At 69.6% G+C, this 110,763-nt stretch carries 109 protein-coding genes, 1 tRNA gene, 1 pseudogene and 1 riboswitch (1 of these 112 only partly in view); of the genes and pseudogenes, 67 read left to right on the top strand and 44 right to left on the bottom strand.

Annotation, left to right across the window (positions count from 1 at the left end; genetic code table 11):
• The 25 genes and pseudogenes from HBH26_RS02695 to HBH26_RS02815 all read left to right on the top strand — a co-directional run.
• Positions 1–108: pseudogene (locus tag HBH26_RS02695) on the top strand (IS5 family transposase); the annotation flags it as partial.
• A gap of 474 nt (positions 109–582) precedes the next feature.
• The gene (locus HBH26_RS02700) at positions 583–2,487 is read left to right on the top strand and encodes a polysaccharide biosynthesis protein (RefSeq protein ID WP_168133082.1); all 1,905 of its coding nucleotides are present in this window, start codon (positions 583–585) and stop codon (positions 2,485–2,487) included.
• 75 nt (positions 2,488–2,562) lie between these two features.
• Complete coding sequence (locus HBH26_RS02705) at positions 2,563–3,930, top strand: O-antigen ligase family protein (protein WP_168133083.1); 1,368 nt, start codon at positions 2,563–2,565, stop codon at positions 3,928–3,930.
• A gap of 3 nt (positions 3,931–3,933) precedes the next feature.
• Complete coding sequence (locus HBH26_RS02710) at positions 3,934–4,653, top strand: polysaccharide biosynthesis/export family protein (protein ID WP_168133084.1); 720 nt, start codon at positions 3,934–3,936, stop codon at positions 4,651–4,653.
• 93 nt (positions 4,654–4,746) lie between these two features.
• On the top strand, positions 4,747–6,873 hold the full coding sequence (locus HBH26_RS02715; RefSeq protein WP_168133469.1) for a GumC family protein: 2,127 nt from the start codon (positions 4,747–4,749) through the stop codon (positions 6,871–6,873).
• 65 nt (positions 6,874–6,938) lie between these two features.
• Positions 6,939–8,132, top strand: coding sequence for a hypothetical protein (locus HBH26_RS02720; protein WP_168133085.1), 1,194 nt, complete (start codon positions 6,939–6,941; stop codon positions 8,130–8,132).
• A complete protein-coding gene (locus HBH26_RS02725) occupies positions 8,129–9,085 on the top strand; it encodes a UDP-glucuronic acid decarboxylase family protein (protein WP_168133086.1) in 957 nt (318 codons plus the stop codon). The genes HBH26_RS02720 and HBH26_RS02725 overlap by 4 nt, the downstream gene beginning before the upstream one ends.
• Positions 9,082–9,768 (top strand): acylneuraminate cytidylyltransferase family protein, encoded by a 687-nt coding sequence (locus tag HBH26_RS02730; RefSeq protein WP_168133087.1) that lies wholly within the window; start codon positions 9,082–9,084, stop codon positions 9,766–9,768. The genes HBH26_RS02725 and HBH26_RS02730 overlap by 4 nt, the downstream gene beginning before the upstream one ends.
• The gene (locus HBH26_RS02735; RefSeq protein WP_168133088.1) at positions 9,765–12,014 is read left to right on the top strand and encodes an N-acetylneuraminate synthase family protein; all 2,250 of its coding nucleotides are present in this window, start codon (positions 9,765–9,767) and stop codon (positions 12,012–12,014) included. The genes HBH26_RS02730 and HBH26_RS02735 overlap by 4 nt, the downstream gene beginning before the upstream one ends.
• Entirely contained in the window at positions 12,014–13,000 is a 987-nt protein-coding gene (locus tag HBH26_RS02740; RefSeq protein WP_168133089.1) for a Gfo/Idh/MocA family protein, read from the top strand. Before HBH26_RS02735 ends, HBH26_RS02740 begins: the two co-directional genes overlap by 1 nt.
• Positions 12,997–13,683, top strand: a complete 687-nt coding sequence (locus HBH26_RS02745) for an acylneuraminate cytidylyltransferase family protein (protein WP_168133090.1) — start codon at positions 12,997–12,999, stop codon at positions 13,681–13,683. The genes HBH26_RS02740 and HBH26_RS02745 overlap by 4 nt, the downstream gene beginning before the upstream one ends.
• The gene (locus HBH26_RS02750) at positions 13,673–14,443 is read left to right on the top strand and encodes an SDR family oxidoreductase (RefSeq protein WP_168133091.1); all 771 of its coding nucleotides are present in this window, start codon (positions 13,673–13,675) and stop codon (positions 14,441–14,443) included. The genes HBH26_RS02745 and HBH26_RS02750 overlap by 11 nt, the downstream gene beginning before the upstream one ends.
• Entirely contained in the window at positions 14,437–15,468 is a 1,032-nt protein-coding gene (gene neuB / locus HBH26_RS02755) for an N-acetylneuraminate synthase (protein ID WP_209308300.1), read from the top strand. The genes HBH26_RS02750 and neuB overlap by 7 nt, the downstream gene beginning before the upstream one ends.
• Positions 15,465–16,592 carry a UDP-N-acetylglucosamine 2-epimerase gene (gene neuC / locus HBH26_RS02760; protein WP_168133092.1) on the top strand — a complete coding sequence of 376 codons (1,128 nt, stop codon included), beginning with the start codon at positions 15,465–15,467 and terminating at the stop codon, positions 16,590–16,592. The genes neuB and neuC overlap by 4 nt, the downstream gene beginning before the upstream one ends.
• Positions 16,592–17,233, top strand: a complete 642-nt coding sequence (locus HBH26_RS02765; protein WP_168133093.1) for an acetyltransferase — start codon at positions 16,592–16,594, stop codon at positions 17,231–17,233. The genes neuC and HBH26_RS02765 overlap by 1 nt, the downstream gene beginning before the upstream one ends.
• A 32-nt stretch (positions 17,234–17,265) precedes the next feature.
• Complete coding sequence (locus HBH26_RS02770; protein ID WP_168133094.1) at positions 17,266–18,738, top strand: aminotransferase class I/II-fold pyridoxal phosphate-dependent enzyme; 1,473 nt, start codon at positions 17,266–17,268, stop codon at positions 18,736–18,738.
• A gap of 9 nt (positions 18,739–18,747) precedes the next feature.
• Positions 18,748–20,265, top strand: a complete 1,518-nt coding sequence (locus tag HBH26_RS02775; RefSeq protein WP_168133095.1) for a lipopolysaccharide biosynthesis protein — start codon at positions 18,748–18,750, stop codon at positions 20,263–20,265.
• Between the two features lie 15 nt (positions 20,266–20,280).
• On the top strand, positions 20,281–21,156 hold the full coding sequence (locus HBH26_RS02780; RefSeq protein ID WP_168133096.1) for a hypothetical protein: 876 nt from the start codon (positions 20,281–20,283) through the stop codon (positions 21,154–21,156).
• Positions 21,153–22,574, top strand: a complete 1,422-nt coding sequence (locus HBH26_RS02785) for a surface carbohydrate biosynthesis protein (protein WP_168133097.1) — start codon at positions 21,153–21,155, stop codon at positions 22,572–22,574. The genes HBH26_RS02780 and HBH26_RS02785 overlap by 4 nt, the downstream gene beginning before the upstream one ends.
• 1 nt (position 22,575) lies before the next feature.
• On the top strand, positions 22,576–23,934 hold the full coding sequence (locus HBH26_RS02790; protein WP_168133098.1) for a DUF6418 domain-containing protein: 1,359 nt from the start codon (positions 22,576–22,578) through the stop codon (positions 23,932–23,934).
• 29 nt (positions 23,935–23,963) lie between these two features.
• Positions 23,964–25,334 (top strand): capsular polysaccharide export protein, LipB/KpsS family, encoded by a 1,371-nt coding sequence (locus tag HBH26_RS02795; protein WP_168133099.1) that lies wholly within the window; start codon positions 23,964–23,966, stop codon positions 25,332–25,334.
• Entirely contained in the window at positions 25,331–26,107 is a 777-nt protein-coding gene (locus HBH26_RS02800; protein ID WP_168133100.1) for a glycosyltransferase family 2 protein, read from the top strand. The genes HBH26_RS02795 and HBH26_RS02800 overlap by 4 nt, the downstream gene beginning before the upstream one ends.
• Before the next feature lie 4 nt (positions 26,108–26,111).
• Positions 26,112–27,035, top strand: coding sequence for an NAD-dependent epimerase/dehydratase family protein (locus HBH26_RS02805; protein WP_168133101.1), 924 nt, complete (start codon positions 26,112–26,114; stop codon positions 27,033–27,035).
• Positions 27,032–27,592 carry a sugar transferase gene (locus tag HBH26_RS02810; protein ID WP_168133102.1) on the top strand — a complete coding sequence of 187 codons (561 nt, stop codon included), beginning with the start codon at positions 27,032–27,034 and terminating at the stop codon, positions 27,590–27,592. Before HBH26_RS02805 ends, HBH26_RS02810 begins: the two co-directional genes overlap by 4 nt.
• A complete protein-coding gene (locus tag HBH26_RS02815; protein WP_168133103.1) occupies positions 27,589–29,349 on the top strand; it encodes a hypothetical protein in 1,761 nt (586 codons plus the stop codon). The genes HBH26_RS02810 and HBH26_RS02815 overlap by 4 nt, the downstream gene beginning before the upstream one ends.
• 1,118 nt (positions 29,350–30,467) lie before the next feature.
• Here the strand turns inward: HBH26_RS02815 and HBH26_RS02820 are convergent.
• Positions 30,468–30,557 (bottom strand) — tRNA-Ser (locus HBH26_RS02820).
• A gap of 162 nt (positions 30,558–30,719) precedes the next feature.
• Between HBH26_RS02820 and HBH26_RS02825 the strand changes: the two genes are divergently transcribed.
• The gene (locus tag HBH26_RS02825) at positions 30,720–31,490 is read left to right on the top strand and encodes a DUF1134 domain-containing protein (protein WP_420824972.1); all 771 of its coding nucleotides are present in this window, start codon (positions 30,720–30,722) and stop codon (positions 31,488–31,490) included.
• Between the two features lie 6 nt (positions 31,491–31,496).
• Here the strand turns inward: HBH26_RS02825 and HBH26_RS02830 are convergent, their stop codons facing one another.
• From HBH26_RS02830 to nadB, 4 genes are all read right to left on the bottom strand, one after another.
• Positions 31,497–33,020 carry a lipopolysaccharide biosynthesis protein gene (locus tag HBH26_RS02830; protein ID WP_168133105.1) on the bottom strand — a complete coding sequence of 508 codons (1,524 nt, stop codon included), beginning with the start codon at positions 33,018–33,020 and terminating at the stop codon, positions 31,497–31,499.
• Between the two features lie 75 nt (positions 33,021–33,095).
• Positions 33,096–35,864: a DNA polymerase I gene (gene polA / locus HBH26_RS02835; RefSeq protein WP_168133106.1), complete on the bottom strand. Its 2,769-nt coding sequence runs from the start codon at positions 35,862–35,864 to the stop codon at positions 33,096–33,098.
• Positions 35,865–35,912: 48 nt separating this feature from the next.
• On the bottom strand, positions 35,913–37,001 hold the full coding sequence (locus HBH26_RS02840) for a serine hydrolase (protein ID WP_168133471.1): 1,089 nt from the start codon (positions 36,999–37,001) through the stop codon (positions 35,913–35,915).
• A gap of 257 nt (positions 37,002–37,258) precedes the next feature.
• Positions 37,259–38,839: an L-aspartate oxidase gene (gene nadB / locus HBH26_RS02845; RefSeq protein WP_168133107.1), complete on the bottom strand. Its 1,581-nt coding sequence runs from the start codon at positions 38,837–38,839 to the stop codon at positions 37,259–37,261.
• Between the two features lie 92 nt (positions 38,840–38,931).
• Here nadB and HBH26_RS02850 point away from each other — a divergent pair, with 92 nt between their 5' ends.
• Entirely contained in the window at positions 38,932–39,111 is a 180-nt protein-coding gene (locus HBH26_RS02850; RefSeq protein WP_168133079.1) for a hypothetical protein, read from the top strand.
• A gap of 4 nt (positions 39,112–39,115) precedes the next feature.
• On the opposite strand, the gene HBH26_RS02855 is transcribed toward HBH26_RS02850, so the two are convergent.
• The gene (locus HBH26_RS02855) at positions 39,116–40,048 is read right to left on the bottom strand and encodes an ABC transporter ATP-binding protein (RefSeq protein ID WP_168133108.1); all 933 of its coding nucleotides are present in this window, start codon (positions 40,046–40,048) and stop codon (positions 39,116–39,118) included.
• A gap of 66 nt (positions 40,049–40,114) precedes the next feature.
• On the opposite strand from HBH26_RS02855, the gene HBH26_RS02860 reads away from it, so the two are divergent.
• Both HBH26_RS02860 and tldD read left to right on the top strand, forming a co-directional pair.
• Positions 40,115–40,348: a zinc-finger domain-containing protein gene (locus HBH26_RS02860; RefSeq protein WP_168133109.1), complete on the top strand. Its 234-nt coding sequence runs from the start codon at positions 40,115–40,117 to the stop codon at positions 40,346–40,348.
• A gap of 102 nt (positions 40,349–40,450) precedes the next feature.
• Complete coding sequence (tldD, locus tag HBH26_RS02865; protein WP_209308301.1) at positions 40,451–41,869, top strand: metalloprotease TldD; 1,419 nt, start codon at positions 40,451–40,453, stop codon at positions 41,867–41,869.
• 146 nt (positions 41,870–42,015) lie between these two features.
• On the opposite strand, the gene HBH26_RS02870 is transcribed toward tldD, so the two are convergent.
• Positions 42,016–42,636 (bottom strand): SOS response-associated peptidase family protein, encoded by a 621-nt coding sequence (locus HBH26_RS02870; protein ID WP_168133110.1) that lies wholly within the window; start codon positions 42,634–42,636, stop codon positions 42,016–42,018.
• Positions 42,637–42,774: 138 nt separating this feature from the next.
• On the opposite strand from HBH26_RS02870, the gene HBH26_RS02875 reads away from it, so the two are divergent.
• Positions 42,775–43,041, top strand: coding sequence for a Txe/YoeB family addiction module toxin (locus HBH26_RS02875; protein ID WP_338057218.1), 267 nt, complete (start codon positions 42,775–42,777; stop codon positions 43,039–43,041).
• Positions 43,042–43,279: 238 nt separating this feature from the next.
• Here the strand turns inward: HBH26_RS02875 and thiC are convergent, their stop codons facing one another.
• From thiC to HBH26_RS02905, 6 genes are all read right to left on the bottom strand, one after another.
• Positions 43,280–45,301 carry a phosphomethylpyrimidine synthase ThiC gene (gene thiC / locus HBH26_RS02880; RefSeq protein WP_168133112.1) on the bottom strand — a complete coding sequence of 674 codons (2,022 nt, stop codon included), beginning with the start codon at positions 45,299–45,301 and terminating at the stop codon, positions 43,280–43,282.
• A 35-nt stretch (positions 45,302–45,336) separates the two neighbouring features.
• A riboswitch (TPP riboswitch) is annotated at positions 45,337–45,447 on the bottom strand.
• An 87-nt stretch (positions 45,448–45,534) separates the two neighbouring features.
• Positions 45,535–46,557 (bottom strand): ferritin-like domain-containing protein, encoded by a 1,023-nt coding sequence (locus tag HBH26_RS02885; RefSeq protein ID WP_168133113.1) that lies wholly within the window; start codon positions 46,555–46,557, stop codon positions 45,535–45,537.
• Positions 46,558–46,615: 58 nt separating this feature from the next.
• Positions 46,616–47,659, bottom strand: coding sequence for a ferritin-like domain-containing protein (locus HBH26_RS02890; protein WP_168133114.1), 1,044 nt, complete (start codon positions 47,657–47,659; stop codon positions 46,616–46,618).
• Positions 47,660–47,787: 128 nt separating this feature from the next.
• On the bottom strand, positions 47,788–48,657 hold the full coding sequence (locus HBH26_RS02895) for a MipA/OmpV family protein (RefSeq protein WP_168133115.1): 870 nt from the start codon (positions 48,655–48,657) through the stop codon (positions 47,788–47,790).
• 63 nt (positions 48,658–48,720) lie between these two features.
• Positions 48,721–49,122 carry a DUF2141 domain-containing protein gene (locus tag HBH26_RS02900; RefSeq protein WP_168133473.1) on the bottom strand — a complete coding sequence of 134 codons (402 nt, stop codon included), beginning with the start codon at positions 49,120–49,122 and terminating at the stop codon, positions 48,721–48,723.
• Positions 49,082–49,888, bottom strand: a complete 807-nt coding sequence (locus HBH26_RS02905) for a sterol desaturase family protein (protein WP_168133116.1) — start codon at positions 49,886–49,888, stop codon at positions 49,082–49,084. Before HBH26_RS02905 ends, HBH26_RS02900 begins: the two co-directional genes overlap by 41 nt.
• A 577-nt stretch (positions 49,889–50,465) precedes the next feature.
• On the opposite strand from HBH26_RS02905, the gene crtY reads away from it, so the two are divergent.
• Positions 50,466–51,635: a lycopene beta-cyclase CrtY gene (crtY, locus tag HBH26_RS02910; protein ID WP_168133117.1), complete on the top strand. Its 1,170-nt coding sequence runs from the start codon at positions 50,466–50,468 to the stop codon at positions 51,633–51,635.
• A 23-nt stretch (positions 51,636–51,658) separates the two neighbouring features.
• A complete protein-coding gene (locus tag HBH26_RS02915) occupies positions 51,659–53,119 on the top strand; it encodes a phytoene desaturase (RefSeq protein ID WP_338057219.1) in 1,461 nt (486 codons plus the stop codon).
• Positions 53,120–53,272: 153 nt separating this feature from the next.
• Here the strand turns inward: HBH26_RS02915 and HBH26_RS02920 are convergent, their stop codons facing one another.
• Entirely contained in the window at positions 53,273–53,677 is a 405-nt protein-coding gene (locus HBH26_RS02920; protein ID WP_168133119.1) for an EF-hand domain-containing protein, read from the bottom strand.
• Positions 53,678–53,736: 59 nt separating this feature from the next.
• Here HBH26_RS02920 and HBH26_RS02925 point away from each other — a divergent pair, with 59 nt between their 5' ends.
• The 4 genes from HBH26_RS02925 (at position 53,737) to HBH26_RS02940 (ending at position 58,330) form a co-directional block, all read left to right on the top strand.
• Positions 53,737–55,059, top strand: a complete 1,323-nt coding sequence (locus tag HBH26_RS02925; RefSeq protein ID WP_168133120.1) for an MATE family efflux transporter — start codon at positions 53,737–53,739, stop codon at positions 55,057–55,059.
• A gap of 10 nt (positions 55,060–55,069) precedes the next feature.
• Complete coding sequence (locus tag HBH26_RS02930) at positions 55,070–56,317, top strand: argininosuccinate synthase (RefSeq protein ID WP_168133121.1); 1,248 nt, start codon at positions 55,070–55,072, stop codon at positions 56,315–56,317.
• Between the two features lie 195 nt (positions 56,318–56,512).
• Complete coding sequence (locus HBH26_RS02935; protein WP_476712832.1) at positions 56,513–58,018, top strand: L,D-transpeptidase family protein; 1,506 nt, start codon at positions 56,513–56,515, stop codon at positions 58,016–58,018.
• Between the two features lie 6 nt (positions 58,019–58,024).
• A complete protein-coding gene (locus HBH26_RS02940; protein ID WP_168133122.1) occupies positions 58,025–58,330 on the top strand; it encodes a hypothetical protein in 306 nt (101 codons plus the stop codon).
• Between the two features lie 49 nt (positions 58,331–58,379).
• Here HBH26_RS02940 and HBH26_RS02945 read toward each other — a convergent pair whose 3' ends face one another.
• The 3 genes from HBH26_RS02945 to HBH26_RS02955 all read right to left on the bottom strand — a co-directional run bounded on the left by HBH26_RS02945 (position 58,380) and on the right by HBH26_RS02955 (position 61,122).
• Entirely contained in the window at positions 58,380–59,609 is a 1,230-nt protein-coding gene (locus HBH26_RS02945) for an SAM-dependent methyltransferase (protein ID WP_168133123.1), read from the bottom strand.
• A gap of 62 nt (positions 59,610–59,671) precedes the next feature.
• Positions 59,672–60,433 (bottom strand): molybdopterin-dependent oxidoreductase, encoded by a 762-nt coding sequence (locus HBH26_RS02950; protein WP_168133124.1) that lies wholly within the window; start codon positions 60,431–60,433, stop codon positions 59,672–59,674.
• Positions 60,430–61,122, bottom strand: a complete 693-nt coding sequence (locus HBH26_RS02955; protein WP_239024539.1) for a cytochrome b/b6 domain-containing protein — start codon at positions 61,120–61,122, stop codon at positions 60,430–60,432. The genes HBH26_RS02950 and HBH26_RS02955 overlap by 4 nt, the downstream gene beginning before the upstream one ends.
• Positions 61,123–61,149: 27 nt before the next feature.
• Between HBH26_RS02955 and HBH26_RS02960 the strand changes: the two genes are divergently transcribed.
• Positions 61,150–61,767: a flavin reductase family protein gene (locus tag HBH26_RS02960; RefSeq protein ID WP_168133126.1), complete on the top strand. Its 618-nt coding sequence runs from the start codon at positions 61,150–61,152 to the stop codon at positions 61,765–61,767.
• Between the two features lie 3 nt (positions 61,768–61,770).
• Here HBH26_RS02960 and HBH26_RS02965 read toward each other — a convergent pair whose 3' ends face one another.
• Positions 61,771–62,529, bottom strand: coding sequence for a sulfite exporter TauE/SafE family protein (locus HBH26_RS02965; RefSeq protein WP_168133127.1), 759 nt, complete (start codon positions 62,527–62,529; stop codon positions 61,771–61,773).
• A 164-nt stretch (positions 62,530–62,693) separates the two neighbouring features.
• Here HBH26_RS02965 and HBH26_RS02970 point away from each other — a divergent pair, with 164 nt between their 5' ends.
• The 3 genes from HBH26_RS02970 to HBH26_RS02980 are packed head-to-tail and all read left to right on the top strand — an operon-like array spanning position 62,694 to position 63,357.
• The gene (locus HBH26_RS02970) at positions 62,694–62,870 is read left to right on the top strand and encodes a hypothetical protein (RefSeq protein WP_168133080.1); all 177 of its coding nucleotides are present in this window, start codon (positions 62,694–62,696) and stop codon (positions 62,868–62,870) included.
• Complete coding sequence (locus HBH26_RS02975; protein WP_168133128.1) at positions 62,867–63,175, top strand: hypothetical protein; 309 nt, start codon at positions 62,867–62,869, stop codon at positions 63,173–63,175. The genes HBH26_RS02970 and HBH26_RS02975 overlap by 4 nt, the downstream gene beginning before the upstream one ends.
• Positions 63,172–63,357, top strand: coding sequence for a hypothetical protein (locus HBH26_RS02980; protein WP_168133129.1), 186 nt, complete (start codon positions 63,172–63,174; stop codon positions 63,355–63,357). The genes HBH26_RS02975 and HBH26_RS02980 overlap by 4 nt, the downstream gene beginning before the upstream one ends.
• Positions 63,358–63,402: 45 nt before the next feature.
• On the opposite strand, the gene rlmN is transcribed toward HBH26_RS02980, so the two are convergent.
• From rlmN to HBH26_RS02995, 3 genes are all read right to left on the bottom strand, one after another.
• Complete coding sequence (gene rlmN / locus HBH26_RS02985) at positions 63,403–64,587, bottom strand: dual-specificity RNA methyltransferase RlmN (RefSeq protein WP_476712833.1); 1,185 nt, start codon at positions 64,585–64,587, stop codon at positions 63,403–63,405.
• A gap of 67 nt (positions 64,588–64,654) precedes the next feature.
• Complete coding sequence (locus tag HBH26_RS02990) at positions 64,655–65,221, bottom strand: hypothetical protein (protein WP_338057220.1); 567 nt, start codon at positions 65,219–65,221, stop codon at positions 64,655–64,657.
• A gap of 10 nt (positions 65,222–65,231) precedes the next feature.
• Positions 65,232–65,876, bottom strand: coding sequence for a histidine phosphatase family protein (locus tag HBH26_RS02995; RefSeq protein ID WP_168133131.1), 645 nt, complete (start codon positions 65,874–65,876; stop codon positions 65,232–65,234).
• 143 nt (positions 65,877–66,019) lie between these two features.
• Between HBH26_RS02995 and HBH26_RS03000 the strand changes: the two genes are divergently transcribed.
• Complete coding sequence (locus HBH26_RS03000) at positions 66,020–66,637, top strand: outer membrane protein (protein ID WP_168133132.1); 618 nt, start codon at positions 66,020–66,022, stop codon at positions 66,635–66,637.
• A 130-nt stretch (positions 66,638–66,767) separates the two neighbouring features.
• Positions 66,768–67,871, top strand: a complete 1,104-nt coding sequence (gene dnaN, locus HBH26_RS03005) for a DNA polymerase III subunit beta (RefSeq protein ID WP_168133133.1) — start codon at positions 66,768–66,770, stop codon at positions 67,869–67,871.
• Between the two features lie 255 nt (positions 67,872–68,126).
• Here the strand turns inward: dnaN and HBH26_RS03010 are convergent, their stop codons facing one another.
• A complete protein-coding gene (locus HBH26_RS03010) occupies positions 68,127–70,214 on the bottom strand; it encodes an AsmA family protein (RefSeq protein ID WP_168133476.1) in 2,088 nt (695 codons plus the stop codon).
• 182 nt (positions 70,215–70,396) lie between these two features.
• Here HBH26_RS03010 and rpmI point away from each other — a divergent pair, with 182 nt between their 5' ends.
• The 7 genes from rpmI to HBH26_RS03045 all read left to right on the top strand — a co-directional run bounded on the left by rpmI (position 70,397) and on the right by HBH26_RS03045 (position 76,712).
• Entirely contained in the window at positions 70,397–70,600 is a 204-nt protein-coding gene (rpmI, locus tag HBH26_RS03015; RefSeq protein ID WP_066489358.1) for a 50S ribosomal protein L35, read from the top strand.
• Between the two features lie 13 nt (positions 70,601–70,613).
• Positions 70,614–70,976 carry a 50S ribosomal protein L20 gene (rplT, locus tag HBH26_RS03020; protein WP_168133134.1) on the top strand — a complete coding sequence of 121 codons (363 nt, stop codon included), beginning with the start codon at positions 70,614–70,616 and terminating at the stop codon, positions 70,974–70,976.
• A gap of 275 nt (positions 70,977–71,251) precedes the next feature.
• Complete coding sequence (locus HBH26_RS03025) at positions 71,252–72,316, top strand: type III polyketide synthase (RefSeq protein WP_338057221.1); 1,065 nt, start codon at positions 71,252–71,254, stop codon at positions 72,314–72,316.
• Positions 72,313–73,008, top strand: a complete 696-nt coding sequence (locus HBH26_RS03030; protein ID WP_168133136.1) for a methyltransferase domain-containing protein — start codon at positions 72,313–72,315, stop codon at positions 73,006–73,008. Before HBH26_RS03025 ends, HBH26_RS03030 begins: the two co-directional genes overlap by 4 nt.
• On the top strand, positions 72,993–74,063 hold the full coding sequence (locus HBH26_RS03035; protein ID WP_168133137.1) for an NAD(P)/FAD-dependent oxidoreductase: 1,071 nt from the start codon (positions 72,993–72,995) through the stop codon (positions 74,061–74,063). Before HBH26_RS03030 ends, HBH26_RS03035 begins: the two co-directional genes overlap by 16 nt.
• Before the next feature lie 32 nt (positions 74,064–74,095).
• Positions 74,096–74,491 (top strand): peptide-methionine (R)-S-oxide reductase MsrB, encoded by a 396-nt coding sequence (msrB, locus tag HBH26_RS03040; protein ID WP_168133138.1) that lies wholly within the window; start codon positions 74,096–74,098, stop codon positions 74,489–74,491.
• 55 nt (positions 74,492–74,546) lie between these two features.
• Positions 74,547–76,712: a transglycosylase domain-containing protein gene (locus tag HBH26_RS03045; protein ID WP_168133139.1), complete on the top strand. Its 2,166-nt coding sequence runs from the start codon at positions 74,547–74,549 to the stop codon at positions 76,710–76,712.
• Here the strand turns inward: HBH26_RS03045 and HBH26_RS03050 are convergent.
• From HBH26_RS03050 to HBH26_RS03060, 3 genes are read right to left on the bottom strand one after another with little or no spacing between them, the layout of a single operon-like run.
• The gene (locus tag HBH26_RS03050) at positions 76,685–77,362 is read right to left on the bottom strand and encodes a YgjP-like metallopeptidase domain-containing protein (RefSeq protein WP_168133140.1); all 678 of its coding nucleotides are present in this window, start codon (positions 77,360–77,362) and stop codon (positions 76,685–76,687) included. The two genes, HBH26_RS03045 and HBH26_RS03050, sit on opposite strands and share 28 nt — an antisense overlap.
• On the bottom strand, positions 77,359–77,814 hold the full coding sequence (locus tag HBH26_RS03055; protein ID WP_168133141.1) for a YcgN family cysteine cluster protein: 456 nt from the start codon (positions 77,812–77,814) through the stop codon (positions 77,359–77,361). Before HBH26_RS03055 ends, HBH26_RS03050 begins: the two co-directional genes overlap by 4 nt.
• The gene (locus tag HBH26_RS03060) at positions 77,802–78,380 is read right to left on the bottom strand and encodes an SCO family protein (protein WP_168133142.1); all 579 of its coding nucleotides are present in this window, start codon (positions 78,378–78,380) and stop codon (positions 77,802–77,804) included. Before HBH26_RS03060 ends, HBH26_RS03055 begins: the two co-directional genes overlap by 13 nt.
• Positions 78,381–78,440: 60 nt before the next feature.
• Between HBH26_RS03060 and HBH26_RS03065 the strand changes: the two genes are divergently transcribed.
• Positions 78,441–79,028, top strand: coding sequence for an ankyrin repeat domain-containing protein (locus tag HBH26_RS03065; protein WP_168133143.1), 588 nt, complete (start codon positions 78,441–78,443; stop codon positions 79,026–79,028).
• A gap of 55 nt (positions 79,029–79,083) precedes the next feature.
• Here HBH26_RS03065 and HBH26_RS03070 read toward each other — a convergent pair whose 3' ends face one another.
• The 11 genes from HBH26_RS03070 to HBH26_RS03120 all read right to left on the bottom strand — a co-directional run bounded on the left by HBH26_RS03070 (position 79,084) and on the right by HBH26_RS03120 (position 85,976).
• On the bottom strand, positions 79,084–79,575 hold the full coding sequence (locus HBH26_RS03070) for an MmcB family DNA repair protein (RefSeq protein WP_168133144.1): 492 nt from the start codon (positions 79,573–79,575) through the stop codon (positions 79,084–79,086).
• A 40-nt stretch (positions 79,576–79,615) separates the two neighbouring features.
• A complete protein-coding gene (locus HBH26_RS03075; protein WP_239024540.1) occupies positions 79,616–80,254 on the bottom strand; it encodes a cell wall hydrolase in 639 nt (212 codons plus the stop codon).
• A 166-nt stretch (positions 80,255–80,420) separates the two neighbouring features.
• Complete coding sequence (locus tag HBH26_RS03080) at positions 80,421–80,771, bottom strand: DUF1491 family protein (protein ID WP_168133145.1); 351 nt, start codon at positions 80,769–80,771, stop codon at positions 80,421–80,423.
• Positions 80,768–81,220: a PaaI family thioesterase gene (locus HBH26_RS03085; protein ID WP_168133146.1), complete on the bottom strand. Its 453-nt coding sequence runs from the start codon at positions 81,218–81,220 to the stop codon at positions 80,768–80,770. The genes HBH26_RS03080 and HBH26_RS03085 overlap by 4 nt, the downstream gene beginning before the upstream one ends.
• Entirely contained in the window at positions 81,210–81,686 is a 477-nt protein-coding gene (locus HBH26_RS03090; RefSeq protein WP_168133147.1) for a PTS sugar transporter subunit IIA, read from the bottom strand. Before HBH26_RS03090 ends, HBH26_RS03085 begins: the two co-directional genes overlap by 11 nt.
• Before the next feature lie 13 nt (positions 81,687–81,699).
• Positions 81,700–82,290 (bottom strand): ribosome hibernation-promoting factor, HPF/YfiA family, encoded by a 591-nt coding sequence (gene hpf, locus HBH26_RS03095; protein WP_168133478.1) that lies wholly within the window; start codon positions 82,288–82,290, stop codon positions 81,700–81,702.
• Between the two features lie 28 nt (positions 82,291–82,318).
• Positions 82,319–83,032 (bottom strand): DNA polymerase III subunit epsilon, encoded by a 714-nt coding sequence (gene dnaQ, locus HBH26_RS03100; RefSeq protein WP_168133148.1) that lies wholly within the window; start codon positions 83,030–83,032, stop codon positions 82,319–82,321.
• 11 nt (positions 83,033–83,043) lie between these two features.
• Positions 83,044–83,637 (bottom strand): dephospho-CoA kinase, encoded by a 594-nt coding sequence (coaE, locus tag HBH26_RS03105; protein WP_168133149.1) that lies wholly within the window; start codon positions 83,635–83,637, stop codon positions 83,044–83,046.
• Positions 83,634–84,440 (bottom strand): shikimate dehydrogenase family protein, encoded by an 807-nt coding sequence (locus HBH26_RS03110; RefSeq protein WP_168133150.1) that lies wholly within the window; start codon positions 84,438–84,440, stop codon positions 83,634–83,636. The genes coaE and HBH26_RS03110 overlap by 4 nt, the downstream gene beginning before the upstream one ends.
• Positions 84,441–84,555: 115 nt before the next feature.
• Positions 84,556–85,149 (bottom strand): Maf family protein, encoded by a 594-nt coding sequence (locus HBH26_RS03115; protein ID WP_168133151.1) that lies wholly within the window; start codon positions 85,147–85,149, stop codon positions 84,556–84,558.
• A complete protein-coding gene (locus HBH26_RS03120) occupies positions 85,146–85,976 on the bottom strand; it encodes a pyruvate, water dikinase regulatory protein (RefSeq protein ID WP_168133152.1) in 831 nt (276 codons plus the stop codon). Before HBH26_RS03120 ends, HBH26_RS03115 begins: the two co-directional genes overlap by 4 nt.
• 291 nt (positions 85,977–86,267) lie before the next feature.
• Between HBH26_RS03120 and hemE the strand changes: the two genes are divergently transcribed.
• The 8 genes from hemE to pdeM all read left to right on the top strand — a co-directional run bounded on the left by hemE (position 86,268) and on the right by pdeM (position 94,017).
• Positions 86,268–87,308 carry a uroporphyrinogen decarboxylase gene (hemE, locus tag HBH26_RS03125; protein ID WP_168133479.1) on the top strand — a complete coding sequence of 347 codons (1,041 nt, stop codon included), beginning with the start codon at positions 86,268–86,270 and terminating at the stop codon, positions 87,306–87,308.
• A gap of 179 nt (positions 87,309–87,487) precedes the next feature.
• Positions 87,488–87,943: a CopD family protein gene (locus tag HBH26_RS03130; RefSeq protein WP_168133480.1), complete on the top strand. Its 456-nt coding sequence runs from the start codon at positions 87,488–87,490 to the stop codon at positions 87,941–87,943.
• A 165-nt stretch (positions 87,944–88,108) separates the two neighbouring features.
• The gene (rho, locus tag HBH26_RS03135) at positions 88,109–89,365 is read left to right on the top strand and encodes a transcription termination factor Rho (RefSeq protein ID WP_168133153.1); all 1,257 of its coding nucleotides are present in this window, start codon (positions 88,109–88,111) and stop codon (positions 89,363–89,365) included.
• Between the two features lie 253 nt (positions 89,366–89,618).
• The gene (locus HBH26_RS03140; RefSeq protein WP_209308303.1) at positions 89,619–90,338 is read left to right on the top strand and encodes a TerC family protein; all 720 of its coding nucleotides are present in this window, start codon (positions 89,619–89,621) and stop codon (positions 90,336–90,338) included.
• A 55-nt stretch (positions 90,339–90,393) separates the two neighbouring features.
• Positions 90,394–91,017, top strand: a complete 624-nt coding sequence (locus HBH26_RS03145; protein WP_168133154.1) for a LolA family protein — start codon at positions 90,394–90,396, stop codon at positions 91,015–91,017.
• 433 nt (positions 91,018–91,450) lie between these two features.
• Positions 91,451–92,233: an exodeoxyribonuclease III gene (locus HBH26_RS03150; RefSeq protein WP_168133155.1), complete on the top strand. Its 783-nt coding sequence runs from the start codon at positions 91,451–91,453 to the stop codon at positions 92,231–92,233.
• A gap of 32 nt (positions 92,234–92,265) precedes the next feature.
• Positions 92,266–93,288 carry a GTP cyclohydrolase II gene (gene ribA, locus HBH26_RS03155; protein ID WP_168133482.1) on the top strand — a complete coding sequence of 341 codons (1,023 nt, stop codon included), beginning with the start codon at positions 92,266–92,268 and terminating at the stop codon, positions 93,286–93,288.
• 66 nt (positions 93,289–93,354) lie between these two features.
• On the top strand, positions 93,355–94,017 hold the full coding sequence (gene pdeM / locus HBH26_RS03160) for a ligase-associated DNA damage response endonuclease PdeM (RefSeq protein WP_168133156.1): 663 nt from the start codon (positions 93,355–93,357) through the stop codon (positions 94,015–94,017).
• Here the strand turns inward: pdeM and HBH26_RS03165 are convergent.
• Genes HBH26_RS03165 through HBH26_RS03175 form a run of 3 tightly spaced genes read right to left on the bottom strand, consistent with a single transcriptional unit; the run spans position 93,995 to position 96,322 of the window.
• Positions 93,995–94,702, bottom strand: a complete 708-nt coding sequence (locus HBH26_RS03165) for an aspartate/glutamate racemase family protein (RefSeq protein WP_168133157.1) — start codon at positions 94,700–94,702, stop codon at positions 93,995–93,997. The genes pdeM and HBH26_RS03165 overlap by 23 nt on opposite strands.
• Positions 94,703–94,706: 4 nt before the next feature.
• The gene (locus HBH26_RS03170) at positions 94,707–95,108 is read right to left on the bottom strand and encodes a hypothetical protein (protein ID WP_168133158.1); all 402 of its coding nucleotides are present in this window, start codon (positions 95,106–95,108) and stop codon (positions 94,707–94,709) included.
• Positions 95,105–96,322, bottom strand: coding sequence for a UbiH/UbiF/VisC/COQ6 family ubiquinone biosynthesis hydroxylase (locus HBH26_RS03175; RefSeq protein ID WP_168133159.1), 1,218 nt, complete (start codon positions 96,320–96,322; stop codon positions 95,105–95,107). The genes HBH26_RS03170 and HBH26_RS03175 overlap by 4 nt, the downstream gene beginning before the upstream one ends.
• Positions 96,323–96,542: 220 nt before the next feature.
• On the opposite strand from HBH26_RS03175, the gene HBH26_RS03180 reads away from it, so the two are divergent.
• Positions 96,543–98,870, top strand: coding sequence for an FtsK/SpoIIIE family DNA translocase (locus tag HBH26_RS03180; protein WP_168133160.1), 2,328 nt, complete (start codon positions 96,543–96,545; stop codon positions 98,868–98,870).
• A gap of 91 nt (positions 98,871–98,961) precedes the next feature.
• A complete protein-coding gene (locus tag HBH26_RS03185) occupies positions 98,962–99,105 on the top strand; it encodes a hypothetical protein (RefSeq protein WP_168133161.1) in 144 nt (47 codons plus the stop codon).
• Positions 99,106–99,118: 13 nt separating this feature from the next.
• Here the strand turns inward: HBH26_RS03185 and HBH26_RS03190 are convergent, their stop codons facing one another.
• Complete coding sequence (locus HBH26_RS03190; RefSeq protein WP_168133162.1) at positions 99,119–99,814, bottom strand: dienelactone hydrolase family protein; 696 nt, start codon at positions 99,812–99,814, stop codon at positions 99,119–99,121.
• A 124-nt stretch (positions 99,815–99,938) separates the two neighbouring features.
• Here HBH26_RS03190 and HBH26_RS03195 point away from each other — a divergent pair, with 124 nt between their 5' ends.
• Genes HBH26_RS03195 through HBH26_RS03220 form a run of 6 tightly spaced genes read left to right on the top strand, consistent with a single transcriptional unit; the run spans position 99,939 to position 105,459 of the window.
• Entirely contained in the window at positions 99,939–100,175 is a 237-nt protein-coding gene (locus tag HBH26_RS03195) for a DUF6489 family protein (RefSeq protein WP_168133163.1), read from the top strand.
• Positions 100,175–101,434 (top strand): tRNA uridine-5-carboxymethylaminomethyl(34) synthesis GTPase MnmE, encoded by a 1,260-nt coding sequence (gene mnmE / locus HBH26_RS03200; protein ID WP_168133164.1) that lies wholly within the window; start codon positions 100,175–100,177, stop codon positions 101,432–101,434. The genes HBH26_RS03195 and mnmE overlap by 1 nt, the downstream gene beginning before the upstream one ends.
• Positions 101,434–103,167, top strand: a complete 1,734-nt coding sequence (gene mnmG / locus HBH26_RS03205) for a tRNA uridine-5-carboxymethylaminomethyl(34) synthesis enzyme MnmG (RefSeq protein WP_168133483.1) — start codon at positions 101,434–101,436, stop codon at positions 103,165–103,167. The genes mnmE and mnmG overlap by 1 nt, the downstream gene beginning before the upstream one ends.
• Entirely contained in the window at positions 103,164–103,769 is a 606-nt protein-coding gene (gene rsmG, locus HBH26_RS03210) for a 16S rRNA (guanine(527)-N(7))-methyltransferase RsmG (protein WP_168133165.1), read from the top strand. Before mnmG ends, rsmG begins: the two co-directional genes overlap by 4 nt.
• A complete protein-coding gene (locus tag HBH26_RS03215; RefSeq protein ID WP_168133484.1) occupies positions 103,769–104,548 on the top strand; it encodes a ParA family protein in 780 nt (259 codons plus the stop codon). The genes rsmG and HBH26_RS03215 overlap by 1 nt, the downstream gene beginning before the upstream one ends.
• The gene (locus HBH26_RS03220; protein ID WP_168133166.1) at positions 104,545–105,459 is read left to right on the top strand and encodes a ParB/RepB/Spo0J family partition protein; all 915 of its coding nucleotides are present in this window, start codon (positions 104,545–104,547) and stop codon (positions 105,457–105,459) included. The genes HBH26_RS03215 and HBH26_RS03220 overlap by 4 nt, the downstream gene beginning before the upstream one ends.
• Here the strand turns inward: HBH26_RS03220 and holA are convergent.
• The 4 genes from holA to HBH26_RS03240 are packed head-to-tail and all read right to left on the bottom strand — an operon-like array spanning position 105,440 to position 109,956.
• The gene (gene holA, locus HBH26_RS03225) at positions 105,440–106,474 is read right to left on the bottom strand and encodes a DNA polymerase III subunit delta (RefSeq protein WP_168133167.1); all 1,035 of its coding nucleotides are present in this window, start codon (positions 106,472–106,474) and stop codon (positions 105,440–105,442) included. The genes HBH26_RS03220 and holA overlap by 20 nt on opposite strands.
• Positions 106,471–106,974 carry an LPS assembly lipoprotein LptE gene (lptE, locus tag HBH26_RS03230; RefSeq protein ID WP_168133168.1) on the bottom strand — a complete coding sequence of 168 codons (504 nt, stop codon included), beginning with the start codon at positions 106,972–106,974 and terminating at the stop codon, positions 106,471–106,473. Before lptE ends, holA begins: the two co-directional genes overlap by 4 nt.
• Positions 106,971–109,508, bottom strand: a complete 2,538-nt coding sequence (gene leuS, locus HBH26_RS03235) for a leucine--tRNA ligase (RefSeq protein ID WP_168133169.1) — start codon at positions 109,506–109,508, stop codon at positions 106,971–106,973. The genes lptE and leuS overlap by 4 nt, the downstream gene beginning before the upstream one ends.
• Positions 109,509–109,524: 16 nt before the next feature.
• Positions 109,525–109,956 (bottom strand): DUF3576 domain-containing protein, encoded by a 432-nt coding sequence (locus HBH26_RS03240; RefSeq protein ID WP_168133170.1) that lies wholly within the window; start codon positions 109,954–109,956, stop codon positions 109,525–109,527.
• 204 nt (positions 109,957–110,160) lie between these two features.
• On the opposite strand from HBH26_RS03240, the gene HBH26_RS03245 reads away from it, so the two are divergent.
• Positions 110,161–110,763: the 5' portion of a hypothetical protein gene (locus tag HBH26_RS03245; RefSeq protein WP_168133171.1), read on the top strand. Its footprint extends 120 nt past the window's final position; the window shows 603 of its 723 coding nt (coding positions 1–603); its start codon is at positions 110,161–110,163; its stop codon lies off the right edge, out of view.

Raw genomic sequence — 110,763 nt, forward strand, 5'->3', positions numbered from 1 at the left:
TTCGGCCGCCTCAAGGATTGGCGGCGCGTCGCCACCCGCTACGATCGCTGCCCCACAGCCTTCTTTTCCGCCGTCGCCCTCGCTGCGACAGTCATCTTCTGGCTCTGATCAACGAGTCCTGACCCTAGCGGCTTTGCCAGGTCGTTTGCTAGCTAATGCCTGTCGGTCGCGCTGCCCAGTGGCGCTTACCTGCTGAGATCGGCCGACGAAGCGCTCCGATCAGCAGGCTATGATCGCCCTAGCTAACACGCGGCGAATGCAAGACCCGCGCCGTGCCGCTAAATTGCGAGAATCACTGAGTTTGCTAGAAGATTCTGACCTGGCAGCCAGATCGGCAGCCGGACCGCTGTCCTCGAACGATCGACTCGATGCTACCCGCATGAGTTGTACCCTGCCGCGATCTGTGCGATCTGACGCGCATGATCCCAGACGCTTGTCACGCGATCGCTACGGGTTGACCGTCGCCAAGGTGCTGATCCGCGCGAGGATGTCTCAGCATATCGCCTAAGCTGTATTAGGTAGTGGACTTAATCATTGCGAAACAAAAGTTTTCTTGGGCGTGTGCTCAATCTGCCTCGGTCGATGAAGCGCGGGATCGCGGCTACGGTTGACATCGGCATCGCTGTGATTGCGGTAGTGCTGGCCTTTTATCTGCGGCTCGGCGACTGGATCATTTTGGAGCGAGGGCCGCTGATCGCGTCAGTGGTCTCAGTGTTCCTATTGATACCTATCTTGGCTTGGTGCGGCATGTACCGGGTTATCTTTCGCTATAACGGGCTGTGGTCGCTCGGGGCGGCCACCCGTGCGATGTTGATTTACGGCATCCTGTACGCGTCGATATTTCTTACCCTCGGCATCCCCGGCGTGCCGCGTACCATTGGCGTGATCCAGCCTGTACTCGTGTTCGTTCTCGTCATCTTTTCGCGCGCCACCGTGCACCAGCTGTTGATGATGATGAATGGAGCCACTGGTTTTCAGTCGTTCGGCTCCCGCGTGATGATCTACGGCGCGGGATCGGCGGGGCGGCAGCTGGCGTCCGCGATCCAGCAGACCCGCAACATGAAGGTCGTGGGTTTCCTAGACGACGATGCGAGCATCGTTGGCCACATGATGAACGGGCTCCCGATCTTCAGCGGCGCCGCGGTCAACGAGCTGATCACCGGCAAGCAGATCGACGAGATCATGCTGGCGGTGCCCTCGGCCACGCGCCTGCGCCGCAGTCAGATCCTTGACCGGATCCGCGATTCGGGCGTCAAGGTCCGCACGCTTCCGGCGATCGACGACATTGCACGCGGCCGGATCTCGGTCGGCGACCTTCGCGAGCTGGATGTCGAGGACCTGCTGGGCCGGGCCGCGCGGACCGGTGACACCGACCTCCTGGCGCGGAACGTGGCGGGCCGCACCGTGATGGTGACGGGCGCCGGCGGATCGATCGGCAGCGAGCTGGTGCGGCAGATCTGGGCGCTCCAGCCGCAGCTCCTGCTGCTCGTCGACAACAGCGAATATGCGCTCTACCGGATCACGCAGGAGCTGTCGTCCCGCGAGGGTGCGAGCGCCCCGGTGCCACTGCTCGCGTCGGTCTGCGATGCCGAGCGGATGCGCGCGATCATCGCCGCCTGGCGTCCCGACACGATCTTCCACGCCGCGGCGTACAAGCACGTGCCGCTCGTCGAGCACAACGTCGTCGAAGGCGTCCGCAACAACGTCATCGGCACCTGGGTCTGCGCGCGCCTGGCCGCCGAATTCGACGTGTCGCACTTCACCCTCGTCAGCACCGACAAGGCGGTTCGACCGACCAACGTGATGGGGGCGACGAAGCGGCTGGCCGAAATGGTCCTCCAGGCATCGAACGCCGTCGGCGGGGCGACCCGCTTCTCGATGGTGAGGTTCGGCAACGTGCTGGAATCGAGCGGATCGGTGGTGCCGCTGTTCCGTTCGCAGATCGCCGCCGGGGGGCCGGTGACCATCACCCACCCCGACATTACCCGCTATTTCATGACCATTCCCGAGGCCGCCCAGCTCGTGCTGCAGGCGGGCGCGATGGCACGCGGCGGCGAAGTGTTCCTTCTGGACATGGGCGAGCCGGTTCGGATCATCGATCTCGCCCGCAACATGATCACGCTGTCCGGCCTGCACGTGCGCGACAGCGAACATCCGGAGGGCGACATCGAGATTCAGGTCATCGGCCTGCGCCCGGGCGAGAAGCTCTACGAGGAGCTTCTCATCGCCGCGGACGCCGAGACCACGGACCATCCGCGGATCATGAAGGCGAACGAGGCCTATCTCGACTGGCAGGCGCTGGGCCCGCAGCTCGACCGACTGTTGGCGGCGATCGAGCGCCTCGACGCCGCGGCGGCGCGCGACGTGCTGCGGTCGCTGGTGGTCGACTTTCAGCCGATGTCCGATCTGGTCGACCATGTCGCGATCGCCGCGCGCGACGTCGCTCCCTTCCCGTCGCGGCCCGTCGTCAGCATCGCAGGGCGCTGAACCGTGACCCGCAGTGCCGCCGCATCTCGTCGTCCGACGGTCGATGGGCTGATCCTGTTCGTCTTCCTGGTAGCGGTGGCGCTGCTGGGGGGCAGCTCGCGCGCCGACACCCTCTCGCTGGTGATCTTGCGTCCCTTGGCGGCGCTGTTCCTGGCGGTGGGCGTCGTCCGGTCCTTCCGGCGGTGGAAGGACTATCGCATGCCCATCGCCTTCCTGCTGGCGGGCGTCCTCGTCGTGGCGGCGCAGCTCGTTCCGCTGCCGCCGTCGATCTGGACCTCGCTTCCCGGGCGCGAGCCCCTGGTCGAGGTGATGCGAGTCCTGAACGTCCCCGACGTTTGGCGCCCGTTGTCGATGCAGCCGGCGCGCACCTCGAACGCCTTGTTCTCGCTGCTCGTGCCGGCGGCCACCCTGTTCCTGTGCATCGCCGCGGGACCCCGCGGCACCCGCCAGGCCGCTTATGTCCTGCTGGCGCTCGGGGGCCTCGGTGCGCTGCTCGGCGTGCTACAGGTGATCGGCCCGGACTCCAGCCCGCTCTACCTCTACCGCAACACGGGCGAGGGCTTCGCCAACGGCCTGTTCGCGAACCGCAACCATCATGCCGCGTTCATCGCGTGCCTGCTCCCGCTGATCGCGATCGTCGCGGCCGAAAGCGGCAAGGACCAGCACCGCGGTCAGGCCGTGCAATGGATGCTGTCGGCGTTCGCGCTGTTCCTGATCGCCCTCCTGCTGATGACGGGCTCGCGCGCTGGCCTGCTGCTGGGGATGATCGGCATGGGGGGCGGGATGTGGGTCTTCTCGCTCGGACGCGCGCCACGCGGGTCCCGACCTTCCGGACGCTTCGCAGCGGTGCGCCGCTGGGCGCCCGCGCTCCTGGCGGTCGGCGCGCTGACGCTGCTGATCGTGCTCAGTGTCGTGGCCGCGCGCGCACCGTCGATTGCCCGGCTGTTCGGCGACGGGATGGAGGGGGGACGACGTCTGGTCGTCTATCCCACGGTGTTGCGGATGGTGCCGATCTACTTTCCCTTCGGCTCGGGATTCGGCACCTTCGCGGAGGTCTTCCAGATCAACGAACCCGACGCGATCCTCGGTCCCACGTACCTCAACCAGGCCCATAACGACTGGCTGCAGATCGTGATCGAGGGCGGACTTGCGGCCGCGGTGGCGGCGCTCGCCGCTTTGGCGGCCCTGGTCCGCCTGTCGATGCGCATGCTGTCCCGGCCGGTCACGGGGCGCACCGCGCCGCTGCTCGGGCGGGCGGGGCTGATCGTGCTCGTCGTGATCGCGCTGGCGAGCGTGGTCGACTATCCTGCGCGCGCTCCGTCGATCGCCGCGCTCGTGGTGGTCGCGCTGATGTGGATGCTGGATGCCGTCGGCGAGCGGGAGCGTGAGGGCTGGCAGTCCGACGTCAATCCGCCTAGAAGCCGCCAACCCGTCTTAGGATAAGTGATGAACAAGCGTTTCCTGCTGGCCTCGAGCCTGCTTGCGCTGTCCGCATGCGCCGGCAAGCCGGCACCGCTGGGCGGCAGTCCCGACATCGCGGTCGTCGCCGGCGACTCGATGCCGCCGCCGACCCGGACCGATATCGTCGCCGACAATCGGCCCTATTTGATCGGGCCGTTCGACAAGCTCACCATCGACGTCTTCGGCATCGAGGAGATGAAGCTTCTCAAGGTCCAGACCGATGCCAGCGGGCGGATCTCCTTCCCGTTGATCGGATCGGTGGAGGCGGCGGGCAAGACGCCCGCGGAAGTGTCGACCCTCATCGCCGACAAGCTGCGTGGCCGCTACATTCGCGACCCCCAGGTGACCGTCAACCTCGACGACACGGTGAGCCAGGTCGTGTCCGTCGGCGGAGAGGTGCGCGAGCCGGGGCTCTATCCGGTCATCGGACGCATGACGCTGATGCGCGCCGTGTCGACCGCGAAGGGGACGAGCGAATTCGCCAAGCTGAACGACGTCGTCGTCTTTCGCACGGTCGGCGGGCGCAAGATGGCGGCCCTCTACAATCTGAAGGCGATCCAGCGCGGCGCTTACGCCGATCCGGAGATCTTCGCGAACGACGTCATCGTCGTCGGCGATTCGCCGGGGCGTCGTCTCTTCCGCGACATTCTCCAGGCCACGCCGCTGCTGACGGCGCCGCTGATCGCCTATCTCAACAACAACTGATCGCCTCGTGCGTCCTCGCCACAGAGACAACCGCTCATGCTGACCGCCAATTCTCAACCCGGCGCGCTCGTTGTGGCGCCGGTGCCCGGCGGCATGGCCGCCGGCACGCCGCCGATCATCCTGCAATATTGGCAGCTGGTCCGCCGCTGGCGGTGGGTGATCCTCGCGATCGTGGCGTCCGCGCTCGTCGTGGGGCTCATCGCGACCTTGATGATGACGCCGCGCTACACCGCATCGGTGCGGGTCGAGATCAGCCGCGAGCAGAAGAACATCACCAACGTCCAAGGCGTGGAGTCGGAGCAGGTCGGCCGCGACCTCGAATTCTATTCGACGCAATACGCGCTGCTCGAAGCGCGCTCGCTGGCGGAGCGGGTGGCGCGCGCGCTCAACCTGAAGAGCGACGGCGCCTTCTTCGAGGCGCATGGGGTGGATCCCCAGCGCGGTTCGCTGTTCGGTGAGCAGGCGCGCAGCGGCGTCGAGGAGCTGAAGCGGCGCGAGGCGCTGTCCGTCGAATTGCTGCTCGACCACATCGAGATTTCTCCCGTCCGCGGCTCGAGCCTGGTCGACGTGCGCTATACCAGCAATTCCCCCGCGATGTCGGCAAGGATCGCGAACGCCTGGAGCAAGGAGTTCGTGGCGGCCAGCGTGGACCGGCGCTTCGCGTCGACCGCCGATGCGCGCGAGTTGCTCGAACGACGCCTGACGGATCTGCGCGGGCGGCTCGAGCAGTCGGAGCGCGATCTCGTCCGCTACGCCGGTGACAAGCGGATCGTCTCGCTGTCGACGACCGTGACGCCGGAGGGCAAGAGCCGCACCGACCGCACGCTAATCTCGGAAAACCTCGAAGCGCTCAACGCGGCGCTGGCGCGTGCCACCGCGGAGCGCGTGGCGGCGGAGAGCCTGTCCCGCTCCGGCTCGACCTCGGCGCAGGCGATCTCGAGCCCCACGCTCGCGGCGCTGCGCGAACGGCGGGCCGGCCTCGCCGCCGACTACGCCCGCCTGATGGTACAGTTCGAGCCGGGCTATCCCCAGGCGAAGGCCGTTTCGGACCAGATCGCGGCGCTCGACCGCAGCATCGCGCGTGAGGAAAGCCGGATCTCGGGTGGGATCGGCAACGACATCGAGGCGGCGCGCTCGCGCGAGCAGGCGCTGCGCACTCGCGTCGATCAGCTGACCTCGCAGCTCGCGCAGCAGAATACCGACAGCATCCAGCTCAACATCTACCAGCGCGAGGTCGATACGAACCGGCAGCTCTACGAAGCGCTGCTGCAGCGCTACAAGGAGATCGGCGTCGCCGGGGTCGGCGCGAGCAACATCGCCATCATCGATCCCGCGAAGCTGCCCGAGAAGCCTTCCGCACCCAACCTGAAGGTCAATCTGGCGCTCGCGCTGCTGGCCGGGCTGGTGCTCGCCGGTCTCACGGTGGTGGCGCTGAACCAGATCGACGAGGGCTTCCGCGATCCCAACCAGATCCCGGCCCAGCTGAAGGTGCCCCTGCTGGGGACCATCCCGCTCACCGACAAGGATACGCTCGACGAACTGCGCGATACCAAGTCGCCGATCTTCGAGGCCTATCTGGCGATCCGGTCGAGCCTGGCGTTCTCCACCGATCATGGCTTCCCGCGCACGCTGGCGGTCACGAGCACGCGTCCCGCGGAGGGCAAGTCGACGAGCTGTTTCGCGCTCGCCACCGTGCTCGGCCGCACCGGCAAGCGCGTGGTGTTGATCGACGCCGACATGCGGTCGCCGTCGGTCCACACGATGGTGGGGCTGTCGAACGAAAAGGGGCTCAGCAACTACCTCGCCGGCGACGACGACTGGGCGCACCTCGTCAGCGAGAGCGAATTCAAGAACATGATGGTCCTCCCGGCCGGGCCGACCCCGCCGAGCGCCGGCGAGTTGCTGACCAGTGACCGGTTGCACGCTCTGCTCGATCAGCTGATGCAGGAATTCGATCACGTCCTGATCGACAGTCCGCCGATCCTCGGCTTGGCGGACGCGCCGCTGCTGACCCGGGCGGTCGAGGGATGCGTGCTCGTCGTCGAATCGAACGGGGTGGCCGTCCGAGGCGTCCAGACGGCGCTTCGCCGTCTCAACGATGTGCACGCCCATGTGGTGGGAGCGATCTTCACCAAGCTCGATACCCGCCAAACGGGCTACGGCTACGGCTACGGCTACGGCTACGGCTACGGCCAGGGTCGCGCGGATCGGGACGACTGATGCGAGCCTCCGCGCGGCAGCGCGTCAGCGAGGCTGCGCCGGGAGTACCCCGGCTCGTCCTCGGCATGGCCGGCGCGGCGGGCCTCGTGCTTGCCGCCCTCTCGGGAGCGGACGCGTTCGTGGGCGTGACTCGCGCCCGCGCTCCCACGGCGGCGCTCCGCGTCCACCCCAACGACGCGCTCGCCCGCGCGAATGCCGCGGATCAGGCCTTCCTCGCCGCCCCCGCCGACGAACGGGTGCGCGCGGCCAGCGAGCAAGCGGCGAGGGCGTCGCTCCGGGGCTCGCTGCTCAATCCCGTCGCGGTGCGGCTCGCCGCGCTCGGTCTGGAGAGAGGCGGTAGCGACGCGAAGCTGTTGGGCGCGCTCGATGCGGGGCAGCGCCTGACGCGGCATGACGCCGCGACCCAGCTTCTTCTGATCGAAGCCAATGTCGCGCAGGGGAACGTGTCGGGAGCGCTGACGGGGTACGACCATGTCCTGCGGCGCAAGCCGGAGATGGGCGAGACGCTGTTCCCCATCCTGGCGACCGCGGCGCGCGACCGGAGCGTTCTGCCCGACCTGCGTCGGCTGCTGGGCGTGGGTGCCCCTTGGGTCGGCTATTTCATCGACTGGGCGATCAGCAACGATCGCGACCTCGGCACCTTGCTGCCGGCGATCACCGCGGCGCCGACGACGGCCACCGGGCTGAGCGAGGGACGACGACAGAACCTCGTCAAGCAACTCGCGGCGCTGCGGGATTATCCTGCGGCGGCGGCGGCCTATCGCCGCTTCGACCAAGCGCCGGATCAGGGCGGACGCGCCGACTTCGCCCGCCCGAGCCGCTTCGCGCCCTTCGACTGGGAAGTCCAGAACGGGCCCGGCATCGATGGCGCCATCGATGCGAAGGCCGGTCTGTTCCACTTCACCTTGCTCGGAGACGGCAGCGGGCTTCTGCTCCGGCGGCTGATCGCGGTCCGCCCGGGGCCACACCGGCTCGACCTGGCCGGCACCATGGTCGGCCCAGCCGCGGCGCTCGTCGCCGGGCGCGTGACCTGCGCCCAGACGGGGGCGCAGCTCGGAACGCTCGGCCTCCGTCCCAACTCGCCCGCCGGCGTGGCGCGCATCGTCGACGTCCCTCGAGGATGCGCCTTCGTCTGGCTCGCGCTGGAAGGAAAGACCACGCCCGAGGACGCCGTCGAGGGACGGCTGTCCCGCTTTCGCCTGACGCCCGCGACGGGCGGTGCACGATCAACCGACTCCTCCGATCAGGACCCGCGATGACAGTTTCTCCGAACCAGAAGATGATCCTCGTGACGGGGGGGGCGGGTTTCGTCGGTTCCCATCTGTGCGAGCGATTGCTGGAGGCAGGCAACAACGTCCTTTGCGTCGATTCCTACCGCACGGGATCGCGCGCCAACATCTTCCACCTTCTCGGCCGGCCCGATTTCGAGATGGTCCGCCACGACGTGATCAATCCGCTGCACGTCGAGGTGCAGGAAATCTACAATCTCGCCTGCCCGGCATCGCCGCAGCATTACCAGTACGACCCAATCCAGACGACCAAGACCAGCTTCATGGGTGCCATGAACATGCTCGGGCTGGCGAAGCGGACCGGAGCGAAGATCCTCCAGGCTTCGACCAGCGAGATCTACGGCGACCCGTCGATCCACCCGCAGACCGAGGATTATTGGGGCAACGTCAACCCGATCGGGACCCGCAGCTGCTACGATGAGGGAAAGCGCGTCGCGGAGACCCTGTTCTTCGATTACCACCGCAAGCACGCCATCCCGATCAAGGTCGCGCGGATCTTCAACACCTATGGTCCGCGCATGCACCCGAACGACGGACGGGTCGTCAGCAACTTCATCGTCCAGGCGCTGAAGGGCGAGGACATCACGATCTACGGCGACGGCTCCCAGACCCGCAGCTTCTGCTACGTGAGTGATCTCGTGGACGGGCTCGTGCGCCTCATGGCGAGCCCGCCGGAAACCACCGGGCCGATCAACCTCGGCAATCCCGGCGAGTTCTCGATGCTCGAACTGGCCGAGCGCGTGCTGTCGCTCGTCGGATCGGCGAGCCGCATCGTCTACCGCCCGCTCCCCGCCGACGATCCCCGCCAGCGCCAACCCGATATCTCGATCGCCAAGCGTGACCTCGGATGGGCGCCGACCGTCGCGCTCGAGGACGGCCTGCGCGAGACCATCGCCTACTTCCGCGACCTGCTGGAACGATGAGCGACGTCCTCGCCATCATTCCTGCGCGTGGCGGGTCGAAGGGAGTCCCGGGAAAGAACCTTCGTCCCATCCATGGCCTGCCGCTGATCGCCTGGAGCATCCGTCAGGCGCGCGATGCAGGGCTGGAGCGGGTCGTGGTGTCGACCGACGATGCCGACATCGCCGCGGTCGCACGCGATCACGGTGCCGACGTTCCGTTCCTGCGACCGGCCGAACTCGCGAGCGATACCGCCGCGACGGAGCCCGTGATGGCGCATGCGGTGCGCTGGTACGAGGAGCAGGGGGAGCGGTTCGACGCGGTTCTCCTGCTGCAGCCGACCTCTCCGCTGCGTCTGCCGGACACCATCCCCGCCGCGCTGGCGCAGTTCGCGGCCGGCGGTGCCGACTCGTTGCTGGGCGTGAACGAGAACCACCATTTCTTCTGGAAGAACCCGTCCGTGCCCGAGGCGCTGTACGATTTCCGCAACCGTCCGCGGCGACAGGATATTCGTCCCGAGGATCGGTCCTTCCGCGAGAACGGTTCGCTCTACCTGACCAGGACCGACGCGTTCGCGGCAAGCGGCAATCGTCTGTGCGGACGTATCGACATGTTCGTCATGCGCGAGGAGGAGGGTCTGGAGATCGACAGCCTCGTCGACTTCGCCATGGTCGAAGCCGTGATGAAAGCGATCGAATTCCGATGATCATCGACAAGAATACCGCGCCCTTCATCGTCTTCTCCGAAGACAGCCTGGCAAAGGCGCTGACGAAGATCAGCGACAATCGGTCGCGCGTCGTCTTCTGCGTGTCGGCCTCCGGCGCCGTCGAGGGCGTGCTGACCGATGGCGACGTGCGCCGCTGGATCACGGCGAACCCCCGCTTCGACACCAACGTGGCCGCGCTGACGGTGGCGAACACCGACTTCGTGTCCTTTCCGCAGGATACGTCGATCGATCAGCTCGAGCAGGCGCTCGACGAACGCATCACGATCATCCCGCTGGTCGACCGCCATCGCCACCTGGTCGCGATCGCGCGGCGTGGCGAGCCGAAGACGCAGATCGGGGATTTCGTCATTTCGGACGACACCCCGGCATTCGTCATCGCCGAGATCGGCAACAACCACAACGGCAGCATCGAACTCGCCAAGCGCCTGGTCGACCTCGCCGCGGAAGCGGGGGCGGACTGCGCGAAGTTCCAGATGCGCAGCCTGTCGTCGCTCTACCGCAATGCCGGCGATGCGAATGATACGAGCGCGGATCTCGGCGCCCAATACACTCTCGACCTGTTGTCGCGCTTTCAGCTCACCAACGAGGAGATGATCGAAGTCTTCGACCACTGCAAGACGCGCGGCATCATGCCGCTGTGCACGCCGTGGGACGAAGAGAGCCTCGCCGTCCTCGTCGACTACGGCATGCCTGGGTTCAAGCTCGCCTCGGCCGATCTCACCAACCACGACTTCCTGGCGGCCATGGCACGCACGGGGCGGACGCTGATCTGCTCGACCGGCATGTCGTCGGAGGCGGAAATCGTCGCAGCGGTGAAGATTCTCAAGGACCATGCCGCTCCGTACGTGCTGCTGCACGTCAACTCGACCTATCCGGCGCCGTTCAAGGACATCAACCTGCGCTACATGGATCGGCTGCGCACGATCGGCGACTGCATGGTCGGCTATTCCGGCCACGAGCGCGGGATCGCCGTCGCGGTGGCCGCGGTCGCGCGCGGCGCGCGAGTGATCGAGAAGCATTTCACCGTCGACCGCGGTATGGAAGGGAACGACCATCGTGTCAGCCTGCTGCCGGACGAGTTCCGACAGATGGTCGGTGCGATCCGCGAGGTCGAGGAATCGCTCGGGTCGGGCGACGTGCGTCGCATCACGCAGGGCGAGATGATGAACCGCGAGATCCTGGCCAAGAGCCTGGTCGCGGCCCGTCCGATCGCGAAGGGCGAGACGATTGCCGCGGACATGGTCTCGACGCGCAGTCCTGGGCAGGGGCTGCAGCCGTATCGCAAGGCGGAACTGGTCGGTCGCGCAGCGTTGCGGGACTTCGCGGAGGGCGATTTCTTCTATCCCACCGACATCGAGGTCTCGCACTACGAGGCGCGTCCGTTCACGTTCAGGCGCCCGTTCGGCGTGCCGGTGCGATACCACGACGTCGAGAAGATGGCGGCCGCCACGAACCTCGATCTGCTCGAGTTCCATCTCAGCTACAAGGACATGGACGAGGACGTCGAGGCGCATCTGGGCGGCAGGAACTTCGACCTCGATCTGGTGGTGCACAGCCCCGAGCTGTTCGCGCATGACCACATCATGGACTTGTGCTCTCCAGACCCGGCCTACCGCGCGCATTCGATCGCCGAGCTGCAGCGGGTCGTGGAGGTGACGCGGCGGCTGGCCTCGCACTTCGACCGGGCGAAGCGCCCGTGCATCATCATCAATGCCGGCGGCTTCTCCATGGATGGGCCGATCCCCGTCGGCGAGCGGCAAGCGCTCTACGATCTGGTCGCCAAATCGCTGGCGCAGGTCGACGCGGAGGGAGTCGAGATCATCCCGCAGACGATGCCGCCGTTCCCGTGGCATTTCGGGGGCCAGCGCTACCATAACCTGTTCATGGCGAGCGATGAGCTCGTCGCCTTCCATCGTGCCCACGGCTATCGCTACTGCCTCGACGTGTCGCACTCGCAGCTCGCGTGCACGCACGCCGGAGAGTCGTTCAAGGAGTTCCTCGAGGCCGTCGGTCCGTTGACGGCGCACCTGCACATCGTCGATGCCGAGGGGGTGGACGGCGAGGGACTGCAGATCGGCGAAGGGAACATGGATTTCGCCCTGGTCGCCGATGCGCTCGATCGGACCGCGCCTACCGCGTCCTTCATTCCGGAAATCTGGCAGGGGCATAAGAACGACGGCGCCGGCTTCTGGGAGGCGCTGACGAAGCTGGAGCGTTGGTTCTGATGCCGGTCCCTCCGCTTCGGGCACTGGTGATCGGAACGGGATCGATCGGACGGCGGCACATCGACAATCTGCGCGATATCGATCCGGCGACGCACTTCGTGCTGCTGCGCGACGGCGCCCGCGAGGACGATTACAGTCGCGGACTGGGAGCGGACGTGGTCGGCACCATCGCCGATGCGCTTGCCGCCACGCCGACGCTCGCGGTGCTTGCCAACCCCTCCGACCGGCATGCGGAGGTCCTGGTGCCCCTGCTCGAGGCGGGGGTCGCGACCTTCGTGGAAAAGCCGATCGTCATCGCCGCCGACGACGTCCGCCGGCTCGAGACCCTGTCGGGCGCCGCGCCGACGCAGGTGGGATGCGTCCTCCGCTTTCTTCCGTCGCTGCGTCGGGCGAAGTCGTGGATCGACGCGGGGCGGTTGGGCCGCGTGGTGCGCGCCGGCTTCGAGGTGGGACAGTACCTCCCCGATTGGCGGCCGGCGCAGGATTATCGCCGCAGCTACAGTGCCGATCGTCAGCGCGGCGGGGGGGTCGTCCTCGACCTCGTCCATGAGATCGATCTCGCCTGCTGGTTGCTCGGCGACGAACTTGCGCTGGTCGGCGCCTGCGGCGGGACGCTGTCACACCTCGAGATCACGAGCGAGGACGTCGCCGCGCTCCTCCTGCAGACGCTCGAGGGCGCCCCGGCCACGATCCAACTCGATTACGTCTCGCGAATGCCGGTACGACGGCTGTCGATCGTCGGCGACCTCGGGACCGTCACGTGGGACCTCCGCCGTCGTGAACTGATCCTCGCGACCGATGCGGGGATCGAGGAAAGGATCGAAGATGGGTTCGACGTGGGGCCGGCATATGTCGAGGCCATGCGCGAGCTGGTCGAGGCGGTGACGACCGGCGCGCCGACGTCGCTGCCATTGGAGGCCGGGCTTGCCGCGACCCGGCTCGCCATCGCCGCGAACGCCCACCTTCGCGACGGAGCCACGGCATGACGACGATCGCCACGATCTGCGCGCGCGGCGGCTCCACCGGGCTCCCGGGCAAGAATATCCGGCCGCTACGCGGCAAGCCGCTGATCGCGCACACGATCGAGCTCGCGCTTTCCATGAACGACATCGATCGCGTGGTCGTCTCCACCGACAGCGAGGAGATCGCGGCCGTGGCACGGGAGTGGGGCGCGGAAGTTCCCTTCCGTCGTCCCGACCATATGGCCACGGCGCAGGCCGCCAAGCTTCCGGTCATCGCCCATCTGATCGACGCACTGGAAGCGGAGGGGGCCGAGATCGACCGCATCGTCGATCTCGACCCTACGTCGCCGTTGCGGACGCGCGACGACGTCGCGACGTGCATGGCCATGCTCGATGCGCAAACCGACTGCGTCATCACCGCGTACCCGGCCGAGAAGAATCCCTATTTCAACATGGTCGAGATCGAGGACGGGCGCGCGGTGCTGTCGAAGCGAGCCGCGGGCGGCGTCGTCGCGCGGCAGCAGGCACCGGCGGTCTACGCCATGAACGCGTCGATCTACGTATGGCACCGCCATACGCTCACCCTCGGGCTGTGGGAGGGAAGGACCAGGCTGCACGTCATGCCGCGGGAACGCTCGATCGACGTCGACAGCCTGATCGACTTTCGGCTCGTCGAAATGCTGATGGAGATGCGCGATGGCGGCTGACCCCTTCGACCTCACGGGCCGCGCGATCGTGCTGTGCGGCGGTGCCGGGATCCTGGGGCGCGAGATGACCGCGGCGCTCACCGCGCGTGGCGGGCGCGTCGCCGTGGTCGATCGGGCGGGCTCGACCCCGCCGGTCGGAGGAGTGCTCTACGAGAGCGACATCACCCGCCGCCCGGTCCTCGCGGAGACCCTGTCGGCCATCGTCCGGGACATGGGGCCGATCGACGTGCTGGTGAACAATGCCGCGGCGAAGAGCGCCAACTTCTTCGCGCCGTTCGAGGAGTTCCCGGAAGAGGATTGGGACGAGGTGATGGCGGTCAACGTGAAGGGCGTGGTCAACGCCTGCCAGATCGTCGGCCCCGCGATGGCGAGCCGGGGCAAGGGGAGCATCGTCAACACCTTATCGATCTACGGGATCGTCGCTCCGGACCAGCGCATCTACGAAGGCTCGCTGTACGAGGGGAGGGCGATCAACACGCCCGCCGTCTACAGCGCGTCAAAGGCGGCACTGTGGGGGCTGACGAAGTATCTCGCCTCCTATTGGGGGGCGAGCAACGTCCGCGTGAACGCGGTGACCCCCGGCGGTACCTTCAGCGGCCAGAACGACACCTTCGTCGACCGGTACAGCGCGCGCGTGCCGCTGGGAAGGATGGCGCAGCCGCAGGAGATGGGGGGGGCGGTGGTCTACCTCGCGTCGGACGCGTCCAGCTACGTAACCGGACAGAACATCGTTGTGGACGGAGGATTGACCGCGTGGTGAAGTGTTTTGTCATCGCCGAGGCGGGGGTCAATCACAACGGCTCCCTCGACATGGCGCTCGACCTCGTCGACGCGGCCGCTCGCGCGGGCGCGGATGCGGTCAAGTTCCAGACCTTCCGCGCGGATCGCGTCGTCGCGCGCGGCACCGGCACCGCCGAATACCAGAAGGCGACGACCGGCGAACAGGATCAGCACGAGTTGATCCGGAAGCTGGAGCTGAGCGAGGCGGATCACGTGGCGATCGCCGCGCGCTGCGCGCAGCGCGGGATCGAGTTCATGTCGACCCCGTTCGACCGTTGGGCCCTCTCGCTGCTGATGCGGATCGGGATGGTGCGGATCAAGATTCCGTCGGGCGAAGTCACCAACCGGCTGTTCCTCGAGGAGATCGCGCGGCAGCGGCGTCCGATGATCCTGTCGACCGGCATGGCCGATCTCGACGAGGTTACCCGGGCGATCGAATGGATCCGGGCGATCCGGGCCGCCGACGGACGCGAGACCGGTCCGGAGGACCTGACGGTGCTGCATTGCACCTCCAACTACCCCGCCGCGGCGGAAGACGTGAATCTCGCCGCGATGGACACGATCGCGGCGGCAACCGGGCTGCCGGTGGGCTATTCGGACCATAGCGAAGGGACCGTCGTTGCCATCGCCGCCGCGGCCCGCGGCGCGCGCGCGATCGAAAAGCATTTCACCCTCGATCGATCGTTGCCCGGCCCGGATCACCGCGCGTCGCTCACCTGCGACGAACTGACCGCCATGATCGCCGGCATCCGCACCGTGGAGAAGGCGATCGGTGACGGTCGCAAGGTGCCGACGGAGACGGAGGCGCCGGTCCGTGCGCTGGTGCGGCGCAGCCTTTTCGCCGCGCGCGACCTCCAGGCCGGGGATCGGATCGAGGCCGACGACCTCGACACGCTCCGGCCGGGAACCGGGCTGGGGGCCGAACACGCCGGCGAGGTGGTCGGGCGCGTGGCGAGGGCCCCGATCCGCGCGGGCGCGATGCTGTCGTGGGACCACCTGATGTGAGGCGGGTCGCCTATGTGACCGGGACGCGGGCCGACTTCGGATTGATGCAGCGGACCCTCGCGGAGATCGATCGGCACCCTGACCTTTCGCTCGAGCTGTTGGTCACGGGGATGCACCTCTCGGATCGGTATGGCGAGACGCGTCGGGACATCCTCGCGAGCGGGCTTCCGATCGCCGCGGAGATGCCGGTAAACGTCGACGACGACGGAGAGATGGCGAGCGCGGCCGGCGCGTTCGCGCAGCAGGTGGCCGAATGGCTCACGGCGCAGCGTCCCGACGTGCTTCTTCTTCTCGGCGACCGGTGGGAGATGCTGGCCGCGGCATTGGCGGCGACGCTTCTGAACATCCCGATCGCCCATGCGTGTGGCGGCGAACGGTCAGGCACCGTGGACGATGCGATGCGTCACGCGATCTCGCGGCTGGCGCATCTGCATCTCGCCGCGACGGAAGAGGCGGCGCAGCGGCTGCGGCGTTCCGGCGAGGAGACATCCCGCGTCCATGTCGTCGGTTCCCCCGGACTTGTGGGGATCACCGAGGACGCGGCGATCTCCCGAAGCGCATTGTGCGATCGGTTCGCGCTCGATGCGACCCGCCCGCTCGCGGTGGTGCTGTTCCATCCGGTGGTGCAGGACGCGGCGCTCGCCGGGGAGCAGGCCGCTCGCCTCATGGAGGCGATCGCCGCGTGCGATCTGCAGGCGATCTGCCTTCTCCCAAACGCCGACGCCGGCAACGAGGCGATCCGAAGCGCCATGTTGCGAGCCGCGCGAGATCGCCCGGCACTGGCCACAGCGGCTCATGTCGAGCGCACCACCTACCTGTCGCTTCTCGCGTCCGCCGACGTGCTGGTGGGCAATTCCAGCAGCGGCATCATCGAGGCGGCGAGCTTCGGCTTGCCGGTGGTGAATATTGGGGATCGGCAGAGCGGGCGCGAACGAAACCCCAACGTCCGCGACGTCGAGATCGGGACCGGCGCGATCGTCGCGGCGATCCGGGCGCAGCTGGCGGCGGGGCGCTACCCGATCGTCAACCTCTACGGCGATGGGCGCACCGACGCGCGCATTGCGGATTTGCTGGCGAAGACGCCCGTCGACGCCGCGCTCCTGAAGAAGGCGATGACGTTCTGATGCCCGCCGACCTCGTCATCATCGGCGCCGGCGGGCTGGCACGGGAGATGATCTGGCTCGCGCGCGACTGCCCGCAAGACTGGACGATCCGTGCCGTTCTCGACGACGATCCGACGCTCACCGGCGCGATCGTCGACGGAGTGCCGGTCCTGGGGACTACCGCAGACGCAGCCGATCACGTCGATGCGTTCTTCCACATCGCCATCGGGGCACCGCGTGTCCGGCGCGCGGTCGAGCGGAGGCTCGGTGGCGTGCGGCAATGGGCGACGATGCGCCATCCATCCGCCGTCGTGGCGGGGGACGCGTCGATCGGCGAAGGCAGCCTGATCGGAGTCGGCGCGATCGTGAGCAGCGCGGCTCGTATCGGCCGCCATGTCGTGGTCAACATGGGCGCCATCGTCGCCCATGATGCCGACCTTCGCGACTTCGCCACGCTGGCGCCGGGCGTCGTCATTCCTGGCGCGGTCGTGGTCGGCGCGGGCGCCGAGATCGCTCTCGGCGCGTCGATGCGACAGGGCACCAGGATCGGCGACGGCGCTTTGGTGGGAATGAATGCGACCGTCACACGCGACGTCGCGGCCGGGGCGGTCGTGGTCGGAAGTCCAGCGACCGAGATACGACGCCTGTCGCCTTTTGAGTAGGATTTGGGACGCGGCGTCGCTATTGCCCGGCCATGCCCGTTCCGCCCGCCGTTCACGATCTGACCGTGCGTCAGAACGACACCTTTCGCGATGCACTTTCGAAGCTTCAGAGTAGCGCCCGGGGTATTCTTCTCCTGGTCGACGACGACGGGCGGCTGCTCCGCACCGTCACCGACGGAGATGTGAGGCGGCATCTTCTCGCGGGGGCGGTTCTGTCTGACCCGCTGGCACGGACGGAGCCGGCGACGCCGGTGGTGGCGCGCGAGCCGTGCCTTCCGGCGCAGGCGCTGGCGATGATGGACTGGCACCAGGTCGATCATCTCCCGGTGCTCGACTCCGACGGCCGCGTGGTCGAACTCCTGCTGCGCAAGGAACTGGCCAAGCCGATCCTGCTATCGACTCCCCATATCGGGGATGCCGAGCTCGAATTTGTCGCGGAGGCGTTCCGGACCAACTGGATCGCGCCACTGGGTCCGAACGTCGACGCCTTCGAGCGCGAACTGGCGACAACGGTCGGCGTCTCGCATGCGGCGGCGGTCTCGTCGGGGACGGCGGCAATCCACCTCGCGTTGCGCCTTCTGGACGTCGGGCCGGGCGACGAGGTGTTCTGCTCGACGCTCACCTTCGTCGCGAGCGCCAATCCGATCCTCTACCAGGGCGGGACGCCCGTCTTCATCGATTCCGAGGCGCAGAGCTGGAACATGTCGCCGGCAGCGCTGGAGCGGGCGTTGGCGGACAGACGTGCCCGGGGACGTCTCCCCAAGGCGGTCGTGGTCGTGAACCTTTACGGCCAGAGCGCCGACATGGACCCGATCGTGGCCCTGTGCGACGCCTATGGTGTCGCGCTGGTCGAGGATGCGGCGGAGTCGCTCGGAGCCTCCTACCGCGGACGGCCGAGCGGCAGTTTCGGGCGAATCGGCATATTTTCCTTTAACGGAAACAAGATCATCACGACCTCCGGTGGCGGCATGCTGGTTTCGGACGATGAGGAACTGGTCCGCCGCGCGCGCCATCTGTCGACCCAGGCGCGCGAGCCCGCGGCGCATTACGAGCACACCGAGGTGGGGTACAATTATCGGATGAGCAATGTGCTCGCCGGGATCGGGCGCGGACAGCTCCGGGTGCTGGACGATCGCGTCGCGGCCCGTCGTGCCATCTTCGAACGCTATCGCGAGCGGCTGGCGGACGTCGATCGGCTCGAATGGATGCCCGAGCCGGCCTGGAGCTTCTCCAACCGCTGGCTCACGGCGGCGACCGTGCGCGATGCGGACGCCCGAGCGGTCATCGCCGCGCTGTCGGACCGTCAGATCGAAGCGCGCCCGGTATGGAAGCCGATGCACCTGCAGCCCTTGTTCCAGCATGCCGACATCTTCGGCGACGGCGGGAACCTGGATGTCGCCGCGGACCTCTTCGCGCGCGGCATCTGTCTGCCGTCGGGATCGAACATGACGATGGACGACGTCGATCGCGTCGCCGATGCGCTCTCAGCGGCACTCGCGGCCTAGCTCTTCTCCATGTTTTCCAATCTGTTCAGAAACATCGCCATTTCGGCGGCGGCTTATGCCGCGGTGAGCGGCGTGTCGCTGATCCTCGCGCCGGTGCTCATTGCGGCGTTCGGGCTGGCCGGCTTCGGGCAGATCGTTATCGCGCGGTTGTTCATCCCGAACGCGGCGCTCGGCATTGTCGACTTCGGCACCAGCGAGATCGCGACGCAGATCATCGCGCGCGCGCGCCGCGACGGCGACTGGGAAGAAGCGTCGGGGATGCTGGGGCTGCTCGCGGTCGCGACGCTCGTGATGGGCGTCGCGGCAGGCGGAATGCTGGCGCTCGCGGCACCCTCGATTCCCGGATGGATGAGCGTCGCGTCGCTGCGCCAGCCCGGCCTAACCGAGGTCCTGTTGGTGACGGCCGGCCTGATGCCGCTTCTCTTCGCCTCGCTGCTGTTCGAGGGCATCCTAAAGGGCCTCGAGGATTTCAAGGCCCAGCGCGGCTGCGAGGTGCTCGCCGCCCTGTCCTACGGCGTCGGGGCCATCGCGTGCGTCCATGCGAAGCGGGGGATCGACGCGGTCTGCTACGCGCTCTTGCTGTCGCTGGTCATCCGCCTGGCGTTCGCTGCGGTCGTGGCGTTGCGGCGCCTTGGGCGCGAGCGGCGACGGCTACGCCGGTGGTCGCCCGAGCATCGCGCCTTCGTGTTCGGCTGGGCGCGGATCATGGCGGTGAACAAGCTGCTCGGCGCGATGCAGACCCAGGCCGCACCACCCCTGATCGGTTTCCTCTTCGGCCCGGCCGCCGTCGGCGCGGTGGACGCGCTGTCACGTCTGCCGCGCTTCGTGAAGGCGGTGCTGGGGCTCCTCAATTCGACCGTCCTGCCACTCGCGGTCCGGCTCGAGGCCGGTTCGGATCACGCTGAGACGCGTCGTCTGGGCGGATGGGGCCTGTTGATGATCGGTTGCCTCGTCCTGCCTCCGCTCGCGTCGTCGATGGCGCTGTCCCAGCCGATCGTCGAGCTCTGGCTCGGCCGGTCGCTGGCGCCGTACTGGCCGTGGCAGGCGGCGCTGTTCTTGATCCCGATCGCGAACACCTTGTCCGGATTCGGAGGCGCCATCCTCTTGGCGCGGGCGTCCGCCGCCTCCGCGATGAACCGGATCGTTCTGTGGCAGGTGGTCCTCCAGCTCGTGCTCGGGCTGCTGTTGTCCTCGTGGCTGTCGCAATGGGGGTTCGTGGCGGGGCAGGTGGTGGCCGTCGTCGTTACCTTCTTCTGCCAGATGAGGCTCATCAGACGCGAAATCGGCTTCGACGCCCGCATCTTCCGTCAGCTGGGTTTTGCCGCCGCCGCGACGGTCGTCAGTGCAGGGGCCTTCGCCCTCGTGGCCCCACGCGTTCACGGGATCGTCGCTTTGCTCTCTGCGCTGGTCGCCTGCACCCTGCTCGGTTGGGGGCTTATCGCGCTGCTGGTGCCGACGGTCGAGCAGCGAAAAGCGATTGGTCAAGCGCTGCGAAAGCAGCTAACAGCGCGTCATCGCCGTGCTTGACCGGACCGCACACCTATGACCGCCCTCCTCCAGCGGCTGCGCTGGCATGCCATGCGCACGCCGGTCGCGCCCGGATTGAAGACTGCCGCCCGCCTGATGAAAAGGCCGGCTCTGAAGCGCCGTCGCCACCTCGCCGAGCCCCTGCTGTCGCCCCCGTCCGCTGAGGCGCAGGCGATCCTCGACCGCGGCTACGCGATGGTCACGGACGCGCTCGATCCGGCGAGCCTGTCGGCCCTGCACGCCGCCGCCATGCCGCGTCTCGCGGCGGCGCGCGGGGGGGCGGCAAACCCCGCGGCTGGCAAAGGCTTTTGGAGCAGGCTGCTCGACGAAGACGTGGCCGCCGGCCGCCTCACCACGGCGGATCCGGTCGTCGCCTTCGCCCTGCAGCCGGCGGTCCTGGGGATTGTCGCGCAAGTCTACGGCGAATTGCCGCAGCTCGATTCGGTGTTGTTGACCTGGTCGCGTTACGACAACAAGCCGCTGTCGGTGTCGCAGCTGTGGCATCGCGACTTCGACGATACTCGCGTCCTCAAGCTGTTCGTCTATCTCACCAATGTCGACGGTAGCGACGATGGTCCGTTCACCTTCATCGACGGGGCGTTGTCGGATCGCGCGCGCTACTCGGTCAAGAGCCATCGCACCGACGCGATGCTATCGACCCGGCTGGACCCGGCCCAGTCGACGGCCATCACCGGCCCTGCGCTGACGGCGTTCATGGTGGAGACGAGCCGCTGCCTCCACATGGGGAGCCGGGTCGCCGCGGGTCACGAGCGGCTGCTGTACACCGCCACCTTCATCTCGACGCCGCGGCTCTATCCCGAGCCGCGACCGCAGATCCGGCTGGTCGGCAACGAGGACGAGGTCGTCAGGTGCGTGCTCACTCCGGCGTGACGTCTCCGTCCGGCGGGCGACGCCATCGCATCGGTCTGATCGTCGATCATCCCAAGCGGGATCTGGGCGGTGCCGTGCTGCTCGCGAACGCGCTTGCCGCGCGCGGCGTCGAGTCCGCGCTGATCCCGCTCTACGATCAGGCCATCGACGTGCCGCTGCTCGATCTCGACGGCCTCGTCGTCAATTTCGCGCGACCGGTGAACAAGCCGCTGGTCGACGCCTATGCCGACCTCGGCATCCCCGTCTGGGTGCTCGATACCGAAGGCGGCGTGCTGGCGGAACGTGGCGGCAACGCGCCGGACGCTCTGGCCGCCTGGGTGCGAGAAAGCGGCTATGCCGAACGGCTTGCCGGCTATTTCTTCTGGGGGCCGGTGCTGCGCGATGCGTTCGTGGCGGGAAGCGGCCTTTCGTCGGCATCGCTGCATCTGACCGGCTGTCCGCGCTTCGACCTGACCGCCCCGCGCTGGCGCGGCATCCTCGAAGCGCCGCGGAAGGGCTACATCCTGGCGAACGCCAATTTCCCGCTGGTCAACTCGCTCTTCGGGACATCCTCGGACGACGAGAAGGCGGCGATGGTCGCGAGCGGCTGGGCGCCCGACTACGTCGACGCGCTCGTCGATGACCTGAAGGGCATTGCCGACCGCTTCATCGACGTCGTCAGCCGAGTGGCGGACGAGTTTCCGGGCGAGACGATCCTCGTCCGGCCACACCCCTTCGAGAACGCCGAGCGCTATCGCGCAGCCTTTGCGGGGCGCGCAAACGTGATCGTCGACGGAGGCGGCAGTGTGCTCGACGTGATCGCCAACGCGCGCTGCGTGCTCCATGTCAACTGCGGGACGGCGGTCGAGGCGTTGCGGCTCGGCGTGCTTCCGCTGTCGCTCGAATTCATCAACACCGAGCGGCTGCGCACGCATTCCACGCTGCCGTATCGAGCGAGCCGAAACGTTGAATCCGGCGACGATCTGATGGCGATCCTCCGGGGCCTCGACGAAGCGACGGCGCAGTTCGATTTCGACGCGGCCTACCGCCGGACCAGCGAGCCCTGGTTCTACCTCAACGACGGCCACGCGAGCGATCGGATCGCCGACGTGCTGGTCGCCGCGATGGCCGCGCGTCGTCGCGCGAGGACGCGTTCGGTGCGAACCTCGCTCCGTTCCGCCCGGCACCGGCCATCGGCGGCGCAGCGGGCGCAGGCGATCCTGGCGAATGCCATCGGATCGCAGGCGGCCTCGCGGCTTCGGGCCCGGGTCCAGCCGCGACGCGCCGCGAAGACCCTGGTAAAGGACGCGGTCGGTGCGCTCGCCATCCGCTTCTCCCGTCACCAGGCCGTTCCCGCACCGCAGGTAAGCTTCGCGCGGCATCCCCTGACCCGCCTGCCGCTCGCGTCGGTGATCGTCTCACCCGGAAGCGACCGCTGACATGTGGCTGACCTTCGCCACCGTCGCGGCGGTTGCCGCCGCCATCGTTCTCCTCGCGCGCAAGCGCCGCGCCGCCGCGGTCGCGGGCTTCTTCATCCTGTTCTCGTTGGGGACGCGGGTGCTGGCCGCGAGCTACGTCGACTTGGCGGGCCCGATCTATGCGCTGGAGCTCGACCGGTACATCGGCGGCGGTCAGATCACCGCGCCCTTCGCTCCCTTCATCCTGGTGGTGATCGCGGCTCTCGCCTTCGTGTTTCGGCCCAAGATCCTGCGGCGTCTGCTATCTGGGGGCGAGGCGACATCGATCTACGGCGCGGAAGCGGAAAACGTTCTCTTTCTCGCGATCTGCGCGTTCGTTGGCGTTCTGTACCTGGAAATGTTGATCGTCGGACCGATCCCGCTGTTCGCGGGAATCGATCGGATCACCTACGACCAGACCATCGGCGGTCCAATTCACGGCCTCGTCATGGGGAACGGTGCGGTCTTCGCCTTTCTCATCGGCGCGATGTTCGTCCTTCCGCGCCTACGAGGCGGGCAGTTCGACTTCCGATATGTCGCGGTCTTCGGCGCGATGATGGTGTATTTCGGCCTGACGGGGAATCGCTTCTCCATCTTCTACCGTGACACCTCCTACCTCCTGATGGCGATCGCGGCGGTTCCTGCGGTCGGTGCCGCGGGATGGGCGTTGGGGGAGGGGCGCTCCGGCTTTGCTCGCTTCCTGACGTCTCGTGCTGCCGTGGCTGCCACGGTCCTGATGGCAACGGCCGCGATCGGCATGCTGCTCTTCAACAGCTTCTACAACGTGCGTGGATATCGAAACGCCGACGAGCAGTTCCAGCAGCGCTCTTTGGTCCAGCCGATCGAATTGTGGGCGACGGCGCTCGACAGACTGCAGCAGCGGGGAGGGGAGCCGTCACCGGCAACGTGGCACGACACCTTCGTCGATCCGATCGATCCCTCACGCAACACCACCGTGCAGGCGTTGATGATCCAAGACTTGGGGTATTCGCGCGCGTACGAATTGCTTGAAGCCGGCCAGCAATACGCCGGCGGCTACCCGGAGATTCTACTAGAACTGATCGGCTACTGGCCTGGTCTCCTTTTCGCCTTGATTTTCGCCCTTGTGTCCGCATGGCTGCTGCGGTTCGCGGTGATTTCGCTGAGTACCGGACGCCTGTTGACAAGTTTGGTAGCCATATACGTTTATTTCGGAACAAGTCTTCTCTATATCGGAGGAATGCTGAATTTTGTCTTTGCGGCGACGTATTGGATTAAGATCGGTGTGCTAGTCGCGCTTCACTTCTTTGAGAAGTCGCGCGCGCGTCAGGTCGCGTCGCTCCCGATCGTGCAGCCCGCATAGGTCGCGACTTCCTCCATTCGAGGCTCTTCATGCATTTCCTCATCTCGACTCTGGCCGAGTATCAAACCGTGTTCTGGCGCGACGTGGGCGTCATGTTGCGCGATCGCGGGCACGGCGTATCTTTTCTGTCTTTTGACGATCGGAGCACGGCGATGCTGCGGGGCGTCGATCTTGAAGTGTTCACGATCGCCGATGAGAGCCCGTCGACGGAAACGGAGGGCGGGCTCGACGAGCAATTCGCCGCTTGGGGTATCCAGAATGTGAATTTCTGGCTCACCCACGAGCGATTCGCATTCGGTTTGCGCGACGCGGACGCCATGCAGCGCAAGCTGGCCACTTCCCTGCGGATGGCGGATCGCGCGATCGCCGACATCGCCGCTCGCGGGAGGGGAACTCCACTGGTCGTCCAGGAACTCGGAGGCTTTCTGTCCGTGGTCGGGACCTTCTTCGCCTCGCAGCGTCGGGGCGTCGCTCACTGGTTCGTCGAGCCCAGCTTTTTTCGCGGTCATCTCTATTATCTCCGCGACACATTCGCCGCGAAGCGTGTCGAGCCATCAGACCATATCGATCCGGCAATGGACGCCTACCTGCGCGCCACTCTCGAAAGCGGCTCGATCGTGATACCGCAAAAGGACCGGCACCAATACACGTCCGCAAGACGCAAGATCGTCAACATGCGCAACGCAAAGCGCCTGGCACAGAAGATGGTCGACAAGTATGTGTTGAGGAAGCGTCAAGAGTTTGGCCATATCGGCAGTCATGTCTCGACCCACGCCAAGATGCTCGTCAACAGCCGTCGCCTTTCCGGCGAATACGGTGAGCTCGACACGGCCAAGCCGTTCGTATACTATCCGCTGCATGTGCCCGGTGACATGGCGCTTACGCTTCGTTCTCCCACTTACCTCGACCAAACGGCGCTGATCGACTTCATCTGTCGCAGCGTGCCGCTGACGCATCATGTCGTCATCAAGGAGCATCCCGCCATGGTGGGGGCGTTCGACGCTCGATCGCTGATCGCCTTGAAGAGGCGGTACGACCACCTCGTCGTGCTTCGCCCGACGACCAATAACTACGCAGTCATGCGAGAGGCGGACGCGGTCGTCACCGTGAATTCGAAGAGCGGGGCCGAAGCCGGATTGCTGGGCAAGCAGGTGGTTGTCCTGGGTGACGCCTTCTACCGCGACGCACCCTTCGCGGTGTCGGTCGATCGGCTGCAGGACCTACCCTCGGCTCTTTCTGACGTCCTGAAGCCGCAGGCGATGCGCCCGGCCCCGGACTCGGCGGCGGCCCACCGCTTCTTCGCGGGCGCGTGGTCGAGTTCGTACGAAGGGGAGCTATATGTCGCCACTCCCACCAATGTGGATCGTTTCACCTCGGGGATGATCGAGGCCGTTTCATGAGCGCACCGGACGCTGGAACACGCGATCGCCTCGTTTCCATCGTCACGCCCGCCTTCCGGGCGGCGTCCACGATCGAGGCGACGATCCGATCGGTCATCGACCAGAGCTACCCGCATTGGGAAATGCTGATTGCGGACGATTGCTCTCCCGACGACACCCGCGACGTGGTGGCGCGCTGGAGCGAGCGCGATCCGAGAGTGCGGCTCATCGCCATGCCCCGGAACGGCGGACCGGCCGCCGCCCGCAACGGTGCGATCGCTGCGGCGCAGGGACGGTGGCTGGCCTTTCTCGACGCCGACGACCTGTGGCTTCCGAAGAAGCTCGAGACGCAGCTCGCCTTCCATCGCAGCGCCGGGGCCAAGATCAGCTTCACCGCCTTCCGCCGCATCGCGGCGGACGGGAGCGGCGAGGGGCATCTGATCCGGGTTCCTTCGACGCTCGATTATCGCGGCTTGCTGGCGAACACCGCGATCGCCACCTCGACCGTCATCGTCGACTGCGACGCCACCGGCCCGGTCGTCATGAAGAAGACCTATTACGACGATTTCGCCTGCTGGCTCGACATCCTTCGGCCCGGCGGGGTCGCCGTGGGGCTGAACGAGGACCTGATGCGCTATCGCGTGATGGCGGCGTCGGTGTCGCGCAACAAGCGCAACTCGGCATACCAGGTTTGGCTGGCCTACCGTCGCGTAGAGAAGCTCGGCCTCCTTTCGTCGATGCGCTATTTCGCCGCCTACGCGCTCCGCGGCCTGCGCAAATACCGTCGGTTCTGACGCGATGGACGGGCGCGCCGATCAACGCTTCGCCGTCGTCGGCGCATCCGGCTTCGTCGGACGCGCGCTGGTGGAGCGGCTGCGCGGCGAGGGGCGGGTCGTCGGGATGGCGAGGAGCGGCGGCGACGTCCGGGTGGAAAGCTATCTCGACACCGCGCAGGTCGCGGCGGCGATCGGCCCCGATTGCGACACGGTGTTCCACCTTGCCGCGCTTGCGCACACGACCGGCCAGGACGCCGCGGCGTTCGATCGTGCCAATGTCGACGGTGCCGTCGCGGTGGCGCGGGCGGCGATCGCGCGGGGAGTGCGACGCTTCGTCTTCGTGAGTTCGATCGGCGTCCTCGGCAACGAGACGCCCGCGGCCGCCTTCGACGAGGAGTCGACGCCCCGCCCTGCGGCCGATTATGCACGGTCCAAGCTGCGGGCCGAGGTCGCCCTCGCCGAGCTCTTCGCACCCAGCGCGGTCGAGCTCGCCATCGTCAGGCCGCCGCTAGTCCACGGGCCGGGCGCGCCGGGCAATTTCGGTCGCCTGATGGCGCTCGCGCGGCGCCCGCTGCCGCTTCCGTTTGGTTCGATCCGCAACGTGCGCAGCCTCGTCGGGATAGAGAACCTCGTCGACTTCCTCGTCGTCGTCGCGCGCGCCCCGGCTCTTCCCGGGTATCCCCTGCTGGTGACCGACGGCGAGAGCATATCGACGGCCGACCTGATCCGGACGCTCGCCGCGCAGCCCGGTGGCCGCGCGGTCGTCGTCCCGTTTCCGGCTGCGGTCATCGAGTGCGCGGCGGCGTTGGCTGGGCGGCGGGACATGGCCCGGCAGTTGATCGGTTCGTTACGCGTCGATGCGTCCCGGTCGGCTCGGTTCTTCGGCTGGCACCCGCCGCGGACGCTGCGCGAGGGGTTGGCGCTCGCCATGGCGGGGACGCGGTGAAGCGCCTGTTCGACATCGCCGCGGCGCTCGTCATCGGTGCGCTGCTGCTGCTCCCCGCGCTGATGGTCGCGGCGGCGGTGCGGCTCACGTCGCGTGGTCCCGCGCTCTACTGGTCGCGTCGCGTCGGGGCGGAGAACGTCACCTTCGTGATGCCGAAGTTCAGGACGATGCGGATCGATACGCCCGCCGTGGCAACGCACCTCCTGGCAGATCCGAACGCCTTTCTCACGCCCATCGGCGGCTTTCTACGACGGACCAGCCTCGACGAGATCCCGCAGCTGTTGTCCATCCTGGCCGGACACATGAGCTTCGTCGGACCGCGGCCGGCGTTGTTTAATCAGGACGACCTGATCGCACTGCGAACCGAGGCGGGGGTCCACCACCTCAAACCCGGCCTCACCGGTCTGGCGCAGGTCAGCGGGCGCGATCTGCTCACGATCGAGGAAAAGGTCGCGATGGATGCCGCGTATCTCCGCAAGGCGTCGCTCGCGCTCGACCTGAAGATCATCGCGACCACGGCCGTCAAGGTTCTGGGGCGCGAGGGCGTGTCCCATTGACGCTGGTCGGGCGCCGCGACGTCCTGATCCGCGGCGGCTGTGCGGTCGCGGCCTCGTCGGGTGGCCTCGCCGTCTCGTCCTGCGACACGATGGCGGCTCCGAGCGGCGGGGACGATTTCGCACCCATCCAGGACGCGATCGAGCGGCTTCGGCGACGGGGCGGCGGGACCGTTCGCTGTGTCGCCGGCGCGACCTACCGCTGCCGCCGGGCGCCAGTGGTGCTCGATCGGGTCACGCTCGACCTGAACGGCGCGACCCTCGTGCTCGAACTGAGCGGCGGGAACGACCAAGGGGTACGCTTGCGCTCCCACGCCGTCCTTCGCAACGGAACCGTCACGGTGCGATCACAGGGCAAGCCCAGCCTTCAAGGCGGTGCGCACGCGCCCGTCTGCGTCGGGCCGCTGTACGGCGAAGGCGGCACCTCGGCGCAACCTTCTCCGGACGAAGGCGTCAGCGATTGGATCATCGCGGACCTGACCCTGTCGACCGACAAGCGCGTGCCCGTCGAGGGCGGGGTGATGGGCGGCGTGGCGATTCAGGTCATGGGTGGGGCGACGAGAGGGCGAATCGAGCGGATCGTCGTGCCCGACAGTACCACCATGGTAGGCGCGATCCACCTCGATTGGGGTGCGGTCGGCGAGCTGCAGGCAAGCGACGACGCGGACGGTATGACCTGGACGCGGCGCGCGTTCGATGAGGGGCGGGTATGGACCACTCATCCGAGCGATATCGCGGTACGTGACATTCAGGTTGGACGTTTGACCGGCTCTGGCGTTCGGCCCGAGCCAGGGACGGGCGCCATTAGACTTTCGGGATGCCATGACGTCAAGGTAAGCGGCGTTCGCGCCAAAGCGACGAGTGGAAACTTTCTCCGCCACACCGCTGGCGATCTTGGCTTCGAGTTCGCCCAGGGAAGTAGGAAGCTCGCCGGAAATGTTTTCTTAGATTGCGTCGTCGGCGAGAGCCGGGGTCGACTTTTCACGTCGGACAGCCTGGCGGACAATGTGCACCGCGCCACTACCCGCGGGTATCATGCGCGGATAGATCCGCTCTACCGGACCGACGTGCGTTTCGAACATGTCACTGGGTTCGGCGCTGGAGAGCAGCCGGGGGGTGTCTTCGTTCACCAATTTGGTGGGCGTGCCGTGGGATGTCGTGCCGTAGGGTTCTCCGTTGGTTTCCATTGCGATGCAGGGGCACGCGAGGTGTCATTCTATGACTGCACGGCAATTCAAAACGTCGAGACAGGGTTCCTGGTCGAGAATGTCGCTGATCCTCCGCGCGACTGTCGGCTTGTGGCATCGATCGCGACTCAGAACGGGGTCGGCCGTCCGCGGATGGCCAATATTGTGGTGGGCGCATCCATCGCTACCGTGATCGACGGGGGTACGATCGGACGCGCGTCGGGGGCTGAGCCGAGCTTCGGCATTCGCATCAAGGAGCGACGCGACGGATGCCTCGACGCGTCGATCGTCAACCAACCTTTGATCCAGTCTCACGCGCCGGGCGGAGCCGCTATCCAAGCGTCTTCCCGCGAGGGGTGGGGGGCCGTGAAGCTGTTCACGGGTGCGCGTTACGGGGCAGCCGTGATAAGGCGGTGGCTCGGCTTGGCGATGGTTCCCATTCAGATCGAAGAGGACGGCACGCGCTTGATCGCGGTCGAGCGAGGTTATCTGGGGCGACGTTCAAGCTTCGGCGCTGCGACCGATCATTATCTTGAGGTCACCTCCGTCGGTGATGTTGCCGACAAGCGGTGATAAAATTTGACGCCGTAACGGGCCGTTGATGTCGCCGAAGGCATGTGGCAACAGGAGATGTAACGCCGGTTGCGTGGCCGTGAGATTAGCACAGAGTCGTCCGATCATCGTGTATGCGGCGATCCCACAGCGGCCGCCTGGATGGCCGAGCCAAGACATCGTTGCCGCCCTTGCGGCTGCTGACCCGAGTGTCGCGCCGAGCGATCGAGGCTGGGGCGGACAAGGGCAATGTCAAGTCACCTATCGGAGCCGAGGACCCGACGTGTCGCGACAGACCGCGCGACGCCAGCGCTAGCCGAACCGTGAAGAGCAATTATCAGCACGATCGACATGGGCATCTTGCCGGGCTCGTCCCACCCTTTTTCGGCCGCAGGCCCGACGCCGTTCGATGTGCCTTCAGGTAGGTCAGGTCAATCATCACGGTCCTGGCTCGGCATCCGCGGCACCAAGCCCATTTATCATGCTGGCAGACACGCTTCGCTCGCCCCGGCGGGTCCAACAGTTGTGCAGCGTCTTGTGGGGCAGGCGCTGGGCGCATTACTCCAATGAAGCCCGCTTCGGTTGGCCGCAGCGACGCCGCCCAGCATCCGTTAATCACCACCCTCGGCCTGCCATGGCTATTGGTGAAGAGAGGCCACAGTCGCTTTACCTACTCGTCAGTCACACAAAACAAATTGCTCATCCTGGTCTCCTCGCGGAGCCTGACCAGATCGCGAAGCTCACATTAGTAGGTGATGACCATAGACACGCACGGGCTTCGGTCAGGCAGCGATCGGGATCGGCCTCTGCTTGGCTTCGCTGGCAAGCCCCAGCCTTTCGAAGTTTCCCCGCAAGCAGCGAGAGTGCACAGGGGTCGACATAGGTTAGCCGCCCCCCGCCAGAGTAGGTGCTGTGAGCATCGCCTGGACGGATGCGGCTCCGAACGCATTCAGTGATGAGAGGCGTCCTATTAACTCGCGCAGCGGAACGCGCTTCAAAGCGGTCAAGCCAGCGGCTCTGACCGCGCAAAATGACCGGGATTGGTTAGACCTGTACGTAGAAAGTCGCAGTCCAAAGTGGACACAGCGATGGACTCACTATCCGGAAAAACGAAATAATGCAGCTTTTTCAAGGGAAAATGGCGGAGACGGAGGGATTCGAACCCTCGGTACGGTTTCCCGTACGACGCTTTAGCAAAGCGTTGGTTTCAGCCACTCACCCACGTCTCCGGACCGGCGGCCGGCGGGCTATAGCGGGGCGGGCGGGCGCGATCAACCGGGGAGGTGGATTCGGCCGGGCGCGGAAAGGACTCGGTCAGGCGCATCGTTCATGGCCGCGACAGGCGCGTGCGCTACGCCTTTGACGATGCGTTTTCGGGGCGTTTCCGGGGGATGAGTGAGATGGCGAACAGGGTCTGGCGCGCGGGCATCACGGCGGGCCTGGCGATCGCGCTGGCGGGGCTGCCGGCGTCGGCGCAGGTGCGCACCATCGATCCCAATGCGGCGATCGACGCGGATGTCGGCGCACCCGCCCCCGCGCGCCCGGCGCCGCCGCCGCCGCGCCCGGCGGCACCCGCCCCCACGCCCGCATCCCCACCGATCGCCCCCGCCCCCGTCTCCCCCGCCGCCACCGGCGAAGTGGCGCAGCAGGCACGCGCGGAGGCGACGACCGCGGCGGCGGACACCTACAAGCGCGACGACCTGATCGCCGCGGGCGAGGACGTGTTCGGCAAGGGCGCGGAAGGATTTGCCGGGCTGATCGAGAAGATCCTGAAGGAGCAGGGCGAGCCCAACGCCTATATCGCCGGACGCGAGGCGTCGGCGGCGCTGATCGTCGGCCTGCGCTACGGCTCGGGCGTGATGACGCACAAGATCGAGGGGCAGCGGCCGGTATACTGGACCGGCCCGTCGGTCGGCTTCGACGCGGGGGGCGACGCGAACAAGGTGTTCGTGCTGGTCTACAACCTTCACGACACGCAGGAGATCTACAATCGCTTTCCCGGCGCGGAAGGGCGGCTGTACTTCGTCGGGGGGTTCGCGGCGACGTACCTGCGCAAGGGCAACGTGGTGCTGATCCCGGTCCGGCTGGGCGTCGGCTGGCGCGCGGGCGTCAACGTCGGGTACATGAAGTTCACCGAAACGTCGAAGTGGTTGCCGTTCTGACGCGCCTCAACGGATGAAGCTGCCCTCGTTGGGCAGGGTCGCCTCCTCCGCGCGCGGCATCTTCGCGAAGAGCGCGCGGTCGTCCGGGCCGAAGGCGTAGCGCCACATCACGAACAGATAGGCCGCCGCCGTCGCCGGGATGCCCACCGCCAGCTGCACCGCGCGCCAGCCCGGCGGCAGCAGCGTGAAGGCGCCGCCCGCCACCCCGGCCGCCAGCGCGGCGTAGACCAGCGGCCAGCGCATCGGCGAGACGGGCGCCTTCAGCAGCCTCGACAGCAGCTTCGCCTTCGCCACCGACGTGAGCAGCAGCACCAGCATCAGCGCCACCGGAGCGCCCGCCGCCTGCTCGGTGATGCCGTAGTCCAAGGCGCGCAGGCCGAGCACGAAGGCGAAGGACAGGGCGATCTGCACGCACAGCATCCCCGCGGAGATCAGGAGGTTGCGATGCCGCGCGAGATAGACGAGCGCCGATTCGCACACCGCGCCGGTCGAGGCGAACACCTCGGCGAACAGCAGGAACACCATCGCCGCCGCGCCGCTGGTGAATTGCGGGCCGATCGCGGCCATCACCGCCTTGCGCGGGATCGACGCCATCAGCGCCAGCGCCAGCTGCGCTGCGATGATCCAGAACGCGACCTGCCGCACCTGCCGCGCGATGGCGGCATAGTCGCGCTTCGCCAGGCTCTGGGTCACGACGGGCCCCAGAATCGGGTCGAAGCTGGTCTTCAGCCGCTGCGGCAGGCTCGCGACCTGCTGCGCCATGTAATAGATGCCGACGACGTTGGGCGCGAACAGGAGGCCCAGGATCAGCCGGTCGACATTGCGGCTGCCCCATTCCAGCGCGTCGGCGCCCGCGAGCGGCATGTTGGCGCGGGCGAGCGCGAACAGGTCGCGCAGATGCGGCGACCAGCCCGGCGGCAGGCCGTAGCTGCGGATCAGCGGCACGATGCTGGCGATCAGCGCCGCGACCATCGAGGCGACGTAGGACAGGACCAGCCCGTCCTTGATCGTGGCGAAGGAGAACAGGAATGCCGCGATCGACAGCGTCCACGGCTCGACGATGGCGCGCGCCGTCACCGCTGCCTTCACATCGTGGCGATAGGCGAGCGCGGCCAGGCTGACATCGGACAATGCGGGGGCGAGGATGATGAGCGGAAAGAACCGGTCGAGCCCGCCGATCGCCGAATTGGGGTACATCAGCTGCGGAAAGGCGAAGAGGATCGCGCTCGCCGCCAGGCTGGCGACGAAGGCGAGCGCCAGCGCATCGAAGACGACGCAGGCGTGCGGCCGCCCGGTGGAGGACAGCGCCTGCGCCAGCCCGCGCTTCAGGCCCAGCGTCGCGATCAGCGCGGCGAGCTCGACCACCACCACCGCGATGGCGAACCGCCCCACCAGCGCCGCACCGTAGAAGTGGCCGGCGATGAAGAGGAAGGGGATGCGCGCGCCCAGCTTCAGCACGAATCCGGCGACATTGGTCCGCCCGCCCTTGGCGAGCGCAGCCATGTCGTCGGTGCGCGGGGTGTCGGTCATGCTAAGCCGCCCTAACCCTTCCCTCTCCCACCGGGAGAGGAAGGGAGGCGCGGAGCGCCGGAAGGGTGAGGGCGATCAATGCGCCGCGCCCCAGCTCGGCCCGGTGCCGATCTCCACCGCCAGCGGCACCGACAGCATCACCGCGGGTTCCGCGGCGGTCGCCATCACGCGCTCGATCACCGGGCGCGCCGCATCGACTTCCGCGTCGGGCACTTCGAACACCAGCTCGTCGTGCACCTGCAACAGCATCCGCGTGCCGGTCAGCCCCTCGGCCGCCAGCGCGGGTTCCATCCGCGCCATCGCGCGCTTGATGATATCGGCGCTGGTCCCCTGGATCGGCGCGTTGATCGCGGCGCGCTCCGCGCCCTGGCGTTCGTGCTGCACCTTGCTGCGGATGCGCGGGAAGTGCGTCTTGCGGCCGAACAATGTCGTCGTGAACCCGCGTTCGCGCACGAACTGCGTCGTGGCGTGGATATAGTCGCGGATGCCGGGGAAGCGATCGAAGTAGCGGTCGATCATGCCCTGCGCCTCGTCCGCCGTCACGTCGAGCCGCCCGGCGAGCCCCCAGCGGCTGATGCCGTAGAGGATCGCGAAGTTGATCGTCTTGGCGCGCCCGCGCGTGTCGCGGTTCACCTCGCCGAACAGTTCCTGCGCGGTCAGCGAGTGGATGTCGTCACCGCGCGCGAACGCATCGCGCAGTTGCGGCACGTCCGCCATGTGCGCGGCGAGGCGCAGTTCGATCTGCGAATAGTCGGCGGCGAGGATCACGTGCCCCGCCTCGGCGACGAAGGCATCGCGGATCTGCCGGCCCGTCTCCGTGCGGATCGGGATGTTCTGAAGGTTGGGGTCGGTGGAGGACAGCCGCCCCGTCTGCGCGCCGGTCAGCGAGTAGCTGGTGTGGACGCGGCCGGTGGCGGGGTGGATCTGCTCCTGCAGGGCGTCGGTGTAGGTGTTCTTCAGCTTCGTCAGCTGGCGCCAGTCGAGCACCCGCGCCGCGATCTCCGCCCCAGGCGAATCCTTGTCCGCCGCCAGCCGCTCCATCTCGTTCACGTCGGTGGAGTAAACGCCGCTCTTGCCCTTGCGCCCGCCTTTCAGCCCCATCCGCTCGAACAGCACGTCGCCCAGCTGCTTGGGGCTGCCGATCGTGAAGGGACCGCCGGCGAGGTCGTGGATCACGCCTTCCAGCTCCGCGATCTGCGTCGTGAATCCGGCGGACAGGGTGGACAGCACCTCCCGGTCCACCTTGATCCCGTGCCGCTCCATTCGCCCGATCACCGCGGGCAGCGGCCGGTCCACCATCTCATACACCCGCGTCGCCGCCTCCACCGGCAGCCGCGCACGAAAGCGGCGCCACAGCCGCAGCGTCACGTCGGCGTCCTCCGCGGCGTAGCGGGTGGCGGCCTTCAGATCGACCTGATGGAAGCCGATCGCCTTCTTGCCCGTGCCGGTCACGTCCTTGTAGGCGATGCAGCTGTGCGACAGGTGCGTCGCCGCCAGCTCGTCCATGCCGTGCCCGTGCAGTCCGGCGTCGAGGTCGAAGCTCATGACGATCGTGTCGTCATAAGGCGCGACGTCGATGTCCAGCCTCGCGAGCACGATCATGTCGTACTTCAGGTTGTGCCCGATCTTCAGGACGCTCTCGTCCTCGAACAGGTCCTTCAGCCTGGCGAGCGCCACCTCGCGGTCGAGCTGCACCGGGCGCTCGGCGAACATATCCGCACCCCCCGCCTCGCCCTCGTGCCCCAGGGGCACGTAGCAGGCGAGGTTGGGTGCCAGCGCCATGCTGACGCCGACCAGCTCGGCCAGCATCGGGTCCTTGGCGCTGGTCTCGGTATCGATCGCCACCCAGCCCTGGTGCCGCGCGACGGTGATCCAGCGGTCCAGCGCCGCCTCGTCCACCACCGTCTCGTAGGCATCGTGGTCGCAGGCGGGATCGTCCTCCTGCGGCACGTTCGCCGCCTCGGGCTGCGGCGCGTCGGCCACCTGCTCCAGCCGCGACAGCAGCGTGCGGAAGCCGTGATGCTCCAGGAAGGCGCGCAGCGGGGCGTCGGGAATGCCCTGCAACTGCAGTTCGTCGAGCGGCTGCGGCAGCGGCGAATCACACTTCAGCGTCACCAGCACCTTGGACAGCCGGGCGTTCTCCGCGTGCTCGATCAGGTTGTCGCGCAGCTTGCCCTTCTTCATGTCCGGCGCGGCGGCGAGCACCGCTTCCAGATCGCCGTGCTCGTTGATGAGCTTGGACGCGGTCTTGGGGCCGACCCCGGGGACGCCCGGCACGTTGTCGACGCTGTCGCCCATCAGCGCCAGCACGTCGCCCAGCCGCTCGGGCCCGACGCCGAACTTCTCGACGACGTAGTCGGGACCGAGCGTGCGGTTGTTCATCGTGTCGAGCATGTCGACCGATGGATCTTCCATCAGCTGCATCAGGTCCTTGTCGGAACTGACGATCGTCACCCGCCATCCCTGCGCCAGCGCGGCCTTCGTATAGCAGGCGATGATGTCGTCCGCTTCCAGCCCCTCCTCCTCGATGCAGGGCAGCGAGAAGGCACGGGTGGCGTCGCGGATCATCGGGAACTGCGGCTTCAGGTCCTCCGGTGGGGGCGGACGGTGCGCCTTGTACTGGTCGTAGAGTGCGTTGCGGAACGTGCTGGAGGACTTGTCGAGGATGACCGCCATGTGGCTCGGCCCGTCCGCCTTGTGCAGTGCGTCGGCCAGCTTCCACAGCATGGCGGTGTAGCCGTACACCGCGCCGACCGGCTCCCCATGCTTGTTCGTGAGCGGCGGCAGACGGTGGTAGGCGCGGAAGATGTAGCCCGATCCGTCGACGAGATAGAGGTGCGGCATGGCGTCACCCCTATGCCCTTTCGCGCGCGGGTGGAACCGGTGTCGCGGTCAGTTCGCCGCGTCGTCGTCCGCATCGGCGGCGGCCATGCGGATTGTCGCGGCGGCGCCGGTCAGCGAAGAGGCGACGTTCTGGATCAGCCGCTGACGGTCGCGGATCGGGGCGGTGGTGTCGCCGATCATCACGGCGACGGCGTAGCGTCGCCCGTCGGGCGCGGTGACGAGGCCGACGTCGTTGAACCCTGCGTTGCGGCCGCCCAAGTCCTGCCCGGTGCCCGTCTTGTGCGCCAGTTCCCATCCCGCCGGCGTCGCAGCGCGCAGCCGCGCGTGGCCGGTGCGCGACGCCGTCATCGTCTCCAGCAGCAGCCGCGTCGACGTCTCGCTCAGCAATTCTCCCCGCGCCAGCCGCGCGAGCGCGTCGGCGATGGCCAGCGGGGCGGCGCCGTCGGGCGGATTGTCGACGTAGCGCTGGAACGCCGCGCGGCGCACCGCCGGGTCCAGCCGCGCGCGCGCCGCCTCGAAACCGCGGCCGGTCGCCATCGACTGCGACCAGGTGAGCCCGGCGGTGCCGCTCTGCAGCAACCGCTCGCCCGGGCCGAAGCGGATCGCACCCAGCCGCTTCTCGGAAATGAACGCGCGTACCGCGGACGGCCCGCCGACGAAGGTGAGCAGCCGGTCGTTGGCGGTGTTGTCGCTCTGCGTCAGCGCGCGGGTCATCAGCGCGCCGACGGTGGTGCGATAACCCTCGCCGCGCACCAGCCCGGCGATCGGCTGGTGGAACAGCGTCAGGTCGTCGCGCGTGACCAATACGGGATCGTCCAGCTTCAGTCGCCCGGCATCGCGCTGCGCCAGCACCGTCATCGCCACCCACAGCTTGCTGACGCTCTGCTGCGGCAGGCTGAGCGAGCCGCCGCGCTCCACGCTCCACCCCTCGTCAACCGCGACGATCGCGGCGCCGGCCTTGCCGGGGAAGGAGCGGACCAGCGCGTCGACGCGCGACTGCAACCCGGCCGGCGCCGCGCTGCGGGGCCGCGTGACGGGGACGGCGGCGGGAACCGGGACGGAGACGAAGGTGGCGGCGGCGTCGCGCCACTGCTGCTGCTGGCGCGCGTCCTGCTGCGCGGCGGGGATCAGCGACATGCCCCCGCCCGATCCGCAACCGGCGATCAGCAGCGAGGCCAGGACGATGCCCGGACGGCGCCGGGCTCCTTGCGCGTGGCGATCGGTCTTCAACGTCGTGCAGCCCCCGTGATGACGGGAAAGTGACGGCGTTCGCGGGCGAAAGGCAATCCCGCGGGCGACTCGGGTGCGACGATCATCCCTCCTGTTACGACGAGATGCTTGAACCCCAAGTTTACGGCGCAAACCGCTGAATCCGTGCGAGTCGCGCCGCAGCGTCACGGCACCAGCACGGTGTCCACCGCATCGGCCAGCGTCGACGGGTGATCCAGCGTGAAGTGAAGCCCCCGGCTCTCGTGGCGGTGCAGCGCCGAGCGGACGATCAAGTCCGCCGTCTGCAACAGGTTCCGCAGTTCGACCAGGTCCGGCGTCACGCGGAAGTGGCCGTAATAATCCTCCACCTCGCTGGTCAAAAGGTCGATGCGGTGCTTGGCACGTTCCAGCCGCTTGGTCGTGCGCACGATGCCGACGTAATTCCACATGAAGCGCCGGATCTCGGTCCAGCTCTGCTTGATGACCACCTCCTCGTCCGCGTCGGTGACGCGGCTCTCGTCCCACGCGCGGATCGAGGGCACGGGCGGCAGCCCGTCCCACGATGCCGCGATGTGCCGCGCCGCCGCCTCGCCGAAGACGAAGCATTCGAGCAGCGAGTTGCTGGCGAGGCGATTGGCGCCGTGCAGCCCGCTCTCCGTACACTCGCCCGCGGCGTAGAGGCCGGGCAGGTCGGTGCGCCCGTCGCGGTCGACCACGATCCCGCCGCAGGTGTAGTGCTGCGCCGGCACGACCGGGATCGGGTCGCGCGTCATGTCGATGCCGAGGCCGAGCAGCTTATCGTGGATGTTCGGGAAATGCGCGCGCACGAAGTCGGCGGGCTGGTGGCTGATGTCGAGGTGGACGTAGTCGAGCCCGTAGCGCTTGATCTCCGCGTCGATCGCACGCGCCACCACGTCGCGCGGCGCCAGCTCCAGCCGCTCCGCGTCATAGTCGGGCATGAAGCGGCGCCCGGTGGCGGGGTTGACCAGCCGCCCGCCCTCCCCGCGTACCGCCTCGGTGATGAGGAAGTTCTTGACGTCGAGATTGTAGAGGCAGGTGGGGTGGAACTGCATCATCTCCATGTTCGACACGCGGCAGCCCGCGCGCCACGCCATCGCGATGCCGTCCCCGGTGGCCCCGCGCGGCGCGGTGGAGAACAGGTACGTGCGTCCCGCGCCCCCCGTCGCCAGCACCGTGGCGCGCGCGGTGTGCAGCTCCACCTGGCCCGTGGCGCGATCGATCGCGTAGACCCCCCACACATGGCCCGCGCCGGAATAGCGCTCCTCGTGCCGGCTGGTCGCCAGGTCCACCGCGACGCGGTCGGGCAGCAGGGTGATGTTCGGGTGCGCCTCCGCCGCGCGTTGCAGCGCTTCCTGCACCGCCCATCCGGTGGCGTCGGCGACGTGGACGATGCGGCGGTGGGAGTGGCCGCCCTCGCGCGTCAGGTGCAGCGCACCCGCCTCCTCGGCGAAGGGGACGCCCAGCGCCTGCAACCGCGCGATCGCGGCGGGCGCGCCCTCTACGACGAACTCGACGATCGCGCGATCGTTCAGCCCGGCGCCCGCGACCATCGTGTCCTCGACATGGTTCTCGAACGTGTCGCCGGGTTCCAGCACCGCGGCGATCCCGCCCTGCGCCCAGGCGGTGGACCCCTCGTTCAGCGCGCCCTTGGCGAGCACGGTGACGCGGAAGCGGTCGGCGAGGTTGAGCGCGGCGGTGAGGCCGGCGGCGCCGGAACCGACGATGAGGACGTCGCTGGTGGTCATGTCGTCTTCCTGACACGAAACGCCGCCAATGCGACAGTCCGTTGCGCGGCGGCCGGAACCGGCGCGCGGGATCGGCATTGAGCGCGGCTGTGATGGCACGGGATTTCGAACAGAGGATGGACCGGCACCGGCTTCGCGCCGAACGACTGCGGCGCGAGGCGGGCAATTGCCTGGGCATCGCCGTGTCGACGCGCGACATGGATACCGCGGCGGCGATGATCGACGAGGCGACCCGGCTGGTCGGCCGCGCCGCGACGCTGGAAGCGGCCTAGCGCGTCACCCCGCCGCGCGCGTGAGGCTGAGGAACACGTCCTCGAGGTCCGCTTCCTTGGTCGAAACGTCGACGATGCCGTAGCCGTCCGCCTGCACCGCGCCCAGCACCTCGCCCGCGTTCACCCGGTCCTTCGAATAGGTGATCTCCAGCGTCCGCATGCCCTTCAGCACGATCTTCTCGAAACAGGCGTTCTGCGGCGGCGCGGCGACGTCGCGGTCGACGGTGACGGCGACGATCTTCTCCTGCGCCTTTCCGACGAGGTCCGCGGTCGGCTCGTTGGCGATCACGCGGCCGTGGTTGATGATCGCGATGCGGTCGCACAGCTCCTCCGCCTCCTCGAGATAGTGCGTCGTCAGCACCACGGTGACGCCGGCGTCGTTCAGGCTGCGCACGTAGGTCCACAATTGCTGGCGCAACTCGATGTCGACGCCCGCGGTCGGCTCGTCCAGCACGAGCACCGGGGGCGAGTGGACCATCGCCTTGGCCACCATCAGCCGCCGCTTCATGCCGCCCGACAGCGTGCGGGCGTACGCGTTCGCCTTGTCCTCCAGGTGGACGGCGCGCAGCAGCTCCAGCGAGCGCCGCTGCGCCTTGGGCACGCCGTAGAGCCCAGCCTGGATCTCCAGCGTCTCCACCGGCGTGAAGAAGGGGTCGAACAGGATCTCCTGGTTGACGATGCCGATCGACGCCTTGGCGTTGCGCGGATGCTGGTCGATGTCGAACCCCCAGATCGAGGCCGACCCGCTGGTCTTGTTGACCAGTCCGGCCAGGATGTTGATGAGCGTCGACTTGCCCGCGCCGTTGGGGCCGAGCAGGCCGAAGATCGAACCCCGCGGCACGTCGAACGAGACACCGTCCAGCGCCTGCTTGGGCGGGCCGCCCTTCACCCCGGCGTAGGTCTTGCTGAGGTCGCGGATCGAGATGGCTGCCGTCATACGGGCGCGATTACGCCTGCGGGCAGGTGATTGCTAGGCCGCCGGCCACTTGCTAATCGCACGCGCATGATCGCCCCGCCCGAGACCGTCCGCACCAGCCAGCCCCGCGTCGCCTGCGACGGCGCGGCCGACATCCCCGGCGGCGCCGCGCTGGGCCATCCGCGCGTGTGGCTGCAGATCGACGAGACCGGCTACGTCGACTGCGGCTATTGCGACCGCCGCTTCGTGCTGATCGGCGGCCCGGCGGACGGCGCCGACCAGGCGACGCTCGGCGATCACGGAGACGGCGCGGGGCGGTGAGCGCGACGAAACGGCGAACCGTGATTTTCCGCGTCCGACGCCGCCCGGTTCTTTCGCGGAGGTGATAGTGGCGCGCGGCGATAGCCGGCCTATATCTTCGTCATGACCGATCCCCGATCCTTCCTCTACCGCGACGCGCTCGACCCCGATGCGGCGCAGCGCCTCGCCACGCAGACGCTGGCGCGCGCCGACGACGGCGAGCTCTACCTGCAGTATCGCAAGGCGGAGGCGTTCGGGTTCGACGACGGGCGGCTGAAGACCGCCAGCTACGACACCACGGCCGGGTTCGGCCTGCGCGCGGTGTCCGGCGAGATGACCGCCTTCGCCCATGCCAACGAATTGTCCGAAGCGGCGATCCGGCGGGCCGGCGAGACGATGGCGCTGATCGATCCTTCCGCCCAGGCCCGGGCCCCGGCGCCGCCGGGCACCAATGCGCGGCTCTACACCGATGCCGACCCGCTCGACCTTGTCCCCTTCGCCGACAAGGTGAACCTGTGCCAGACGATCGACGCCGCCGCCCGCGCGCGCGATCCGCGCGTGGCGCAGGTCTCCGTCGCGCTCAGCGGCACGTGGAGCGTGGTGGAGATCGTGCGGCCCGACGGTTTCGTCGCCACCGACGTGCGCCCGCTCGTCCGCCTGAACGTGTCGATCGTCGCCGAGGCGAACGGCCGGCGCGAGACGGGCACGTTCGGCATCGGCGGCCGCTACCTCTACGATCGGCTGATGGGCGAGGACGTGTGGAACCGCGCCATCGACGAGGCACTGGCGCAGGCGCTGGTGAACCTCGAATCGGTGGCCGCGCCGGCGGGCGAGATGACGGTCCTGCTCGGCCCCGGCTGGCCCGGCGTGCTGCTGCACGAGGCGATCGGCCACGGGCTGGAGGGCGACTTCAACCGCAAGGGGACGTCCGCCTTCTCCGGCCGGATCGGGGAGCAGGTGGCGGCGCGCGGCATCACGATCGTCGACGACGGATCGCTCGCCGACCGCCGCGGCTCGCTGACCATCGACGACGAGGGCACGCCGACGCGCGAGACCATCCTGATCGAGGACGGCTTCCTGAAGGGCTATATGCAGGACCGGCTGAACGCCCGGCTGATGGGCGTGGAGGCGACCGGCAACGGCCGGCGCGAGAGCTTCGCCCACGCGCCGATGCCGCGGATGACCAACACCTTCATGAAGGCGGGCAGGGACGATCCGGCCGAGCTGCTGAGCCGCGTGAAGAAGGGTATCTTCGCCAAGTCGTTCGGCGGCGGCCAGGTGGACATCGTGTCCGGCAAGTTCGTCTTCTCCTGCACCGAGGCTTACCTGGTCGAGGACGGCAGGATCGGCGCCCCGATCAAGGGCGCGACGCTGATCGGCGACGGGCCGAGCGTGCTGACCAAAGTCCTCGGCGTCGGCAACGACTTCGCGCTGGACGAGGGGATCGGCATCTGCGGCAAGGGCGGGCAGAGCGTTCCCGCGGGCGTGGGCCAGCCGACGCTACTGGTCGGCGGGCTGACCGTCGGCGGGACGGCGGCCTAGGCCCGCTATCCGACCGGTCGCCGTCGAGCGCCGCCGGAGCGGGGTCGCGAACTGGCGCGGCGTCGTCACGGCAACCTCGCCGCCGATGGCTTCTCCCGCGCACGCGGCGCCGCGCCGCTCGCCCCTGATGCGATGAGCATCGGTGCCTAGCGCACCTGCGCGACGCGCAGCGTGCCGGGGGCAAGGGGGCGGCAAAGCTCCGCGCTGCTCGCCTCCCCGGTCAGCCAGCGCGCATAGTCGGTTGGGGTGAGCACGACGACCTGGCGGTCGTGATAGGGCACGATGTCCTTCCCCGGCGGGCAGGTGAGCATCGCCCACGCCTCGCCGACCTGTGGATCGTTCCGCCACACGCCCGCGATGCAGAACCAGTCGAGCCCGGCGACGGTGAAGGCCCATTTGGACTTGGGCGGCTTCCCGCGCGCCGGCGGGTCCGCCGCGGGCGCGTCGGTGAACTCGAAGAAGCCCTCCACGGGGATCAGGCACCGGCCGGTCCCGTCGCCGTCGCCGATGCGGCGCCCGTCGGAGCGGAAATTGTAGACCGGGTGCCCGTTCGGTGCCGGCCAGCTCCAGCGGCGCGTCACCATCTCCGCCACCGGTGCGCCGTCCGCCGTGCCACCGCGGACGATCTCCACCCGATCGGTGATGCGGAAGCCGTCGAGCGGGGCGAAATTGGGCGCACCCTCCGGAAAGCGGAGCGGGATGCGCACCTCACGCCACTCCTCCACCACCTGGCCGAGCTGCGTGCGGCGATAGGCTTCGTTGCACATGGGCGGCAGAGTAGCGCCGGGCGAGCGGCGCGGCGAGCGAAGGTTGCGGATGTTGAGGCGCGGGCGCGGTCTCGCGCAGGACGCGCCGCGGGAGGCACGGCGATGCGGCGGCGAGGCGACCCTGGCGCGCCCCCAGCCGTGAACGTCCGCTTCTCGTCGCGATCGTGGGCGGAGTATCTCGGCCTGCTCGAGCACGATGCGAAGCTGTTCGCCAAGGTCAACGCGCTGATTGAGGAATGTCGACGGCACCCATCCAAGGGCACCGGTAAACCCGATCCACTGGGCGGCAATCTGTCAGGCTGGTGGTCGCGCCGGATCAGCCACGAGCGTCGGCTGGTGTATCGCGTGGCGGGCAGTGGCGACGAGCAGGTGCTGCAGGTAGCGCAGTGCCGGTATCATTATTGAGGTTGAAGCCGGCTCCCTGACAGCAGGCCTCTGCTCGATTCTGCTGGTTATGCCTCTATTCCGACCCTGGCGCCTCCGTTGGGTCTATTTGACCTTCTCTGAACCTGGTTCCGTGATCTCAAAAACGAACGTCATCTCTACGGACGGGAGCCGAATTCGCGCTGGGCACGCCTCGCCGAACGGCCGCCCCTTTCGCGAACATATTGAAGTGCCGGTGGCGGTTTGACAGGCCCTCTTCTCAATCGTGCTCCCGGTCGCCCGCGCCCATGTAGAGTTCGCGGCCGGTCCGGTGGTAGAGGTCGCTCATCGCCGCCATGCCGGCTTCCGCTTCCGCCTCACCCAGCGGCGCCGCCTTCGCCGGATCAGCCCCCGCACCGTTCCGGGGCGGTCTTTGGGCGGCCACGAACGTTTCCACCGGGGCGTTCTGCTTCGCCGCGAAGTCCGCGCCGCCCGGCATCGCCGGGCGAGGTCCTGCGAGGCCTTCTGCCCCCGGCAGAAGGCTATTCGCCGCCCTGCCGGCGGCGAACTCTCGGACCTCCTGCGTGATCTTCATCGAGCAGAATTTGGGCCCGCACATCGAGCAGAAATGCGCGGTCTTCGCGCCCTCGGCCGGCAGGGTCTGGTCGTGGTATTGCTCGGCCGTTTCGGGATCGAGCGACAGGTTGAACTGGTCGCGCCACCGGAACTCGAACCGCGCGCGGGAAAGCGCGTCGTCGCGCATCTTCGCCGCGGGGTGGCCCTTCGCCAGGTCGGCGGCGTGGGCGGCCAGCTTGTACGTCACGACGCCGACCTTCACGTCGTCGCGGTCAGGCAGGCCCAGATGCTCCTTGGGCGTCACGTAGCAGAGCATCGCCGTGCCGTACCAGCCGATCATCGCCGCGCCGATGCCGCTGGTGATATGGTCGTAGCCGGGCGCGATGTCGGTCGTCAGCGGCCCGAGCGTGTAGAAGGGCGCCTCGCCGCACACCTCCAGCTGCTTGTCCATGTTCTCCTTGATCTTGTGCATCGGCACGTGGCCGGGACCCTCGATCATCACCTGCACGTCCTGCGCCCAGGCGCGGTGGGTCAGCTCGCCCAGCGTGTAGAGCTCGCTGAACTGCGCCTCGTCGTTGGCGTCGGCGATGCTGCCAGGACGCAGGCCGTCGCCCAGCGAATAGGCGATGTCATACGCCTTCATGATCTCGGTGATCTCGTCGAAGCGCTCGTAGAGGAAGCTCTCCTTGTGGTGCGCCAGGCACCATTTCGCCATGATGCTGCCGCCGCGGCTGACGATGCCGGTCACGCGCTTCGCCGTCATGGGGATGTAGGGCAGGCGGACGCCGGCGTGGATGGTGAAATAGTCGACGCCCTGCTCCGCCTGCTCGATCAGCGTGTCGCGGAAGATCTCCCACGTCAGCTCCTCGGCGATGCCGCTGACCTTCTCCAGCGCCTGGTAGATCGGCACGGTGCCGATCGGCACGGGAGAGTTGCGGATGATCCACTCGCGCGTGTCGTGGATGTTGCGGCCCGTCGACAGGTCCATCACCGTGTCGGCGCCCCAGCGGATCGACCAGACGAGCTTGTCGACCTCCTTCGCCACGTCGCTGGCGACCGCGGAATTGCCGATATTGGCGTTGATCTTCACCAGGAAATTGCGGCCGATCGCCATCGGCTCCGATTCCGGATGGTTGATGTTCGAGGGGATGATCGCGCGCCCGCGCGCCACCTCGTCGCGCACGAACTCGGGCGTGACGTAGTCGGGAATGGCGGCACCGAAGCTCTCACCGTCGCGCGCGTACTCGCGCAGCATCTCGCGCCCGAGATTCTCGCGCGTGGCGACATACTCCATCTCCGGCGTCACGATGCCACGGCGGGCGTAGTGCATCTGGCTGACGTTCATGCCCGGCTTCGCGCGCAGCGGGCGCTTCACGACGTTGGGGAAGGGCTGGACGCCGCCGCTGCGGTCGGGGCCCAGCTGGCCGTTGTCCTCGGGCTTTACGTGGCGGGCGTCATACGCCTCGACGTCGCCGCGCCCCTCGATCCAGGCGCGGCGCAGGTCGGGCAGGCCGGCCATGATGTCGATGCGCGCCGCGGGATCGGTGTAGGGGCCGGAGGTGTCGTAGACGTTGAGCGGCGGCTCGCCGCAGCCGGGTTCGAGATCGATCGCACGCATCGCGACGCGCACCTGCGGGTTTCCGGGCGCGCCGACGTGGATCTTGCGGCTGCCGCGGATCGGGCCGGTGGTGACGCGTAGTTCGGTGCGGGCGGGAACGTCTGCCATCGTCGTCTCTCCAGATGTCGGATGGAAAGACGGTTCTGTCGCGACCGCTCCCTCCCTCCGCCGGTATCAACCGGATCAGGTTCGGCGGGTCGAAGGCTGCTGCCTTCCTCTCAGCCGCGCGAACAGCGGCCCCCCGGGGAATGGCGCCAGCATAGGGGTGCGGCGGCGGGAGCGCCAACGAAAAAGGGCCGCGCGGCGGATGCCGGCGGCCCTTGCCCGTCGTTTCGCCCGGTTCAGGCGAAGGCGCCGCTGGTCCGCAGCGCCTCGATCGAATTGTTCGTGCCCGCGGGGAAGAAGCCGCCGCCCACCCCCGCGGTATTGCGCAGGTAGACGATGTTGTGGACCTGCGCGCTGGACCGGGTGAAGGCGATCGCGTTCGCGTCCGCGGGAACGAGGTTCGCGTTGCCGGCCGCGTCGGTGATGCCCTGGTCCAGGTCCGCGTTGGTGCCGGTGGTCCCGTCCAGCGAATCGCGCGCGTTGGAGATGGCGTTGGCCGCGTTGCGGCCCGCCGCGCCGAGATTGTAGAGCTCGGTGCGGATCAGCCCGGCGTGGTACGCCTCCGCCGCCAGGATGCCCGCCGCCGCCTCGAGATAGACCGCGCTGCTGATGAGGGGCGAGGCGCCCTTGTAGGCGTTGACGCCCACGTCCTCGAACAGGAACGCCGCCAGCAGGAAGTTGAGGTCGCCGGCATAGGGATCGAACGTGTCGGTCGCGCCCACCAGCCCCGCCGCGCGCGCCGCGGCGGTGAAGGCGCCGGTCGCGCCGCCGTCGATGTTGATCGCGGGCTGCGCGATGACCAGCGAGGAGCTGACCGTGGTGATCGCGGCGCGGATGACGTTGACGTGCGCGATCTCGTCGCCCGCGATCTCACGCGCGTAGGAGGCGATGAGCGGATCGGCGAACTCCACCTTGCGCCCGCCGGTGACCGCGCCCGGCTGGCCGACCGTCCCGGTGGTGCTGCTGTCGGGCAGGCGGCGGCCGAAGGCGGCGATCGAGTAGAATTGCGCCTCCAGATACTCGAGGTTCAGCGCGAGCTGGAGCACGCCCACGTCGGTCGAGACGCCGGTGGAGGTGGGGGTCGGCGTGGGCGTCGGCGTCGGCGAGGGATCGTCGTCGTCGTCGTCGCCGCAGGCGGAGAGAAGCGCGAGGCCGCCGACCGCGGCGGTGCCGGCACCGGCCAGCTTCAGGAAGCGCCGGCGCTCTGCCCGCCGCGCGTTGGCGGCGTCGAGGGCGGCGAAGACGGAATCCTTGATCATGATCTGTGTCCCTATCGCGGGGAGGAAGACGAGGGGCGTGGCGAGGCGGCAGAGCGCCTCAGGTCGATGCCGCGCTCGTCTTGATCGTGCCGTTGACGCCGGCGGGGAAGAAGCCGCCGGCGGTGACCGCCGCCGCGTTCAGGTAGACGATGTTCAGCACCTGGGGGGCGGTGCGACTGAAGGCGATGCCGTTCACGTTCACCGGCACGATGTTCGACGCGGTGCCGTCCGGCGTCGCGATCGGGCGGATGCCCTGGTCGTCGTTGGGCGCGATGCCGCGGATCAGGTCCTCGGTCGGACGCCCGTCGAGCGCGTTGCGCGCGGCGGCGATCCCCTCCGTCGCGTCGATCAGCGCGGGCGTGGCCAGCCCCTTGCGGTAGAGCGAGGTGCGGATGATGGCGGCGTGATACGCCTCCACTGCGAGGATGCCCGCCGCCGCCTCGAGAAAGGTCTTGCTGCTCAGCAGCGTGGCCGAGCCCTTGTACGCGGACACGCCGACATCCTCGAAGATGTAGGCGCCGAGCAGGAAGTTCTCGTCGCTGGAATAGGGATCGAACGTCGCCGGCAGGCCCGCCGCCACGGCGGCGCGGCCGAACGCGCTGGTCGGCCCGGTCGACAGGTCGATCGCGGGCTGCGCCACCGCCGCGGTGCCCAGGTTGGTGCGCAGGAAGCGGACGTGCGCCAGCTCGTCCGCCGCGATCTCGCGCGCATATTGCGCCACCGCGGGATCGGTGAAGGTGACGCGGCGCCCGCCGGTCGCGGCGACGGCGGTGCCGGTGCCGGTCGCGCCGCCGGCCGCGATGTCCGCCGCCGCGAGCGGCGAGCCGGTGGCGGCGAAGGCATAGAAGTTCGCCTCGAGATACTCGAGGTTCAGCGCGAAGTTCAGCACGTCCGCGTCGGTGATCGGCGCGGCGGTGGAGGTGGGCGACGGGCTGGGCGAGGGCGTGGGCGTGGGCGTCGATTGCGCCGCGGCGCGCCCGCCCATGGCCAGCGCGGCGGAACCCGCCGCCGCGCCGATCGCGTCGGTGAAGAACGACCGGCGCGATTCGCGGCGCCGCACCCGGTTGTCGAGCGCGTCGATGAGCTCCTGGCTGTCCGCCATGTGCAACCCCTTCCTGATCCGGTTCGCCCAGGCGCCGCGAGGATGCGGCCGGTTCGCCGGTTACGGTCAATACGAGTTGCCGTGGATTAGGCTGCGAACGGCCCGGCGCAAATGGAAAAAAACGCCGGTCAGAAGGTATAGGCGACGCCCACCGCGCCCAGCCACTGGCTGCGCGATCCCGCCACACCGACCAGCGGGCTGTCCGCGTAATCGTTCAGCATCTTCTTGTACGTGCCGCCGGCGACGACCTTCCAGCCCTGTAGCAGGTTGCCCGTCAGCGAATAGGTGCCGGCAAGCCCCACGGTCCAGTTCTTCCACCCACCGCGGGTACGGAAGACGGGAAGACCGCTGGCGACCGAATCGGCGGCGTCGACGTCGAAATAGGCGCGGCCGAACCCCCGCCCCACCCGCTCCGCCGACGCGAACAGGCCCACCGCCGCTTTCAGGCTGAGCGGAGTGAAATAGTTGACCGACGGGGTCAGCACGCCGCTGTCGTGCACGCCCGACACGTCGTGGCGATAGCTGATCGAGGCCGACAATTTGTCGTAGGGGCTGGTGATGACGCCCGTCTTGCCGATGCCGGCATAGCCGCCGAGTTCGATCGAGGTGTCCCGTTCGGGCAGCGCGCGCACGCGGGGATCGTCGATCGTGCGGCGGTTGGTGCGACCGAAGTTGACGAGGCCGACCGGGCCGAGCTGCACGTCCCACGTCGGCCCGGGCTGGTTGGGAATGAGGTCGATCGAGGCGCGGTTGCCGATCACCTGGAAGGCGAAGTTGCGGAACGAGCCGATCGCGGCGGGCGCGGGCACGGCGCGATAGTCGTTCGACCCTTCGTAATCCGGCAGCCAGGCGGCGGCGACGCCCACCGTTACCGTGTCGCCGACGGTGTCGGGCGAGGCGTTCGGCTCCGCCGGAACGGGATTGGTCTGCGCCGCGGCCGACGCCAGCGGCGCGGCGGCCAGGACGAGCGAGGCGGCGATGGGTCGGATCAGCTGCATGTGGGTTCCCCTTTTGTCGAGGGGCGCAACCGCTAGATCCGGATTAAGCTCCGCTGCACCGCATCAGAAGATGTAACGCATCCGCACCTGTTGCACCTGTGCACCACCATCCACCGTGAATCGGGCGGCGGCGAAGCGCGGCGCACCGAAGCGGATCGGCGGATTGCGCGAGAAGCCGAAGCCTTCGCGCGGGATGCCGGCCAGCGTGTCCAGCTTCCGGTTGCCGTTCTCGTCGTGGATCACCGCCACCGCATAGGCGCCCGGCGACAGCGAGGCGAAGCGGACCTGCGTGACCGTGGCGGGCAGCGACCGCGTCAGCGCGTTGCGATCGTCGGTGCAGCGCGGGAAGTTGTCCGGATCGGCGGTGAGGCACAGCCGCACCTGCCCCTTGGCGGACCGCAGCTGCGCGAGATCGACGTCGAGGTCAGCGACCGGCGCCGCGCCGATCAGCGTCGCGCCCAGCATCGGCGCCAGCAATGCCACCGCGGCGACGCGCGTTCGCGTGCGCGCGGGCGAAATCGCCGATCCCGTCGTCCGTGCCGCACAGGCGGTCCCAGAACCGGAAATAGAGGCCATAATTGCACCCGTACCGCTCGTGATGACGCTGGTGGTGGCTGGCGGTGATGAGCCAGCGCCCCACTATCCCCCGCCACATGAACCGGGGAAAAACCTCCCACCCCATGTGGTTCGTCACCCCCATAACCGTCATGATCGCCAGCACCAGACCGAGCGCGCCGACGTGGATCGGAATCACGAAGACCAGTAGCGGAATGGCAACAGCGCCGGTCAGCGCCTCGATCGGGTGGAAGGCCATCGCCGCCCAGGCGGTCGGCGGGCGGCTGGCATGGTGGACCGCGTGGGCGATGCGGAACGGCCCCGGCCGGTGCATCCAGCGGTGCGTCCAGTAGAACCAGGTATCGTGCGCCAGCAGGAACAGCAGCACGGAGACGGGTAGGTACCACAGCGGGAAGGCGTGCACGTCGTCGTAGATGCGCGTCCAGCCGTGCGTGCGCCAGCCCCAGGCGACCACGCCCGCGGGGACGCCGTAGATGGCGGCGGAGGCGAGACTCCAGGCGATCTCGCGCCGGATCTGCGGATCGAGCCCGGTATAGAGGCCGGGGTGCCGCGCCCGCGTCGCCAGCGCGAACCCGCCGCTGGTGACGAGATAGCGGACGCCGACGATGACCGTCATTGCGACGGCGGAGACGAGGATGGCGAGCGCGACCGACATGGCGCGGGCTGTAGCGGATCGCGGCGCGCGCGCCCATCCCGTCCGCGACGGCATGGGCGCGCGCGCCGGGGAATGGCCGGCGCGAGGGAAAGAAGAAGGCTGGTTCACGCGAAGGCGCGAAGGCGCGAAGACAGCTCGGTTCGCGCGGAGGCGCGGAGACGCAGAGGCGTGTCGCTTGTGGCGCCGATCCGGGCCGCCATCGGCGACTTCGAATGTGGCTGCCGGGCGGAGGAGCTTCTCTGCGCCTCCGCGCAAAGCAGCTTCTTCTTTCTTGGTGGCTTCGCGCCTTTGCGTGAGCCTTCTCGGTCGATGCGGAAGGAGAGGATCGCCAAGGCGCGACCGGGCGGGGACGGGGGTCGGCGTCATGCGACGACGTCGGGGCATCGCCGCCGTTTCCCCTAGCCTTCGACTGCGCTCAGGCCGAACGGAGGGGGCAACGCGGTGGATGCCGGGACGCCCTCGGGGTGGCGGGGTGCCGACGCGCGGGCCGTCGTTGCGCCGACCGCACCCGCCCCTTGTCCCGCGCGCGCGGCAGATCGTCCTTCCGCGTGGCCGTCCGATCGTCTAGCCGGGGGGCATGTCCGCCACCCACCACTGCGACCTGGCGATCGTCGGCGGCGGCCTGGCGGGGTCGTTGATCGCGCTGGCGATGCAGGCGCGGCGGCCCGAGGTGCGGCTGCTGATCGTCGACGCGGGGGAGACGCTGGGCGGCAACCATCTGTGGTCCTTCTTCGACGCCGACGTGGCGAAGGAGCATCGCTGGCTGCTCGACACGCTGGTGCAATATGCCTGGCCGGCCTACGACATCGCCTTTCCCGCGCACCGGCGCACGATCCGCCAGCCCTATTACTCGCTGACGTCGGAGCGGCTGGACGCGGTGGTGCGTGCCGCGCTGCCGCCGGAGCGGATCGTGACCGGGCGGCGCGTGGCCGCGTGCGGCCCGACCTCGGTGACCATGGCCGACGGCGAGCGAATCGAGGCGGCGGGCGTGATCGATGCGCGCGGAGCGGGCGACGTGTCCACGCTCCAGGCCGGCTGGCAGAAGTTCGTGGGGCGCGAGCTGGAGGTGGAGGGCGGCCACGGGCTGGAACGGCCGATCGTGATGGACGCGACGGTGGCGCAGCACGACGGCTATCGCTTCGTCTACTGCCTGCCGCTGTCGCCCACGCGCGTCTTCGTCGAGGATACCTATTACAGCGACGGGCCGGCGCTGAACGCCGGCGCGCTGTCGCGGCGGATCGACGTCTACGCCGAGGCGCGGGGATGGCGCGTCGTGACCGGCGCGAACGACCTGCGCGAGGAGCGCGGCGCGCTGCCCGTCGTCTACGGCGGCGATTTCGACGCGTATTGGCGCTCCGGCGGGGCGAAGGTGGCAAAGGCGGGGGCGCGTGCCGGGCTGTTCCACCCGACCACCGGCTACTCGCTGCCCGACGCCGTCCGCCTCGCCGTCCGCATCGCCGATGCGCCCGACCTGTCGGGTGCGGCGTTGCACGACCTGACCCACGATCACGCGCGGACCGCCTGGGCGGACCGCCGCTTCTACCGGATGCTCGACGCGATGCTGTTCAAGGCCGCCGTTCCCGACCAGCGCTATCGCGTGCTGGAACGATTCTATCGCCTGCGCAGCGGGCTGGTCGCGCGCTTCTACGCCGCGCGATCGACGCCGGCGGACAAGCTGCGCATCCTGGCGGGCCGGCCGCCGGTGCCGATCGGGCGCGCGATCCGTGCGCTGCGGGGGGTGAAGTGACGCCCCCCGGCCATCGCGCCGTCGTGATCGGCGCCGGGTTCGGCGGGCTGGCGCTGGCGATCCGGCTCCAGGCCGCGGGCGTGGCGACGACCGTGCTGGAAGCGCGCGACCGGCCGGGCGGGCGTGCCTATTACTGGGAGCGCGACGGCTTCACCTTCGATGCGGGGCCGACCGTCATCACCGATCCTGCCTGCCTGGAGGAATTGTGGACGGTCGCCGGGCAGCGGATGGCGGACGACGTCGCGCTGGAGCCGGTGCAGCCCTTCTACCGCCTGCACTGGCCCGACGGCACGACGTTCGACTATACCAACGACGACGTGGTGCTGCGCGAGGAGATCGCGAAGCTGAACCCCGCCGACGTGGCGGGATACGGCCGCTTCCTCGATTATTCCGCGGGCGTGTTCCGCGAGGGATACGAGAAGCTGGGCCATGTCGCCTTCCTCGACTTCGCGTCGATGGTGAAGGCGGCGCCGGCGCTGGCGAAATACCAAGCGTGGCGGTCGGTCTATTCGATCGTTTCCAGCTTCGTGAAGAGCGAGAAGCTGCGCGAGGCGCTGTCGTTCCACACCCTGCTGGTGGGCGGCAACCCGATGACGACCAGCGCGATCTACGCGCTGATCCACAAGCTGGAGCGCGACGGCGGCGTCTGGTTCGCCAAGGGCGGCACCAACCGGCTGATCGCCGGCATGGTCGCGCTGTTCGAGCGGATCGGCGGGCAGGTGCGGCTGGGCGACGCCGTCACGCGGATCGAGACGCTGGGCGACCGCGTGACCGCGGTGGAGACGGAGAGCGGGTGGCGCGCCGATGTCGACATGGTGGCGGCGAACGCGGACATCATGCACGTCTATCGCGACCTGATGAAGGGATCGGGCGCGGCCAGGCGGACCGCGGCGAAGCTGGAGCGCAAGCGCTACTCGCCGTCGCTGTTCCTCGTCCATTTCGGCATCAAGGGGACGTGGCCGGGCATCCCGCACCACATGATCCTGTTCGGCCCGCGCTATAAGGGCCTGCTGGACGACATCTACGACCATGGCGTACTCAGCGAGGATTTCTCGCTGTACCTGCACCACCCCACCGTTACCGATCCATCCATGGCGCCGGAGGGATGCTCCACCTTCTACGCGCTGGCCCCGGTGCCGCACATGGGCAAGTTCCCCGGCGACTGGGACACGGTGGCGCCGATCATGGAGAAGCGGATCCTGGACGAGATCGGGCGGCGCCTGATCCCCGACATCCACGACCGCATCGTCACCAAGTTCAGCTACGCCCCGCCCGATTTCGCGAGCGACCTGAACGCGCATCTGGGCAGCGCCTTCAGCCTGGAGCCGGTGCTGACGCAGAGCGCCTATTTCCGCGTCCACAACCGCGACGACGCGATCGGCAACCTGTTCTTCGTCGGCGCGGGCACGCACCCCGGCGCGGGCATCCCCGGCGTGGTGGGCAGCGCGAAGGCGACGGCGGCGCTGATGCTGGGGCGGGGGTGACGGTGTTCCGCGCGACCTGACCCGATTTCTCTTACCGGCGAACGCCGAAATCCAGGAGGCAAGGCCGTCTTGACGACGTGCCACGCTCATCAACGGCGTTCCCCAACTGAACCCCGGCGTTCGCCGAGAAGGAAGTCTCAGACCGACGCCGACCTAGCGCGTCGCCTTCGCCCCCGCCTTCGCCCTCGCCGCCGCGCGGGCCTGTTGCGCCTCCGCGCCTTCGACCCGGCCGTCGCCGTTCGAATCGTAGCGCGCGAAGACCGCGCCCATCAGCGCGCGGCTCTCCGTGCGGCTGACGCGGCCGTCCTTGTTCGTGTCGCCGCGGGCGAGGAACAGTGCGGAGATGCGCCTGGCCTGCGCGGGATCGAGCGTGCGCCCGCCCGCCACCTTCATCCGCCGCAGGCGCGCCTCGATCTCGGCGCGCGAGAGGAAGCCGTCGCGGTTCGCGTCGGACTGCTTGAACTCGGCATCGAGCTTCGCATTGGCGGAGGCGCGCGTCTCCTGCGCGGCGGCGGGGGCGGCGAGGAGGAGCGCGGCGACGGACAGGAAGCGGATCATGTCCGCGCGCCTGCCCGCGCGCGCTTGTACGCGGCGTGAACGGCGATAGGTGCGGCGGCATGGCCGACGCCCCGCCCACCCCCACCCCGCTCGGCCGGCGCGCCGTGCTGGCGCAAGCCTGGCCGATCGTGGTCGGGCAGGCGAGCGTCCCGCTGGTCGGACTGGTCGATACCGCGGTGATCGGGCGGACCGGCGACGCGACCGCGCTGGCGGCGGTGGCGCTGGGCGGGACGATCGTCAATTTCGCGCTGTGGACCTTCGGCTTCCTGCGGATGGGGATGACCGGGCTGACGGCACAGGCGCACGGCAGGCGCGATGCGCGAGAGACCGACGTGCTGCTGGTGCGCGGGCTGCTGATGGGCATCGCGCTGGGCGCGGGCGTGATGGCGGTGCAGGTGCTGGTGGTCCCCGCCGCGCTGGCGCTGATGGCGGGGGGCGAGGCGCTGCACGCGGCGGCGCGGCGCTACGTCGAGGCGCGGCTGCTCGGCGCGCCCGCCGCGCTGGGCGTCTACGCGATGGTCGGCTGGCTGTTCGGCCTGGCGCGGACGCGCGCGGCGCTGGCGATCCAGCTGGTGCTGAACCTGGCCAACGTCGCGCTGTGCGTCCTCTTCGTCCACGCGCTCGGCTGGGGCGTGCGCGGCGTCGGGCTGGCCACGGCCTGCGCCGACTGGCTGTCGCTCGCCGTCGCGCTGGCGATCGTCGCGCCGGCCCTGCGCGCCGCGCGCGATCCGGCGGTGCGGGATCGCGCCGCGCTGCGCCGGCTGCTGACGCTGAACGGCGACATCATGCTGCGCACGCTGGCGCTGCTCGCCACCTTCGCCTGGTTCGCCAACGCCGGCGCGCGCGGCGGGGCGACGCAGCTGGCCGCGCAGCAGGTGCTGCTGCAATTCGTTGCGGTCGCCGCCTTCGTCCTCGACGGATTCGCCTTCACCGCCGAATCGCGTGTCGGCGAGGCGATCGGCGCGGGATCCCGCCCCGCACTGACCCGCGCGATCCGGCTGACCGGCGAGTTCGCGCTGGCGGCGGGCGCGCTGTTCGCCGGCGCGACGTTGGCCTTCGGCGACGCCGCGATCGCCTTGCTGACCACCAGCGTGCCGGTCGCGTCGCTGGCGCGCGAGTTGCTGCCGTTGGCCGCGCTGGTCGCCATCGTCGGCGTGCCCGCGTGGATGCTGGACGGGATCTTCATCGGCGCCACGGCAGGAAGGATCCTGCGCAACGCCGCGATCGTGGCCACCGCGCTCTACATCGCCACCGACCTCGCGCTGCGACCCTGGGGTGCACAAGGCGCATGGACCGCGCTGCTGGCGAGCTACGTCTGGCGCGCGGCGGCGCTGGGCCGGCACCTGCCCGCGCTGCTTGCGAAGGGGGCACGCGAACCGTAGAGGCGCGCGCATGACCGACAGCTCCATCACGCGGCCCGCCGGCGCCGCCGGCATCGACCGGGTCGTCCTCGCCTATTCGGGCGGGCTCGACACCTCCGTCATCCTCAAGTGGCTGCAGCAGACCTACGGCTGCGAGGTGGTGACCTTCACCGCGGACCTCGGCCAGGGCGAGGAGCTGGAACCGGCAAGGCGCAAGGCGGAGATGGCGGGCGTGAAGCCCGAACACATCTTCATCGACGACCTGCGCGAGGAATTCGTCGCGGACTACGTGTTCCCGATGATGCGCGCCAACGCGCTGTACGAGGGGCTGTACCTGCTGGGCACCAGCATCGCCCGGCCGCTGATCGCCAAGCGCCAGATCGAGATCGCGAAGCAGGTCGGCGCCGACGCGGTCAGCCACGGCGCGACCGGCAAGGGCAACGACCAGGTCCGCTTCGAGCTCGGCTATTACGCGCTGGCGCCCGACATCAAGGTGATCGCGCCGTGGCGCGAGTGGGACCTCAACAGCCGCACGAAGCTGATCGAGTTCGCGGAAGCGCACCAGATCCCGATCTCGAAGGACAAGCGCGGCGAGGCGCCGTTCTCCACCGACGCGAACCTCCTGCACACCTCGTCCGAGGGCCGCGTGCTGGAGGATCCGTGGGAGGAGGTGCCCGACTACGTCTACTCGCGCACCGTCAATCCGGAGGACGCGCCCGACCAGGCCGAGACGATCACGATCGATTTCGAGCGCGGCGACGGCGTGGCGCTGAACGGCGAGGCGTGCTCGCCCGCGACGCTGCTGGCGAAGCTGAACGAGCTGGGCCGGCGGCACGGGATCGGCCGGCTGGACCTCGTCGAGAACCGTTTCGTCGGCATGAAGAGCCGCGGCATGTACGAGACGCCGGGCGGCACGATCTACGCGCTCGCGCATCGCGGCATCGAGCAGATCACGCTCGATCGCGGGGCCGCGCATCTGAAGGACGAGCTGGCGCCGCGCTATGCCGAGCTGGTCTACAACGGCTTCTGGTTCTCGCCCGAGCGCGAGATGCTGCAGGCCGCGGTCGACCACAGCCAGGCGAAGGTGACCGGCACGGTGCGGCTGAAGCTGTACAAGGGCAACGTGATCGTCACCGGCCGCAAGTCGCCGCACTCGCTGTACAGCGAGAAGGTGGTGACGTTCGAGGACGACCAGGGGGCGTACGACCAGCGCGACGCGGCGGGCTTCATCAAGCTGAACGCGCTGCGGCTGCGGCTGCTGGGCCGGCGGGATCGCTGACGCACGTAGGCCGGAACGATCTCTCACGCCGGCGGAAGGAAGGATGGTTCGCGCAGAGACGCGGAGTAGCGAGACGCGGGCTCAAGGCCGGGGTAGCGAGGGCATTCGATCCTTTTTCGAAAATGTCGCGCGCGGACCTGCATTCCGCTAGGCTCGTTCAGGCACGGGAAGGCCGCTGGCGGCCATGGGGCGTTCATGACGAGCGACGGGATGCGACACGGCGTGGGTAACGGGACGAGAGCGATGCGCCGGCTGGTGCCGGTACTGTCGGGACTGACGATCGCGGGCACCGCCGCTGCGCAGGTGGCGCCGCCCCCCGTCGCCCCGCCCCCCGTCGCTCAGACGCAGGTGCCCGCGCCGGTGGCGCCGGTGGTCAGCGCGCCGCTGCCGAGCCTTTCCGACGCGCAGGCGCGGCAGCTGGCCGCGCTGATCGCCGAGGACGAGGTGACGCAGGGCCTGCGCATGACGCGGCGCGAGCTGCCGGCGAGCGACAACGACGGGCTGGTCCGCGCCGCGCTGGACCACGCGCGCGCGGTGCGCACCGGGCGGCTGATGCCGTCGGACTTCCAGAAGGACTGGGGCATCCAGCCGCAGGCGTGGGACCCGCTGCCCGGCCTGACCGACGCGGTGCGGCGCGACCGGCTGGCGGCGTGGATCCGCACGCTGCCGCCGCCCTATACCGGCTACGATACGCTGGCGGCGGGCCTCGCGCGCTATCGCACCATCGCGGCGGCAGGCGGCTGGCCGCAGCTGACCGAGGCGCCCAAGTACGGCGACCGCGGCCCCGCGGTGGCGCGGCTGCGCGAGCGGCTGGCGATCGAGGATGCCGCGCTTCCCGGCACCGGCGACCGCTTCGACGCGGCGCTGCTGGACGCGGTACGGCGGGCGCAGCGGCGCTACGGCCTCAACCCCGTCGGCACGGTGGGCGCGCAGACGATGGCGGCGCTGAACGTGCCGGTGGAGCGCCGCATCCGCCAGATGATGGCGAACATGGAGCGGTGGCGCTGGCTGCCCGCCGAACTGGACCCGCGGCGCGTGCAGGTGAACGTGGCCGCGGCGGTGCTGACCGTGTTCGACGGCGACGCGCCCGTCATGTCGATGAAGGCGGTGACGGGGCGGCCGGGCAACGAGACGCCGATGCTGATCTCGCGCATCAACTCGATCGTGCTGAACCCGCCGTGGAACGTGCCGACGTCGATCGCGACGAAGGAGCTGTGGCCCAAGGAGAAGGCCAGCCCCGGCTATCTGAAGCGCAACGGTTTTCGCGTGATCGATACCGGCAACGGCGGCACGCGATTGCAGCAATCGTCGGAGAAGAGCGCGCTCGGCCGCTACAAGTTCGATTTTCCGAACGATTTCGCCGTCTACCTGCACGACACGCCGTCGCAGTCGACCTTCTCGCGCTTCGATCGCCTCGCCAGCCACGGCTGCGTGCGGCTGGAGAAGCCGGCCGACCTCGCCAAGCTGCTGATGAAGACGACGCCCGAGTGGCAGCCCGCGCAGATCGACTCGACCGTCGCCGCGGGGAAGACGGTGCGCGCGACGATGGCACAGCCGGTCAGCGTGTACCTGCTGTACTGGACCGCCTTCGCCGGGACGGAAGGGCCGGTCGCGTTCCGCGAGGATCCCTATGGCTGGGACGCGCGACTCGCGGCTACGGTGGAGCGGCGCTCAGCCGCGCAGGCGCTGGCCTCTCGATAGGACAAGATGATGAAGACACCGATCCTCCTCACCCTCGCCACCGCCGCGCTCGCGCTGGCGGGCTGCTCGCGCTCCGAGCCGGAGCCCGAGCCCACCAACACGACCATCGTGCAGGAGCTGCCCGAGGAGGCGAACATGGCCGAGCCGCTGCCCGAGCCGACGCCCACGCCCGAGCAGAACCTGGCCGAGGCGCTGCCGCCGGAGGAGACCCCGGCACCCGACGCGCAGATGCTGGACGATGCGTCGGCGACGGGCATGACCTCCCGCTCGGCACGCGGCGTGGAAGAAGAGGCGCCCGCCAACGCGCGGTAGATCGCCGGCACCCGACCATCGGCGTGCTCCCGCCTTCGCGGGGAGCAGCTCACGCGTCGCGCAGTCGCCGCTCCTCCTCGATCATATAGTCGCGCGTCAGCGGCAAAGCGGTGCGGTCGCGGGTGAACTGCACCTGGTAGTTCACCAGCGTGCCGTTGGTGAACGAGACGATCGCGCCGGCGAGGTAGAAGGTCCACATGCGGAAGAAACGCTCGTCGTAGAGCGCCACGATCGCGTCGCGGTTCGCCACCGTGCGCGCGTACCAGGCGCGCAGCGTGAAGGCGTAGTGCAGCCGCAGCGTCTCCACGTCGGACACGAACCAGCGCAGGCCGTCGCTGGCGGTCGCGATCTCCGACAGCGCCGGGATGTAGCCGCCGGGAAAGATGTAGCGGTCGGTGAAGGCGTCGGTGAAGCCCGGCCCTTCCGCGCGGCCGATGGTGTGCAGCAGCATGACGCCGTCCGCCGCCAGCAGCGAGTGGCATTTCTCGAGATAGGTGCGGAAATTGCGCTGTCCGACGTGCTCGAACATGCCGACGGAGACGATGCGGTCGAACGGCCCCTCCACGTGGCGATAGTCGATCAGCTTGAAGCGCACCTTGTCCGATACGCCCGCCGCCGCCGCCCGCTCGCGCGCGATCTTCAGCTGCTCCTCGCTCAGCGTGATGCCCAGCACCTCCGCCCCCGTCTTCTCGTGCAGGTACAGCGCCAACCCGCCCCAGCCGCAGCCGATGTCGAGCACGCGCATTCCCGGGCGCAGCGCCAGCTTCGCCGCGATATGCGCCTTCTTGTCCGCCTGCGCGCGTTCCAGCGTGTTCGCCGGGTCGGTGTAATAGGCGCAGGAATATTGCCGGTCGGCGTCGAGGAACAGGTCGTAGAGCCGCGCCGACAGGTCGTAATGGTGCGCGACGTTGCGGCGGGAGGCGCGGCGCGCGTTGGCGCGCAGCCAGCGCTGGCGCAGCGAGCCGGCGAGGCGGCGCAGCCCGCTGGCGGCCAGGTGGTTCGCGCCGCCCTCGAACCGGCTGTTGGCGGTGGCGAGGAGCAGGAGGTCGAGGATGTCGCCCCGCTCCACCGTCAGCCGACCGTCCATGAACGCCTCCGCCACGCCCAGCGAGGGATCGGCGGCGATCGCGCGATAGACGCCGGCGTCGTGGATGGTGAAGGCCACCGGGGCGAGTTGCGCGTCCGGCGCGCCGAAGCGACTGGTGCTGCCGTCCGGCTTGGTGAGGGTGAGATCGCCGCGATGGATCGCGCGACGGAGGAAGACGTCGATCAATGCCATGGTGCGGCTGCTAACAAGCCGGGCCCCGCGCTGTCACTGACCTGGGTGGGAAACGCTGCGTCTCAGATGCCGGCGTACCAGTCGTAATCGACATTGTCCTCCCAATAGCCGCCGCGCCCCTTGCCGATCCCGGCGAGGGTGGGCACCGCGGTGATGCGCATCAGGTATTTGGCGTGCTTGTAGCCCAGGTGCCGCTCCACCCGCAGCCGGCAGGGGGCGCCGTGGCCGACGTCGAGGAAGCGGTCGTTCATCGCCCAGGCGAGGATCGTCTGCGGATGGAAGGCGTCGATGAGGTCGATCGATTCGTAATAGGGCGCGCCGCCGTAGAGATCGGCGCAGCGGAACACGACGTAGCGCGCCGCGTCGCGCAGCCCCGCCGCCTTCAGCACGTCGCCGAGGCGCGGCCCCTGCCACTTGCCGATCGCGCTCCACCCCTCCACGCAATCGTGCCGCGTGATCTGCGCGCGCTGCGCGAAGCGGCCGAGATCGGCGAGCGAGAGCGAGAGCGGGCGCGCGACCAGCCCGTCGACGGCGAGGCGCCAGTCGGCGAAGCGGCCGGCACGCAGCGCGGCATAGTCCGGCGTGCCGGGATCGCGCGTGCCGTTGGTGCGGAAGATCGGCGACATCTGCGCCGGCGCGAACTCCGGCACCAGCGCGTCCCGGTCGGTCAGCGCACGTTGCAGCGCGCGGTGCATGTCCTCGCCCTTGAACAGGATGTCGCGCGCAGCGGGATATTGGATCACGCGGTCGCATCCCGCCAGCGCCAGCCCGGCGCCCCCGGCGATCAGCGTGCGCCGATCGGGAAGAAGGGGGCGGGCGATCATTCCGGCACCCGCCAGCGCCCGGTCAGCATCGAGCGCACCTCGTTCCACGCGCCCGCCAGGATGACGAGTGCGAGGTGGACGATCGTGAACGCGGCGATCGCGATCATCGCGAGGAAGTGGAGCGAGCGCGCCGACTGTCGCCCGCCGAACAGGTCGAGCAGCCACGGCCACGCCGCCGCCATCGCCGGCGAGAGCGCCAGCCCGGTGAGGATGACGAGCGGCAGCGCGAGGAAGACCACCAGCACGTAGCTGATCTTCTGAAAGGCGTTGTAGGCGCGCGGATCCTCCGGATCGTGGAAGCGCAGCGCCAGGTGCGCGCGCCAGTCCGCGGCGAGGTGCGCGCGCGTCAGGTCGCGTCGCCTGAGCCTGAGGTCGCGCTGGAAGTGGCGGTTGAGGAGGCTGGCGATCATGTACGCCAGCAGGCCGAAGGCCAGCACCAGGGCGAAGAACAGGTGCCAGCGCCGGGAGATCGCCAGATTGTAGCCCGCCGGAATCGTCAGCCACGCGGGAAAGCGCGGCAGCTGCCACCAGGCATGGTCGAAAGTGGCGCCGTAGCGTCCCCAGTAGAGCCGCGGATGCGCGTTCGAGATGCCCAGGCCCGACCCGATCAGCACCACGATGGCGACCGCGTTGATCCAGTGCCAGAGGCGCGTCGGCAAGGCGTGGCGGTGGACGACATTTGCAGCCATGACGCCCATCTAGCAGGAGCGGCGCGCATGACCGAGTGGCATTTCTACGAACCGGAAGCCGGCCACGGCCTGCGCCACGACCCGCTGAACGCGATCGTCGCGCCTCGTCCGATCGGGTGGATCAGCACGGTGTCGGCCGCGGGCGTGCGCAATCTGGCACCGTACAGCTTCTTCAACCTGTTCTCCTATCGCCCGCCGGTCGTCGGCTTCTGCTCCGCGGGCGAGAAGGACTCGCTCGCCAACGTGCGCGCCACGGGGGAGTTCGTGTGGAACCTGGCCACGCTGGCGCAGGCGGAGGCGATGAACGCCACCTCCGCGGCGGCGGGGGCGGACGTGGACGAGTTCGCGCTGGCGGGGCTGGAGCCGCTCCCCTCCCGCCGCGTCGCGCCGGCACGGGTGGCGGGCAGCCCGGTGCAGTTCGAGTGCGTGGTCACGCAGATCGTGCAGCTGTCCGCACGCGACGGCGGCGCCATGCCCTATTGGCTGGTGCTGGGCGAGGCGGTGGGGGTGCACATCGACCGCGCGATGCTGGACGACGGCGTGTACGTCACCGCGCGCGCGGTGCCGATCACGCGCGGGGGCGGGCCGGCGGACTATTTCGCGATCCGCGAGGAGGCGCTGTTCCGGATGCACCGGCCGCGCTGAACGCTACCCGTAGGCGCGAAGGAAGAAGACGATCGTCGTCGCCCCCGTCACCAGCAGCGTCCAGGCGCGCACCGCGCCCGCGGGCAGCCGCTTGCCGACGATCGCGCCGGCCCAGCCACCCAGCATTCCCCCGGCCAGCATCGGCACGGCGAGCCGCCACGCCACCAGCCCCGCGGCGACGAACACGATCGCCGCGGCGGCATTGGCGACGGCGAGCATCAGCGTGCGCGGTGCGAACATCTGCCGCGGGGTGACGGCGGCGAGCAGGCCGTAGGTCGCCGTCGTCATCAGCCCGACGCCGCCGCCGAAATACCCGCCGTAGACGCCGAGCAGCGCCTGCACGACGACCAGGGTCCGCGCGTCGATCGTCACTCGCGCCGACAGCCACGCCGAGGCGCGGCGGCCGAAGGCGAGGACGACGAAGGCGTACAGGACGAGCCAGGGAATAATGACGTCGAACGTGTCGCTGGGCGTGACGACCAGCAGCGTGGCGCCCACCAGACCGCCGGCGAAGGTGATGCCGGCCAGCACGCGCACATCGACGCCGGCGACCGGCCCCAGTTCGTCGCGAAAGGCCCAGGCGCTGGTCGCCGCGCCGGGCAGCAGCGCGACGTTCGACGTGGCATTGGCGACGTTGGCGGGCAGCCCCGCGGCGAGCAGGGAGGGCAAGGTCGCGAACGTGCCGCCCCCCGCCAGCGCGTTCATCGCCCCGCCGACCAAGCCGGCGAGGAAGACGAGCGCAAGCGGGAGGAGATTGGCCATGCGGCGTCTTCGCGGCGCGCGGCGCGCTTGTCGAGCGGAACGCGCGCCCCGCCTTGCGCCGAGCGGCTTTCATCCCCATCTTAGTTCCATCGTCCTCATCCGCTCGTAAGCGGGGCCGACTGAGAGACCATCGTGCTCCCGCTTACAGGCAGGAGTGACGTGCCATGACCCTCAACGACCTTTTCCATCGTCACCAGGTGGCGGTGATGCGAGCCGATTCCGCCCGCTCGAGCGAGGCACGGGTGGCGCATCGCGGGCTGGCGGCGGGCTATGCCGCGCTGATCGTCGACATGCAGCGCGGCATGGGCATCGTGAACCCGCGCCCGGTGCTGGCCAAGTGACGGACGGTACCGCGCCGAAGGACGGCGCCGCCACCGCCGCCCCGCCCGCCCCCGGCGTGCGCGCGCCGCGTTTCCGCGTGGTCTCCAACCTGCCGCGGCTGCCGCATGACGCGGCGGCGCGGGAGGGGCGGATCGTGCGGTTCGCCATCGGTCATCTGGGCCACGCCCGCGCGCTGGCCTTCCTCAACGCCGATCATGCCGGGCTCGCCGGGCGTCCGCTGGCGATCGGCACCGCGAGCGACGCCGGACGCGCCGCGGTGGAGGATGCGGTGTGCGTGGCGGCCGGGCTGCGGCCCCCCGCATGAGCGTGACCGCCCATCGCCGCTGGACGCAGAGCAACATCGACGACCTGCGCGCCCGTCTGGCCGCGGGAGACGCGGCCGCGGCCACGGCGCAGGCGCTCGACCGGTCCCAGGGGGAAATCGAGCGCATGACGCAACGCTTGGGCCTGGGACGGTCCGCGATGCTGGGACGGTCGATCGCCTGACGGGCCCGCCGCAGTGCGGTCGGGTTCCGCGGGAGGTCCGGCGGTTCAGCCCAGCGCCGCCAGCTTCTCCTCCGCCTGACGGTCCAGCTCCGCGCGGGTCTTCTTCTCCGCCGCGGTCTTCAGCTGGCCGCAGGCGGCGTCGATGTCGCGGCCGCGCGGGGTGCGGACCGGGGCGGAGATGCCCGCCTCGAACACGATCTCGCTGAAGCGGCGCACCCGCTCCGGCGTGGAGCATTCGTAGGGCGCGCCGGGCCAGGGATTGAACGGAATCAGGTTCACCTTGGCCGGCAGGCGATACTGGCGAATCAGGCGGACCAGCTCGTGCGCGTCGGCGTCGCTGTCGTTCTTGTCCTTCAACATCACGTATTCGAACGTGATGCGGCGCGCGTTGTTGGCGCCGGGATAGTCGGCGCACGCCTGCAAGAGCTCGTCGATGCCGTATTTGCGGTTCAGGGGCACGATCTCGTCGCGCACCTCCTTCGTCACCGCGTGGAGCGAGACGGCGAGGTTCACGCCGATCTCCTCGCCGGCGCGCGCCATCATCGGCACCACGCCGGAGGTGGAAAGCGTGATCCGCCGCTTCGACAGCGCCAGGCCGTCGCCGTCCATCACGACGCGCAACGCGTCGCGCACCGCGTCGAAATTGTAGAGCGGCTCGCCCATCCCCATCATGACGATGTTCGTCAGCATGCGGCCCTCGGGCTGGCTCGGCCATTCGCCAAGCGCGTCGCGCGCCAGCATCACCTGTCCGACGATCTCCCCCGCGGTCAGGTTGCGCACCAGCCGCATCGTGCCGGTGTGGCAGAAGCGGCAGTTGAGGGTGCAGCCGACCTGGCTCGACACGCACAGGGTGCCGCGGTCCGCGTCCGGGATGAAGACCATCTCGTAATCGTGGCCGTCGCCCGAGCGCAGCAGCCACTTGCGCGTCCCGTCGTTCGACACCTGCGCCTCCACCACGCCGGGGCGGCCGACGACGAACCGCTCGGCCAGCCACGGGTGCTGCGCCTTGGCGATGTCGGTCATCTGCGCGAACTCGGTCGCGCCGCGGTTGTAGATCCAGTGGAAGATCTGCTTGCCGCGCAGCTTCGCCTGCTTCGGCTCCATGCCGGCGGCGGCCAGCGCCTCGCGCAGCGCGTCGCGCGACAGGCCGACCAGGTCGACGCGCCCGTCGGCGCGCGGCGCGCTGGCGCGGGGAACGGGCACGGGATCGATGTGCCCGGGGATGGGCATGGGCGCGGCCGAGGCTGTGAGCATGCGCGCCACATAGGCGAAAACGGCGCGGTTTTCCAGTCGGGCGCTATCCGCGCGCGCAGGCGAGCGCCGCCGCGTCGATCGCGGTGGCGGCGCCGGCGAGCGCGTAGCTGTCCGTCATCGTGCGGCCGGCGCGGTCGAGCGTGGAGATCGTCATGATCCGCGCGCCGCGCATCGCCGCCACGATCGCGCGGTCGGTGGCGGCGTCGGGCGCGCGTGCGGACACGGTGTCGCCGACCAGCGCGAAGCGGCGATCGTCGATGTCCAGCGTCAGCAGCGCGGCCGGGCTGCGCGGGCGCGACAGCCGCAGGTGGAGCGTGCGCACCCCGCCGCGCGCCGCCGCGACGCTGGCGAACCCGCCGCGGCGGTCGGGCGTGCCGTCTGCGCGCAGCGGCTGTGCGACGGCGTAGCAGCGCCGCGGCGCGGCATCGGCGAAGGCGCCCCAGCGCGCCCACGCGCCGATCGCGACGCGGGCGGAGGAGACCGCCGTCGCCGCGGCACCTGCCCCGGTCGCGCCGAGCGTGAGGTAGGGCGAAGGAGAGAATGCCAGGGCCTCGACCGGCTCCGCCCGAACGGGATGGACGATGATGGCCAGCGCGAGAGCGAGGGTCACGCTCCCTGCCTTACGCCGGCGCGTGGCCGGTGCCGAGATGGACGACGCGCTCCACCCCGCGCTCCAGCATCGTCACCGTGCCCTGCGGATGGCCGGGCAGCACGGGCGCGCCGCACGCGTCGACGGGTGCGCCGGTGGCGACGCCGCGCAGCACGCGGCTGGAGATGCCATGCATCACGACCAGCCGGTCGCCGTCGTCCGCCGCGGTGTCCGCCAGCCAGCCGCCGACGCGCGCGGCGATGCCCGCGTAGCGCTCGCCGTCGGGCGCGCACTTCAGCAGGCCGCCGGGCAGGATCACCTCGCCGACCTCGGCGATCACGTCGGCATAATAGCGCCCGCCCCAGCTGCCCATGCCGATCTCCACCAGCCGCTCGTCGGTGCGCGCGGCGTGCCAGTCGAGCTCGAGATGCTCGGCGATCACCGCCAGCGTCTGCAACGCGCGCCCCGTGGGGGAGGCGTAGAGCGTCAGCGCCGGGCGGGCGCCCAGTTCCGCGCGCAGCGCCCGCCCCATCTCCTCCGCCTGGGCGAAGCCGGCGCGGGTCAGCGGGGTGTGCGGCGCGTCCCCCTGCAGGCGGCGGGCGGCGTTGAACACGGTCTCGCCGTGGCGGGCGACGAAGTCGCGCCCGCGGCGAGCGGTGGGAGCGGGGAGCTGCATGGGGTGGGGTCTCCGCTCCCTGTTGCGCAAACGCAACGCTTTTTTCCGTTTAGGTGAGGTTCATGCAACTCCCGGGTCGCCCACCTATTTGACCCCTCCCGGGCACCGAGGGTGGTGCGCGAACGACAAACCGGAGTGATCCCATGCGTAAGTTCCTCATCGCCGCCGCGACCGCGGCCACCGCGCTGTCCGCGCTTCCCGCCGCGGCGCAGGAGATCGCGCCCTTCACCGGCGCGCGCGTCGAGGCGCTGGTCGGCTACGACAACCTGCAGGACGGCGGCGACGGTGAATCCGACGGGCGCGATGGCGTCAGCTACGGCGCGCTGGTCGGCTACGACTTCCAGGTCGGCGGCCTGGTGATCGGTGCCGAGGGCGAGGCGACCGACAGCTCGGTGCGCGTGCGCAGCCGCGAGAATTTCGTCGCCGGCGACAGCCTGCGCCTGGATGCCGGCCGCGACCTGTACGTCGGTGGCCGCGTCGGCTACGCGATCTCGCCGCTGGCGATGATCTACGCCAAGGGCGGCTACACCAACGCGCGGATCGAGAGCCGCTACAGCACCACCAGCGGCAACGTGACCACCACGGTGACGGACAAGAGCGACCTCGACGGCTATCGCGTCGGCGCGGGCCTGGAATACAACATCACGCCGAGCGCGTACGTGAAGGGCGAGTATCGCTACTCGCACTACGGCGACCTGGACGGGATCGACATCGACCTGGACCGCCACCAGCTGATGGCGGGCGTGGGCATCCGCTTCTGACCGGCGCCCCGTCGCTTTTCTCTTCGACGGGCCGTGAAAGGAGGGTCGGGGCGCTTGCTCCGGCCCTTTCCTTTTGGCTAGGAACCAGCCGAGTTGCCCCTGGAATTGCCGGAGGGCCGGGGGACGCGAGATGAAGGCGACGATCGAACGCGCGACGCTGCTGAAGGGGCTGAGCCACGTCCAGTCGGTGGTGGAGCGGCGCAACACGATCCCGATCCTCAGCAACGTGCTGATCGAGGCGAGCGCGGAAGGCCAGCTGCGGCTGATGGCGACCGACCTCGACCTGCAGATCAACGAGAGCATCGCCGCGGCCGTAGACCAGCCGGGCGCCACCACCGTGTCCGCGCACACGCTGTTCGACATCGCGAGGAAGCTGCCCGAGGGCGCGCAGGTGTCGCTGTCGGCGGCGGACGGGCGCATGGCGATCGTCGCCGGGCGCGCGCGCTTCTCGCTGGGCACGCTGCCGCGCGACGACTTCCCGGTCATCGCCGAGGGCGAGCTGCCGACCACGTTCGAGCTGCCGGCGGAGACGCTGAAGCAGATCATCGACAAGACGCGCTTCGCGATCTCCACCGAGGAGACGCGCTACTACCTGAACGGCATCTTCCTGCACCTTCAGGACGACGTGCTGAAGGCGGCGGCGACGGACGGCCACCGGCTGGCGCGCGTGACCGTGGCGAAGCCCGAGGGGATCGAGGCGATGCCCGACGTGATCGTGCCGCGCAAATGCATCGCCGAGCTGCGCAAGCTGCTGGACGAGGTGGACGGGTCGGTCGGCGTGTCGCTGTCGGCGACCAAGATCCGCTTCGACCTGGGCCCCGCGGTGCTGACGTCGAAGCTGATCGACGGCACGTTCCCCGATTACAGCCGCGTCATCCCGACCGGCAACGACAAGATCCTGAAGATCGACCCCAAGAGCTTCATGCAGGGCGTCGACCGCGTGTCGACGATCGCGACGGAGAAGACGCGCGCGGTGAAGATGGCGCTGGACCGCGACAGGATCACGCTGTCCGTCACCTCGCCCGAGAACGGCACCGCCGCGGAGGAAGTGCCCGGCGAGTACGTCGCCGCACCGTTCGAGATCGGCTTCAACAGCCGCTACCTGATGGACATCCTGGGGCAGATCGACACAGACCTGGTCGAGATCCACCTGGCCGACGCAGCCGCGCCGACGCTGATCCGCGAGAACGACAAGGCGCCCGCGCTGTATGTGCTGATGCCGATGCGGGTGTGAGGGGCGCGCGCTCTTCCGTTCGTGCTGAGCAAAGTCGAAGCACATGCCAAGAAGAACATCGTCGGTGGCACGTCCTTCGACTTCGCCCAGGACGAAACGGGTGGAGGCCACGTCATCACGCCCTGATTCCTTCGTGACTGTGTGTGAGCTCCTCCCACGCCGCGCGCGTGGCGGATGACATGATCTCACACGAAGCCATGAAAGATTAAGAGGAGAGCGGCGCTCGGCACCAACAATTGTCGTGGGCGTGCGAGGTCAGAAGATGCCCAGGAACTTCTTCCGTTTCGGCTTCGCATCCACCTTGTCGACGGTGCCGTTGCCGATGTCCTCGCGCGGCTTCCCGTCCTCGTCGCGCTGCGCCGCGGCGGTCTTGCCGGCCAGCACGGGGCCGCACTGCGCCGCCTTCGCGTCGCCGGGATCGATGAACGCGAGCAGGCCGGCGATCGGCGTCGCAACCACCGCCAGACCCAGCCCGGCGCCCGCGCGCGCCACCAGTTGCGGCGACACGACGTCGAGCGAGGGAGCGGCGAAATAGCCGCCGATGCCGACCGGCGACTGGCCGGAGAACAGGCTGAACTTCTTCGAATCGGCGCGGAAGGCGAGGTCCACCGCCTCCGTCGCGAAGCTGAAGCCGCCGCGGCCGGTGATGACGTTCTGCCGCGTGTCGATGAGGATCGGGTCGGTCGCCGCCACGCCGCCGCGCACGGTGAAGCCGATGACGCCGCAGTTGATGCGCACCGGCTCCTTCAGCTTTCCCTGGAACATCTTCTGCACGAAGGTGCCAAGGTCCAGTTCCGACAGTTGCACGTTGCGCGTCCAGAACGTGCCCGCGGGCAGCACGAAGGCGATGCGCCCGCGCGAGGTGGCGAGCGAATCGTGGATCGTGTCGCCGCGCCCCGCCAGCTGGATCCTCCCGCGCACCGTTCCGCTGGTCCCCGCCTCCGCCACGCCATAGCCCGCCAGCAGCCGGCCGAGCGGCGTCGGCGCGAGGCGGATGTCGTAGCTGACCGCGCTCGGCCGCTGCCGCGTGTCGAACACGACATCGGACGCGACATTGCCGCGCGCCATGGCCATCGTCAGCGGCGACAGCGCCAGCCGACCGCGATCGAGATCGAGCGTGAGATCCACGTCGGAGATCGGCAGGTTGCGCGAGCGGACCGTGGCGATCGTCCACTTCAGGTCGGCGTCGAAGCGCTGCATCGTCTCCACCGGCAGCGCGGCGTCGGGCATCACGCGCGCGGGCGCCGCCCCGGTCGCCGCCGCCGCCGCGACCGCGCCCTTTTCCGCCACGATGTCGGGATTGTAGCCGATGAAGGGCGCCGCATCGACGATGTCGAGCGTGCGCGTCGCCATCTGCGCGTCGAGGTGCAGCCGCGCCGCGTTGGTGATCGTCAGCCGACCGGCGACGTCGCTCTCGCCGAAGGTGCCGCGCAGGCGGGTGAAGCGATATTCGTCGCCCGCCTTCACCAGCTGCGCCGTCAGGCGATAATCGCGGGTGTTGGGCAGCGCGACGCCGATGATGCCGAGCAGCGTCGACAGGTTCGCGCCGCGGGCGCGGGTGCGCAGCGGCACGTTCTCGATATCCGCGATCGACGGCAGCGTGCCCGCCACGTCGACCACGTTGCCCGCCGCGCGCGCCGTCATCACCAGTTCGTTGCGCCCGCGCGCCACGGTGGCGTCGGGCGACAGCAGCCGCGCCACCAGGGTGAACGGCGTGTCGCGGATCCGCCCCTTGCCGGTCAGCCCGACCGCGTCGCCGATCCGCGCCTGCGTCGATCGGATCGTGTCGACGTCCAGGTCGGCCAGCAGCCGCATGCGCGGATCGAGGTAGCGGACCCGCGTGCCCGCCACGGTGGCGCGATCGATCCGCGGCAGGTCCAGCGGCTTGCCCGAACCCTTGCCCTCGCTGAAGGTCCAGGTGTTGCGCGAGTGCGCCGCGTCCCACTCCAGGTCGACCGCGCCGTTGGTGAGGTCGAGCGAGTGGAAGCGCCGCTTGCCGAACAGCAGCGACAGCGGCGCGATGCGCGAATCGATCCGGTCCGCGGTGAACAGGTGCGGACGCGTCGCCCAGGCGGGGTTGGAGAGCGACAGCTTCTCCGCGTAGAATTTGATGCGGAGCGGGGCGAAGTAGAGCTGGAAATCGCCGCCGACGGTCACCTGGCGCGAGGTGAGGCGGCCGACGACGCTCTCGAACGGATGCTTCAGGAAGCGGCCCTTGGTGACGAACAGGATCAGCCACACGGCGAAGATCGTGCCGAGGACGCCGAGCACGACGTTGCGGATCAGCCGCCGGCGTCGCGCGCGCGGATCGTCCGGCGCGACATCGGTGGCGGGCTGCTCCATACGCTGCACGGCCTCGTCCATGCGCCGCTCGACGCGCAGGGCACCGTTCCGGTTCCGCATCGGTTGCAATCCGCGCCCGCCCGCGCTAGGGGCGCCGACTTCCCGAGCGAGGTGACACGAACGGCCCGGCCATCAGGGCTGCCGCGGCGGTTCCAGTCTCGCTCCAGTGTGAAAGGACCAAAATGCCCAAGCTCAAGACGAAGAGCGGCGTGAAGAAGCGCTTCAAGCTGACCGCCACCGGCAAGCTGAAGCACGGCGTCGCCGGCAAGCGCCACCGCCTCATCAGCCACAACGGCAAGTACATCCGCCAGAACCGCGGCACCACGGTGCTGTCGAAGGCCGACACCGCGACGGTGAAGGCCTGGGCCCCCTACGGCCTGAACTGAGGAGGGCTGACACATGGCACGAGTGAAGCGGGGCGTCACGACGCGCGCCAAGCACAAGAACATCCTGGAGCAGGCCAAGGGGTATCGCGGCCGGCGCAAGAACACGATCCGCATCGCGCGGCAGGCGGTCGAGAAGGCCGGCCAGTACGCGTATCGCGACCGCAAGGTGAAGAAGCGCACCTTCCGCGGCCTGTGGATCCAGCGCATCAACGCCGGCGTCCGCGCCGAGGGGCTGACCTACTCGCAGTTCATGCACGGCCTGAAGCTGGCCGGCATCGAGCTGGACCGGAAGGTGCTGGCCGACATCGCGATGCACGAGGGCGCGGCGTTCACCGCGATCATCGCGCAGGCGAAGGCGGCGCTGCCGCAGGGCTGATCGGCCCTCGCTGAACGGCAAACGAGGGCGCTGGTGGCGACACCGGCGCCCTTTTTTATCCTCCTTGCCACGGGGAGGGGGACCGCGACGCGAAGCGGCGTGGTGGACGGGGAGCACCCCGAATGCTCCCCTGCCGCCCGCCCCCTCCACCATGCTACGCATGGTCCCCCTCCCCGTGCCGGGGAGGATCGGCTTACGGAACAACCACGCGCCCCGGCGGTAGATGCTCCGATGCCACCCGTCGCCCGCCCGCCGATGGTCGCCGGGCCGATGCCGTGACGACCTCCCGCCTCCAAGCTCCTCGCCTCCTTGCGGTCGGCACCGCCGTGCCCGACCATGACATCCACGCCGCCTTCGCCGACTGGGCGCGGGCGCGGTTGCCCGATGGTGCGCGGCGCGTGTTCGACCGGATGGCGGGGCGCAGCGGCATCGCGCACCGCTGGTCGGTGCTGCCGGCCGGCTGCTCTCCGGTGGCGCCGGGCGGCTTCTACGAAGCGGAGCCGCATCCGGGCACCGGTGCGCGCATGGCGCTGTACGCGCAGGCCGCGCCCGCGCTGGCGCTCGCGGCGGTGCGCGCGCTCGAGGCGCGGCAGCCGATCGGCGACGTGACGCACCTCGTCGTGGCGAGCTGCACCGGATTCGTGGCGCCGGGCATCGACCAGATCCTGGCGCGCGCGCTCGACCTGCCCGGATCGGTCGAGCGGACGCTGATCGGGTTCATGGGCTGCTACGCCGCGGTCGCCGCGCTGCGCACCGCGCGGCACATCGTGCGGTCGGAGCCGGCGGCGCGGGTGCTGGTCGTGACGGTGGAGCTGTCCACGCTCCACCTGCAGGCGGCGGACGAGATCGAGCCGCTGCTGGCGATGCTGCAGTTCGGCGACGGGGCGGCGGCGGCGATCGTTTCCGCAGAGGGGGACGGTGTACCGCTGGGGCGGCCGTTCTCCGTCACGCTGCCCGCGTCCGACGCGCTGATCCGGTGGGACATCACCGACCGCGGCTTCGCCATGCACCTGTCGGGCGAGGTGCCGCAGCGGATCGCCGCGGCGCTCGCCGACCCGGCCACCGTCGCGGCGATCACCGGCGGAGAGCGGGTCGACGGATGGGCGGTCCACGCCGGCGGGCGGTCGATCCTGGATGCGGTGGAGACCGCGCTGGCGCTCGACCCGCACGCGCTCGACGCCTCGCGCGCGGTGCTGCGCGACAACGGCAACATGTCATCGGCGACGCTGATGTTCGTCCTGGCGCGAATGCTGGAGACGCCGCCCGCGCGCGGCGTGGCGCTGGCCTTCGGGCCGGGACTAGCGGCGGAGGGGATCGCGTTCGGCACGGAGGCGGCATGACGCTCGCGATGCGCCGCGACGCCGCCGAGCTGATGGACGCGGACGACCTGCCCGCCGACACCTATGCCGCAGTGGTCGCGGACCTGGCGCGGGTGAACGTGGTGACGCTGGCGGCGCGACCCACGCTGGCGTTCCTGCGGCGGCACGCGCGGCCGGGCGGGCGCTACCGGCTGCTCGACGTGGGCTTCGGCGACGGGGACATGCTGCGGCGGATCGAGCGGTGGGCGACGCGGCGCGGCGTGGCGATCGATCTGGTGGGCGTCGACCTCAATCCGCGCAGCGAGGCGGCGGCGCGGGCGCACACCCCGGCGGGATCCGCGATCCGGTGGATCACCGGCGACCATGAAGCGCTGGCGGGCGAGCGCTGGGATTTCGTCGTCTCGAGCCTGGTGGCGCACCATATGACGGCGGCGGAGCTGATCGCCTTCCTGCGCTTCATGGCGGCGGAGGCGCGGGTGGCGTGGCTGGTGAACGACCTGCACCGCCACCGCTTCGCCTACGCCAGCTGGCCGCTGCTCGCGCGCGTTTTCGGCTGGCACCCGATCGTGCGACACGACGGCCACGTCTCGATCGCGCGCAGCTATCGCCCGGCGGAATGGGAGCCGCTGCTGGACGCGGCGGGCGTTCGCGCGCGGGTGTTTCGCGCCTTCCCCTTCCGGCTGTGTGTGGAGGGTGTTTGCGCGCCCCGCTGATCCTGGGCGGCGGCCCGGCGGGGGCGGCGGCGGCGATCGTGCTGGCGCGCGGCGGTGTGCGCGCGACGGTGCTGGAACGGACGCGCGAGACCGGCGATGCGCTGTGCGGCGGGTTCCTGAGCTGGCGCACGCTGGACGCGCTGGCGCGGCTGGGCATCGACGCCGACGCGCTGAACCCGCGGCGCGTCGCCACGCTGCGGCTGTTCGCCGGCGGGCGGCGACGCGAGGTGGCGCTGCCGCGCGCCGCGGTGGGTGTGTCGCGGCGGCGGCTCGACACGCTGCTTCTCGCCGCGGCGACGCGCGCGGGGGCGGCGGTGGAGCGCGGCGTCGCGGTGCGCGCGGTGGAGGAGGGCGTGGTCCGGCTGGCCGATAGCGCGACGCTGGCGGCGGAGGCGCTGCTGCTCGCCACCGGCAAGCACGACCTGCGTGGGCTGGCCCGGCCCGCCCCGCGCGAGCCCGACCCGGCACTGGGGCTGCGGGTGCGGCTGGGCCCGGCGGCGGCCGTCGACGTGCTGGTGGGCGACGCGATCGAGCTGCACCTGTTCGACGGCGGCTATGCCGGACTGGTGATGCAGGAGGACGGAACCGCCAACCTGTGCCTCGCCGTGCGCCGCTCCCGCCTGAACGGCGGCGGCACCGACGCGCTGCTGGATCGACTCGGGCGCGAGCACGCGGCGCTGGGCGAGCGGCTGGCGTGGCGGTGCGGCGGCGCGGACGCGGTGGCGAACGTCCCCTACGGCTGGCGCGCGACGCACGGGTGCGACGGCCTGTTCCGCCTGGGCGACCAGGCGGCGGTCATCCCCTCGCTGGCGGGCGAGGGAATGGGGATCGCGATCGCCAGCGGCACCTCCGCCGCGCGCGCACTGCTGGCCGGGCGGGGAGCGGCGACGTGGCAGCGCGGCTTCGGCCGCGCGGCGCGGCGCCCGCTGGCGCTGGCGGGCGCTGCGCGCGCGCTGGCCGAGCGGCCCGCCCTCGCCGCCGCGGCGCTGCCGATGGCGCCGGCCACGCTGATCCGGCTGATCGCGGGGGGAACCAGGATCGGCCACGACGCTTGAAATCACCCCGCCCGCTCACGAGATTTCGCGTCATGGATCAGCTCAATCTCTCCGAAGCCGAGTGGAAGGCCCGCCTGACGCCCGAGCAATATCACGTGCTGCGCGAGGCCGGGACGGAGCGCGCCTTTTCCGGTCGCCTGAACGACAACAAGGCCGACGGCATCTACCATTGCGCGGCCTGCGCGCTGGAATTGTTCGACAGCGCGGACAAGTATGACTCCGGTTCCGGCTGGCCCAGCTTCACGCAGCCGATCGCGCCGGACGCGGTGACCGACCATCGCGACACCAGCCACGGCATGACCCGCGTGGAGACGCGGTGCGCGCGCTGCGACAGCCACCTGGGCCACGTGTTTCCGGACGGGCCGCCGCCCACCGGATTGCGCTATTGCATGAATTCGGTCTCGCTGGATTTCCGCGCGCGCGCCTGAGCCGCAGGGACATTGTTAACCATGGCCTAAGCCTCTATTCGCCAGAGGCTAAGCCATGGCCGCCCGCAAGACCTCCGCCCGCAAGCCGACCGCCAGGTCTCCCTGGCGCCGCCGTTTCGGCTTCGCGCTCAAGCTGTTGCTGGTGCTGGCGGTGCTCGCCCTGGGCGCGCTCGTCACCGCGGTCTACGTCGCGCGGGCGCAGTTGCCGAGCTTCGAGGACCTGAAGTCCTCCCCCAACGGGCAGATGATCCGCGTCCACGCCGCGGACGGCACGGTGCTGGTGTCGCTGGGGCCGAGCTACGGCGAGTGGCTGAGCTACGACCGCATTCCGCGGGTGATGCGCGACGCGACCATCGCGGTGGAGGATCGCCGCTTCCGCAGCCACCTGGGCGTCGACCCGATCGGCATCACCCGATCCGTGATGGTCCGCTACGAGCGCGGGCGCTGGGTGCAGGGCGGGTCGACCATCACGCAGCAGCTGGCGCGCAACGTCTTCCTGAACAACCAGAAGAAGTTCGGCCGCAAGTTCCGCGAGTGGATCCTGGCGCTGGCGCTGGAGCGCAAGTTCAGCAAGGACCAGGTGCTCGAGCTCTACCTGAACAAGGTGTATTACGGCGGCGGCGCCTATGGCATCGACGCGGCCAGCCGGAAGTTCTTCGGCCACGGCGCCGACGACCTGAGCCTGTCGGAGGCGGCGGTGATCGCGGGCCTGGTCAAGGCGCCGTCCAACTACTCGCCGACCGCCGATGCCGAGGCCGCCAAGGGCCGCGCCGGGGTGGTGCTGGCACAGATGGTGCGCAACGGCTTCATCACGCAGGCCCAGGCCGACGGCGCGGACGCCGACGCGGTGAAGCTCGCCCCGCCCGCACGGCAGAACAGCGTGCGCTACTTCACCGATTGGGCGCTGCCGCAGCTGGAGCTGCTGATCGACGAGACGGTGAAGCCGCTGGAGGTGTGGACCACGCTGGACCCGGGGATGCAGCGCGACGCCGACGCCGCGGTGCGCGCCAACGTGCCCGGCGGCGCGCAGGGTGCGCTGGTGGCGATCGACCGCGACGGCGCGGTGCGCGCGATGGTGGGCGGGACCGACTATGTCAGCTCCAACTACAACCGCGCCACCACCGCGGTGCGCCAACCGGGATCGGCGTTCAAGCTGTTCGTCTACCTCGCCGCGCTGGAGGCGGGGAAAACACCGGAGGACAAGGAGATCGACGAGCCCGTCACGATCGACGGCTGGTCCCCGCGCAACGATTCGCGCCGCAATTCGGGCGAAGTGACGCTCCGCACCGCCTTCGCCTATTCGCTCAACACCGTCGCGGCGAAGCTGGGCCAGCAGGTGGGGTTCGCCACGATCGCCGACATGGCGCGCCGCTTCGGCATCACCACGCCGGTCAACACGCACCCCTCGATGGTGCTGGGCACGTCGGAAGTGCGGCTGATCGACCTGACCCGCGCCTTCGCCAGCGTCGCCAACAAGGGCGTGGCGGTGACGCCGTTCGGCATCACGCGCGTCAGCAGCGAGGGCGAGACGATCTACACGCACGAGGTGGACCGCAACCGCGTGCTGGTGGCCCCGTATGTCGCGGCGCAGATGACCGACCTGTTGCAGACCGCGGTCAACACCGGCACCGGCCGCGCGGCGCAGATCGGGCGGCCGGTGGCGGGAAAGACGGGCACGACCAGCAGTTCGAAGGACGGCTGGTTCCTCGGCTTCTCCTCCGGCCTCACCACCGGCGTGTGGATGGGGCGCGACAATGCGCGGCCGATCGCGGGGCTGCACGGCGGCACCGCGCCCGCGCGCGCCTTCGCCGCGTTCATGACCCGCGCCGTCGCCAAGCGGCCGATCGAGCCGTTCGAGACGCAGGTGACGCTGCCCGAGTGGCAGCTGGAGCCTGACGAGGAGAGCTATTTCGGCGCGCCCGACAACCGCACCTTCGTCGACGAGGACGGCTATGCGGTGGATCGCGAGCCGGCACCCCCGGCGGTGCCGGACGACCGCGCCGTGCCGCTGCCGCAGGAGGACGATGGCGTTCCGCCCCCGCCGCGCCAGCGCGACGGCACAAGTGGGGGCGGTGACGATCCGCGGCTGGACCAGGACTGGCTCGATCGCGTCACCGGCCGCGACTCGCCGCGCCGCGACGTGCCGCGCGAGCCATCGCGCGCCGCCCCGCGCGAGCGCACCCTGCCGCCGCGCTACGAGGGCGAGCGCCCGTACCAGTGAAGCGCCGCGCCGTGCGCGCGCAGCCAGCGTCGCGCGGGCGCGGGATCGGCCTCGTACAGCCGTGCGACGAGCGCGTGGAAGGCGGGGGAGTGGTTCATGTGCACGCGGTGCGCCACCTCGTGCGCGGCGGTGGCGCGGCGCACCTCGGGCGGGGCCATGGCGAGCCGCCAGCTGTAGCGGATCGCGCCGTCGTGCGCGCAGCTGCCCCAGCGGCCGCGCGGATCGCCGACCGCCACCGCGCTGACCGTCACGCCGGCGCGCGCGGCGTAGACGGCGGTGTCCGCCTCCAGCAGCGCCAGCGCCTGCCGCCGCAGCCACGCCTCGACGCGTCGCGCGACGGTGTCGAGCGGGCCGCCGAGAAACAGCGCGTCGCCCTCGCGTCGCACCGCGCGGGGCGCGCCTTCCTGCCAGCGGATCGTCAGCGTCGCGCCGTCGAACGGCAGCGTCGCGCCGGGAACGAACGGCCGCGCCTCCGGCAGCACCGAGCGCTGCCGCTCCACCCACGCCGCCTGCCCGCGCGCCCAGGCCATCGCGCGGTCGAGCGAGGCGCGCGGCGGCAGCGTCAGCCGCGCGCGGCCGGTGAGCGGATCGAAGCTCAGCTTGGTGCGACGCGCGCGCGGATGGCGCACCACGTCGAAGTCGCCGCTCACAGCTCGCGGTCGACCATGTGGTGCTCGAGGTCGCCGGCATCGTCCTCGCTGATCGTCCAGCCGCGCACCGACTGCCCGGCGCGGTGCACCGCGTCGCGATCGCCGCTGACCAGATAATGCCAGTCCGGCAGCGGCTCCCCCGCCGCGCGCAGACGATAGGCGCAGGTGGAGGGCAGCCAGTCGATCCGGTCGACGTTGTCGCTCGTCAGCCGCACGCACTCGCTGACGAAGGCGCGGCGGTGCCGGTAGTTGGAGCATTGCCCGCTGCGCCGGTCGAGCAGGCGGCAGGCGACGTTGGTGGCGATCAGCTCGCCCGTCTCCTCGTCCTCCAGCTTGTGCAGGCAGCATTTGCCGCAGCCGTCGCACAGCGCCTCCCACTGCGCGCGGTCGAGCGTCGCCAGCGGCGCTTCCCAGAATCTACCCGTCCCCGGGGAGCCTCTCAGTGCGCCCATTTGACGATCTCGTCCGCCATCGCGCCCGGCGCGCCCTCGGGCAGCAGCGCCAGCGGCTTGCCGTCTGTGTCCATCAGGTAGATTTGCCGGCTGTGGTCGACGAGGTAGCCCTGCTTCGTCCCCTGCCCGCGGGCGTAATAGATGCCGAATTCCTTCGCCGTGCGCGCGATGTCCGCCGCGCTGCCGGTCAGCGCGACGAGGCGCGGGTGGAAATTGGCGGCGAACTGCTTCAGCACCGCGGGCGTGTCGCGCGCGGGATCGACCGAGACGAACACGGGGGTGATCCGCGCCGCCAGCGCGGGATCGCGATCCTCCAGCAGCCTCATCGCCAGCGAGATGGTCTGCACGTCGGTGGGGCAGACGTCGGGACAGAAGGTGTAGCCGAAGTACATGATGCGGTAGCGGCCGGCGAGCTGCCGGTCGGTGAAGGCGCGCCCGTTCTGGTCGGTCAGCGCGATCGGCCCGCCGATGCGCGCACCCCGCAGCGGCGGCGCCTCGGCAGGCTCGCTGGAGCAGGCGGCGGCGCCGAGCAGCGCCGCCGCGACGGGAATCCATCGCATGTTCATGGCGGGGGCAGATTTGGTCGGTTATAGCGCGATCCGCAACCTTCTGGAATCTTCCCGCCTATGCGCCTGCGCCTTGCCCTCGTCCCGCTGCTCCTCCTCGCCGCACCGGCGGCCGCGCAGCAGCAGTCGCAGAGCTACAAGTTCCTGGAAGCGGTGCGCAAGGCCGACGGGAATACGGTGATCTCGATCCTGGACCAGCCGGGACAGACGATCATCAACACACGCGACATCTCAACGGGCGAGGGGGCGCTGCACATCGTCGCGAAGCGGGGCGACACGACCTACCTCAACTACCTCCTGTCGCGCGGGGCGGACGCCAACATGCGGGACGCGCAGGGGAACACCGCGATGATGCTGGCGGTGGAGGGCGGCCACATCGACGCGATCGAGATCCTGGCGAAGAAGCGCGCGAATGCGAACCTGGGCAACAAGATGGGCGAGACGCCGCTGCTGCGCGCGGTGCAGCGCCGCGACCTGACGCTGGTGCGCGCGGTGCTGGCGGCGGGCGGCGATCCCGATCAGACCGACTATAACGGCACCACCGCGCGCAGCTACGCCACCGCCGACACGCGATCGGGCGCGATCGCGAAGGTGCTGGCGGAGACGCCGAAGAAGACCCGCGCGGCGGTGTCGGGGCCGCGGCTGTAGGCTTCCCCGTCATGCCGGACTCGTCCCGGCATCCGAAGCCACAGGCCGGGACCGGTCAGCCGGCCTGCACCGCGTCCGGATCGTGAAGGCCGATCAGGCGGCGCGCGGCGCGGCGGGCGAAGGCGAGGGTGACACGCTTTCGCGCCGGGGCGGGCAGCGGATCGGTGCGCGCCTCGCGCAGGATCGCCGCGTCGTAGCGGTCGGCGACGATCAGGCCGGTGCGCTCGGGCAGGAAGGCGGGGCCGTCGATCGGCGAGGCGTCGAAGCCCGCGGGCACCGCCCAGTAGAAGCGGTCGCAATGCGCGAGGTAATCCTGCCACTTGCCGTCGCCCAGCAGGTCCGCGCGCGACACCTTGATCTCCACGATCACCACCTGCCCGCGCGCATCGAGCGCCATCAGGTCGGCGCGGCGCCCCCCGTCCAGCGGCACTTCCGCGATGGCGGTCAGTTCGTGGCGCAGCAGCATCCGCGTGACGCCGCGGCACACGTCGGCGGCGCAGAGCGCGTCGGTGCGCGGGTCCGAACAGGAAACGGGCGGCGAGAGCATCGCCGCCCGATTAGAACATTTCACGAACCTTGGAAAGGGTTCAGCGATAGAACAGGTGGTTGCCGATCGCCGCGACCTTCACCTTCGCGCCCACGGGGCGGCTGGTGTTGAAGAACAGCGCCTTGTCCGCCGCGCCGTCCCACGCGTCGGCCAGCGCCACCTTCGCCACCGCGATGGCGCGGCGCCAGTTGGCGTTCTGAGGGACGTCCGGGATGCGGCCGCCGCGCACGAAGCCGAACTGACCCGGCTGGGTGATGACGTCGCAGACGTTGTCGGCGAACCGACCGGAGGCGGCGCGGTTGAGGATGACCTGCGCCACGCCCAGCTGCCCGGCGAGCGGCTCGCCGCGGGACTCGAAGTAGATCGCACCGGCGAGGCAGCGCAGCGCCTGGTCGTGCGCGCCGTCCACGTCCTGCGCCGCGACGGCGGCCGCCAGCGTGGGATAGACGGTGACGTCGCCGGCGCGTGCATCCGGAGCCTGAAGCTCGACGTCGGGCACGCTGTCGTCGGAGACGGAGAAGGAGGGAACTTCGCCGGTAGTGGCAAGTTCATTCAGCGGGTGAGCGCTGACGGGCACCGTAGAGGGGCCCTGAGCGAGGCTCGCGGCGCTCTGCGCAGCGATTCCCAGCGTGGCAAAGGACATCGCCACCCAGCGGGCGGCGCGCGTCAACAGCGGCATTCATCGTCAACAATGTGCAGTTGGAACGCGATCCGATCGCCTGACCGCCCCATCCAGGGCATCGACCGGCCTTGTCCCCCCCGACTGCGTCACCGCGGGGATCGCACCCCGTCGCGGCACAACGCGAACTTCGATGCCGCGCGTCTGTCCCGCCGCCGGTTAACGGTCAATCACCGCCAATCGTTTCAGCGACGAATCGTTCGCCCGCTGCGACGCACAGTTCGACGACGTACAGGTCCGGATCGCGCGCGCGGCGGGCACGCCAGTAATCGTCCATGGCCGAATCGGTCGCGTCGGTGGGGCCGGCGGCGATCCATTCGTCCCGGTCGTCGAGGGTGCGGATGCGCTCGATGGCGCGCATCCGGCCCGGCCCGAAGCTTTCGCGCTCGTCCAGCAGGACGAGGATCGCACCCGTCTGCGGGTCGCCCGAAGCGCGCAGCGCGCCGAAGCCGCCCGCGTCGTTGGCGCGGCGGATCAGCGCCGCGACGGCGAGATGGCTCGGCAGTCGCGCGCTCACGCCGCGCGATAGCCGTCGAGCGTGGCGAGCGGGATGCGCGAGCGCATGAACGTGCCGGTGCCGCGCGCCACCTCCTCTCCGGTCGCGTCCACCAGCCGCGCTTCCGCCACGAACACGCGGCGCTGCCCGCTGATCCACCGCCCTTCCGCCACGACCGGCCCCTCGCCGAGCGGGCGGGTGAGCAGCAGGCTGAACTGCGTCGTCAGCAGGAACCGGTCGGTGACGAGGCTGTTCGCGGCGTAGAAGGCCGCGTCGTCCAGCATCTTGAAGTAGCTGGTGCCGTGCGCCGCGCCGGCGGCGTGGAAGTGGCGCGCATCGATGGTGAAGTGGATGCGGCTGCTGCCCGCGGCCGGGATTTCCAGCCGCGAATCGAACAGGCGGTTGATCGGCGCGGCGGCATAGAGCGATTCCAGCGCGCGATAATGCGCCGCGGCGCCCTCAGGCGGCATCGCGCGTCTCGTCCGCGGTCAGCAGCGCGTAGACCGCGTCGCGCGAGCCGGCGCCGCGCACCTTCGCGACGAAGCGCGGATCGCGGAAGCGGCGTGCCACCCGTGCCAGCGCCTTCAGGTGCGCGGCCCCCGCGTCGGGCGGCGACAGCAGCGCCACGATCACGTCCACCGGCTGGTCGTCCACCGCGCCCATGTCGATCGGCTGCGCCAGTCGCGCCACCATGGCGACGATCCGCGGCAGGCCGGGAAGCCGCGCGTGGGGCAACGCGATCCCCGCGCCGAACCCGGTCGATCCCTGCTTCTCCCGCGCGGCCAGCGCCTCGGCGACCGCGCGCGCGTCCGGCGCCGGGCTCGTCGCCGCGGCGGCGAGCGAGCCCAGTTGCTGGAACAGCGCCTTCTTCGTCGTTGCGGGCAGCCCCACGACGACGAGGTCGGGCGACACGAGGTCGCTGAGGTCGGTGCTCATCGCGCGGGGCGGCTTATCCGGCGCGCTGCGGCTCGACCCAGCCGATCGTGCCGTCGCCGCGGCGATAGACCATGTTGTAGGCGCCGGTGCCCGCGTTCTTGAACAGCAGCGCCTGGGTGTTGCGCAGGTCCAGCATCATCACCGCGTCGGACACGCTGGCGTCGGGCACGTCGACGCGCGTCTCCGCGATGACCAGCGGCGCGTCGCCCGCCTCCTCCTCGTCCACCGCCTCGGCGAAGAGCGTGTAGCCGGCATTGTCGTAGCCGATGCGTTCCTGCTCTTCGCCCGCAGCGACGTGCGCGGCGTGGCGATCGTTCAAACGGCGGACGTAGCGGCGCAGTTGCTTCTCGATCTTGCCTGCCGCGCCGTCGAAGGCGAGGTGCGCGTCATGCGCGGCGTGGCTGCCCTTCAGGATCAGCCCGCGGGTGACGTGGGCGACGATGTCGCAGGTGAAGCCGGCATCATGCGGCCCCTTGCCGAAGGTCACCTCGTTCGAGATGGCGCGCGCGAAATACTTGTCGGCGATACCCTGGAGACGGTCCTCGACATGGTCCTTCAGCGCGTCGCCGATGGCCACCTGGTGACCTGAGACCCGGATATCCATCATCTGTTCTCCATCAAATCGCTCGGCGTCAACCGGACGCCGCGGCCCCCGCCAACTCCCCCGATCGCCACAAGGGCTCCTTCACCCCCTTCAGAAACGCCGCATGGGCCGCCAGTTCCTCCGCGCTCGGCGAAAAGCGGCGGGGCGGACGCGCCACTGCGGCGACCGGCGCCGCGGCGAGCGTGGGCGCGGCGACGACGATCGTCTCCGCCACCAGCCCCAGCCCGATCTGCCGCCCGCCGTTCAGCTCGACATAGACCTGCGCCAGCAATTGCGCGTCGAGCAGCGCGCCGTGCAGCACGCGGTGCGAGCGATCGACGCCGTAGCGCGAGCAGAGCGCGTCCAGCGTGTGCTTCGCGCCGGGATGCTTCGCGCGCGCGATCTGCAGGGTGTCGACCATGCGCGTGCGGCACACCAGGGGATGGCCGCACCGCTCCAGCTCGCCGTTGAGGAAGGAGAAGTCGAAGCCGGCATTGTGCGCGATCAGCGGCGCATCGCCGATGAAGTCGAGCAGCGCGGGCACCCCGGCGGAGAACACCGGCTTGTCGGACAGGAAGGCGTCGCCCAGCCCGTGGACCGCGAACGCCTCCGGCGGCATCGTCCGCTCGGGATTGAAATAGGCGTGAAAGGTGTTCCCGGTCTCGCACCGGTTCACCAGCTCGACGCACCCGATCTCCACCATCCGGTCGCCGCCGGCGAAGCTCAGCCCTGTGGTTTCGGTGTCGAAGACGATCTCGCGCATGGTCCGCGGGGTTATCGGCCTTCCTTGGGCGCGAGGCAAGATACGAGGCGGCGGACGTGGGCGCGCGTCTCCTCCACCGGCACGTCGGTGGGGATGACGACGTCGGCGCGCGCGCGCTTCTGCGCGTCCGGGGTCTGTCGCGCGAGGATGGCGTCCAGCTTCGCCGCGGTCATGCCCGGGCGCGCGAGCGTGCGGGCGCGCTGAACGTCGGCCGCGGCCGAGACGACCGCCACCTTGTCGACGCCGCGCTCGCCCCCGGTCTCGAACAGGAGAGGGATGTCGAAGACGACGAGCGGCGCGTCGGCGTGGGCGGCGAGGAAGCCGGCGCGCTCCGCCTGGACCGCGGGATGGACGATCGCCTCGAGCGCCTTCATCGCGGCGTCGTCGCCCAGCACCGCCTCGGCCAGCGCGGTGCGGTTCACCCCCGCCTCGCCGGTGGTGCCGGGAAAGCGCGCCTCGATCGCGGCGACCAGCTTGCCGGCGGGGCCCTGAAGCCGGTGCACCTCGGCATCGGCATCGAAGACGGGCACGCCTTCCTCTGCGAACAGGCGGGCGACGGTGGACTTGCCCATGCCGATCGAGCCGGTGAGGCCCAGCTTTATCATGCGAGCAGCCGCGCGCGCAGTTCCTCGTCGCGGTCGCGCGGCGGGGCGGCGCCGAAAAACAGCTCGAAGGCGAGCGCGGCCTGGCCGATCAGCATCTCCAGCCCGTCCACCGTGTCCAGCGCGCGCGCCCGCGCGGCGGCGAGTAGCGGCGTTTCCAGCGGCGCGTAGACGATATCGTAGACGATCGCGTCCTCGGGGAGTGGCGTCAGGTCCGGCGCGAGCGGGGGCTGGCCCGTCATGCCGAGCGACGAGGCGTTCACCAGCAGCGCGGCGGGGGGCAGCGGCGAGTCGAGCGGGACGACGTCGCCCTTCAGTCCGAAGGTCGCCAGCAGCCCCGCGGCCTTCAGTGGCGAGCGGTTCAGCAGCGTCACCCGCCCCACGCCCGCCTTCTCGAGTGCGAACAGCACCGCGCGCGCCGCGCCTCCCGCACCGACGACGGCGACGTGCGCGCCGGCGAGGTCCAGCCCCGCGATCGGCGCCAGGAAGCCGGCGGCGTCGGTGTTGGTCGCGACCAATCCCCCGTCCTGCCCGCGGAACACGGTGTTGGCCGCGCCGATCGAGCCGCGCACGTCGCCGGGATCGGGCACGTGGTCGAGCACCGCCAGCTTGTGCGGCAGCGTGACGTTGCAGCCGCGCCAGTCCGGATCGTCGCGGCGGCGGGCGACGAAGGCGCCGAGTTCCTCCGGCACGACATGGGTGGCGCGATAGTCCGCCGCGATGCCGAGCGCATCGAGCCAGAAGCCGTGGATCAGCGGCGATTTGGAATGGGCGATCGGATCGCCGATCACTTCGGCGTAGGTCATGCGCTCGGCTTCCCGTCCGTCACCCCGGCCTCGTGCCGGGGTCCCGAGCCACGAACACCGGCGCTTGCCGCACTGGATGCCGGGACGAGCCCGGCATGACGGGTCTTTCGCGCGGTCATGCCGCCAAGACCCCCCGCTCTCGCAGAAAGGAAAGGACCGGCAGCAGCGGCATGCCCAGCACGGTGAACTGGCTGCCGTCGATGCGGCTGAACAATTGCGCGCCCGGCCCCTCGATCCGGTAGCAGCCGACGCAGCCAGAGATCGCGGGCCATTCGGCGTCGAGATAGCGTTCGATAAAGTCGGGAGAGAGCGGGCGGACGAACATCTTCGCCTTGTCGACGACGCGCCACACCGGGCGGCCCCCTTGCGCGATCACCGCGGCGCTGACGAGGTCGTGGCGCTTGCCCGACATGCGCGACAGATGCTCGCGCGCTTCCTCCCGGCTGGTCGGCTTGTCGAGGATCGTGCCGTCGTTGAGCACGGCGAGGCTGTCCGATCCGAGCACCAGCGCCTGGGGATGACGCGCCGACACCTTCAGCGCCTTCAGCTCGGCCAGCGCGTCGGCCAGGTCGCGCGGGGGCGCGCCCGCCATCGCGGCCTTCAGCGCGGCCTCGTCGGCATGGGCCGGCTCCGCGACGAAGGGCACGCCCGCGGCGGAAAGCATCGCCACGCGCGAGGCGGATTGCGAGGCGAGGACCAGAGCGCTCATTCCGCCTCCACCGTCGGCTTGCCGCGGCGTTCGTTGACGAGGCCGATCACCGCGGCGGCGGTCTCCTCGATCGAGCGCCGGGTGACGTCGATCACCGGCCAGCCGTTGTCGGCGAACATGCGCCGCGCGAAGGCGATCTCGCGCACCACCGCGTCCTGATCGACATAGTCGGTCTCCGGTGCCTGATTGAGCGAGAGCAGGCGGTTTCGGCGCACCTGGATCAGTCGGTCGGCACTGGTGGTGAGGCCCACGACCAGCGGATTCTTCAACCGGTAGAGCAGGTCGGGCGGCGGGCTTTCCACCACGATCGGGATGTTCGCCGTCTTGAACCCGCGATTGGCGAGGTAGATGGAGGTCGGCGTCTTCGACGAGCGGCTGACCCCGGCCAGCACGATGTCCGCCTCCTCCCACTCCTCCCACGCGATGCCGTCGTCGTGCGCGATGGTGAACTGGATCGCGTCCACGCGCGCGAAATAGGCGGCGTCCAGCACGTGCTGTCGTCCCGGACGCGCCTTCGCCGTCTGCCCCAGCAGCGCCGACAGCGCGTCGTTGACGGGATCGAGCGGCGCGACCGTGGGCAGGCCAAGCGCGCGGCACCGCTTCTCCAGCGCGGCACGCGTCACAGGGTTCACCAGCGTGAAGATGACGAGGCCGGGGTTCTGCGCGATCTCCTGGCAGATGCGATCAAGGTGCGCCTCGGTCCGCACCATCGGCCAGAAATGGCGCACCGTCTCCACGTCGTCATATTGTGCCAGCGCCGCCTTGGCGATGTTCTCCAGCGTCTCGCCGGTGGAATCGGACAGCAGATGCAGGTGGAGCCGGTGCATGAGCGGCTCAGCGGGACCGATCTGTGGACAACATGGGGACGAGCGCTAGCGCAACGCCGCCGCGCCGCCAAGCGCGGGGGCCGGCGGTGGATCAACGACGATCCATCCACAATCCCGTCCACGGTCCCTGCGTTCCTGCACAGCCTGTGCAAAACGTGGACGTTCGAATCGAATCCGCGGCGGGCCGCCGCCCCGCCGCGGTCAAGCTGTTGGCATTTGCGGGACGGACGCCTAATCCCCGGCCTCCACGCGCCAACCGCATCAACAACCCTCTTAAAGATTCTCTTAATGATGGAAGAGCGGGGCGCCCTGCCCGTGACCAAGCCCCTTCTCGCGACGCTGCACGGACAGCGCCAGGCGAGGCCGCCGGTGTGGCTGATGCGCCAGGCCGGGCGCTACCTGCCCGAGTATCGCGCGCTGCGGGCGGAGAAGGGGGGCTTTCTGGCGCTCGCCACCGATCCCGTCGCGGCGGCGGAGGTGACGGTACAGCCGATCCGCCGCTTCGGCTTCGACGGGGCGATCCTGTTCAGCGACATCCTGATGGTGCCCTGGGCGCTGGGGCAGGATCTGACGTTCGGCGCGGGCGAGGGGCCGCGGCTGGCGCCCGCGCTGGCCGATCACGCGCTGGCGGCGCTGGACCGGGTGCCGGCGCGGCTCGACCCCGTCTACGCCACCGTCGCGCGCGTCGCCGGGATGCTGCCGGCGGACACCACCTTCCTCGGCTTCGCGGGGTCGCCCTGGACCGTGGCGACGTACATGGTGGCGGGCCAGGGCAGCCGCGACCAGGAGGCGACGCGCCGCTACGCCTATGCCGATCCCGCCGCCTTCGGCGTGATCGTCGGCGCCATCGTCGCGATGACGATCGAGTACCTGTCCGCGCAGATCGCCGCGGGGGTGGAGGCGGTGCAATTGTTCGACAGTTGGGCCGGCAGCCTATCGCCCGAGCAGTTCGACCGCTGGGTGATCGCGCCCAACCGCGCCATCGTCGAGGGCGTGCGCGCGCGGCATCCGGGCACGCCGATCATCGGCTTTCCCAAGGGCGCGGGGGGCAAGCTGCCCGCCTATGCCGCGGGCGTGGCGCCGGACGCGATCGGGCTGGACGAGACGGTGGACCCCGCCTGGGCGCACGCGGTGCTGCCCGCGGGGATGCCGGTGCAGGGCAATCTCGACCCGCTGGCGCTGCTGACCGGGGGCGAGGCGCTGGACCGCGGGATCGACCGCGTGCTGGCGGCGTTCGGCGAGCGGCCGCACGTCTTCAACCTGGGCCACGGCATCGGCCAGCACACGCCGATCGCACACGTCGAGCGGCTGCTGGCGCGGGTGCGGGGTTGACGTTCCCGTCGGCGCGAGCTTGTCGAGACCGCGTCTCCCTCGCTAGGGGTCGAGCCCTATACCAGCGGCACCTTCGTCGGGCCTGAGCGAAGTCGCAGGCAAGGCGCGGGTGGCTGTGCTTCGACTTCGCTCAGCACGATCGGGGGCTGAGCACGAACGGGGATGGTCGGACGGTGGACATGATCGGTTTCCTGGGCGCGACGTATCTGTGGATCAAGGCGGCGCACGTCATCTTCGTCATCTTCTGGATGGCGGGGCTGTTCATGCTGCCGCGCTACCTCGTCTATCATCAGGAGCGCCTGTCCGACCCGGTCGAGGCGGCGCGCTGGGTGGATCGCGAGACGAAGCTGCGGCGCATCATCCTGACGCCGGCGATGGTGATCGTGTGGCTGCTGGGCATCGCGCTGGCGCTGAACGCGGGGATCGCCGACGGGACGCCGGGGCTCGGCTGGCTCCACGCGAAGATCCTCGTCGTGTTCCTGCTGTCGGGCTATCACGGCTGGGCGGTCGGCTATGCGAGGAAGCTGGCGGCGGGGCGCGCGAGCGTCGCCAACCGGACGCTGCGGATGCTGAACGAGGTGCCCGCGCTGGCCGCGGTGCTGGCGGTGGTGCTGGTGATCGTGCGGCCGTTCTGACCGGCTTGACGAAGCGCCGGGCGAATCCTACGTCGGTGGCACGGTGACGCCGCGGTTCTCGCGGCCTGCCGCCTCCTCCAGCTTCGTCCTTCGAGCGTCCTCTTCGCCGACCGAGCTACTCCCCTTACGACAGGCGCGGGGTTCCGCGCGATCCGGATACCGTCCATGCACCTGAAAGACCTGAAGAAGAAGGCACCTGCCGAGCTCGTCCAGCTGGCCGAGGAACTGGGCGTCGAGGGCGCCTCCACGCTGCGCAAGCAGGACCTGATGTTCGCCATCCTGCGCGTCCAGGCGGACAACGGCGAGCAGATCATGGGTGAGGGCACGATCGAGGTGCTGCCCGACGGCTTCGGCTTCCTGCGATCGGCGCAGGCCAATTACCTGGCCGGGCCGGACGACATCTACGTCAGCCCCAATCAGGTGCGCAAACACGCGCTGCGCACCGGCGACACGGTGGAAGGCGAGATCCGCGGGCCCAAGGACGGCGAGCGCTACTTCGCGCTGACCAAGCTGACCCAGGTCAATTTCGAGGAACCCGAGCGGGTTCGCCACCGCGTCAACTTCGACAATCTGACGCCGCTCTATCCCGACGAGCGGCTGAAGCTGGAGATCGAGGACCCGACGATCAAGGACAAGTCGGGCCGCGTGCTGGACGTGGTCGCGCCGCTGGGCAAGGGACAGCGCTGCCTGATCGTGGCGCCGCCGCGCGTCGGCAAGACGATCATGATGCAGAACATCGCGCGCGCGATTTCGCACAACCATCCCGAGGTATTCCTGCTGGTCCTGCTGATCGACGAGCGGCCCGAGGAAGTCACCGACATGCAGCGCACGGTGAACGGCGAGGTCGTGTCGTCGACCTTCGACGAGCCGGCGACGCGCCACGTGCAGGTGGCGGAGATGGTGATCGAGAAGGCCAAGCGGCTGGTCGAGCACAAGAAGGACGTGGTGATCCTGCTCGACAACATCACTCGCCTGGGCCGCGCCTACAATACGGTGGTGCCCTCGTCGGGCAAGGTGCTGACCGGCGGCGTCGACGCCAACGCGCTGCAGCGGCCCAAGCGCTTCTTCGGCGCGGCGCGCAACATCGAGGAGGGCGGGTCGCTGACCATCATCTCCACCTCGCTGATCGACACCGGCAGCCGCATGGACGAGGTGATCTTCGAGGAGTTCAAGGGCACCGGCAACGCCGAGATCGTGCTGGACCGCAAGGTTTCCGACAAGCGCATCTTCCCGGCGATCGACGTGTCCAAGTCGGGCACGCGCAAGGAAGAGCTGCTGGTCGAGAAGGACAAATTGTCGAAGATGTGGGTGCTGCGCCGCATCCTGATGCAGATGGGCACCGTCGACGCGATGGAATTCCTGCTGGGCAAGATGAAGGATTCGAAGACCAACGAGGACTTCTTCGCGAGCATGAACCAGTAGACGAGCCCGGCCCGCGCCATGCTGGCGCGGGAGTCGGGCCGGCTCGGGCGGCGGGTCGGCAACGCCGAACCCGTCCGACGACGCGGCTTCGCCGCGGCGCGCTACCAGACAGCCGCCCTCACCCTTCCCACCGGCTGCGCCGGGCCCCTTCCCTCTCCCATCGGGAGAGGGAGGGAGGCGCGAAGCGCCGGAAGGGTGAGGGCGACCGCGGTGATGCTTCCCCCCGCCCCCTTCGCGCGTTAGGGCGCGCGTCATGCTGATCGAGCTTCTTTCCGCCGCTGCCGCGCAGGGTCCCGGGTCGCTGGGCGACATCTGGCAGCATATCGTCGCCGACTTCTCGAACATCACCGATCCCAGGGCGCTCGCGACCTTCGGGTCGGTGCTGATGATCGACCTGGTGCTGGCAGGCGACAATGCGATCGTCGTCGGCGCGCTTGCCGCGGGACTGCCGTCGGACCAGCGCCGGAAGGTGATCCTGATCGGTATCGGCGCGGCGCTGGTGCTGCGCATCGCCTTCGCGCTGATCGTCACCTGGCTGATGGGGATCGTCGGCCTGATTTTCGCCGGCGGGCTCTTGCTGCTGTGGGTGAGCTGGAAATTCTGGCGCGAGATCCGCAGCGGCGGGCACGCCGCCGACGCGGTGGACGGGGAGGAGACATCGGGTCTGAAGCCGGCGAAGAGCTTCGCCGGCGCGGCCTGGGCAGTGGCGGTGGCCGACGTGTCGATGAGCCTCGACAACGTCCTTGCCGTGGCCGGTGCGGCGCGCGAGCATCCCGGCATCCTCGTCGTCGGTCTGCTGCTCTCCGTCGCGCTGATGGGGCTGGCCGCGAACTTCATCGCGCGGATCATCGATCGCTACCGCTGGATCGCCTATATCGGCCTCGCCGTGATCGTCTTCGTCGCGTTCCGCATGATCTACGAGGGCTGGGTCGGCGGCGAGGGGACGATCGGGCTGGCCTCGCTGTTCGGCTGAGGCGGATCGGCCGGGTTCACGGCGCGTTCAACGCGGCTGCCGCATCGCCGTGGAGATGAGAAACGTGAACCCGATCCTTCCGCTCGCCACCGCCGTCGCCCTGCTTGCCGCGCCCGCGGTGGCGCAGGCGCCCGCGGGCGAGCTGGTGCAGGTGCAGCGGCACCTGGCGCAGACGGAAACGATGACCGCCGAGTTCACGCAGACCGACCGCAACGGCCGGGTGCTGACGGGCACGCTGACGCTGAAGAAGCCGGGCAAGATCCGCTTCCAATATCAGAAGGGTGTGCCGCTGCTGATCGTGGGCGACGGCAAGGCGCTGACCTTCGTCGACTATTCGGTGAAGCAGGTGCAGCGCTGGCCGATCGGCAACTCGCCGCTGGGCGTGCTGCTCGATCCCAATCGCGACATCTCGCGCTACGCCAAGGTGGTGCCCTCGGTCAATCCGAACGTCCTGTCGGTCGAGGCGTACGACCCCAAGCATCCCGAATACGGTCGCATCACGCTGGTGATGGCCAAGAGCGGGTCGGCACCGGCGGGGTTGATGCTGCAAGGCTGGGTGGCGCTGGACAGCCAGGGGAATCGCACGACGATCCGGCTGGCCAACCAGCGCTTCAACGCGCCCGTGAGCGACGGAACGTTCCGCTGGAACGACCCGCGGAGGCAGGGACGCGCGGGATGACGCCAACATGAACGATCCAGAGCGCGATCGTTCATGTTGGCGACAGGCTTCGCTGCGTAGAAGCGGTGCTGCGGACGTGAGGGGCTGATCGAGGATTTCCCCCTGTTGCCTTCGGCAGCACCCACGCCCCGCCTGCGTGACGAACGTCAGGTCGGCCCTCGCTCCTTGCCCCCGGAGCGGGGGCCTTTTCGCGCAGGGCGGCTGCGCGTGGCGAAGCAGCGCGCAGACTCGCCCAAGCGCGGCCGGCGGGTCGCGGAGCGAACCGTCCGACGACGCGGCTCCGCCGCGGCGCCACCCCGCTTGGGCTTCGACTTCGCTCACCCCGGACGGTGGTTGGGGACAGGCGGCCAACAAAGTCGGTGCTTCGACAGGCGCGGCACGAACGGGAGCGTGACGGTTGTCCCGTTGCACGTGGCGTTCTACGCGGACCTTGATGAAGATCGCCTCGTGGAACATCAACTCCGTTCGCTTCCGCCTCGACATCGTCGAGCGCTTCCTGCGCGAGGCGGCACCCGACGTGCTGTGCCTGCAGGAGACGAAGGTGATCGACGCGGACTTTCCGCTCGGCGCCTTCCGAGACCTGGGCTACGAGCACGTCCTGCTCCACGGGCAGCGGATGCACCACGGCGTGGCGATCGTCAGCCGGGTGCCGGTGGAGGAGGACGACCGGCTCGACTGGCAGGCGAACCGGGAGGCGCGGCACATCGGCGTGCGGTTGCCGGGCGGCGTTCGGCTGGAGAACGTCTACGTTCCCGCCGGCGGCGACGTGCCCGATCGCGACGTGAACCCGAAGTTCGGGCAGAAGCTGGATTTCGTCGAGCGGATGACGCGCTGGTCGCAAGCGCTGTCGTGCCCGACGATCCTGGTCGGCGACTTCAACATCGCGCCGCTGCCCAGCGACGTGTGGAGCCACAAGGCGCTGCTGAAGGTGGTGAGCCACACGCCGTTCGAGGTGGAGGCGCTGGACCGGTTGAAGGCGTCGAACGACTGGGTGGACCTGGGCCGCCACTTCCACCCCGCGCCGGCACGGCTGCACACGTGGTGGAGCTATCGCTCGCCCGATTGGACGAAGAACGACCGCGGGCGGCGGCTGGATCATCAGTGGGCGACCGGCGACGTGGCGAAGACGGCGGTGGCGCATACGGTGTTCGAGAGCTGCCGCAGCTGGCTGAAGCCGTCCGACCACGTGCCGATCATGACCGAGTTCGACTGGTGAGCGCGCGCGACGCCGCCCGCGCGATCGACGCGATGCGGCGCGGCTGGCCCGTGGCGATCCGCGCGCCGGGCGAGGCGCTGCTGACGCTGCTGGCGATCGAGACGGCCGACGAGGGGCGGCTCGCCACCTTCGCACCCGGCGGCGACTATGCGCTGCTGATCTCCAGCGGGCGGGCGGAGACGCTGAAGCTGACCAACCAGCGCGCCGCCGCCGATCCCGACGCGCCCGTGGTCGTCGAGAAGGCGCCCTGGTTCGACATGGCGCTGGCGACCGCGCTGGCCGATCCGCAGCTGGACCTCGCCACCCCGCTGAAGGGACCGTTCCGCACACTGGAGCCGGCGCAGCCGCGGGCGATGGCGGCGGCGCTGCGGCTCGCCCGGATCGCGGGGCTGCTGCCCGCCTTCGTCGTGGGCGGGACCGACCCGGCGGTGACGCTGGATGCCGCCGACGTGGACGCGCACGAGGATGCGGCGCGGCTGGCCATTGCGGTGCGCGCGCGGCTGCCGGTGGCGCAGGCGGAGGATGCGGAGATCGTCGCGTTCCGCTCGCCGGAGAGCGCGGACGAGCACATCGCGCTGCTGATCGGCCAGCCCGACGGCACCGCGCCGCTGGTGCGGCTGCACAGCGAGTGCCTGACCGGCGACGTGCTCGGCAGCCTGAAATGCGATTGCGGACCGCAGCTGGACGCCGCCATCGCCGCGATCCGGCGGGCGGGTTGGGGCATCCTGCTGTACCTGCGGCAGGAGGGGCGCGGCATCGGCCTGGTCAACAAGCTGCGCGCCTATGCGCTGCAGGATCAGGGATTCGACACGGTCGACGCGAATACGCGGCTGGGCTTCGCGATCGACGCGCGCGATTTCGGCGTGGCGGCGCGGATGCTGGTGCTGCTGGGACAGGAGCGGGTGCGGCTGCTGACGAACAACCCCGCCAAGGTCGCGGGGCTGGAGGCGGCAGGGGTGCGCGTGGTGGAGCGGGTGCCGCACGCGCTGCCCGCCAACCCGCACAACGCCCGCTATCTGGCGACGAAGCGCGACCGGACCGGGCACCAACTGTAGTTGCGCGGCGCGACTTGCCCCGCGCGCACGGTTGAATCGGCGGCGCTCATGCGGCATGGCGCGGGGATGGTTCCCCTTTCGTTCGGTGGTCACGAGTTCGCGGCGATGCCGCAGGGGGCGCTGTTCTGGCCCGCGCGGCGCGCGCTGCTGCTGGCCGACCTGCACCTGGAAAAGGCGAGCTGGTTCGCGCGCGGCGGGCAGATGCTGCCGCCGTATGATTCGATCGCCACGCTGGCCGACGTCGCCGCGCTGGTCGCCGCGACGGGCGCTCGGGAGATGTGGTGCCTGGGGGACAGCTTCCACGACCCGGCGGGCTGCGCGCGCCTGCCGGAACGGGCGCGCGACCTGCTGACCGGACTGACGGGGGCGCTGCGCTGGACATGGATCACCGGCAACCACGACCGCGTCTACGTCGACCGCTGCGGCGGCGAGGTGGCGGAGGAGGCGGTGGTGGACGGCATCGTGCTTCGCCACGAGGCGATGGCGGGCGAGGAGCGCGCGGAGATGTCCGGCCATTTCCATCCCAAGCTGCGCGTGCGCGTGCGCGGCAAGCTGGTGTCGCGGCGCTGCTTCGTCGCGACCGGGCGCAAGCTGATCTTTCCGGCGTTCGGCGCGCTGACCGGCGGACTGGACGCCACGCACCCGGCGATCGTGCGCGCCGCGGGGGCACCGGCGGAGGCGCTGGTGGCGGTGGCGGACCGGCTGCTCAGGTTCCCGTTGGCGGCGTGAGCGCGAAGCGCACCGCCGCCGCCGCGTGGAGCGGGGTGGTGTCGAACAGCGGCACCGCCGCATCGCCGGCATCGACCAGCAGGCCGATCTCCGTGCAGCCGAGCACGATTCCGCCCGAACCCCGCGCCACCAGCCGCGCCATGACGTCTCGATAGGCGAGGCGCGAAGCGTCGGTCACGACGCCGCGGACCAGCTCGTCGTAGATGATGCGGTGAACGGTGAGGCGATCGGCCGCGTCCGGCACGATCGTCTCGATGCCCCAGCGCGACGCCAGCCGGTCGCGATAGAATGCCTGTTCCATGGTGAAGGCGGTGCCGAGCAGGCCCGCGTGGACGATGCCCGCCGCCGCGAGCGCTTCGCCCGCGGCATCGGCGATGTGCAGCAGCGGGATCGCCGTCGCCTCCTCCATCGCCGGGGCCAGCAGGTGCATCGTGTTGGTGCACAGCACGATCGCCTGCGCGCCCGCACGCTCCAGCGTGCGCGCCGCGGCGACCATCTCCCGTTCCAGTGCGGGCCAGTCGCCGACGTGCTGGAGCCGGGCGATGTCGGCGAAATCAAGCGAGACCATCACCAGCCGCGCCGAATGTTGCCCCCCGAGCGCGTCGCGCACGCCCTCGTTGACGAGGCGATAGTAGAGCGCGCTGCTTTCCCAGCTCATGCCGCCGATCAGGCCGATCGTTCGCATCCACTCAGTTCTCCGCGACGGGTGCGGGCGGGACGGCGGGGAGCGTGATGCCGAGCCGCGCCGCGCACCAGCGGACGGCGCGATAGTGTCGCGCGCTCGCCCCGCCGCGGTCGCGGCGGATGCGGCACACGACGGGCGGATCGGCCGCGCCGGGCAGGTAGAAGACCGCGATCTCGCGTCCGTCGGCGGCGTGGCGGGTGCGCACCGCCAGGCCGCCGCGCAGCAACGGCGCGGGGTCGCGGCCCTGCCACGGCACCAGCCCGCTGGCGGCGACCAGCGCCGCGGCGGTCCGCTCCGGCGACTCGCCCGCGGGGCGACGCAGCAACTCCGCCACCATGCCGTCGGCAGGCGACGGTTCGGGAAAGCGGGCGACCACCGTTGCGCCCGCGAGCGCGAGCAGGATCACACCGTCAGGCCCATCAGCAGCCTGGGCAGCGTGCCCGATTCGCCGCGTGCCTCCGCCATGAAGCGGTCCTTCAGGGGCGGCAGGCGATCGACCGCGGAGATGCCGACGCGGCGTACCGCACTCGCCGAGCGGCCGGGCAGGCCGAACAGCCGCGTCAGCGTGTCGGTGGCGGCGGCGACCATGAAGGTGTCGAGGCTGCGCCAGCGCTCGTAACGGGCGAGCAGCTGCGCGTCGCCCGCCTCCAGCCCCAGCCGGCGGCCCTCCACCAGCACCTGCGCCAGCGCCGCGACGTCGCGGAAGCCGAGGTTCAGCCCCTGCCCCGCGATCGGATGGATGCCGTGCGCCGCGTCGCCGATCAGCGCGAGCCGGGTGTCGACGATCCGCGCGGCGTGGTGGAAGCCGAGCGGGTAGGAAGCGCGCGCGCTGGGCGCGGAGAGCCGGCCGAGGAAGCCGCCCATGCGCGCTTCCGCCTCGGCCAGGAAGGCGCGGTCGCCCAGCTTCAGCATGGCCGCCTCGTGCTTCGCCGCGACGGTCCACACGATCGCGCAGCGGTGGCCGCCGTCGTCGTCTGGCAGCGGCAGCAGCGCGAACGGGCCGGAGGGATAGAAGATCTCGTACGCCACGTTCTCGTGGCTGCGCTCGTGGTGGAAGGCACCGATGATGGCGCTGTGATCGTACTGCCAGCGCGCGACGGGGATCCCCGCGGCCTCGCGCGTGGGCGAGCGGCGACCCTCCGCGGCCACCAGCAGGTCGGCGGTGACATGGGTGCCGTCGGACAGCTCGGCGCGCACGCCGTCCAGGTCGCGCTCGACGTGGAGCGCACGCGTCTTCATGCGCAGGTCGACCCGCGCCGCCGTGCTCGCCGCCTCGAACAGGACGGTGCGCAGCAGGCGGTTCTCGTACATCGTGCCGAGCGCGTCGTCCTCCGGCGCGGGCGTGAAGTCGAGCTTGCCGGGGCCCAGGCCGTCGCTGACGCGGATCTGCCGGATCGCGCACCCCTTCCCCGCCAGCGCGGCACCGACGCCGATCGCGTCGAGCATCCGGTGGCTGGCGCTCGCGACCGCGGAGGCGCGGCCGTCGAACCCCGCGGCGAGCGTGACCGCGGGATCGGCGGGATCGACGACGATGGAGGAGAGGCCCGACCGGTCGAGCGCGGTCGCGAGCGACGCTCCGACCAGCCCGCCGCCGAGGATGAGGACGTCCGCATGAGCCATAAGCCCGCTCTATCCTGCGCGCGCGGCCGTGCCAACGTCGGCGGCCATTCTTCCGAGCCCCCGTGAACACTCTTGATTGGCCGCCCCGTCTCGTTGCGGATGTGCCACGCCGCGTCCGCCTTCGATGCCGACGGCTTGACGGCAGACTCCCCGGCATGGGATTTATCCACTGGGGATTTCCGGCCGCGCGCGTGTCGCCGGCCCATGGGGACGTCGAGACATGGCAAGCCGGGCGGACGCGTCGATGTGGCGCGAGACGGTGAAGGCGGGGGTGAAGCGCAGCGGCGCGATGGTGGTCGCCATCGCGCTGTTCGCCGCGACCGCGGCGATGGCGCTGGCGCTGGCCAGCTATCGCGCGGGGGATGCCGCCTTCAACACCGCGTCGGGCGGCGTGACGGGCAATCTGATCGGCGCACCCGGGGCGTGGTTCGCCGACCTGGCGCTCACCGTGTTCGGGCCGGCGGTGGCGCTGCTGCTGCCGGTGGCACCGATCGTCGCCCTCCGGCTTTGGCGCGACCAGCCCGCGGGCGAGTGGGGCCGGATGCTGCGCGTCGCGCTGCTCGGCGTGTCGCTGATGGCGATCGCGCTCGGCTGCGTCGCACCCGGCGCGGTGCCGGCGCTGCCGTTCGGGTGGGGCGGCGCGGTGGGCCTGGGCGCGGTCGCAGGCGCGCGCTGGCTGCTGGGCCTGGCCGACAACGCCGTTTTGGTGTGGTGGGGACTGGTGGCGCTGGGCTTCGTCGCCGGGATCGCCGGGGCCGTCGTGTGGGGACGCAGCCTGGAGATCGACTTCGCGCGCTGGACGCCGCGGGCGCGGCTGCCGCGGCTGGCGGCGCGGGATCGCGCGGGCCTGGACGACGACGATTACGGCGACGATTTCGGCGGGGACGAGGACGAGGAGCGCGAGCCGCTGCTGCTGACCCGGCGGCCGGTACCGCGCCCGCAGGCACAGCCCGACCATCGACCCCCGCCGGTCATCGGCGACCGCACCGTCGCCCCCTCCCCCGCCAAGGCGCGCCCGCAGCAGCAGCTGGACCTGCGCGACAGCTACACGCTGCCGGGGCTGGACCTGCTGGTCCCCGCCCCGCCCTCGTCCGGCGGGCCGATCGACAAGGCATCGCTGGAGCGCAACGCGCGGCTGCTGGAAACCGTGCTCGACGACTTCAAGGTGCAGGGACAGATCACCGAGGTTCGTCCCGGCCCGGTCGTGACGATGTACGAGCTGGAGCCCGCGCCCGGCATCAAGGCCAATCGCGTCGTCGCGCTGGCGGACGACATCGCGCGCAACATGTCCGCCATCTCCGCGCGCGTCGCGACGATTCCCGGCCGCACCGTGATCGGCATCGAGCTGCCCAACACCAAGCGCGAGTCGGTCTCGCTGCACGAACTGGTCGGGTCGCAGTCGTTCGACGACCATGTCGCGCAGCTGCCGATCATCCTGGGCAAGAACATCGCGGGGGATCCGGTCATCACCGATCTCGCGCCCATGCCGCACCTGCTGGTCGCCGGAACCACCGGATCGGGCAAGTCGGTGGGCCTCAACTGCATGATCCTGTCGCTGCTCTACCGGCTGACGCCGGACCAGTGCCGCATGATCATGATCGATCCGAAGATGCTGGAACTGTCGATGTACGACGACATCCCGCACCTCCTCTCCCCCGTGGTCACCGATCCGGCCAAGGCGGTGCGCGCGCTGAAATGGGCGGTGGAGACGATGGAGGACCGCTACCGGCAGATGTCGTCGGTGGGCGTGCGCAGCCTGGCCAGCTTCAACGACAAGGTGCGCGCCGCCAAGGCCAAGGGCACGCCGCTGGGCCGCAAGGTGCAGACCGGCTGGGACGAGCACGGCCGCCCGATCCACGAGGAGGAGCAGCTCGACTACGACGTGCTGCCGCAGATCGTCGTGATCGTCGACGAGCTGGCCGACCTGATGATGACCGCGGGCAAGGAGGTGGAATTCCTGATCCAGCGACTGGCGCAGAAGGCGCGGGCCGCGGGCATCCACCTCATCATGGCGACGCAGCGGCCGTCGGTGGACGTCATCACCGGTGTCATCAAGGCAAACCTGCCGACGCGCATCAGCTTCCACGTCACCTCGAAGATCGATTCGCGCACGATCCTGGGCGAGCAGGGCGCCGAGCAGCTGCTGGGCAAGGGCGACATGCTCTACATGCCGGGCGGCAAGGGGATCGTGCGCGTCCACGGCCCCTTCGTCAGCGACGACGAGGTGCGCGCCGTGACGGACCATTGGCGTGCGCAGGGACAGCCCGACTATATCTCCAGCGTCACCGAGGAGCCGGAAGAGAGCTTCGCGCTGGAAGGCGCGCCGATCGGCGAGGATTCGGCCGAGGACCAGCAGTATCGCGCCGCCATCGCGCTGGTGTGCAACAGCCAGAAGGCCTCGACCTCCTGGGTTCAGCGGCAGTTGCGCATCGGCTACAATTCCGCGGCGCGATTGATCGAGCGGATGGAGAAGGACGGCATCGTCAGCCGGCCCGATCATGTCGGCCGGCGTGAGGTGCTGCGCGACCAGGATGGCAACCCGACTTGATCTTGCCTGGCATCACCCCTATATTTCAAAAGCTTGCCGGGAACCTTCCCGCAAAGATGGTCAGGTCCTGGCTCGGCGGAGAGGATGGACCATGACCAAAGAACCCTTCACGATCTCACATGGCGAGGACATGATTGGTGTCGCCCTGTTGCTGGCGACGCTGATCGCCGCCTTGTTCCTCGCCCGCATCGTCGCGGGCGCGGTGATCGGCATCGGCGCGATGATGACGGGCTGAGCCGCCGCGCCGCTCAGCGGAGGTGATCGCGGAAGAAGGCGGCGGTCCGTTCGTCCGCGAGGCGCGCCGCATCTTCCGAGCGGCGGTCGCCGAACTGGGTCGCGAAGCCGTGATCCTCGCCCGGGTAATCGTGCAGCGTCACCTTGGGATGATCGTCCAGCCCGGCGTGCATCGCGGCCTGCGTCGCCTTGTCGACGAAGCCGTCGTCGCCCGCGACGTGCAGCAACAGCGGATGCGCGATGGCGTGTTTCTCGCCGAGCAGGCCGTCGATGCCGACCGCGTAATAGCCCACGCTGGCATCCACGTCGGTCCGCGCCGCGGTCATGTACGCGAGCCGTCCGCCCAGGCAGTAGCCGACCGCGCCGACCTTGCCCCCGCCGACCGCGGCGCGTGCGAAGCGGATCGCCGCCTCGATGTCGCGGATGCCCTGGTCCTGGTCGAAACGGCCCATCCATTCCAGCCCTTGCTGGAGCTGTTCGGGTACGTCCGGATCGAGTTCGATCCCCGGTTGCAGGCGAAAGAACAGGTCGGGCGCGATGGCGAGATAGCCTGCCGCCGCCAGCGCGTCGCACTTGGAGCGGATGCCTGCGTTCACGCCGAAGATCTCCTGGATCACGACGATCGCCGCGCGTGGCGTGTCCGCGGGGTCGGCGCGGTAGGCCGGCATCGTCGTGTCGTCCGCCGTGGGCACGGTCACCATTGTCGCCATCTCGATCCTCCCGGCCGTTCCGCGACGCGCACCACAGACGTTGCGGCGCGGGGGCGTTCGGGCGCATAGACGGCACCATTGCTATCGCGCGCCGCGGGCGCGCTCAAGGGAGCGCTGCGCCAAGATGAAATTCACGATCGAGGTCGATTGCTCGCCGGAGGAAGCGCGCCGTGTCATGGGCCTGCCCGATCTCTCCCCGCTCCACGAACGCTATCTCGCGAAGATGCAGGAAGCGGTGGAGAACGGCACGATCGGGCCCGAGATCGTGGGACAGATGCTGAAGAGCTGGGCACCGATGGGCGATGCCGGCATGGATTTCTGGCGCAAGCTCTTCTCCAGCGGCGGCAAGCCGGGGAGCTGATGGAGACGATCTTCGCGCTGTCGAGCGGACGGCCACCGGCGGCGATCGCGATCGTACGGATCAGCGGGCCCGACGCACTGAGCGCGGCCGCGGCGTTGGCCGGTACCTTGCCGGAGGCTCGGCGAGCGGGGTTGCGGACGTTGCGCGATGGGGCTGGCGAGGTCCTAGACCGCGCGCTGGTCCTCGCCTTTCCCGGGCCCTCGACCGCGACGGGTGAGGATCTGGTGGAGCTTCACCTTCACGGTGGACGCGCGGTGGTGACGGCAGTGGAGGCGGCCCTCGCGGCGCAGCCGGGTCTGCGAGCGGCCGAGTCCGGCGAATTTACGCGGCGATCGCTGGAGAACGGACGCGTCGACTGGGCGCAGGCCCAAGGGCTCGCCGACCTGCTCTCCGCGGAGACCGAGGGTGAGCGACGCGCGGCCATGGCGGCGACGGAAGGGGCGGTCGGGCGCGAGGTGCGCGGATGGATGGACCGCCTTTCCGACGCGGCGGCCAGGATCGAGGCTTCGATCGACTATGCGGAGGAGATCGACGAGGCCGCGGCGCTGGAGGACATCAGGGAGATCCTCGCCCGCCTGGTCGGCCAGATGCGGGAGGTGTGCGCGCGACCGACGGTGGAACGGCTTCGCGACGGTGCGGTTGTGGTTCTGGCGGGACCGCCGAATGCGGGCAAGTCCTCGCTGTTCAACGCGATGCTGTCCCGCGAGGCGTCGATCGTCACCAACCGGGCGGGAACGACGCGCGACGTGATCGAGGCGCAGGTGGTGCGCGGAGGATACGCCTACCGGCTGGTCGACACGGCCGGACTGGCGGAAGCGACCGACGATCCGATCGAGCAGATCGGGATCGAGCGCGCCCGCCGCGTGATCGACGGTGCGGACCTACTTCTGTGGCTGGGTGATCCGTCCGGCTGTCCGGCAGGAGCGGTGCAAGTTCGCGCGAAGAGCGACCTGCGACACATGGGCGATGGTATTCCAGTATCGGCCCGTCTTCCGCGAACGGTGGACCATCTGTGGCAGATGGTGGAGCAGGCGACCGCCGATCGCACGATCGGCAGCGACGTTCGCCTTCACGACGATCAGCGACGCTCGGTGATGCTCGCTGCGGAAGAGCTTGCGTCAGCCGGGTTGTGCGACGATGTCGTGGTGGCGGCGGAACATGTGCGGCGCGCGCTTCGGCTGCTGGCGATGGTGATGGGGATGGATGCGACCGAGGCCATGCTGGACGCGCTCTTCTCTCGCTTCTGTCTCGGGAAATGATGTTTCACGTGGAACAAGACCGATCGTTCGATGTCGCAGTCGTGGGCGGAGGCCACGCAGGGGTGGAAGCGGCGGCGGCAGCGGCGCGCCGGGGCGCATCGGTCGTCCTGATCTCGCAGGCCGTGTCCGCCATCGGCGTGATGTCGTGCAACCCGTCCATCGGCGGGGTCGGCAAAGGCCATCTCGTTCGAGAAGTCGATGCACTGGATGGCATCATGGCGCGCGCCGCGGATCATGCGGCCATTCACCATCGCATGCTGAACGAGAGCAAAGGGGCGGCGGTTCACGGCCCGCGGGTGCAGGCAGATCGGGCTCTCTATCGAACTGCGGTGCGAGCGCTGCTGGGATCATATCCCCACGTGACGATCGTCGAAGGGACGGTCGACGATCTGCGGATCTCAAGTGGGATTGTCGAAGGGGTCGTGCTGGAGAACGGCGAGACGATCGCCGCTCGTGCGGTCGTGCTGGCGACGGGAACGTTCCTCGGCGGGCGGATCTTCCGCGGCCTGGAGCGCGAGGCGGGTGGTCGCGTCGGTGAGCGTCCCGCCAATCGCCTGGGTGAGCGGATGCGATCGTGGAAGCTTGCCATGTCGCGGTTGAAGACTGGAACGCCGCCCCGCCTCGACGGGCGGACGATCGACTGGGCGCGGCTGCAACGCCAAGGGTCTGACGATGCGCAATGGACCATGTCGACGATGTCTACGGGGCGCCAACAGCCCGCCCTGGCCTGCGCCATCACCCGCACCAGCGCGCGCACGCATGACGTGATCCGAGAAGGTCTGATCGATTCGCCCGTGGCGTCGGGGGCGATCGATGGTCGCGGACCACGATACTGCCCGTCGATCGAGGACAAGGTCGCCCGTTTCGGTGATCGAGACGGCCACCAGATCTTCCTCGAGCCGGAGGGTCTTTGCGACAGCACCGTTTATCCCAACGGCATCTCGACCTCGCTCTCGACCGACACACAGGTGGCGTTCCTGCGCACGATCGAGGGGCTTAAGCAGGTGGACGTGACCGTGCCCGGTTACGCAGTCGAGTACGATCATATCGACCCGCGGATGCTGGACCATCGTCTCGCGCTGCCGATGATCGGCGGGCTTTTTTGCGCGGGCCAGCTCAACGGAACGACGGGCTATGAGGAGGCGGCCGCGCAGGGGCTGGTGGCAGGTGCGAATGCGGCAGCTTATGCGCGTGGAACGGAGCCGCTGCTGCTCGACCGGGCATCGAGCTACATCGGCGTGCTGATCGACGATCTCGTCCTTCAGGGGATTAGCGAACCCTATCGTATGCTGACCGCGCGCGCAGAGTACCGCCTGTCACTTCGTGCCGACAACGCGGAAGCTCGACTGGGTGAGATCGCGAGGGCTGCCGGATTGATGACCGACGTCCGACATCGGCATTACGAGCGGCGTGCCGAGCAACGGGAGCGATTGAGACGGGATGATCTCCGTTCCGACGAAGTCGACGCGGACATCGGGGCGGAAGTCGCGGCCGATCGCGGCTACGCCCCCTATGTGGCTCGCCAGGAGGTGGAAATTGCGTCGATGCGCCGCGATGGTGCCATTGCGATCCCGCGAGGCGACGCGCTGCGGGGCGTCGCGGGATTGTCTAGCGAGATGGTGGAACGGCTAGAACGGAGCGCGCCGGCGACGCTGGATCACGCGCGCCGCATTCGGGGGATTACACCGGCGGCCTTATCGGCGTTGTGGCTGCACGCGAGGCGGAGCGCATGACCGAGGATGAGGCGCAGCGGTGGGTCGAGACCCAGTTCGGCGCCGTCGCTCTCGAACGACTGATGCGCTTCGCCGAGTTGGTGCGCGCGGAGGCGGACAGGCAGAACCTGGTGGCCCCGTCGACGCTGCCCCATCTATGGGTACGACATTTCGTTGACTCGGCTCAACTTCTCTCCTGGGTGCCGCGGGGCGGAGCAGGCTGGATCGATATCGGTACCGGCGCCGGATTTCCCGGCGTCGTTGTCGCTGCCCTTCGGCATGCCCCTGTAACGCTGGTGGAGCCACGAGCGCGTCGCGTCGAGTTTCTGGCGTCGGTGTGCCGCGAACTGGACCTCGATCATGTCACGATCGAAGGCCGGCGGGCAGAGCAGGTCAGCGGGATCTACGATGTGGTAAGTGCGAGAGCCGTGGCGAGCACCGCAGACCTCCTCGCCATGACGAAGCATCTTCGGCACGATCGCACCTGCATCGTGCTACCGAGGGGACGAAACGGGGTGGGCGAGCTTGCATCCCTGCCGGTCGAATGGCAGGAAATGTTCCACGTGAAACAGAGCATCACCGATCCCGCGTCGGTCATTCTCGTCGCGAACGGAGCTTCGTGATGTACCGTATCGCCATAGCCAATCAGAAGGGTGGCGTCGGAAAGACGACCAGCGCGATCAACATCGCGACAGCGTTGGCCGCCACCGGGTTGCGAGTGCTGCTCTTCGATCTCGATCCGCAAGGAAATGCGTCAACGGGACTGGGCATCGGTCAGGCTCAGCGAGGCCGATCAAGCTACGACGTGTTGATCGAACGCGGCGGAGTGGCGGAAGCGGCGGTGCCCTCCTCGGTTCCCCGGCTGTCGGTGGTGCCCGCGACGGTCGACCTCTCCGGGGCGGAGATCGAGTTGGTGGAGCTGGAACAGCGGACGCACCGGCTGCATCGCGCGATCGAGGAGACCGCGCCGTTGTGGGATGTCGTGCTGATCGACTGTCCGCCGTCGCTCGGCTTGTTGACCATCAACGCGATGGTGGCGGCGGACTCCCTGCTGGTGCCGCTGCAATGCGAGTTCTTCGCGCTGGAGGGATTGAGCCAGCTGCTCGGCACGGTCGAGCGGGTCCGCGAGCGGTTTAATCCCTCCCTCTCCATCCTCGGCGTGGCGCTGACGATGTATGATCGACGCAATCGCCTGACCGAACAGGTTTCGACGGACGTACGCGCGGTGCTTGGCAAGGTGGTGTTCGAGACCGTTATTCCGCGCAATGTCCGCCTGTCGGAGGCGCCGAGCCACGGCCTGCCCGCGCTGATCTACGATCACCGCTGCGCGGGGAGTGAGGCCTACATCTCGCTCGCACGGGAGGTGATCGAGCGGATGCCGCGCGCGAGGGTGGCGGCATGAGCGACGCCGGTTCGCGTCGGACGCGCGGGGGACTGGGGCGCGGCCTGGGGGCGTTGCTGGGCGAAGTGGCGCAGGACGAGCGCGCCAGCGCGGAAGCGCGCGACGGCCAGACACCGCGCGGCGGTGTCCGGATGATCCCGGTAAGTGCGATCGCGCCGCATCCCGGCCAGCCGCGGCGTCACTTCGACGAGGACGCGCTGTCGGAGCTGGCCGCCTCGATCAGCGAGCGCGGCGTGATCCAGCCGATCATCGTCCGTCCGCACGGCCACGATTATCAGATCGTCGCGGGTGAGCGACGCTGGCGCGCGGCGCAGCGCGCGCGGCTTCACGAAGTGCCCGTCGTCGTTCGCGACTACACCGACAGCGAAACGCTGCAGATCGCACTGGTGGAGAACATCCAGCGGCAGGACCTGAACGCGATCGAAGAGGCGGAGGCGTACCAGCGATTGCAGAACGAGTTCGGCCACACGCAGGAGGTGCTGTCAAAGGTCGTCCACAAGTCACGCAGTCATGTGGCCAACCTACTCAGATTGCTGGACCTTCCTATGAGCGTGCAGGACCGCGTGGTTGACGGCACGCTGTCCATGGGCCATGCGCGCGCCATCCTGGGCGCGTCCGATCCGGCGACCGTGGCGGAGGATGTGGTCGCGCGGGGGCTGTCGGTCAGGCAGACCGAGGCGCTGGCCCGCCGCACGCGCGAGGACAGTGGCCGCGCGCCGCGCCAGCGGCCGGCACCCGCCGCCACCGGCAGTGCGGATATCCAGGCGCTGGAGCAGCAGCTGGCGGACCTGCTGGGGCTGAAGGTACGGATCGCCTTTCATCCCGAGGGACACGGGTCGATCACGCTGGACTACAGCACGCTGGAGCAACTCGATATGGTGTGCCAGCGGCTCAGCGGCGAGCGGATCTGAACTCCGCCGCCCGAAACTCGGCGAGCGCAAGCAGGGTCTGAGCGGCGACGCTGCCGCCCGCCGGTCCGGCACCGATCGTATCGCGCTGTGCCGCAGCGACGCGCGTCAGCGCGACGCGCAGTGCGCGTGCGTCCCAGCGCCGCAACGCCGCCGCAGTCGCCCCCTTCTCCTTCCAGAACACGCGGGCGCGATCCACCACCTGGTCGATCCCCTCCCCGCCATCGACCTGGGCGCGCATCTCCATCAACTGGAGGAAGCGCCGTTCCAGCGCGCGCAGGATCGGAATGGGCGAGGCATCCGGCCCCTGCTGGCGCCGCAGCGCCAGCACCAGCGCGCCGGCGTCGCCGCCGACGACCGCCGCGACGATCTCTCCCGTCTCGCCTTCCACCAACGTCGCGCCGACCGCCGCCAGCGCCTCGTCGTCCGCCTCCGCCGGCCGGTCGGGCGAGGCGTCCAGATAGAGCGCCAGCTTCTCGACCTCCCGCGCCATCACCGCGCGGTCGCCCTCCGCCGCGCGGGCAATGCGTTGCGCCACGACGGGGGTCACTCGCAGACCCGCCTCCCGCGCCAGCTCGGTGGCGATCGTCGCGGCGTCGCGCTCGCTCGGCGCGTAGCAGGCGAAGGCCATGGCCCGGTCGCTGTCGATCGCCGCCTTCACCAGCTTGCCCGTGGCCTTCACCCCGGGCGCGACCATGACGGCGGGGTTGCCGGCGCGATCGGCGGCGAGGAGCGCCTCCACCGCGCCCAGCGCCTCCTCCCCCGCCCCGGTCACGCGGATCGAGCGAGCCCCGCCGAACAGCGACAGCGCCGCCGCCTCGTCGGCCAGTCGCGCCGGGTCGCCGCGCAGGGTGGCGGCATCGAGATCGATCCGCTCCGCATCCGCGCCCATCGCCGTGGTGAGCCGGGCGGCGAGCGCCATGGCGGTTGATTCGTCGGGCCCGTGGAGAAGGTAGAGCCGGATATCCGCCGGCGGCCGGTCCAGCGCGGCCTTCAGCCGCGCCTCGGTCGCCTTCACCGCGCGGCCTGGGCCTGGCGCCGCGCGTGGATGGCGAGACGCGCGACGATCTGGTCCGCGATCGTCTCCGACAAACGCTCCAGCGCAGTGCTCTCCGCCGCGATCACGGCATATTCCGACCCGACCACGTCGATGCCCGCATCTGATCCCGCGGTCGCGTCCACCAACACGGTGCCCGCCCCCGCCTCGACCAGCTGATAGCGCGCGCGCAAGGTCCGCCGCTCGCGCGCGACCGAATCGTCGCTGCGGCTGCCCAGGCCGACGATGCGGTCATCCAGCCGCACGTCCAGGCGGTAGCGCGGCGCTCCCTTACCCATCGCACCAAGGCGGTCGCGCAGCGCGTTGGTGACGAGCCAGCCCGCCTTGCCCTCGATCGGCGCGATCTCCACGCCCGCCAGCCCCTGCGCCACCGCGCCGTTGCGACCGCCGGAATATACCGGCTGGAGCCCGCAGCCGGCCAGCGCCAACGGCGTGGCGAGGAGGAGCGCGAGCGCCTTCATGCGACCAGGTTCACCAGGCGGTCGGGCACGACGATCACCTTCTTAGGCGCGCGTCCCTCCAGCAGGCGGACGACCTTGTCCGACGCCAGCGCGGCGGCCTCGATCGCCTCTCGCGGCAGGCCTTTGGCGAGCACCAGCGTGTCGCGAAGCTTGCCGTTGACCTGGATCGCAATCGTCACCTCGTCCTCGACCAGCAGCGCGGCGTCGACCGCAGGCCACGGCGCGTCGGCGACCAGTCCGGCGTGGCCGCGCAGCGACCAGGCCTCCTCGGCGAGGTGCGGCACCATCGGCGCGACAAGCCGGATCATCGCCTCCACCGCGTCATCGCGCGAGGCGGACGGCGCGGCCTTCTCCACCGCGCTGGTCAGTTCGTAGAGTTTGGCCACCGCCTTGTTGAACGACAGCGCCTCGATGTCCGCGGCAACCCCGGCGATCGTCTGGTGCAGCTTGCGATCGAGCGCGGCGTCGCGACCCTCGCTGCCCCGTTCTCCATCGACCAGTCGCCACAGCCGCTGAACGAAGCGCCACGCGCCCTCGATCCCGTTCTCCGACCATTCCAGATCGCGCTCGGGCGGCGAATCGGAGAGCATGAACCAGCGCACCGCGTCCGCGCCGTATTGATCGACGATCGGTTCGGGATCGATCGTGTTCTTCTTCGACTTGGACATCTTCTCGACGCGGCCGACCGTGACGGGCACTGTCGCGCCGTCCGCCATGCGCGCGAGGCGCTGCCCGTTCTCGCCGACGACGATGTCGTCGGGCGACACCCACAGCGCGCCGCGCGGCCCGTCATAGTCGGGCAGCGCGAGGCGATAGGTCTCGTGCGTCACCATGCCCTGCGTGAACAGGCCGGTGAACGGCTCCGCCACGTCGATCATTCCGACGTGGCGCAGCGCGCGGGTGAAGAAGCGTGCGTAGAGCAGGTGCAGGATCGCGTGCTCCACGCCGCCGATATACTGGCCGACCGGCAGCCAGCTCTCCGCCACCGCGCGATCGAACGGGCGGTCCTGCGGCTGGCTGGCGAAGCGGATGAAGTACCAGGACGAATCGGCGAACGTGTCGAGCGTGTCGGTGTCGCGCAGCGCCTCGCCGCCGCACGACGGGCATGCGACGTGCTTCCACGTCGGATGCCGGTCCAGCGGGTTGCCGGGGACGTCGAAGGTCACGTCTTCGGGCAGCACTACGGGCAATTGCTCGCGCGGTACCGGTACCTCGCCGCAGGCGGCACAGTGGACGATCGGGATCGGCGTGCCCCAGTAGCGCTGCCGGCTGACGCCCCAGTCGCGCAGCCGCCACACGGTGGAGCCCCTGCCCCATCCGTCCGCCTCCGCGCGGCGGATCACCTCGCGCTTGGCGTCGGCGACGTCCATCCCGTCGAGGAAGTGCGAGTTCACCAGCGTGCCGGGACCGGTGTACGCCTCCGCCTCGTCGAAGGCGGGATCGGCCTTGTCGCCCTCTGCCACCACGCGGCGGATCGGCAGGGAGTATTTGGTGGCGAAGTCGAAGTCGCGCTGGTCGTGCGCGGGCACGCCGAAGACCGCGCCCGTGCCGTAATCCATCAGCACGAAGTTCGCGATGTAGACGGGCAGCGGATGGCCGCTGAAGGGGTGCGCCGCGGTCAGCCCGGTGTCGAAGCCCAGCTTCTCCTGCGTCTCGATCTCCGCCGCAGTGGTCCCGCCCTGCTTGCACCGGGCGATGAAGGCGGCGACAGCGGGATCGCCCGCCAGCGCCTGCGCGATCGGGTGGTCCGCCGCCACCGCGACGAAGCTGGCGCCGAAGATGGTGTCCGGCCGGGTGGTGAACACTTCCACCTCGCCGCCGTCGGACAGGCGGAAGCGGAACGTGAGGCCCTGGCTCTTGCCGATCCAGTTCTCCTGCATCAGCCGGACCTTGTCGGGCCAGTGCTCCAGCGTGGAGAGGCCGTCGAGCAGTTCGTCGGCGAATTGCGTGATCTTCAGGAACCACTGGTTCAGCTTGCGCTTCTCGACCAGCGCGCCGGAGCGCCAGCCGCGGCCGTCGATCACCTGCTCGTTGGCGAGCACGGTCATGTCGACCGGGTCCCAGTTGACCGCGCTTTCCTTGCGATAGACAAGGCCGGCCTTGTAGAATTCGAGGAAGATCGCCTGTTCGTGGCCGTAGTAATCGGGCTCGCAGGTCGCCAGTTCGCGCGTCCAGTCGAGTGCGAAGCCCAGACGCTTCAGCTGCGCCTTCATCGTCGCGATGTTGGCGCGGGTCCAGCCGCCGGGGTGGACCCCCTTCTCCATCGCCGCATTCTCCGCGGGCATGCCGAAGGCATCCCACCCCATCGGGTGCAGGACCTCGTGCCCCGTCATGCGGCGATAGCGGGCGAGGACGTCGCCCATCGTATAGTTGCGCACGTGCCCCATGTGGATCTTTCCCGACGGGTACGGGAACATCTCCAGCACGTAGCTCTTCGGCTTCGCACTATGGTCGTCGGCGGCGAAGGTACGGCGTTCGTCCCACACCTGTTGCCAGTGCGCGTCCGCCTTCAGCGCGTTGAAGCGGGATGCCATGTCGCTGGTCGTCGCCTCAGCCGGTCACCGCGCCGCGGCGCAGGTCGCGCGCGCGGGTGAGGATGATGTCCTCCAGCTTCTGAGTCGTCGCCGCCTCCACCGGGGCGGAGACCCACTGGCCGCCGCGGTTCACCTCGCGCAGCGCCGCGACGCGGACGGCGTCGGCGCGCAGGTCCTGATCGAGGATCGCGATCGTCACCTTCATCCGCTCGCCCGGCACCTGCGGATTGACGTACCAGTCGGTCACGATGACGCCACCGTTCGAGTCGGTCTGCAGCAGCGGCATGAAGCCCACGGTGTCGAGGCTGGCGCGCCACAGGTAGCTGTTGACGCCGATGGTCGTCACCCGCGACGCCGCGAGGTCCGTCTTCGGCCGACCGCCTCCGCCGCAGGCGGAGAGGGCGAGCGCGGCACTGGCGGCGATCATCAGGCGCAACGGGCGGGACATGGCGGAAATCCTCGGGTCAGAACGGCGTCCTGCGCTCTACCCGCGCACCCGCGCAGCCGCAAGCATCGGGCCGCGCCCACCGACACAGGTTGTGGACATGGTGCAACAGCGCGCCGGAAAAGCGTGGCCGCGGTGATGGACTCGCAACCGTTTCCTGTTACGGCCGCTGAATGGGACCGGTCACACATCGTGGCCGACGAGGGGATGAGTGACGTGCGCCTGGGGCACACCATCGTCGGGAGCGTGATCGCGGGGGCCGCCATGGCCGTCGCGCTCGTCGCGGCGCCGGCGATCGGCGCGCCCGACGCGTCGCCGCGCGGCGCCAAGCGCGCGGTCGCGCCGCGGATCGCCGGGTCCTTCACTCCCGCCGCCGCCGATCCCAAGCTGGCCGCCCTGTTCGCGCGCGGCGGGCTGGGCGCACCGGGCTTCCGCTTCACCCCGTCCGAGGTGCGGACCGGCCGATCGGTGACGGTCGCGGTGCGCGCGCGCGGCAACCAGCCGGCGGCGACGCGCGACGCGACCCGCACCGCCAACGCCGCACCGACCGTCGGGTTGGCGCCGATCGCCTACAATCTGGGCGTGGCGGTCGGCTGGAAGCGGTTCGCGGTCAGCGGCGACGTGGCCAAGGTCGATCTCGCCGGGCTGCCGGGCAGCCGCGAGGCGGCGGACGTGGCGCTCAGCTACTCGGGTCGCAAGTTCTCGGGCCGCGTCGCGGCCTCGGCGGACCGGGCGCTGCCGGGGGTGCCGCGCGCGCTGGCGGAGCCGGAGAGCTACGCGCTCGACGTGGGCGGCAGCTACTCGCTCACG

The sequence above is a fragment of the Sphingomonas corticis genome (assembly GCF_012035195.1).
GTDB lineage: Bacteria > Pseudomonadota > Alphaproteobacteria > Sphingomonadales > Sphingomonadaceae > Sphingomonas > Sphingomonas corticis.

What these genes read in the sequence shown, in the direction of transcription:
- HBH26_RS02700 (WP_168133082.1), top strand. Translation starts at nt 583, where the DNA reads ATGAAGCGCGGGATCGCGGCTACGGTTGACATCGGCATCGCTGTGATT.
- HBH26_RS02710 (WP_168133084.1), top strand. Translation starts at nt 3,934, where the DNA reads ATGAACAAGCGTTTCCTGCTGGCCTCGAGCCTGCTTGCGCTGTCCGCA.
- HBH26_RS02715 (WP_168133469.1), top strand. Translation starts at nt 4,747, where the DNA reads ATGGCCGCCGGCACGCCGCCGATCATCCTGCAATATTGGCAGCTGGTC.
- HBH26_RS02720 (WP_168133085.1), top strand. Translation starts at nt 6,939, where the DNA reads ATGGCCGGCGCGGCGGGCCTCGTGCTTGCCGCCCTCTCGGGAGCGGAC.
- HBH26_RS02725 (WP_168133086.1), top strand. Translation starts at nt 8,129, where the DNA reads ATGACAGTTTCTCCGAACCAGAAGATGATCCTCGTGACGGGGGGGGCG.
- HBH26_RS02730 (WP_168133087.1), top strand. Translation starts at nt 9,082, where the DNA reads ATGAGCGACGTCCTCGCCATCATTCCTGCGCGTGGCGGGTCGAAGGGA.
- HBH26_RS02735 (WP_168133088.1), top strand. Translation starts at nt 9,765, where the DNA reads ATGATCATCGACAAGAATACCGCGCCCTTCATCGTCTTCTCCGAAGAC.
- HBH26_RS02740 (WP_168133089.1), top strand. Translation starts at nt 12,014, where the DNA reads ATGCCGGTCCCTCCGCTTCGGGCACTGGTGATCGGAACGGGATCGATC.
- HBH26_RS02745 (WP_168133090.1), top strand. Translation starts at nt 12,997, where the DNA reads ATGACGACGATCGCCACGATCTGCGCGCGCGGCGGCTCCACCGGGCTC.
- HBH26_RS02750 (WP_168133091.1), top strand. Translation starts at nt 13,673, where the DNA reads ATGGCGGCTGACCCCTTCGACCTCACGGGCCGCGCGATCGTGCTGTGC.
- HBH26_RS02765 (WP_168133093.1), top strand. Translation starts at nt 16,592, where the DNA reads ATGCCCGCCGACCTCGTCATCATCGGCGCCGGCGGGCTGGCACGGGAG.
- HBH26_RS02770 (WP_168133094.1), top strand. Translation starts at nt 17,266, where the DNA reads ATGCCCGTTCCGCCCGCCGTTCACGATCTGACCGTGCGTCAGAACGAC.
- HBH26_RS02775 (WP_168133095.1), top strand. Translation starts at nt 18,748, where the DNA reads ATGTTTTCCAATCTGTTCAGAAACATCGCCATTTCGGCGGCGGCTTAT.
- HBH26_RS02780 (WP_168133096.1), top strand. Translation starts at nt 20,281, where the DNA reads ATGACCGCCCTCCTCCAGCGGCTGCGCTGGCATGCCATGCGCACGCCG.
- HBH26_RS02790 (WP_168133098.1), top strand. Translation starts at nt 22,576, where the DNA reads ATGTGGCTGACCTTCGCCACCGTCGCGGCGGTTGCCGCCGCCATCGTT.
- HBH26_RS02795 (WP_168133099.1), top strand. Translation starts at nt 23,964, where the DNA reads ATGCATTTCCTCATCTCGACTCTGGCCGAGTATCAAACCGTGTTCTGG.
- HBH26_RS02800 (WP_168133100.1), top strand. Translation starts at nt 25,331, where the DNA reads ATGAGCGCACCGGACGCTGGAACACGCGATCGCCTCGTTTCCATCGTC.
- HBH26_RS02805 (WP_168133101.1), top strand. Translation starts at nt 26,112, where the DNA reads ATGGACGGGCGCGCCGATCAACGCTTCGCCGTCGTCGGCGCATCCGGC.
- HBH26_RS02825 (WP_420824972.1), top strand. Translation starts at nt 30,720, where the DNA reads ATGAGTGAGATGGCGAACAGGGTCTGGCGCGCGGGCATCACGGCGGGC.
- HBH26_RS02830 (WP_168133105.1), bottom strand. Translation starts at nt 33,020, where the DNA reads ATGACCGACACCCCGCGCACCGACGACATGGCTGCGCTCGCCAAGGGC.
- polA (WP_168133106.1), bottom strand. Translation starts at nt 35,864, where the DNA reads ATGCCGCACCTCTATCTCGTCGACGGATCGGGCTACATCTTCCGCGCC.
- HBH26_RS02840 (WP_168133471.1), bottom strand. Translation starts at nt 37,001, where the DNA reads ATGTCGCTGATCCCCGCCGCGCAGCAGGACGCGCGCCAGCAGCAGCAG.
- nadB (WP_168133107.1), bottom strand. Translation starts at nt 38,839, where the DNA reads ATGACCACCAGCGACGTCCTCATCGTCGGTTCCGGCGCCGCCGGCCTC.
- HBH26_RS02850 (WP_168133079.1), top strand. Translation starts at nt 38,932, where the DNA reads ATGGCACGGGATTTCGAACAGAGGATGGACCGGCACCGGCTTCGCGCC.
- HBH26_RS02855 (WP_168133108.1), bottom strand. Translation starts at nt 40,048, where the DNA reads ATGACGGCAGCCATCTCGATCCGCGACCTCAGCAAGACCTACGCCGGG.
- HBH26_RS02860 (WP_168133109.1), top strand. Translation starts at nt 40,115, where the DNA reads ATGATCGCCCCGCCCGAGACCGTCCGCACCAGCCAGCCCCGCGTCGCC.
- tldD (WP_209308301.1), top strand. Translation starts at nt 40,451, where the DNA reads ATGACCGATCCCCGATCCTTCCTCTACCGCGACGCGCTCGACCCCGAT.
- HBH26_RS02870 (WP_168133110.1), bottom strand. Translation starts at nt 42,636, where the DNA reads ATGTGCAACGAAGCCTATCGCCGCACGCAGCTCGGCCAGGTGGTGGAG.
- thiC (WP_168133112.1), bottom strand. Translation starts at nt 45,301, where the DNA reads ATGGCAGACGTTCCCGCCCGCACCGAACTACGCGTCACCACCGGCCCG.
- HBH26_RS02885 (WP_168133113.1), bottom strand. Translation starts at nt 46,557, where the DNA reads ATGATCAAGGATTCCGTCTTCGCCGCCCTCGACGCCGCCAACGCGCGG.
- HBH26_RS02890 (WP_168133114.1), bottom strand. Translation starts at nt 47,659, where the DNA reads ATGGCGGACAGCCAGGAGCTCATCGACGCGCTCGACAACCGGGTGCGG.
- HBH26_RS02895 (WP_168133115.1), bottom strand. Translation starts at nt 48,657, where the DNA reads ATGCAGCTGATCCGACCCATCGCCGCCTCGCTCGTCCTGGCCGCCGCG.
- HBH26_RS02900 (WP_168133473.1), bottom strand. Translation starts at nt 49,122, where the DNA reads ATGCTGGGCGCGACGCTGATCGGCGCGGCGCCGGTCGCTGACCTCGAC.
- HBH26_RS02905 (WP_168133116.1), bottom strand. Translation starts at nt 49,888, where the DNA reads ATGTCGGTCGCGCTCGCCATCCTCGTCTCCGCCGTCGCAATGACGGTC.
- crtY (WP_168133117.1), top strand. Translation starts at nt 50,466, where the DNA reads ATGTCCGCCACCCACCACTGCGACCTGGCGATCGTCGGCGGCGGCCTG.
- HBH26_RS02920 (WP_168133119.1), bottom strand. Translation starts at nt 53,677, where the DNA reads ATGATCCGCTTCCTGTCCGTCGCCGCGCTCCTCCTCGCCGCCCCCGCC.
- HBH26_RS02925 (WP_168133120.1), top strand. Translation starts at nt 53,737, where the DNA reads ATGGCCGACGCCCCGCCCACCCCCACCCCGCTCGGCCGGCGCGCCGTG.
- HBH26_RS02930 (WP_168133121.1), top strand. Translation starts at nt 55,070, where the DNA reads ATGACCGACAGCTCCATCACGCGGCCCGCCGGCGCCGCCGGCATCGAC.
- HBH26_RS02935 (WP_476712832.1), top strand. Translation starts at nt 56,513, where the DNA reads ATGACGAGCGACGGGATGCGACACGGCGTGGGTAACGGGACGAGAGCG.
- HBH26_RS02940 (WP_168133122.1), top strand. Translation starts at nt 58,025, where the DNA reads ATGATGAAGACACCGATCCTCCTCACCCTCGCCACCGCCGCGCTCGCG.
- HBH26_RS02945 (WP_168133123.1), bottom strand. Translation starts at nt 59,609, where the DNA reads ATGGCATTGATCGACGTCTTCCTCCGTCGCGCGATCCATCGCGGCGAT.
- HBH26_RS02950 (WP_168133124.1), bottom strand. Translation starts at nt 60,433, where the DNA reads ATGATCGCCCGCCCCCTTCTTCCCGATCGGCGCACGCTGATCGCCGGG.
- HBH26_RS02955 (WP_239024539.1), bottom strand. Translation starts at nt 61,122, where the DNA reads ATGGCTGCAAATGTCGTCCACCGCCACGCCTTGCCGACGCGCCTCTGG.
- HBH26_RS02960 (WP_168133126.1), top strand. Translation starts at nt 61,150, where the DNA reads ATGACCGAGTGGCATTTCTACGAACCGGAAGCCGGCCACGGCCTGCGC.
- HBH26_RS02965 (WP_168133127.1), bottom strand. Translation starts at nt 62,529, where the DNA reads ATGGCCAATCTCCTCCCGCTTGCGCTCGTCTTCCTCGCCGGCTTGGTC.
- HBH26_RS02970 (WP_168133080.1), top strand. Translation starts at nt 62,694, where the DNA reads ATGACCCTCAACGACCTTTTCCATCGTCACCAGGTGGCGGTGATGCGA.
- HBH26_RS02980 (WP_168133129.1), top strand. Translation starts at nt 63,172, where the DNA reads ATGAGCGTGACCGCCCATCGCCGCTGGACGCAGAGCAACATCGACGAC.
- rlmN (WP_476712833.1), bottom strand. Translation starts at nt 64,587, where the DNA reads ATGCCCATCCCCGGGCACATCGATCCCGTGCCCGTTCCCCGCGCCAGC.
- HBH26_RS02995 (WP_168133131.1), bottom strand. Translation starts at nt 65,876, where the DNA reads ATGCAGCTCCCCGCTCCCACCGCTCGCCGCGGGCGCGACTTCGTCGCC.
- HBH26_RS03000 (WP_168133132.1), top strand. Translation starts at nt 66,020, where the DNA reads ATGCGTAAGTTCCTCATCGCCGCCGCGACCGCGGCCACCGCGCTGTCC.
- dnaN (WP_168133133.1), top strand. Translation starts at nt 66,768, where the DNA reads ATGAAGGCGACGATCGAACGCGCGACGCTGCTGAAGGGGCTGAGCCAC.
- HBH26_RS03010 (WP_168133476.1), bottom strand. Translation starts at nt 70,214, where the DNA reads ATGGAGCAGCCCGCCACCGATGTCGCGCCGGACGATCCGCGCGCGCGA.
- rpmI (WP_066489358.1), top strand. Translation starts at nt 70,397, where the DNA reads ATGCCCAAGCTCAAGACGAAGAGCGGCGTGAAGAAGCGCTTCAAGCTG.
- rplT (WP_168133134.1), top strand. Translation starts at nt 70,614, where the DNA reads ATGGCACGAGTGAAGCGGGGCGTCACGACGCGCGCCAAGCACAAGAAC.
- HBH26_RS03030 (WP_168133136.1), top strand. Translation starts at nt 72,313, where the DNA reads ATGACGCTCGCGATGCGCCGCGACGCCGCCGAGCTGATGGACGCGGAC.
- msrB (WP_168133138.1), top strand. Translation starts at nt 74,096, where the DNA reads ATGGATCAGCTCAATCTCTCCGAAGCCGAGTGGAAGGCCCGCCTGACG.
- HBH26_RS03045 (WP_168133139.1), top strand. Translation starts at nt 74,547, where the DNA reads ATGGCCGCCCGCAAGACCTCCGCCCGCAAGCCGACCGCCAGGTCTCCC.
- HBH26_RS03055 (WP_168133141.1), bottom strand. Translation starts at nt 77,814, where the DNA reads ATGGGCGCACTGAGAGGCTCCCCGGGGACGGGTAGATTCTGGGAAGCG.
- HBH26_RS03060 (WP_168133142.1), bottom strand. Translation starts at nt 78,380, where the DNA reads ATGAACATGCGATGGATTCCCGTCGCGGCGGCGCTGCTCGGCGCCGCC.
- HBH26_RS03065 (WP_168133143.1), top strand. Translation starts at nt 78,441, where the DNA reads ATGCGCCTGCGCCTTGCCCTCGTCCCGCTGCTCCTCCTCGCCGCACCG.
- HBH26_RS03070 (WP_168133144.1), bottom strand. Translation starts at nt 79,575, where the DNA reads ATGCTCTCGCCGCCCGTTTCCTGTTCGGACCCGCGCACCGACGCGCTC.
- HBH26_RS03075 (WP_239024540.1), bottom strand. Translation starts at nt 80,254, where the DNA reads ATGCCGCTGTTGACGCGCGCCGCCCGCTGGGTGGCGATGTCCTTTGCC.
- HBH26_RS03085 (WP_168133146.1), bottom strand. Translation starts at nt 81,220, where the DNA reads ATGCCGCCTGAGGGCGCCGCGGCGCATTATCGCGCGCTGGAATCGCTC.
- HBH26_RS03090 (WP_168133147.1), bottom strand. Translation starts at nt 81,686, where the DNA reads ATGAGCACCGACCTCAGCGACCTCGTGTCGCCCGACCTCGTCGTCGTG.
- hpf (WP_168133478.1), bottom strand. Translation starts at nt 82,290, where the DNA reads ATGGATATCCGGGTCTCAGGTCACCAGGTGGCCATCGGCGACGCGCTG.
- dnaQ (WP_168133148.1), bottom strand. Translation starts at nt 83,032, where the DNA reads ATGCGCGAGATCGTCTTCGACACCGAAACCACAGGGCTGAGCTTCGCC.
- coaE (WP_168133149.1), bottom strand. Translation starts at nt 83,637, where the DNA reads ATGATAAAGCTGGGCCTCACCGGCTCGATCGGCATGGGCAAGTCCACC.
- HBH26_RS03110 (WP_168133150.1), bottom strand. Translation starts at nt 84,440, where the DNA reads ATGACCTACGCCGAAGTGATCGGCGATCCGATCGCCCATTCCAAATCG.
- HBH26_RS03115 (WP_168133151.1), bottom strand. Translation starts at nt 85,149, where the DNA reads ATGAGCGCTCTGGTCCTCGCCTCGCAATCCGCCTCGCGCGTGGCGATG.
- HBH26_RS03120 (WP_168133152.1), bottom strand. Translation starts at nt 85,976, where the DNA reads ATGCACCGGCTCCACCTGCATCTGCTGTCCGATTCCACCGGCGAGACG.
- hemE (WP_168133479.1), top strand. Translation starts at nt 86,268, where the DNA reads ATGGAAGAGCGGGGCGCCCTGCCCGTGACCAAGCCCCTTCTCGCGACG.
- HBH26_RS03130 (WP_168133480.1), top strand. Translation starts at nt 87,488, where the DNA reads ATGATCGGTTTCCTGGGCGCGACGTATCTGTGGATCAAGGCGGCGCAC.
- rho (WP_168133153.1), top strand. Translation starts at nt 88,109, where the DNA reads ATGCACCTGAAAGACCTGAAGAAGAAGGCACCTGCCGAGCTCGTCCAG.
- HBH26_RS03140 (WP_209308303.1), top strand. Translation starts at nt 89,619, where the DNA reads ATGCTGATCGAGCTTCTTTCCGCCGCTGCCGCGCAGGGTCCCGGGTCG.
- HBH26_RS03145 (WP_168133154.1), top strand. Translation starts at nt 90,394, where the DNA reads ATGAGAAACGTGAACCCGATCCTTCCGCTCGCCACCGCCGTCGCCCTG.
- HBH26_RS03150 (WP_168133155.1), top strand. Translation starts at nt 91,451, where the DNA reads ATGAAGATCGCCTCGTGGAACATCAACTCCGTTCGCTTCCGCCTCGAC.
- ribA (WP_168133482.1), top strand. Translation starts at nt 92,266, where the DNA reads ATGCGGCGCGGCTGGCCCGTGGCGATCCGCGCGCCGGGCGAGGCGCTG.
- pdeM (WP_168133156.1), top strand. Translation starts at nt 93,355, where the DNA reads ATGGTTCCCCTTTCGTTCGGTGGTCACGAGTTCGCGGCGATGCCGCAG.
- HBH26_RS03165 (WP_168133157.1), bottom strand. Translation starts at nt 94,702, where the DNA reads ATGCGAACGATCGGCCTGATCGGCGGCATGAGCTGGGAAAGCAGCGCG.
- HBH26_RS03175 (WP_168133159.1), bottom strand. Translation starts at nt 96,322, where the DNA reads ATGGCTCATGCGGACGTCCTCATCCTCGGCGGCGGGCTGGTCGGAGCG.
- HBH26_RS03180 (WP_168133160.1), top strand. Translation starts at nt 96,543, where the DNA reads ATGGCAAGCCGGGCGGACGCGTCGATGTGGCGCGAGACGGTGAAGGCG.
- HBH26_RS03185 (WP_168133161.1), top strand. Translation starts at nt 98,962, where the DNA reads ATGACCAAAGAACCCTTCACGATCTCACATGGCGAGGACATGATTGGT.
- HBH26_RS03190 (WP_168133162.1), bottom strand. Translation starts at nt 99,814, where the DNA reads ATGGCGACAATGGTGACCGTGCCCACGGCGGACGACACGACGATGCCG.
- HBH26_RS03195 (WP_168133163.1), top strand. Translation starts at nt 99,939, where the DNA reads ATGAAATTCACGATCGAGGTCGATTGCTCGCCGGAGGAAGCGCGCCGT.
- mnmE (WP_168133164.1), top strand. Translation starts at nt 100,175, where the DNA reads ATGGAGACGATCTTCGCGCTGTCGAGCGGACGGCCACCGGCGGCGATC.
- mnmG (WP_168133483.1), top strand. Translation starts at nt 101,434, where the DNA reads ATGTTTCACGTGGAACAAGACCGATCGTTCGATGTCGCAGTCGTGGGC.
- rsmG (WP_168133165.1), top strand. Translation starts at nt 103,164, where the DNA reads ATGACCGAGGATGAGGCGCAGCGGTGGGTCGAGACCCAGTTCGGCGCC.
- HBH26_RS03215 (WP_168133484.1), top strand. Translation starts at nt 103,769, where the DNA reads ATGTACCGTATCGCCATAGCCAATCAGAAGGGTGGCGTCGGAAAGACG.
- HBH26_RS03220 (WP_168133166.1), top strand. Translation starts at nt 104,545, where the DNA reads ATGAGCGACGCCGGTTCGCGTCGGACGCGCGGGGGACTGGGGCGCGGC.
- lptE (WP_168133168.1), bottom strand. Translation starts at nt 106,974, where the DNA reads ATGAAGGCGCTCGCGCTCCTCCTCGCCACGCCGTTGGCGCTGGCCGGC.
- leuS (WP_168133169.1), bottom strand. Translation starts at nt 109,508, where the DNA reads ATGGCATCCCGCTTCAACGCGCTGAAGGCGGACGCGCACTGGCAACAG.
- HBH26_RS03240 (WP_168133170.1), bottom strand. Translation starts at nt 109,956, where the DNA reads ATGTCCCGCCCGTTGCGCCTGATGATCGCCGCCAGTGCCGCGCTCGCC.